The 115,343-nt window shown below is 48.1% G+C and carries 100 protein-coding genes (1 of these 100 running past the window's edge); 76 read left to right on the top strand and 24 right to left on the bottom strand.

All coding sequences use genetic code 11. The features are described from left to right. From BBG47_RS01315 to BBG47_RS01295, 5 genes are all read left to right on the top strand, one after another. Positions 1 to 305 carry the final stretch of a spore germination protein gene (locus tag BBG47_RS01315; protein ID WP_065290205.1) on the top strand. The gene continues 1,225 nt to the left of window position 1, outside the view, so the window shows 305 of its 1,530 coding nt (coding positions 1,226-1,530); its start codon lies beyond the left edge, outside the window; the stop codon is at positions 303 to 305. Between the two features lie 9 nt (positions 306 to 314). Continuing rightward, a complete protein-coding gene (locus tag BBG47_RS01310; RefSeq protein WP_254659724.1) occupies positions 315 to 1,571 on the top strand; it encodes a Ger(x)C family spore germination protein in 1,257 nt (418 codons plus the stop codon). Continuing rightward, positions 1,571 to 1,804 carry a hypothetical protein gene (locus BBG47_RS01305; protein ID WP_065290203.1) on the top strand — a complete coding sequence of 78 codons (234 nt, stop codon included), beginning with the start codon at positions 1,571 to 1,573 and terminating at the stop codon, positions 1,802 to 1,804. Before BBG47_RS01310 ends, BBG47_RS01305 begins: the two co-directional genes overlap by 1 nt. Before the next feature lie 28 nt (positions 1,805 to 1,832). After that, complete coding sequence (locus BBG47_RS01300; RefSeq protein WP_065290202.1) at positions 1,833 to 2,936, top strand: GerAB/ArcD/ProY family transporter; 1,104 nt, start codon at positions 1,833 to 1,835, stop codon at positions 2,934 to 2,936. Between the two features lie 245 nt (positions 2,937 to 3,181). Continuing rightward, positions 3,182 to 4,423, top strand: coding sequence for an MFS transporter (locus BBG47_RS01295; RefSeq protein WP_251485742.1), 1,242 nt, complete (start codon positions 3,182 to 3,184; stop codon positions 4,421 to 4,423). A gap of 157 nt (positions 4,424 to 4,580) precedes the next feature. Here BBG47_RS01295 and BBG47_RS01290 read toward each other — a convergent pair whose 3' ends face one another. Together BBG47_RS01290 and BBG47_RS01285 are read right to left on the bottom strand one after the other, a co-directional pair. Continuing rightward, positions 4,581 to 6,299, bottom strand: a complete 1,719-nt coding sequence (locus BBG47_RS01290; RefSeq protein WP_254659723.1) for a response regulator — start codon at positions 6,297 to 6,299, stop codon at positions 4,581 to 4,583. Between the two features lies 1 nt (position 6,300). Then, positions 6,301 to 8,160 (bottom strand): cache domain-containing sensor histidine kinase, encoded by a 1,860-nt coding sequence (locus tag BBG47_RS01285; RefSeq protein WP_065290200.1) that lies wholly within the window; start codon positions 8,158 to 8,160, stop codon positions 6,301 to 6,303. A gap of 167 nt (positions 8,161 to 8,327) precedes the next feature. Between BBG47_RS01285 and BBG47_RS01280 the strand changes: the two genes are divergently transcribed. The 7 genes from BBG47_RS01280 to BBG47_RS01250 all read left to right on the top strand — a co-directional run bounded on the left by BBG47_RS01280 (position 8,328) and on the right by BBG47_RS01250 (position 17,751). After that, positions 8,328 to 9,209, top strand: coding sequence for a carbohydrate ABC transporter permease (locus tag BBG47_RS01280; protein ID WP_021256243.1), 882 nt, complete (start codon positions 8,328 to 8,330; stop codon positions 9,207 to 9,209). Then, a complete protein-coding gene (locus BBG47_RS01275; RefSeq protein WP_021261285.1) occupies positions 9,209 to 10,045 on the top strand; it encodes a carbohydrate ABC transporter permease in 837 nt (278 codons plus the stop codon). Before BBG47_RS01280 ends, BBG47_RS01275 begins: the two co-directional genes overlap by 1 nt. 253 nt (positions 10,046 to 10,298) lie before the next feature. After that, the gene (locus tag BBG47_RS01270) at positions 10,299 to 11,597 is read left to right on the top strand and encodes an ABC transporter substrate-binding protein (protein WP_065290199.1); all 1,299 of its coding nucleotides are present in this window, start codon (positions 10,299 to 10,301) and stop codon (positions 11,595 to 11,597) included. Between the two features lie 270 nt (positions 11,598 to 11,867). Then, complete coding sequence (locus BBG47_RS01265) at positions 11,868 to 14,213, top strand: glycoside hydrolase (protein WP_065290198.1); 2,346 nt, start codon at positions 11,868 to 11,870, stop codon at positions 14,211 to 14,213. 258 nt (positions 14,214 to 14,471) lie between these two features. Beyond that, entirely contained in the window at positions 14,472 to 15,152 is a 681-nt protein-coding gene (locus BBG47_RS01260; protein ID WP_175400458.1) for a DNA alkylation repair protein, read from the top strand. Between the two features lie 208 nt (positions 15,153 to 15,360). Further along, a complete protein-coding gene (locus tag BBG47_RS01255; RefSeq protein WP_065290197.1) occupies positions 15,361 to 16,749 on the top strand; it encodes a dicarboxylate/amino acid:cation symporter in 1,389 nt (462 codons plus the stop codon). A 144-nt stretch (positions 16,750 to 16,893) separates the two neighbouring features. Then, positions 16,894 to 17,751, top strand: a complete 858-nt coding sequence (locus tag BBG47_RS01250) for a M15 family metallopeptidase (protein ID WP_065290196.1) — start codon at positions 16,894 to 16,896, stop codon at positions 17,749 to 17,751. A 90-nt stretch (positions 17,752 to 17,841) separates the two neighbouring features. Here the strand turns inward: BBG47_RS01250 and tlp are convergent, their stop codons facing one another. The 3 genes from tlp to BBG47_RS01235 form a co-directional block, all read right to left on the bottom strand. Further along, positions 17,842 to 18,066: a small acid-soluble spore protein Tlp gene (gene tlp, locus BBG47_RS01245; RefSeq protein ID WP_021256236.1), complete on the bottom strand. Its 225-nt coding sequence runs from the start codon at positions 18,064 to 18,066 to the stop codon at positions 17,842 to 17,844. 164 nt (positions 18,067 to 18,230) lie between these two features. Further along, on the bottom strand, positions 18,231 to 18,914 hold the full coding sequence (locus BBG47_RS01240; RefSeq protein WP_021261278.1) for a GTP pyrophosphokinase: 684 nt from the start codon (positions 18,912 to 18,914) through the stop codon (positions 18,231 to 18,233). Between the two features lie 140 nt (positions 18,915 to 19,054). Beyond that, on the bottom strand, positions 19,055 to 21,343 hold the full coding sequence (locus BBG47_RS01235; protein ID WP_065290195.1) for an ATP-dependent helicase: 2,289 nt from the start codon (positions 21,341 to 21,343) through the stop codon (positions 19,055 to 19,057). A gap of 246 nt (positions 21,344 to 21,589) precedes the next feature. Here BBG47_RS01235 and BBG47_RS01230 point away from each other — a divergent pair, with 246 nt between their 5' ends. The 3 genes from BBG47_RS01230 to BBG47_RS01220 all read left to right on the top strand — a co-directional run bounded on the left by BBG47_RS01230 (position 21,590) and on the right by BBG47_RS01220 (position 23,903). Beyond that, positions 21,590 to 22,348 (top strand): hypothetical protein, encoded by a 759-nt coding sequence (locus tag BBG47_RS01230; RefSeq protein ID WP_065290194.1) that lies wholly within the window; start codon positions 21,590 to 21,592, stop codon positions 22,346 to 22,348. A gap of 222 nt (positions 22,349 to 22,570) precedes the next feature. Next, complete coding sequence (locus BBG47_RS01225) at positions 22,571 to 23,353, top strand: TrmB family transcriptional regulator (RefSeq protein ID WP_065290193.1); 783 nt, start codon at positions 22,571 to 22,573, stop codon at positions 23,351 to 23,353. Between the two features lie 238 nt (positions 23,354 to 23,591). After that, the gene (locus tag BBG47_RS01220; protein WP_021256231.1) at positions 23,592 to 23,903 is read left to right on the top strand and encodes a hypothetical protein; all 312 of its coding nucleotides are present in this window, start codon (positions 23,592 to 23,594) and stop codon (positions 23,901 to 23,903) included. A 133-nt stretch (positions 23,904 to 24,036) separates the two neighbouring features. Here the strand turns inward: BBG47_RS01220 and mscL are convergent, their stop codons facing one another. Together mscL and BBG47_RS01210 are read right to left on the bottom strand one after the other, a co-directional pair. Next, positions 24,037 to 24,516, bottom strand: a complete 480-nt coding sequence (mscL, locus tag BBG47_RS01215; protein WP_021256230.1) for a large conductance mechanosensitive channel protein MscL — start codon at positions 24,514 to 24,516, stop codon at positions 24,037 to 24,039. Positions 24,517 to 24,589: 73 nt separating this feature from the next. Beyond that, positions 24,590 to 25,513: a diacylglycerol/lipid kinase family protein gene (locus tag BBG47_RS01210; RefSeq protein ID WP_065290237.1), complete on the bottom strand. Its 924-nt coding sequence runs from the start codon at positions 25,511 to 25,513 to the stop codon at positions 24,590 to 24,592. 307 nt (positions 25,514 to 25,820) lie between these two features. Here BBG47_RS01210 and BBG47_RS01205 point away from each other — a divergent pair, with 307 nt between their 5' ends. Then, the gene (locus BBG47_RS01205; protein WP_065290192.1) at positions 25,821 to 26,603 is read left to right on the top strand and encodes a sporulation protein; all 783 of its coding nucleotides are present in this window, start codon (positions 25,821 to 25,823) and stop codon (positions 26,601 to 26,603) included. Positions 26,604 to 26,749: 146 nt separating this feature from the next. Here BBG47_RS01205 and BBG47_RS01200 read toward each other — a convergent pair whose 3' ends face one another. The 4 genes from BBG47_RS01200 to BBG47_RS01185 form a co-directional block, all read right to left on the bottom strand. Further along, positions 26,750 to 27,034 carry a hypothetical protein gene (locus BBG47_RS01200; protein WP_021256227.1) on the bottom strand — a complete coding sequence of 95 codons (285 nt, stop codon included), beginning with the start codon at positions 27,032 to 27,034 and terminating at the stop codon, positions 26,750 to 26,752. A gap of 184 nt (positions 27,035 to 27,218) precedes the next feature. Then, positions 27,219 to 27,824: a TVP38/TMEM64 family protein gene (locus tag BBG47_RS01195; protein ID WP_065290191.1), complete on the bottom strand. Its 606-nt coding sequence runs from the start codon at positions 27,822 to 27,824 to the stop codon at positions 27,219 to 27,221. 182 nt (positions 27,825 to 28,006) lie between these two features. Then, positions 28,007 to 29,182: an MFS transporter gene (locus BBG47_RS01190; RefSeq protein WP_083189020.1), complete on the bottom strand. Its 1,176-nt coding sequence runs from the start codon at positions 29,180 to 29,182 to the stop codon at positions 28,007 to 28,009. 78 nt (positions 29,183 to 29,260) lie between these two features. Beyond that, positions 29,261 to 30,292: a serine hydrolase domain-containing protein gene (locus tag BBG47_RS01185; RefSeq protein ID WP_065290190.1), complete on the bottom strand. Its 1,032-nt coding sequence runs from the start codon at positions 30,290 to 30,292 to the stop codon at positions 29,261 to 29,263. A 257-nt stretch (positions 30,293 to 30,549) separates the two neighbouring features. On the opposite strand from BBG47_RS01185, the gene BBG47_RS01180 reads away from it, so the two are divergent. Beyond that, positions 30,550 to 30,738 (top strand): hypothetical protein, encoded by a 189-nt coding sequence (locus BBG47_RS01180; protein ID WP_044353762.1) that lies wholly within the window; start codon positions 30,550 to 30,552, stop codon positions 30,736 to 30,738. A gap of 218 nt (positions 30,739 to 30,956) precedes the next feature. Beyond that, complete coding sequence (map, locus tag BBG47_RS01175; RefSeq protein ID WP_065290189.1) at positions 30,957 to 31,745, top strand: type I methionyl aminopeptidase; 789 nt, start codon at positions 30,957 to 30,959, stop codon at positions 31,743 to 31,745. 142 nt (positions 31,746 to 31,887) lie between these two features. On the opposite strand, the gene BBG47_RS01170 is transcribed toward map, so the two are convergent. Further along, the gene (locus BBG47_RS01170) at positions 31,888 to 32,655 is read right to left on the bottom strand and encodes a hypothetical protein (RefSeq protein WP_065290188.1); all 768 of its coding nucleotides are present in this window, start codon (positions 32,653 to 32,655) and stop codon (positions 31,888 to 31,890) included. A gap of 546 nt (positions 32,656 to 33,201) precedes the next feature. Here BBG47_RS01170 and coxB point away from each other — a divergent pair. From coxB to treC, 16 genes are all read left to right on the top strand, one after another. Next, complete coding sequence (coxB, locus tag BBG47_RS01165; protein ID WP_065290187.1) at positions 33,202 to 34,275, top strand: cytochrome c oxidase subunit II; 1,074 nt, start codon at positions 33,202 to 33,204, stop codon at positions 34,273 to 34,275. A gap of 64 nt (positions 34,276 to 34,339) precedes the next feature. After that, positions 34,340 to 36,190, top strand: coding sequence for a cytochrome c oxidase subunit I (gene ctaD / locus BBG47_RS01160; protein WP_065290235.1), 1,851 nt, complete (start codon positions 34,340 to 34,342; stop codon positions 36,188 to 36,190). Continuing rightward, complete coding sequence (locus BBG47_RS01155; protein ID WP_021256218.1) at positions 36,187 to 36,807, top strand: cytochrome (ubi)quinol oxidase subunit III; 621 nt, start codon at positions 36,187 to 36,189, stop codon at positions 36,805 to 36,807. The genes ctaD and BBG47_RS01155 overlap by 4 nt, the downstream gene beginning before the upstream one ends. A 4-nt stretch (positions 36,808 to 36,811) precedes the next feature. Continuing rightward, on the top strand, positions 36,812 to 37,132 hold the full coding sequence (locus BBG47_RS01150) for a cytochrome C oxidase subunit IV family protein (protein WP_021256217.1): 321 nt from the start codon (positions 36,812 to 36,814) through the stop codon (positions 37,130 to 37,132). 117 nt (positions 37,133 to 37,249) lie between these two features. After that, positions 37,250 to 38,158 (top strand): cytochrome c oxidase assembly factor CtaG, encoded by a 909-nt coding sequence (gene ctaG / locus BBG47_RS01145; protein WP_065290186.1) that lies wholly within the window; start codon positions 37,250 to 37,252, stop codon positions 38,156 to 38,158. An 87-nt stretch (positions 38,159 to 38,245) separates the two neighbouring features. Beyond that, positions 38,246 to 38,710, top strand: coding sequence for a DUF420 domain-containing protein (locus tag BBG47_RS01140; protein WP_021256215.1), 465 nt, complete (start codon positions 38,246 to 38,248; stop codon positions 38,708 to 38,710). 347 nt (positions 38,711 to 39,057) lie between these two features. Next, positions 39,058 to 39,783: a hypothetical protein gene (locus BBG47_RS01135; RefSeq protein WP_065290185.1), complete on the top strand. Its 726-nt coding sequence runs from the start codon at positions 39,058 to 39,060 to the stop codon at positions 39,781 to 39,783. A gap of 36 nt (positions 39,784 to 39,819) precedes the next feature. Next, the gene (locus tag BBG47_RS01130; RefSeq protein WP_065290184.1) at positions 39,820 to 40,212 is read left to right on the top strand and encodes a GntR family transcriptional regulator; all 393 of its coding nucleotides are present in this window, start codon (positions 39,820 to 39,822) and stop codon (positions 40,210 to 40,212) included. Between the two features lie 29 nt (positions 40,213 to 40,241). Then, a complete protein-coding gene (locus BBG47_RS01125; protein ID WP_065290183.1) occupies positions 40,242 to 41,147 on the top strand; it encodes an ABC transporter ATP-binding protein in 906 nt (301 codons plus the stop codon). After that, positions 41,144 to 42,049, top strand: a complete 906-nt coding sequence (locus BBG47_RS01120) for an ABC transporter ATP-binding protein (protein ID WP_065290182.1) — start codon at positions 41,144 to 41,146, stop codon at positions 42,047 to 42,049. Before BBG47_RS01125 ends, BBG47_RS01120 begins: the two co-directional genes overlap by 4 nt. Then, positions 42,042 to 43,328 (top strand): ABC transporter permease, encoded by a 1,287-nt coding sequence (locus tag BBG47_RS01115; protein ID WP_065290181.1) that lies wholly within the window; start codon positions 42,042 to 42,044, stop codon positions 43,326 to 43,328. The genes BBG47_RS01120 and BBG47_RS01115 overlap by 8 nt, the downstream gene beginning before the upstream one ends. Positions 43,329 to 43,576: 248 nt before the next feature. Next, on the top strand, positions 43,577 to 43,804 hold the full coding sequence (locus BBG47_RS01110; RefSeq protein ID WP_065290180.1) for a hypothetical protein: 228 nt from the start codon (positions 43,577 to 43,579) through the stop codon (positions 43,802 to 43,804). Positions 43,805 to 44,151: 347 nt separating this feature from the next. After that, positions 44,152 to 44,706, top strand: a complete 555-nt coding sequence (locus BBG47_RS01105) for a hypothetical protein (RefSeq protein ID WP_065290179.1) — start codon at positions 44,152 to 44,154, stop codon at positions 44,704 to 44,706. Positions 44,707 to 45,148: 442 nt separating this feature from the next. Beyond that, positions 45,149 to 45,865, top strand: a complete 717-nt coding sequence (treR, locus tag BBG47_RS01100) for a trehalose operon repressor (protein ID WP_065290178.1) — start codon at positions 45,149 to 45,151, stop codon at positions 45,863 to 45,865. 243 nt (positions 45,866 to 46,108) lie between these two features. After that, positions 46,109 to 47,521, top strand: a complete 1,413-nt coding sequence (gene treP / locus BBG47_RS01095) for a PTS system trehalose-specific EIIBC component (protein ID WP_065290177.1) — start codon at positions 46,109 to 46,111, stop codon at positions 47,519 to 47,521. Between the two features lie 76 nt (positions 47,522 to 47,597). Further along, positions 47,598 to 49,298, top strand: a complete 1,701-nt coding sequence (gene treC / locus BBG47_RS01090) for an alpha,alpha-phosphotrehalase (RefSeq protein ID WP_302621931.1) — start codon at positions 47,598 to 47,600, stop codon at positions 49,296 to 49,298. A gap of 173 nt (positions 49,299 to 49,471) precedes the next feature. Here treC and BBG47_RS29745 read toward each other — a convergent pair whose 3' ends face one another. Continuing rightward, positions 49,472 to 49,831 (bottom strand): hypothetical protein, encoded by a 360-nt coding sequence (locus BBG47_RS29745; RefSeq protein WP_065290176.1) that lies wholly within the window; start codon positions 49,829 to 49,831, stop codon positions 49,472 to 49,474. A gap of 294 nt (positions 49,832 to 50,125) precedes the next feature. Between BBG47_RS29745 and BBG47_RS01080 the strand changes: the two genes are divergently transcribed. Both BBG47_RS01080 and BBG47_RS01075 read left to right on the top strand, forming a co-directional pair. Further along, positions 50,126 to 50,929 carry a DUF2935 domain-containing protein gene (locus tag BBG47_RS01080; protein WP_065290175.1) on the top strand — a complete coding sequence of 268 codons (804 nt, stop codon included), beginning with the start codon at positions 50,126 to 50,128 and terminating at the stop codon, positions 50,927 to 50,929. Positions 50,930 to 51,048: 119 nt separating this feature from the next. Beyond that, positions 51,049 to 52,236, top strand: a complete 1,188-nt coding sequence (locus tag BBG47_RS01075) for a stalk domain-containing protein (protein ID WP_065290174.1) — start codon at positions 51,049 to 51,051, stop codon at positions 52,234 to 52,236. Between the two features lie 55 nt (positions 52,237 to 52,291). Here BBG47_RS01075 and BBG47_RS01070 read toward each other — a convergent pair whose 3' ends face one another. Next, a complete protein-coding gene (locus BBG47_RS01070; protein ID WP_065290173.1) occupies positions 52,292 to 53,167 on the bottom strand; it encodes an AraC family transcriptional regulator in 876 nt (291 codons plus the stop codon). Positions 53,168 to 53,388: 221 nt separating this feature from the next. On the opposite strand from BBG47_RS01070, the gene BBG47_RS01065 reads away from it, so the two are divergent. From BBG47_RS01065 to BBG47_RS01020, 11 genes are all read left to right on the top strand, one after another. Then, positions 53,389 to 55,026, top strand: a complete 1,638-nt coding sequence (locus BBG47_RS01065; RefSeq protein WP_065290172.1) for a spore germination protein — start codon at positions 53,389 to 53,391, stop codon at positions 55,024 to 55,026. 25 nt (positions 55,027 to 55,051) lie between these two features. After that, the gene (locus tag BBG47_RS01060; RefSeq protein ID WP_065290171.1) at positions 55,052 to 56,167 is read left to right on the top strand and encodes a GerAB/ArcD/ProY family transporter; all 1,116 of its coding nucleotides are present in this window, start codon (positions 55,052 to 55,054) and stop codon (positions 56,165 to 56,167) included. Then, positions 56,151 to 57,470 (top strand): Ger(x)C family spore germination protein, encoded by a 1,320-nt coding sequence (locus BBG47_RS01055; RefSeq protein ID WP_083189019.1) that lies wholly within the window; start codon positions 56,151 to 56,153, stop codon positions 57,468 to 57,470. Before BBG47_RS01060 ends, BBG47_RS01055 begins: the two co-directional genes overlap by 17 nt. 149 nt (positions 57,471 to 57,619) lie before the next feature. Then, a complete protein-coding gene (locus BBG47_RS01050) occupies positions 57,620 to 58,675 on the top strand; it encodes a PTS sugar transporter subunit IIC (protein WP_065290170.1) in 1,056 nt (351 codons plus the stop codon). Between the two features lie 246 nt (positions 58,676 to 58,921). Then, a complete protein-coding gene (locus BBG47_RS01045) occupies positions 58,922 to 60,220 on the top strand; it encodes an SWIM zinc finger family protein (RefSeq protein WP_254659722.1) in 1,299 nt (432 codons plus the stop codon). Next, positions 60,169 to 60,549: a hypothetical protein gene (locus BBG47_RS30580; protein ID WP_254659721.1), complete on the top strand. Its 381-nt coding sequence runs from the start codon at positions 60,169 to 60,171 to the stop codon at positions 60,547 to 60,549. Before BBG47_RS01045 ends, BBG47_RS30580 begins: the two co-directional genes overlap by 52 nt. Beyond that, positions 60,546 to 63,572 (top strand): DEAD/DEAH box helicase, encoded by a 3,027-nt coding sequence (locus BBG47_RS01040; protein WP_065290169.1) that lies wholly within the window; start codon positions 60,546 to 60,548, stop codon positions 63,570 to 63,572. The genes BBG47_RS30580 and BBG47_RS01040 overlap by 4 nt, the downstream gene beginning before the upstream one ends. 88 nt (positions 63,573 to 63,660) lie before the next feature. Continuing rightward, positions 63,661 to 64,335 (top strand): SOS response-associated peptidase, encoded by a 675-nt coding sequence (locus BBG47_RS01035; protein ID WP_065290168.1) that lies wholly within the window; start codon positions 63,661 to 63,663, stop codon positions 64,333 to 64,335. A 262-nt stretch (positions 64,336 to 64,597) separates the two neighbouring features. After that, a complete protein-coding gene (locus BBG47_RS01030) occupies positions 64,598 to 65,536 on the top strand; it encodes a PD-(D/E)XK nuclease family protein (RefSeq protein ID WP_065290167.1) in 939 nt (312 codons plus the stop codon). A 442-nt stretch (positions 65,537 to 65,978) separates the two neighbouring features. Continuing rightward, positions 65,979 to 66,410 carry an ArsR/SmtB family transcription factor gene (locus BBG47_RS01025; RefSeq protein WP_065290166.1) on the top strand — a complete coding sequence of 144 codons (432 nt, stop codon included), beginning with the start codon at positions 65,979 to 65,981 and terminating at the stop codon, positions 66,408 to 66,410. Then, the gene (locus tag BBG47_RS01020; RefSeq protein WP_065290165.1) at positions 66,391 to 68,712 is read left to right on the top strand and encodes a heavy metal translocating P-type ATPase; all 2,322 of its coding nucleotides are present in this window, start codon (positions 66,391 to 66,393) and stop codon (positions 68,710 to 68,712) included. The genes BBG47_RS01025 and BBG47_RS01020 overlap by 20 nt, the downstream gene beginning before the upstream one ends. Before the next feature lie 116 nt (positions 68,713 to 68,828). Here BBG47_RS01020 and BBG47_RS01015 read toward each other — a convergent pair whose 3' ends face one another. Together BBG47_RS01015 and BBG47_RS30575 are read right to left on the bottom strand one after the other, a co-directional pair. After that, the gene (locus BBG47_RS01015) at positions 68,829 to 69,248 is read right to left on the bottom strand and encodes a GNAT family N-acetyltransferase (protein WP_254659720.1); all 420 of its coding nucleotides are present in this window, start codon (positions 69,246 to 69,248) and stop codon (positions 68,829 to 68,831) included. Further along, complete coding sequence (locus tag BBG47_RS30575) at positions 69,194 to 69,385, bottom strand: hypothetical protein (RefSeq protein WP_254659719.1); 192 nt, start codon at positions 69,383 to 69,385, stop codon at positions 69,194 to 69,196. The genes BBG47_RS01015 and BBG47_RS30575 overlap by 55 nt, the downstream gene beginning before the upstream one ends. A gap of 205 nt (positions 69,386 to 69,590) precedes the next feature. On the opposite strand from BBG47_RS30575, the gene BBG47_RS01010 reads away from it, so the two are divergent. Next, the gene (locus BBG47_RS01010; RefSeq protein ID WP_065290164.1) at positions 69,591 to 70,913 is read left to right on the top strand and encodes a cell wall-binding repeat-containing protein; all 1,323 of its coding nucleotides are present in this window, start codon (positions 69,591 to 69,593) and stop codon (positions 70,911 to 70,913) included. A gap of 516 nt (positions 70,914 to 71,429) precedes the next feature. On the opposite strand, the gene BBG47_RS30570 is transcribed toward BBG47_RS01010, so the two are convergent. Continuing rightward, entirely contained in the window at positions 71,430 to 71,711 is a 282-nt protein-coding gene (locus tag BBG47_RS30570) for a class I SAM-dependent methyltransferase (protein ID WP_254659718.1), read from the bottom strand. 257 nt (positions 71,712 to 71,968) lie between these two features. On the opposite strand from BBG47_RS30570, the gene BBG47_RS01000 reads away from it, so the two are divergent. From BBG47_RS01000 to BBG47_RS00985, 4 genes are all read left to right on the top strand, one after another. Continuing rightward, entirely contained in the window at positions 71,969 to 72,760 is a 792-nt protein-coding gene (locus BBG47_RS01000) for a DsbA family protein (RefSeq protein ID WP_083189018.1), read from the top strand. Positions 72,761 to 72,838: 78 nt separating this feature from the next. Then, entirely contained in the window at positions 72,839 to 73,255 is a 417-nt protein-coding gene (locus BBG47_RS00995) for a disulfide oxidoreductase (RefSeq protein WP_021256189.1), read from the top strand. Between the two features lie 35 nt (positions 73,256 to 73,290). Then, positions 73,291 to 74,565 (top strand): methyl-accepting chemotaxis protein, encoded by a 1,275-nt coding sequence (locus tag BBG47_RS00990; protein ID WP_083189017.1) that lies wholly within the window; start codon positions 73,291 to 73,293, stop codon positions 74,563 to 74,565. Positions 74,566 to 74,753: 188 nt separating this feature from the next. Beyond that, on the top strand, positions 74,754 to 76,496 hold the full coding sequence (locus BBG47_RS00985) for a glycoside hydrolase family 35 protein (RefSeq protein ID WP_083189016.1): 1,743 nt from the start codon (positions 74,754 to 74,756) through the stop codon (positions 76,494 to 76,496). A 174-nt stretch (positions 76,497 to 76,670) separates the two neighbouring features. Here the strand turns inward: BBG47_RS00985 and BBG47_RS00980 are convergent, their stop codons facing one another. Continuing rightward, on the bottom strand, positions 76,671 to 77,738 hold the full coding sequence (locus tag BBG47_RS00980; protein WP_065290163.1) for an alpha/beta hydrolase: 1,068 nt from the start codon (positions 77,736 to 77,738) through the stop codon (positions 76,671 to 76,673). A 586-nt stretch (positions 77,739 to 78,324) separates the two neighbouring features. Between BBG47_RS00980 and asnB the strand changes: the two genes are divergently transcribed. Continuing rightward, on the top strand, positions 78,325 to 80,175 hold the full coding sequence (asnB, locus tag BBG47_RS00975; protein WP_021256184.1) for an asparagine synthase (glutamine-hydrolyzing): 1,851 nt from the start codon (positions 78,325 to 78,327) through the stop codon (positions 80,173 to 80,175). A gap of 280 nt (positions 80,176 to 80,455) precedes the next feature. Beyond that, positions 80,456 to 81,538: a cohesin domain-containing protein gene (locus tag BBG47_RS00970; protein WP_065290162.1), complete on the top strand. Its 1,083-nt coding sequence runs from the start codon at positions 80,456 to 80,458 to the stop codon at positions 81,536 to 81,538. A 115-nt stretch (positions 81,539 to 81,653) separates the two neighbouring features. On the opposite strand, the gene BBG47_RS00965 is transcribed toward BBG47_RS00970, so the two are convergent. Then, positions 81,654 to 83,276, bottom strand: a complete 1,623-nt coding sequence (locus BBG47_RS00965) for an MDR family MFS transporter (protein WP_065290161.1) — start codon at positions 83,274 to 83,276, stop codon at positions 81,654 to 81,656. A 236-nt stretch (positions 83,277 to 83,512) separates the two neighbouring features. Between BBG47_RS00965 and BBG47_RS00960 the strand changes: the two genes are divergently transcribed. From BBG47_RS00960 to BBG47_RS00930, 7 genes are all read left to right on the top strand, one after another. Further along, on the top strand, positions 83,513 to 84,439 hold the full coding sequence (locus BBG47_RS00960; RefSeq protein ID WP_065290160.1) for a TetR/AcrR family transcriptional regulator: 927 nt from the start codon (positions 83,513 to 83,515) through the stop codon (positions 84,437 to 84,439). Further along, entirely contained in the window at positions 84,424 to 85,161 is a 738-nt protein-coding gene (locus tag BBG47_RS00955; protein WP_065290159.1) for an energy-coupling factor transporter transmembrane component T, read from the top strand. The genes BBG47_RS00960 and BBG47_RS00955 overlap by 16 nt, the downstream gene beginning before the upstream one ends. 170 nt (positions 85,162 to 85,331) lie before the next feature. Then, positions 85,332 to 85,925, top strand: coding sequence for an ECF transporter S component (locus BBG47_RS00950; RefSeq protein WP_065290229.1), 594 nt, complete (start codon positions 85,332 to 85,334; stop codon positions 85,923 to 85,925). Positions 85,926 to 85,947: 22 nt separating this feature from the next. Next, positions 85,948 to 87,639 (top strand): ATP-binding cassette domain-containing protein, encoded by a 1,692-nt coding sequence (locus BBG47_RS00945; protein WP_065290158.1) that lies wholly within the window; start codon positions 85,948 to 85,950, stop codon positions 87,637 to 87,639. Positions 87,640 to 87,693: 54 nt separating this feature from the next. Beyond that, positions 87,694 to 89,232 (top strand): MDR family MFS transporter, encoded by a 1,539-nt coding sequence (locus tag BBG47_RS00940; RefSeq protein WP_065290157.1) that lies wholly within the window; start codon positions 87,694 to 87,696, stop codon positions 89,230 to 89,232. 238 nt (positions 89,233 to 89,470) lie between these two features. After that, positions 89,471 to 92,212 carry a putative bifunctional diguanylate cyclase/phosphodiesterase gene (locus tag BBG47_RS00935; protein ID WP_065290156.1) on the top strand — a complete coding sequence of 914 codons (2,742 nt, stop codon included), beginning with the start codon at positions 89,471 to 89,473 and terminating at the stop codon, positions 92,210 to 92,212. 3 nt (positions 92,213 to 92,215) lie between these two features. After that, positions 92,216 to 93,559: an ABC transporter substrate-binding protein gene (locus tag BBG47_RS00930; RefSeq protein ID WP_065290155.1), complete on the top strand. Its 1,344-nt coding sequence runs from the start codon at positions 92,216 to 92,218 to the stop codon at positions 93,557 to 93,559. Positions 93,560 to 93,651: 92 nt separating this feature from the next. On the opposite strand, the gene BBG47_RS00925 is transcribed toward BBG47_RS00930, so the two are convergent. After that, on the bottom strand, positions 93,652 to 94,125 hold the full coding sequence (locus tag BBG47_RS00925) for a MarR family winged helix-turn-helix transcriptional regulator (protein ID WP_021256175.1): 474 nt from the start codon (positions 94,123 to 94,125) through the stop codon (positions 93,652 to 93,654). Positions 94,126 to 94,403: 278 nt separating this feature from the next. Here BBG47_RS00925 and BBG47_RS00920 point away from each other — a divergent pair, with 278 nt between their 5' ends. The 3 genes from BBG47_RS00920 (at position 94,404) to BBG47_RS00910 (ending at position 96,957) form a co-directional block, all read left to right on the top strand. Then, positions 94,404 to 95,102: an ABC transporter ATP-binding protein gene (locus BBG47_RS00920; protein WP_021256174.1), complete on the top strand. Its 699-nt coding sequence runs from the start codon at positions 94,404 to 94,406 to the stop codon at positions 95,100 to 95,102. After that, the gene (locus BBG47_RS00915; RefSeq protein ID WP_065290154.1) at positions 95,102 to 96,430 is read left to right on the top strand and encodes an ABC transporter permease; all 1,329 of its coding nucleotides are present in this window, start codon (positions 95,102 to 95,104) and stop codon (positions 96,428 to 96,430) included. Before BBG47_RS00920 ends, BBG47_RS00915 begins: the two co-directional genes overlap by 1 nt. Before the next feature lie 107 nt (positions 96,431 to 96,537). Next, positions 96,538 to 96,957: a hypothetical protein gene (locus BBG47_RS00910; protein WP_021256172.1), complete on the top strand. Its 420-nt coding sequence runs from the start codon at positions 96,538 to 96,540 to the stop codon at positions 96,955 to 96,957. Positions 96,958 to 97,002: 45 nt separating this feature from the next. On the opposite strand, the gene BBG47_RS00905 is transcribed toward BBG47_RS00910, so the two are convergent. Then, complete coding sequence (locus BBG47_RS00905; protein WP_065290153.1) at positions 97,003 to 98,277, bottom strand: BaiN/RdsA family NAD(P)/FAD-dependent oxidoreductase; 1,275 nt, start codon at positions 98,275 to 98,277, stop codon at positions 97,003 to 97,005. A gap of 184 nt (positions 98,278 to 98,461) precedes the next feature. Between BBG47_RS00905 and BBG47_RS00900 the strand changes: the two genes are divergently transcribed. From BBG47_RS00900 to nadE, 5 genes are all read left to right on the top strand, one after another. Then, positions 98,462 to 100,252: a two-component system sensor histidine kinase NtrB gene (locus BBG47_RS00900; RefSeq protein WP_065290152.1), complete on the top strand. Its 1,791-nt coding sequence runs from the start codon at positions 98,462 to 98,464 to the stop codon at positions 100,250 to 100,252. 43 nt (positions 100,253 to 100,295) lie between these two features. Continuing rightward, positions 100,296 to 101,057, top strand: a complete 762-nt coding sequence (locus BBG47_RS00895; protein WP_254659725.1) for a hypothetical protein — start codon at positions 100,296 to 100,298, stop codon at positions 101,055 to 101,057. Between the two features lie 55 nt (positions 101,058 to 101,112). After that, the gene (locus tag BBG47_RS30365; protein ID WP_005543361.1) at positions 101,113 to 101,223 is read left to right on the top strand and encodes a hypothetical protein; all 111 of its coding nucleotides are present in this window, start codon (positions 101,113 to 101,115) and stop codon (positions 101,221 to 101,223) included. A gap of 199 nt (positions 101,224 to 101,422) precedes the next feature. Beyond that, positions 101,423 to 101,857 (top strand): BrxA/BrxB family bacilliredoxin, encoded by a 435-nt coding sequence (locus BBG47_RS00890; protein WP_065290150.1) that lies wholly within the window; start codon positions 101,423 to 101,425, stop codon positions 101,855 to 101,857. A gap of 87 nt (positions 101,858 to 101,944) precedes the next feature. Next, positions 101,945 to 102,754 (top strand): ammonia-dependent NAD(+) synthetase, encoded by an 810-nt coding sequence (gene nadE, locus BBG47_RS00885; protein ID WP_065290149.1) that lies wholly within the window; start codon positions 101,945 to 101,947, stop codon positions 102,752 to 102,754. Between the two features lie 149 nt (positions 102,755 to 102,903). On the opposite strand, the gene BBG47_RS00880 is transcribed toward nadE, so the two are convergent. Further along, positions 102,904 to 103,326 (bottom strand): hypothetical protein, encoded by a 423-nt coding sequence (locus BBG47_RS00880; protein WP_065290148.1) that lies wholly within the window; start codon positions 103,324 to 103,326, stop codon positions 102,904 to 102,906. A 261-nt stretch (positions 103,327 to 103,587) separates the two neighbouring features. Here BBG47_RS00880 and BBG47_RS00875 point away from each other — a divergent pair, with 261 nt between their 5' ends. After that, the gene (locus tag BBG47_RS00875) at positions 103,588 to 105,858 is read left to right on the top strand and encodes a fibronectin type III domain-containing protein (RefSeq protein WP_065290147.1); all 2,271 of its coding nucleotides are present in this window, start codon (positions 103,588 to 103,590) and stop codon (positions 105,856 to 105,858) included. Positions 105,859 to 106,087: 229 nt separating this feature from the next. Here BBG47_RS00875 and BBG47_RS00870 read toward each other — a convergent pair whose 3' ends face one another. Both BBG47_RS00870 and BBG47_RS00865 read right to left on the bottom strand, forming a co-directional pair. Then, positions 106,088 to 107,455: a Na+/H+ antiporter NhaC family protein gene (locus tag BBG47_RS00870; RefSeq protein ID WP_065290146.1), complete on the bottom strand. Its 1,368-nt coding sequence runs from the start codon at positions 107,453 to 107,455 to the stop codon at positions 106,088 to 106,090. A gap of 116 nt (positions 107,456 to 107,571) precedes the next feature. Next, positions 107,572 to 108,456 carry an alpha/beta hydrolase family protein gene (locus tag BBG47_RS00865; RefSeq protein WP_065290145.1) on the bottom strand — a complete coding sequence of 295 codons (885 nt, stop codon included), beginning with the start codon at positions 108,454 to 108,456 and terminating at the stop codon, positions 107,572 to 107,574. A 195-nt stretch (positions 108,457 to 108,651) separates the two neighbouring features. Between BBG47_RS00865 and BBG47_RS00860 the strand changes: the two genes are divergently transcribed. The 6 genes from BBG47_RS00860 to murB all read left to right on the top strand — a co-directional run bounded on the left by BBG47_RS00860 (position 108,652) and on the right by murB (position 114,804). Continuing rightward, positions 108,652 to 109,038 (top strand): GntR family transcriptional regulator, encoded by a 387-nt coding sequence (locus BBG47_RS00860; RefSeq protein ID WP_021256162.1) that lies wholly within the window; start codon positions 108,652 to 108,654, stop codon positions 109,036 to 109,038. Continuing rightward, on the top strand, positions 109,035 to 109,916 hold the full coding sequence (locus BBG47_RS00855; RefSeq protein WP_065290144.1) for an ABC transporter ATP-binding protein: 882 nt from the start codon (positions 109,035 to 109,037) through the stop codon (positions 109,914 to 109,916). Before BBG47_RS00860 ends, BBG47_RS00855 begins: the two co-directional genes overlap by 4 nt. Beyond that, positions 109,903 to 110,922 (top strand): acetoin ABC transporter permease, encoded by a 1,020-nt coding sequence (locus BBG47_RS00850; RefSeq protein WP_254659717.1) that lies wholly within the window; start codon positions 109,903 to 109,905, stop codon positions 110,920 to 110,922. Before BBG47_RS00855 ends, BBG47_RS00850 begins: the two co-directional genes overlap by 14 nt. Positions 110,923 to 111,035: 113 nt before the next feature. After that, entirely contained in the window at positions 111,036 to 111,962 is a 927-nt protein-coding gene (locus BBG47_RS00845; RefSeq protein ID WP_065290142.1) for an ABC transporter ATP-binding protein, read from the top strand. Further along, positions 111,955 to 112,911, top strand: coding sequence for an ABC transporter permease (locus tag BBG47_RS00840; protein ID WP_083189014.1), 957 nt, complete (start codon positions 111,955 to 111,957; stop codon positions 112,909 to 112,911). Before BBG47_RS00845 ends, BBG47_RS00840 begins: the two co-directional genes overlap by 8 nt. A 975-nt stretch (positions 112,912 to 113,886) precedes the next feature. Continuing rightward, positions 113,887 to 114,804 carry a UDP-N-acetylmuramate dehydrogenase gene (murB, locus tag BBG47_RS00835; RefSeq protein WP_021256157.1) on the top strand — a complete coding sequence of 306 codons (918 nt, stop codon included), beginning with the start codon at positions 113,887 to 113,889 and terminating at the stop codon, positions 114,802 to 114,804. Positions 114,805 to 115,343 lie beyond the last annotated feature (539 nt).

Here is a 115,343-nt window from a genome sequence, read left to right as displayed (position 1 = left end):
GTGTATCCTCGTTCCTTGTGCCTCATTACAACATGGGCATAGCGGTTCGGATGTTGCGTTTTCCGATTATGCTATTTTCGGGATTTCTCGGCTTGTTTGGGTTGATAATGGCAGTTATTTTGCTTGCGACGCATCTGTTGAAACTCAAGTCATTTGGTGTTCCCTATTTATCGGGCATTGCTCCTATGCGTAAAAACGAGCTGAAGGATATTCTGCTTCGCGTTCCCGTGTGGAGTGAGGATACGCAGATCGAGCGTATGTCGTCGGCAGGGATAAACGAGGGAGTAGATAGGTCAAAGTCGTAAGGAAGGTTTATGAAAATAAATCAAAAAAGCTTGCTATACAGCGGCAATACGGAGAAAAGAGGTGAAAGTATGGGCTTGCGCAAGGACTCTCGGAACATAGTCAGACTGGTCGTTCTGTGTTGGTTATGGATAATCTTGGCTGGTTGCTGGGATCGGACAGAAATTGAGCAGCTTTCGATCATTCTTGCCGCTGGATTGGACAAGGACGGAGATGGCGATGTAAAGATGACCTTGCTGGTGTACATTCCGAAAGAAGGAGGAGGTGGCGGAACGACGCCTGGCGACAGTAAAAAAAATGGCGGCGGAGGCACGACCACTGTATTCTCTGCTAAAGCAAAGACACTGGGTGAGGCGGTATTTAAGCTTCAAAATAAGATGCCGCGATATATTTTCTGGGGTCAGACCGAAGTGTATGTCATCAGCAAAAAATTAGCTGAAGAGGGATTACTTAAACATTTCGACTTTTTCCTTCGATATCAGAATCCACGGGAGAATGCACTGCTGTTTATTGCGGACGGCAAGGCAAGCGAAGTCCTGAAGTCATTACCGCAGCTTCATCACGATGTCGCTGAATTGTTCAAAGATTTGGGGAAATCGCGATCCGTATGGAATGTGACGCTGCTTGATTATATGAAAATGATGGCTGGGGACTCGACAATGGCTTTTGCGCCATACGCTGAATGGAAGGAGAGCGAGCTTGGCATTCAGGCTCCCTCTATTGAAAAGTTGGCCGTTTTTAAGAAGGATCGCTATATTGGAGAGATTGGCGGCCAAGACATGATTGGCGTGATGTGGCTGCGTGGTGAGCAGAAACGGTTAACTGTTTCCTTTTGTAAGGAAGGAGATAGCAAGGACTGTTTGTCCCTGCGCGTTCATCGTAATTCCATTACATTTGACCCCTACTGGGACGGTAAGCAACTGACGATGCGCGTAAAGCTAGTCGCCTTTTTGGACATGATCCAGAATAACACGAAGTTGGACGTATCGGATGCGGATCAGACGAAACAAGTGGAATCAAAAACGGAGGCGAACATTGAACACCTCATCAAACAATCCATCAAGTGGACGCAGCAGAGACTGAATACGGATGTGCTCGGATTCGCATCTCGTATACATCGGAAATATCCTGCTCAGTGGAAGAAGCAAATCCGATCCAATTGGGAAAAGATTTATGCCGATATGAGGACAGAAGTACGCGTACATGCCGTTATTGAACGTCCGGGTAGTATCACAAGTACGATCGAGCAGAAAGCAGGGGTTCAATAATGGGAGTCTATTTTTTGTCGGGTATGGGGCTTCTGCTTCTCGCAAATTTCATATTTGAATGGAGAATTCGAAGCAGGACGTCTATTCGAGAAAAGCGGGTATTTGTTATTATTTGGAGTCTGGCGTGGCTTGTCGTGCTGTTGGTCAGTGAATTCCCGCAACGGACAACCCCACGCCAATGGATAGATTTCATCTATAAGCCGCTGCTGTTGTGGTTGAAACATCCGTCTTGATTCTAAGGAAAAAGGAGGTTGCAGGGGGATGGAACAAGGGAAAATAACATGGCCGCAGCTATGCATGCTGATGTACTTAATGGTATGCGCTACTGCAGTGCTCGTGATTCCGACGGTAGCCTCTCAGATAGCCGGACGCGATGCGTGGTTAACTTCAATCATCAGTTCTTTAGCGGGATTTATTTCGCTCTATGTCGGTATGCGGCTAAATCGATACTTTCCCGATAAGACTATGGTAGAATATGGGCCGATTCTCATTGGCCGTTGGGCAGGGGGGTTGGCAAATGGGATCCTGATGTTCTATCTGCTGCATGGGGCGGGAACCATACTTCGAGAGTATGGGGAGTTCATCGTGGGATCGCTGCTGCTGCGTACACCGGAGATGGTCATTAGTACGGTACTCATTTTCGTATGCGCGGTAGCAATTCGAGGGGGAGTTGAGGTCATTGGCAAATTCGCATTGATTATTGCACCTTTGTTCATGGTCTTGCTGCTGTGCATCCCGTTGTTCCTTCTTCCCGTATTGAACGGTACAGAGATGTTCCCCATATTGAACAATGGGTGGAAACCGGTTTTGCATGGGTCGATAACGCCGGCAACCTGGTTTCTGGAATTTGTGCTGATTGGCTTTTTCCTCCCCTTTGCGATAGGCAAGCGCAGCCGTTGGAAATGGAGTGTAGCCCCTGTAATACTTATGCTAATCACGATGGTCGTTACGAATTTATTATGCTTGTTCTTATTCGGTCCGTTAACGTCGATGTTTACATTTCCGGTGTTTGTGGCATCTCGTTATATCAGTCTTGCCGACTTTTTTGAGCATGTAGAAGCAATCGTGGTCGTGTTGTGGGTGTTGGGCGGCTTCGTGCAAATTGCTACATGGTATTACATGCTCGTGCTTGGTACCGCCCAATGGCTGAAGTTAAAAGATTATCGGTCTATCATATTTCCACTCGGTGTGTTGATCATTGCGATGAGCTTTTGGACTGCAGATAATTTGCAGGATATGGTCGATCTTTTCATGACGACAGAGCCATTATTCGCGGCAACTGTGCTGTTGTTGTACCCGCTGCTGCTTCTGATTATCGCATGGTGGAAAAAGAGACGGGCTTTACATAAGGAAACACGAGATTAATGCCGTAATTTCTAACTAATTAGCGAATGCTTCTCTTTGAGGCGGCTCATGCCGCTGCGATGTTGAAATTTCGGTGATGCAATGCGGCAGTCTCGATTGACGATGATGGTGCTAGAAGGTAGAATGACGGTGATTTCACAAAGTAACCGCTTTCGAGCGGTACCTGACAAGTACAAGGAGTGTGCATCGTCATTACTACAACCAGGTCTCGTCACAAGCGCAAATTTTCCGATAGTCGGAAATATTTGTGGATAGGCACACTGGAGGGAGCTAACGCAGTCGTTACCCTTACTTTGCTCGGCGGCCCGTTCCTAACCGGATATTTATTGTATTTAGGCGCATCCTCAAGTCAGATCGGATTTATACTGTCCATCACGACATTTGTGAATGTCCTGCAAATTGCGATTGCTTACTTGCTGCAGCGGGTGCATTCGCCGAAGTGGACGCTGATTGGGTTAGTTGCTGTGCATCGACTTACGTGGGCGGCAACGGGATTGATTCCGTTTCTGTTCGACAAGGGCTTATGGATCACGGTGTACATGATCATGTATACGGTGGCGTTCGTTGCCAATGCGGGAGCGGGTATCATATGGACCAACTTTATGGGGGATATGGTTCCTGCTTCGGTTCGAGGGAGATACTTCGGTATTCGCAATACGATTGTCAACGCGGTAGGGAGCTTAGCGCTGTTTATTGGCGGGCAGATTCTTAGCGCCTATCCCGGAGGAAAAGGCTTCGAAATTATATTTATGATTAGTTTGGTATTTGCGCTGTGCAATATCGGCATGTTCTTCTTCTACCCGAACTTGCCGATGACGCGATCGACAGAAACGAACCTGATATCGATGGTGAAGAAGCCGCTGCGTGATCGTGCTTTTATGATGCCAGTGCTGTTCTTGTCAGTATGGCTGCTGTTCCAAAATATGATATTGCCCTTCTTCTCCTATATGATGCTGGAGTTGCTTGGGGTTGGTTATGATCAAGTATCGATCATAACAGTCGTACAGACGGTAGTAGGCATGTGCAGCCTCTATGTATGGGGCAATTTGAACGCGAAGTACAGCAATAAGTTTTTGCTGTTGTGCACACTGCCGATCATTGCTATGTCTTGTTTGGCTTGGTCGCTTACGGCATGGATTCCGACGTTCGAGGCGCTGCTCATCGCACATAGCTTAGTTGGGATTGGGGTAGGCGGCTTCAACCAAATGGCATTCAACTTCATTATTGGCGATACGCCGAAGACCGAACGGCCGATGTTCATTGCCATGTATTCAGCGATTACGGGACTGGCCGCTTTCGTTGGTCCGATAGTTGGAGGCTTGCTGTTTGACGGGATTAAGGGGCTGCCGATGTGGTTTCAGACGTGGGGACTTGCGATGCTTCTGGGCGTATGCATGCTGCTTCTTGCGGGGACGCTTGGAAGGCACGTGCTGCTTCGGGAAGGACGGCATGTGAGCCACCGGTCGGAGAAGCAAATCAGCGGCTGAATTGCTCAGCATGTAAGTTGTGTACTAGCTGATTAGATGCATAGCATGGCTATGCCCCTAGAAAATAGCTGTGTTTTTAAAATAAAAGATGGGGCGTTCTATGAGGGTAGCTTTCGCTTCTATTCATGGGACGCCCCTGTTCTACAGGATAGTAAGGTTACGGATTCATTTGCTGCTTGCGATATGTGTTTGGTGACATGCCTTGTGTCTTCTTGAATACTTTACTGAAATATTTCTCATCCTGATACCCAACCATCTCGGCCACCTGAGCGATGCGCAGGTGGGGGTTGAGCAGCAACCGGAGTGCCTTGTCCATGCGAATATTTGTTATATAGTCAGACAGGTTAATGCCGAGCTGCTGCTTGAATTTGCGAGAGATGTATTCGCGGCTTACATAGAAGCGCTGCGCGATATCCTGCAGCGATACCTCCTCATGATAGTGCTGCTCCACGTACTTGGCGATATCATAAATGATGTGCTGTTCTTCCTTCTTTTGCTGCACCAGCAGGCCGGACAGCTGAGTAAGGGAAGACAGCCAGGCCTGCTCCCAGTCTTTCCATGAGAAATCATCCATGCATTCGGGACAATGGAAGTGAATAGACAGCTGATCTGGTGTACCAGCGTGCATCTCCTCAACTGAAGCGGCATCTGGAGCGGCGGCTTGCTCCAACCGCACACGAAAGGCTTCCCACTCCTTCATCCAGCCATTAAGCATATCCGGGGTCAACTGCGACAGCTGCTTCTGTGCTTCGATGAAGACGTGTACGGCTTGGCGGAGCTGTTCTTCATGCCCGCTTAACAGAGCGAGTCTCCATTCCTCCTCGAAGGAGGCAAGTCGGATCTGCTTGGAGACTCCCGTATGCAGAGGGGGAGAAGCGATTCGCGCGGTCTCATCCGCTATTGATTCCGTTGTAACCTTAAACTTATGGATATGCGTTCTATGCATGAGCAAATTGCGATGCATTAACGCATGTTTGGCTTCGGCATATCCGGCGGAGATTCCTGCGGGCAGGGAGAATGAACTCGATACACCGAAGTGCAGTCGGTGCTTGAAGGTCTGTTCCAGCCCGGCATTCAGTTGTTCCAGCACTGCCTCCAGCCGAATGGGAGAGTCCCACATGACGATAATAAGCTCGCCTTCCGGGGCGCCATAGCGGAAAGCGGTGCCGCAAGTCGATACGTGATTACGCTGCCCATCCGATGCGTAGGTCTTGCCGTTCAGCAGTTCATCGGCAATATTGACAAGCGAGTAGAATAGCAGCTGTCTATTATCGCCGAATCTCCCACGCCAATTGACGTGTCCTGCGTGAATTCGAGCTACAGCAAGCCGAGCGCACGTGATGGTTCTAGGGAGATAGAACTCGCGCTGTAATCTGCGCACATTTCCTTCATAGACACAAGGATCGTCCAATAAACCAGACCACAGCTTCTCAGCCAGCATTGGCTTGAATTCGTTGGCTTGCATGCGCTGCTGCTGGCTTGATTGACGAACGTCCTCCTCTTGCATCCATGCGGCGATCGCCTTGCCGATGGCGTTATTGACTGCATCGGGGTCGATTGGTTTCAATATATAATCCATGCCGCCATGCTGCATAGCATGGCGAACGAGTGTGAAATCATCATGCCCGCTGATGGCAATGATCTTGCTTGAAGGAGCATGGCGGCTCATCCACTCCATAAGCGCTGTTCCGCTCATGGTCGGCATCATCATGTCGGTCATGACCAGTTGAGGCTTGTGCTCCTGAATCAGTTCAACAGCCTGCTCACCGTCGGCAGCCTCCATAACCGTATCAATTCCGTGTGTATCCCAGTCTACAAGCAATCGGATTGCATCCCGTACGTGCTTCTCATCGTCTACGATTAATGCCTTCATCATGTTAGTTCTCACGCTCCAATTCCAGCTCTATAACAATACGAGTGCCTTGGGGTTCCTGCTCCTCGACTCTCATCGTAGATTTGCCGTCGGTGAACAGCTGCAGCCGGGCGAGCACATTGACAAGCCCGATACTGGACGGCGAGCCAGATGAAGAATCCGAGACGAATTCGTCCCGTGATAAAGTATGGCTTGTTCGTGTGCCTAGCTGCTCCGGATGTACCTCCTTCAGCCTCTCGTTCAGTTTGATCCGGTGCATCAAGGTCATGCCTCGACCGTTATCTTCAACGATAAGTTCCAGATAGGGGGCAACTATTCCTTGTGTTTGTTCTGCCCGCTCGATATATCTAGTGCGAATAGCAAGCTGCCCACTCGGTACGGAACGGTCTATTCCGTGCTTGAAATAGTTCTCGACGAGAGGCTGCAGCGTCATCTTCGGCACTTGTGTGTCCAGCGTTCGTTCGTCAATATCGAATACGGCTTGGAAAGTGTCTTCGAATCGCTGTAATTGCAGCTGCAAATAGGCCTTCACATGTTCGAGCTCTTCTTGCACGGTTGCTGTGCTCTTGTCCGTATACATGCTGTAGCGCATCATCTTGCCCAGCGCGGTGACAAGCTTATAAATATGCGGCGCATTATGCTGCAGCGCCAGTGTTCCAATCGATTGCAGCGCATTGTTCATGAAATGCGGGTTAATCTGGGCCTGCAGCGCTTTGAGCTGGTTTGATTTGTTCGCAAGCTCAAGCTGATATTCCCGCAAAATAAGGTTGTTGATCATATCCATCATATTGCGGAATCGCTTCAGGACGACGCCGATCTCATCGTTGCTGACAGGCTGGATATCTACGCGCAAGTTCCCTGCTTGCACTTGGTTGATGTAGCGGACGAGCTGACGTATCGGCTTCGTAATGCGGAACGATACGACGATCGTAGCAATAATGATGACAATCAGCGACAGGGCGATGAGCATCATGTTAATGACTGCGGCCTGATTCGCCTCCTGCAGCAAGTACGATTTCGGTATCTTCTTCACGAGCGTCCAATTCGCCAGCGGCGTCGCAACGCGCTCATGAATGAAGATGGCCCCATCCTGCTCGAAGTGGCCACTTTCTTTCTTGTTGATTTGTTCGCGGTTGTACCAACTTGCTTCGAGCTGCTGTCCAATGATTTGTCTGTCATCTGCGTAGAAGACGTGTCCGGAATCATCTAGCAGATAGATGCTTTCCTGCTCCTGCGTGTACAGTTGATCCACAATTTGAGCGAGTGATTCAAGCTTCACATCGACCGACAGCATCCCAATTCGATCGTTGGCAGGGATGCGGTAAATCGGCCGGTGCAAGGTGAATACCTGTACACTCGGGAAGAAGAACGGTGACGACGAGAACCCGTACGTATGGCTTAAATGCGTAGGCTGCATCTGAATGCCGTTCTTCGCATATCGGGCTGTATCCTCATAGAGCTTCGCATCGTAGATGCGCCGAGGCACGCTCTGAATGACCAGCGAGGCGCGCTTCGTTTCGGTGCGATAGAAGTACACCTGCCATATTCCGTTCATGGATGATGCCATATTTTGCAGCGTGACATAGGTGTAGGAATCGAACGTGTAATCGTCATAGCCTCTGTCCAGCTGGCGATAAAATTCATAGTCGGTATAGATCGTTAAGGAGGCACGGTTCAAATTGTCCACGAAATTCGCTAAGTTCGTCTTCCCTTGGAACATTAGCTGATGGCTCTGCTCAATGGCGCGCTTCTCTAGTGAATCCGTCGTATAGCTGTATGAAATGATCATCGTCGCTACAGTCGGGACGATAGTGGCAATGAGCATAAATAAAATAAGTTTGGTACGGATACTGTTCCAACGCATACATTCGCCCCCTCAGATTCACAGTGTAACGCTTACATTGGGAGGGGGTCAATATATTCCACCTTTTCGTTCAAGACCATCTGTGGTAACCGTTTACATTAGCGTGCATACTGAAAGCAACAAGAACGAATAACCTCTATTATTTCTGTTGAAAAGGAGAGAGTCGGATGTCGCGTAAACGATCATCTCAAGCCCTGCAGCAAGTCTTTTTCATCGGACCTGCGGCATTCTTTTTTACCCTTATCGTCGCAATTCCTTTTGTGCTCGGCATGTACTATTCCTTCACCGATTGGAATGGAGTCGCGGGTACTGTGAAGTGGGTAGGGCTCGATAATTTCATTCAAATATTTGCGAAGGACTCGGATTTCTTCCCAGCCTTCTGGTTTACGACACGCTTTACGGTCGTCGGCATTATACTAACGAACTTATTCGGCTTCGCGCTGGCTTATATTTTGACCCGACAACTGAAGCTGCGCAACGTGCTGCGGACGGTATTTTTTATGCCGAATGTCATCGGGGGGCTGCTGCTTGGCTTCATCTGGCAGTTCATTTTCATTAAGGGATTTGCAGCGGTAGGAGAGATGACCGGGATTGAGTTTTTCAACCTGCCGTGGCTCGGTGACGAGACAACGGCCTTCTGGGGAATCATTATCGTATTTGTCTGGCAGACTGCCGGTTACTTGATGGTTATCTATATTGCAGCAATGATGAATGTGCCCAAAGACGTGCTGGAAGCTGCAGAAATTGACGGGGCAACCCGGGGACAGGTGCTGCGCAACATTATCATCCCGCTGATTATGCCGGCTGTAACGGTATGCTTGTTCTTGGCGATCTCTTGGTCGTTCAAGATGTTCGATCTGAACTTGTCCCTGACGAAGGGCGGCCCGTTCAAATCAACAGAATCGGTTGCGCTTAACATTTACTTAGAAGCATTCCAGAACAATCGATACGGCCTCGGCACAGCGAAGGCGCTCGTATTCTTCTTGATTGTCTCTGCCATTACGCTCATCCAAGTGCGCATCACCAAGAGCAAGGAGGTTGATATGTAATGGAAGCCATTAAATCATACAATATGCGAACCTTTATTTTAGAAGTCTTGATGGTTATTGTGGGGCTTGTCTTCCTTGTCCCGTTCTACTTCTTGCTCGTGAACTCGGTGAAGTCCTTCGGGGATCTTCTGTCCAACGCGGCAAGCTGGCCGGAATCGTTCGAATGGGCGAACTATCAGAAGGCATGGGAAATGACGAAGTTCCCGCAAGCTTTCACCAATTCATTGCTTATTACGGTAGTAAGCGTTCTGCTCGTAGGCTTAACGAGCGCTATGGCGGCATATCGGATGGTGCGCCACAATACGCGCTTCAACCGAACGTTGTTCATGCTGTTCGTTGCGGCAATGGTCATCCCGTTCCAATCGATCATGATTCCCCTCGTGAAGGTAACGGGAACGTTGAAGTTAACCGATAGTATGCTAGGGCTGGTTGTATGTTATCTTGGATTCGGCGCGCCGCTGTCGGTATTCCTGTTCCACGGCTTCATCAAATCCGTTCCGCTTGAGATAGAAGAAGCTGCTGTCGTGGATGGTTGTTCACCCTATGGTGTGTTCTGGAAGGTTGTATTTCCGCTGCTGAAGCCGATGTTCGTTACGGTTGCGATTCTGAACAGCTTATGGATCTGGAATGACTACTTGCTGCCTTCGCTTATGCTGCAGAGTGCCAGTCTGCGGACGATTCCGCTCGCAACATATGCATTCTTCGGACAGTTCACGAAGCAGTGGGATCTCGCACTGCCAGCGCTCGTGCTTGGTATAACGCCGATCGTGATATTCTTCTTGGCGATGCAGAAGTATATTATCGAAGGGATTACTGCCGGTTCGGTCAAAGGGTAATTAGTACACGAATCGATCAATGAATTCCACCTGATCGGTCAATTCTATCTCTGTAATCGTTTGCAAAACAGGAGCTATAATCAAGATGCAGCAAGCGATAAGAACCACTGGCAGTTCACCTTAGCCAATTATGCTGCTGGGTTGTTGATGGTTCCGACGGATGAGTTGTGGAACATGTGGAAATGGTACAGTGAGAAGATTGGTATAGCAACCGAATGAATGAAAAGGGAAACAGACAAAGGGAGGTCTTGCAATGAAGCGAGTTGCGAAATGGTCTTTGTTAATGATGTTGGCAGTGTCCGTCATGCTGGCGGGCTGCGGATCGAAGGGCGATGGAGGAACAACGAGCTCTGGCGGCGATCAAGGAAAAGGCAATCAAGAAGTAAAGACAGTTAAAATATTTCAGTTCAAAGTCGAAATTGCTGAGGCTCTCAACCGCCTAAAGGGCGAGTTCGAGAAGACTCATCCGAATATTAAACTCGATATTCAGACAGTGGGCGGCGGTGCGGATTACGGCGCAGCATTGAAGGCGAAGTTCGCAAGCAACGATGCTCCTGATATATTCAACAATGGCGGTTATCAAGAGATGATTACGTGGGCAGATCATCTAGAAGACTTGTCTGCGGAGCCATGGGTTAAGGATGTCATTCCTCTTGCTAAGGAGCCTATGACGAAGGACGGCAAGCTGTACGGCATGCCGATGAACTTAGAGGGATACGGCTTCATCTACAATAAGGATCTATTCCAGAAGGCAGGCATTACAGAGATGCCGAAGACACTGACTCAGCTTGAAGACGCAGCGAAGAAGCTTCAGGCAGCGGGCATTACGCCTTTCTCGAATGGTTATCAGGAATGGTGGATTCTCGGTATTCACAACTTGAACGTGCCGTTTGCACAACAAGCTGACCCAAATGCATTTATTAAGGCGCTTAGTGATGGCAGTGCGAAGTTCCAAGGCAACCCGGAATTCGAGAAATGGGTGAAGCTGCTCGATCTGACGGTTAAATACGGAAATAAAAATCCGCTCACTACGGACTACAATACACAAGTAACGCTGTTTGCTAAGGGTGAGACGGCGATGATGCAGCAAGGCAACTGGACACAAGTGCAAATCGACAGCATTGATCCAAAATTGAACTTGGGTGTACTCCCAATGCCAATCGATGATGATGCAGCGAAGAATGATAAGCTCCTCGTCGGCGTACCGAACAACTGGGTAGTGAACAAGAACTCGAAGGTGAAAGAAGAGGCGAAGACCTTCTTGAACTGGATGGTATCTTCTGATATCGGCAAGGAATACATTGCGAAGCAGTTCAAGTTCATTCCAGCGATGTCGACGATTCAGGCGACAGCGGATGACCTTGGCGACATTGCCGCAGAAGTGGTGAAGTACAGCCAGGACAACAAAGTGCTGAGTTGGAACTGGTTCAAGTATCCGGACGGCGCAACACAGGAATTCGGCAATGCAATTCAAGCCTATATTGCCGGCAAGTCGGATAAGGACAAAATGTTCGCTGACTTCCAGAAGGCCTGGGATAATCTGAAAAAGTAACAATAAATGCGGCGGCCTCTATCCATCTAGAGGCCGCTTTGCTGTTGCCACAGGTTAGCCGTTTTCATCAGAGGTTAGGCTTAAAAGGCAGTCAATTTGGGGCAGGTGATCTCACAATACCTGCATTTCGAACTTTGTCACACTGGTGTAACAGAGGGACGATATGATGTGGCATGCATTCAATTCGCTACCTTCGTGCCCGAAGGGCATACTTCTGTGTTCTATTGACGGTACGGGGGAGTAGCGGTGATGAAGGAGGCATGCACACAGATGAGAAGAGGATTACTAACAACGATTGCAGTCGCTATGGCTGTAAATATGTGCACAGGCTGCAGCCAACAAGAGGTAGCCAAGGCGGAGGATGGTGCAGTAGCGGTATCCTCCAACCCGGTTCAAGCCATACAGGCTGCTTATCGTGAATTCACGTACCAGGTTGACCCGGCAACATTTGATATCGTGATCGAGCATGGCGGCGTTAAGGAACACGCTTCTATCCCGATCAAGCCACGGAAAGTGCGTGATATGAAGAAGAGCACGGATCGTACAGAATGGACGTATCCGGACGATAAGGTCAAGGTAGTTCTACAGAAAAAGGAGGGGTATCTGGACATTCGTATTCAATCGATCGGAGCGGAACAATTCGCATGGCCGACGGTACAAGCAGACAGCTACATGCTGCCGCTATGGGAAGGCAAGCGAATCCCTGCCCAAGATCCGAATTGGAAGAAGTTCCTCCATGAAGAGACGATGACATGGGGCGAGTCCTTCTCGATGAATTTCATGGCGCTCAATAAGAGCCAATTCAGCCTGCTCTATGTGGTCGAGAATCCCTTTAACAATGAAGTTTCGTTCCATACAGAACCAAGCATTGATATGTCGTTTACGCATGAGTTCCCATCGATTAATCCAAACAAAGAATATGGATTCCGCTTATATGTAACGGACAATGATCCAGTCGCTGTAGCGAAGCTGTACCGGGAATATGTGAAAGAGCAGCAAGGCTTCAAGACACTTGCGGAGAAGGTGAAGGACAATCCGGACATTGAGAAGCTATATGGCGCTCCGCATATTTATATGTGGAATAGCCAAGTGTTGGCTGAGACGAATATCCATTGGCCTGTCATGAAGAAGAAGCTTAATGATCCGATATGGTCATGGATTGCGAAGCTGGCGGATCAATTTACGGAGGATGGCGGTCAAGAGCTGCGTAATGCGCTGGCAGAAGGCAGGAAGGATGGAGTGTATGCGTACCAGAAGCGGGTAATGGTCAGAGCCTTGAATCAGGTGATGAAGCTGGAGAAGTTGTATCAAGCGGATCAATTCCCGAAGCTGGATGCCGAATCACAGCAGCTTGTCTCTACTGGTGTCAGCAAGCTAAGTGAACAGAAGCTGTACGAACTGAACAAGCGCTTATTGAAACATGCATTCGGAGAGGCATTGGACGATCCGTCAGCATGGGGACAAGATAAGTCTAATGCAATCGTCTCTGAGATGAAGCAGGACGGTATTGCTAAGGCGTGGATTGGATTGCCGAACTGGGCAGATGGATTAATGAATCCAGCCTTCGTCGAGAATGCTTCGAAGCTTGGTTACTTAATAGGGCCTTATGATTCGTATCATTCGATCCAGAAGGAAGAGAACAAGGACTGGAATACAGCGTACTTCCCAGATGCCTCGCTGTATGAAGAAGCTACGATTACCAATAAGAATGGGGTCAAGATCGGGGGATTCCTGAATCGCGGACGCAAGTTGAATCCGACCTTATCACTTCCTAGTGTGAAGCAGCGCATGGAGCAGATTCTGCAGGATCACATTCTGTACACTACGTGGTTTATTGATTGTGATGCAACAGGGGAAATTTATGATGACTACACACCTGGACATATCACGACGCAGGAGCAAGATCGGAAGGCACGCCTTGAGCGCATGAATTATATTGCGAAGGAGAAGCATATGGTCATTGGCTCCGAGGGTGGGAACGACTTTGCCAGCAGCGTAATCGCTTTCGCGCATGGCTTGGAAACCCCGGTCATCAAGTGGATCGATAAGGATATGCGCGAAGATAAGAACAGCCCCTACTATGTAGGAGCCTATTGGTCACCGGATGGCGGTATCCCGGGCAAATATGCGAAGCAGGTTCCGCTCAAGGAGCTGTACCAGCACATTTATATTGATCCTGCTTACTCCCTGCCTTTATTCAAGCTGGTATACAACGATTCGGTCATTACAACCCATCACTGGGAATGGGGAAGCCTCAAAATAAAGGATGAGGTGGCAGCACGCATGCTGTACGAGTTGCTGTACAATGTTCCGCCGCTGTATCATCTTGATAAGCAAGAATGGGACAATCATAAGGCGCTGATCACGTCATATTTGAAGGTGTGGTCTCCATTCCATGCGAAGGCTGTGCAGCGGGAAATGACCGCATTTGAGGTGCTGTCTTCGGATCGCCTTGTGCAGTCGGCTCAGTATGGGGAGGATTTGAAAGTCGTCGTTAACTTCTCCGGTAAGGATATTTCCTATGGTACAGATACAGTGAAGGCAATGTCAGCGCTTATTCTCGATGGGAAGCAGCGCATTGTCTTTGAGGCGGGTTCAGCTGTTATGGCGAAATAATCTATTAGCAAAGCAACGAAGAAAACGTAGCACAGGAGTAGTATGCTTGCTGCCATGCGTAAGTTGTATGCCAACTGACATGCTCATGCTACAGCTCCTGTGCTATAGGTGCAGGTGAGTTTGGAAGGTTGATGGGGGATGCGGGGAGAATATATATGTGGTCTGTTAATTCGTTGGGAGTATGGTTGGCATAAGACTAGGGCGGCAGCTACCGACTTTCAAACGATTGCAACTCGTCGATATAAGGGAGAGATATTCATGAGCGTGTACCCAATCGAACCACTTATTGAAGCCTTTCGCGCAAGTGCCGATCCAGACAGGGCGGCAGCGATGTCCGCTTATATGCGGGATCAGTTCCCGTTTCTTGGAGTCCCTCAGCCTGTGCGCAAGCTGTTGATTAAAGAGCATACGCAGTTGTACGGCAAGCTGCAGTCTGCAGAAGAGATATTGCATGCAGCTCAGCATTTATGGAATCTGGAGGAGCGGGAATTTGCTTATGCTGCAATGGGACTATTAGAAGGTGGAGTGAAGTTTTTCAATTTGGCACATATACATAGAATCGAGCAATTCATTGTAACCCGATCTTGGTGGGATACGGTTGATGGACTGGCAACCTGCACAGTGGGAGGGGGGATGAAGCGATACCCTGAGGCTTGGGCGGAATATGCCGATCGCTGGATTCATTCGGATCAGATGTGGCTGAACCGCACAGGGATACTGTTTCAGTTGAAATACAAAGCTCAGACGAATACGGACTTGCTGCATCTTGCGATTCATTCGCATATTGCATCGAAGGAATTTTTCTTGCAGAAGGCCATTGGCTGGGCGTTGCGTGAGTATGCGAAGACAAATCCAGAATGGGTAAGGGATTATGTAGAGCAGCATGTGCTGATGCCGCTAAGCCGGCGTGAGGCATTGAAGAGACTGGAGAGCAGGTAATCCAGCAGTAAGTGTGGCAGTGTAAGCAGCTTGGTCTAGTTGTACAGATCCGTATTGGAGGCAAGCTAGTTCATATATATCCAGCAAATACATTCATATCCAGTACATCCATTCATATAAAAAGTATTGACGAGTTCCGTCCCTATTTCTATAATACCAATTAAACAACTTGGAATTGTTATAATAAATAGATGAAGGGGTTATGATGATGAAGGAACAGAACTGGATCACCCTGCAAGACTGGAATGTCTATGCGAGCTGGGGGGCTGCATTGCTGCTCGTTATCTTGCTGTGGTGGCTTGCGAAGAAGAAGGTTGGGTTCGGCCTTCGCGTACTGCTGGCCATGGCGCTTGGCTTGACTCTCGGCGCGGTATTCGGAAAGTCTGCGGCAGATGTTAGTATCCTAGGCTCTATCTATGTCAGCTTAATTAAGATGGTTGTCATGCCGCTCGTATTTGCTGCTATTATTTCGAGTATTACCTCTGTGAAGGATCCGAATGTATTGAAGAAGCTTGGAACGAAGACCATCGCGTTGTTCCTGATTACGACTGCTGTCGCGGCTGTTATCGGTCTCGGAACAGCTCTCGTTATTGATCCTGGTTCTGGTATTGCTCAGAGCTCGGAAGCGGCGCAGGGGTTCGAACAACGTGAGATACCAACTTTCAAGCAGGTGCTGCTTGATCTCGTACCTTCCAACCCGATCAATGAGATGTCACAGGGCAAGGTCGTACCGGTCATTATATTTGCGGCCTTCATTGCAGTGGCGATTACATTAGAGGGGCTGCGTAATCCCGAACGAGTACAGCCGATTCGCGCCTTCTTCCAATCCTTCTCCCATATTATGTTTCGTGTGACGAAACTGGTTATTAAGCTTACTCCGTATGGCGTATTCGGGCTTATGACCTCGATGGCCGCCAAGTATGGATTATCGACTTTGAAGGAGCTTGCTTGGTTCATTATTGCGGTCTATGTAGCGTGCTTGATCCATATGATTGTGACTTTCGGGTCGCTTGTCACCTTCGGTGCGCGTGTGAATCCAATCCGCTTCTTCAAGAAGGCGTATCCGACCATTGCAGTCGCCTTTACGACACGCAGCAGCTACGCAACTCTGCCTGTGAATCTGGAAGTGATTACGAAACGAATGAAGGTGTCGGATCGAATTGCCAGCTTTGTGGCTCCGCTTGGTGCTACAATTAATATGAATGGTTGCGGCGGGATTTATCCGGCCATTGTTGCCGTGTTCATTGCACGCGTATACGGCATTGATTTGAATATTGCCGATTACTTGCTCATCATTGGTGCAGCAACGTTAGCTTCTGTTGGCGTAGCGGGTGTTCCGGGTCCAGCGTCCATCTCGACGACTGTCGTGCTCGTTCAGGCAGGCCTGCCGATTGAAGGATTTGCACTTGTTCTCGGTGTAGATGCAATCGTAGATATGGCACGTACAGCAGTAAATGCGACAGGTACGACGGTTGCGTCATTGCTTATTGGCAAAAGTGAAGGCGAGTTCGACCGAGAGGCCTTCAATCGTGATGAGGATGATGATATTGAAGTTGGACGGGAAGCGAAGAACAGTCATAACACTGTAACCGTATAGCATCGAGGAAGAGGAGAGTCTTCTAGTCCGCAGCTAGAAGACTCTAGCATCTGTATCGCATCTCTACTATTCGCAATACGTATTTTATTGCGATATAATAGACTCTCAATCTGGAATTGATAGATTGGGAGAGGGGAAATACTAATGAGTCAGCATAGTATGACTGCGAAGTGTCTTGTATTTGCTCTGGGAACAGCAATTCTGCTCAGCGGCTGCCAAAGCACGGACAAGACAGCAGTAACATCCGGACAAGAACAAGTTGACCCGGCACTGACACCAGCGCCGGATAATAATAAGCAGGGAGAAGGAAGCGGAGAGGGTCAGGGAGAGAATGGCTCCTCCAATACCGATGACACAACATCCGTTACAGCCAAGCTAAAATCGGAATACGGACTCAGCTCCACGATTGAACAGCAAGGCGATAAGGCGGTTGTTACCAATCCGGAGTCCATCCTCGTTGTGGTCAATAAGGAGCGTTACTTGCCAGATGGTTATGAGCCGCCGGATCTTGTGGAGCCGAATGTGAAGTTCTCCTTCGAAGAGGCACATGAGAAGCGTCATATGCGCAAGGAAGCGGCAGAGGCGCTTGAGGAGATGTTCAAGCAGGCGAAGGAAGAGGGCGTGACGCTGCATGCCGTATCGGGTTACCGTTCTTTCAAGCGTCAGGAATCCCTATTCAATCATTACGTGAATACGCAAGGGAAGGAATATGCGGCCCGCGTTAGCGCAGTTCCTGGAACGAGCGAGCATCAGACGGGCCTCACGATGGATTTATCGAGTCCAAGTGTAGGCGATGTACTGGAAGAGGTATTCGGTGATTCGGATGAAGGGAAGTGGGTGGCTGAACACGCTCACGAATTCGGATTCATGATTCGCTATCCGAAGGACGGGGAGAGCATTACCGGTTATGTGTACGAGCCATGGCATGTCCGCTATGTTGGCAAGGAAGCAGCCAAGGCAGCTTATGATGGAAAATTGACGTTAGAACAGTTACTGCAATAATACAAATTATATTACTTAATACGAGAGGCTGAGCTTGGATTTCAAGCTCAGCCTCTCTTCATTCGATTCATCTGTCAACGATTGGGTGCACTACGAGGAAGCGTTCGATTGCTCGTCACGCTTCTCAGCCGCAAACCCTTCGATGCTGTGGCGGCGGCGCTCATTCTTGGCTTGCAAGTTGTGACGCTCTGTCGCGCTAATCTCTTCAGCATGCTCAGTTAAATACTGCTCAGTTTCATGCAGTTTGCTCGATGTGTTATCAATTGCATTCTGCAGACGAGCTGCGTTGTTAGAGCGATCATCGGGTTTGGCCATGTTCGTGGTCCTCCTTCGTGATGACAGTTATCGGTTGATGCCGGTGAACATGACAGATCAAGTCCTCCGGCGTCATCGTTACGATGTGCAAATGGTGCGTGTTTTATCCAACCATTTCTCATCCCAGAGATGAACATCATCACTGCCCATGGGGAGCATTAGCACTATTGAGCATTCTCCCAAGGCAAGCCCTTCTGAATCGTGTTCGCCCAATCCTCGTGATTGTACGATAATATTTCTTTGCGCAGCTCCAGCATCTTCCGATCCAACTGATCGACTGCTCTTGCGGCCTCGGTTAACTCTTCTGTTACATGAGCCGGAACCTGCTGTTCGAACTTGTAGTAAATAATGTGCTCCAGACTTGCCCAGAAGTCCATGGCAAGCGTACGAAGCTGAATTTCAACATAGATCCAGCGTGTATCCTCGAATAATACGAGCGGCACTTGAACGATGACATGGAGACTCTGGTACCCATTGCTCTTCGGATTTTTAATATAATCCTTGATTTCCACGATACGAATATCTTCACGGGTCTTTAAATGTTCGAGTATGAGATAAATATCCTTAACGAAGGCGCAGACGATACGCATGCCTGCTACGTCATATATTTTGTCCACGATGGAATCGAGCGTCAATGGGAAGCCCTTGCGCTGCAGCTTGCTGAAAATGCTGTTAGGCTCCTTCAGACGCGTCTTAATATGTTCGATGGGCGGATAACCATTGCGTATTTTCCATTCCGCTTGAATGACCTTGATCTTAGTCTCCAGTTCTTCTAATGCAAGCTGATACAAGGTAGGTAACTGCTTTACCTGTTCGTATTGCTTCATAATCATATCGGTTTTGGACATGAAATATCCCCTCAATTTAGCACGGTATAGTAATCGGTTATTCGTCGTTTTTCTTCTATTCCTAAATAACAACATAGCATCTGATCCTATTGTACTGGATAAAGGGTGTGTATTTCAAAACTCAACTTTCGGGCGCAACCCTATATGACGATGTTCCAAGCATCCAGGAGCAGTTGGCTTACTTCAGCCTTCTGTCCATGCACGATTGCTGGGGAACTGATGTACAACTGCTCGCGTGCCCTCGTTACGGCCACATAAGCAAGCCTGCGTTCCTCTTCAAGGAGCGTATCATTCGTGCTTGCGTTCTCCGCCTCAGGACGGGAGATGTCATGCATCTGTTCTGCTCGTGGTCCTGTTCGCAGTGCCACCGAGCGGTCTGGCGGGGCTCCCTTGCGAAGCGCTGTGCGGTGAGGGAGAATTCCATCGGCCGCACCGATTAGGAATACTTCAGGGAACTCCAGGCCCTTGGCGCGATGAATGGTCATGCAGGTGACGGCATCCTCCAAATCCCCATCCTCTGCACGTTGCATCGCGGAAGGAGCTCTTGTCCCTGCCTGCATTGGTGCTCGTCCAGAAGACAGAGAGCTGCTTGTTCGATGCTGTGCTCCATACTCGGGGTTCATCGCAACATACTTCTCCTTCAACTCGTCAATATGCTTCAGGAAGGCCTCGACAGTATCGAAGCGCTTGGCTGAGGACTCCAATTCCTCAAGCGTATCCGCTGCCCCTTCTTGATGAGCGGTTGATCGTTCTCCAGAAGATGCAGCCGTGAACTTGTCATAGAATTCGCGTCGCATCTCTCGTAGCGCGATATATGGCTTCATCGCAGCCAGTTTCTTAATAAGCTTAATGCGTGGCTTGACGGCCTCGCGCTGGAAGGAGGGCAGCTTGTCCCAACTCTGCAGATGGATAAGCGGATATTTCTTGGCCTTGATCCGCTCTGCTCCCATCAGATATTGCATGCCTGTCTCCCGCGGGACATATAGTGCGGCAACAGCGCTGTCCAGTGCGCTGAACTCACGCGGGGCAAGCGACAGCCGAAGATGGTCGATAAGCGGGCGAACAAGATTATGGTCATAGAAAAACGGCTCGGCTCCGAACTGGCGAAATGGAATGCCCTGTATCGTCAAGCATTCAATGAGTGCGCGGCTGGTGTTCGCTGTTCGGTACAGGATAGCGAAGTCTTGCCACGTATGCGTACCGGCATTAACAGCCGCTTGAATATGATCGGTGATAATCTGTGCCTCTTCCTCCGCATCGCGGGGGCGAAGATAGCGCGGCGCACTTGGTGCACGTTCCTTATCCGTCACGACATGAACGCCAGTTGGTGTTCTCATCTGCTTCGGCAGCCGCTCTTCATTATGGGCAATGACCGCATTGCCTAGGCCAACAATGGCTGGTGTAGATCGGAAGTTAAAGTCGAGCGTAACCTGCTTCGCTGAAGGGTATTGATTTTTAAATTCCGTGATATAACGATGGCTTGCTCCATTAAAAGTGAATATCGTCTGATCATCGTCACCGAAAACGGCTAAGTTTTGGTGCCCGTCGGTAATTCGTTGAAGTAGTTCATACTGCACAGGCGTCGTATCTTGAAATTCATCTACAAGCACATATTGGAAACGGCGGCGGAGACGCTCAAGCAAGTTAGCGTCTTCCTCCAGCAGCCGTAGAAGATCGATCAGCAGGTCATCGAAGTCTTTGCACCCTTGCTGCGCTTTTTGTTCTTCGAAGCGAATAAGCGCACGCCGAATATCGAGTTCACTTGCATTTGTTGTTTTCCAATCAGTAGGCATCAGGCGGCGTGATTTGAGCGAGGAGAGCGCAGCGAGCGCCGTCTCGGCTTGCAGGGTATCATGCAGCCCGAGCTCTCGTAGTATGCGCTTCATCAAGCCATGCCGTCTGCGTTCCTCTGCCATCAGTTGGAAGGGAGGCGCATAAGCCTGCAGCAGCTTGAGAGCGAAAGAATGAAAGGTGCGTGCCTGAACCTTGCGAGCCATATCGCGTGTAACGCCGGGCAGCTTGGCAAGGCGCACTCGCATCTCTTGCGCAGCTTTATTTGTGAAGGTGACCAGCCATAGCGACTCCGGTGATACTCCACCGACGGTCATCAAATAGGCAGCGCGTGCGGTCAGCACGGATGTCTTGCCAGATCCAGCTCCTGCCAAGCAGAGCAAGGGCCCGTCTATATGGCGTACTGCATCCCGCTGTGCGTCATGTAGACGTATCCCTTGTCGCTCTAACGCAGCGAAGAAGTCTGCAGATGCAGGAAGGGCACCGTTGCCGTCATTGCTCGGTTGAGCGCGATCATGGCGAGAAGCTGTGTATGGGTCTGCCGATCGCGCTGTAGGTACGGGTTGTTCCCTCTTTATACCAACTGGACGAGAGCGCCACTGGGCTCTGACCGTTTCTGATGAAGAAGGAGTGGTCATGATGGTGTATCTCCTTTATGATAGAAATAAGCGTTACATGATATTATACATGTTCTAGCAAGGCAGCGGACAGGGACACATGTTTTGCCTGAGCCATGCATACGTTGTTGTTGAAGGCGTTGTAATGACAAGTTCAAGGCAAAGAATAGCGCATGGTTGTGGCGATGGGTTTCACATCGCTAATACTGCGTTTATTAGTTTAACAGAGGAATTCTGCCGTAATGGTAGTTGAAAGGAGATATTGGGATGAACCGCTTTATACAAGTAATTAAAGATGGTGCTTCCAAAGCATCGGAAAAAGCGCATAACATGATGGAAATGAACCGGGTTCAAGCCCAAATTGTAGCTAAGCGCAAAGAATGGAAGCAGAATGTCTATGATATCGGCGAACTCGTATATGATGCCTATAAAAAGAATGACTTAACACTTGCGGAGGAAGGTTTGAAGGAAATTGCTAAGCTGAATCTGCTCGTTGAAGAAGAAATGAAGCTTCTGGATTGGAAGGTAAGCGAGCTGCGTAAGCAGAAGCGCTGCGAATGCGGCGAAATTGCCCCATTTTCGGCTAATTATTGTTCGGTATGCGGACGCAAGCTGCCAGAGCCGCCACAAGTGGAGGAAGAAGAGATTGATGAGCTCGGCATGGCCTTCCTGAAGGCCAAGCGGGAAGAACAAGAGGAGGCGGCTGCTGCTCAAGAGGCTGTGCGCTATCCGGAACATACCGATTATAAGGAGCATGACTATACGTACGAGGAAGAGGAAGAAGATGAGCATGTATTGGAGCCGCATGCGGAAGACTCCCAGAGCAGTGCATCTGTCGATCAAGGCCGGCTTAAACAAGGTGGAGCGGCCGATCGGGATCATGATGACTTGAACGTAACGGTCGGCGGGCGCCGAATTACCATTATGAAAGAAGAAGAAATAGCGGGTCGACGCTGTTCGAACTGCAACAGCACGGCAGACGAGGAAGCCAAATGGTGTGAACGGTGCGGGACGCCATTCGTATAAGCATCTGGTTCCGTTGCACCATTCACTTCGCGTAAGTTGAGGCGGTACAGACTGACAACAACCCAGCTGCAAGAAGTCTAAACTGGGAATGGGGAAATGTGTATCAGTCAGCTTATATGCATGGAATGACAATAGGGGCCTGCCATCTATGGAAATACGGCGGCCTCTTTTTCATTGTACGAGCAATACGAGTATGGAGACACCTAGAGCAGGAGGAGTACGATGGAAGGTCAAGGTCTAATTACACATTTACGTTCATTGGGATTTACCGAGATGGAAGCTAAAATTATTGTCAGTCTATCCGAACAAGGTGCGATGACGGGGTATGAGGTTGCTAAGAAACTAGGCGTGTCGCGCTCCAATGTATATGCAGCATTACAGCGGCTCGTTGATCATGGAGTCATTCTGCATCGGGATGGGGAACCCTCTCACTATGCGGCATTGCAGCCGGAGGAATTGACGCGCATATTAGCCTCTCGATTAGATTCATCGCTTCACTATATTCGGGAGCACATGCCCGTGACAGAGGCTGATGAGACTTCGTTCTACAGTATCGAAGGTGAGCGGGCGGTTATCGAGACCGTGAAACGCGTACTCCAGGAGGCTAAGCTGGAAATTATCGCAGATGTGTGGCCAGAGGATGCGACCTTAATTCGGGAGCACTTGGCACTTGCTGAGGCGCGGGGAGTGAAGGTGCTGTGGTCCATCGCGGGTTCGGAGGACAATGCAAGTATGCGGGTGCCTTCCTTGTTCGATACAGATGGCATGCGTCACACGCGTCCTTTTGCATTTATTATTGATCGTAAGGAAGCATTGGTTGGGTCTATGGGGGAAGGTGTGGCAACGAAGGCGCTGCTTACAGAGCATGCAGCGATCACTCGGCTTGTTTTAGGGAAGTTCGTACAGGATCTCGTATTGTACGAATGGCAAAGCGAGATGGGAGCTGAAGATGCAGAGGCATTTAACAAGCGGATTCAAACGGTCATCTCATCGTATTTTGATTAACATCAATCGTGACAGATAAGTGAAAAATGACCAAAACCCGAAACCGGTCAAAGTATCTTTACGTATAGATACATATCGGAACGACTAGTATACCAGCAAGCCAAATCGGTATTTGACATAGATACATGTAATGGATGTTGAAAGACTTCATATGCATGTAAAGTATGTGCCGATCTTCTTTCGGAGAAGATACGAGGAAGGACAGCTTCGCTAAGAGACAGCAAGAGGAGGGCATCGTATGGAGTGCATTGTACATTTTGAAGTTGTTCATCACGGAACTGACGAGATCGCGAAGCTTCGCGGCCTAGTTATGACACCGGATAAAGAGAAGCCAACTGTGGATGATATGCAGGAAATGCTGCGTATGATGGGGTATGAAGTTCATTGTACGGATGAAGCAGCGCTTCGCTTCGAGCCAGATCGCGCGGGTACAGATGTAGAAGAAATTCGGATTAAAAAAGTGGATATGGGCGAGGAAGTATATACGCCAGATATGCAGCTTCGCGCGATTGCGGAGCAGCTTATGAGCAAGCCGAACCGTTCCATATAGCCATGTAGTCTCGCTATATCCGATTGGACAAAAAAGGCCTTCTTCCTACAGACATCATCAAGAGGATGGTGTGGTGCAGCAAGAAGGTCTTTTGTTGAATGATCTTAAATGGAGAACTTGCCGAACGTGCTCGTTACGCTTTGGCTTCGGACTCGTTCAGGATAGAAGTACAGTGTCCGCAGCGAGTAGCTTCTTTCGGAATTTCCGACAGGCAGTATGGGCAAGACTTCGTTGTCTCCTCTGCAGGTGCTTCGGGCTTCTTGCGATGAAGCGCATTGATCCCTTTAATAAGCAGGAACACAGAGAAGGCCACAAGGATGAAGTCGATAATAATACTAATAAATTGGCCGTATGCGATAACGGGAATTCCCGCTGCTTGTGCTTGCGCCAATGACGATACGTCTTGATCACTCAAGTTAAGGAACAAATCCTTAAAGTTGACTCCGCCCATCAACAGTCCGAGTGGAGGCATAATGAGATCGTTGACAACCGAAGTCACGATCTTATTGAAGGCACCGCCGAGAATAACACCGACTGCTAGATCGATAACGTTGCCTCGCATTGCAAATTGCTTAAATTCACCGAAAAATGATTTGACTTTTGATTCTCCCACGAATGGTTCCCCTTTCTCATGTAGGCATTACCATGTAATACTTACCCTTAATCGCGATACAGAAACAGTTTTTTTAGACAATCTTCGATTCGTAATGATGACTTGATGAAGGCTGAAGCATGAGCAGCTTATGTCTACCAATTGCAGCTTGGAGCGGAGTAGTGCCAATCCGTTCCCCATCACCATAAGCAACGCGAGCGTTCGATGAAGTGATATGAACATCGTGTCCGCGCAGCATCGAGACATAAGGCAGATTCACATGCTTGCCGGAAAATACGGTCGGGAATAGCTTCATTAAGGTCCAACGGGTGCAGCTGTGTACAATGCATATATCCAGCTCTCCGTCATGTGGGTCAGCTTGTGGACTGATACGGATTCCTCCCCCGTAGGAAGAGGAGTTGGCGATAGCCGTTAGCCACACGTTGTCAAAATGATGTATGGTACCATTGATTGTAATGGAGGCTCTTGCGGGCTTGAACGTAAACATCGCGATGACCGCACCGATCAAATAGGCAGCGGAGCCTATTCGAAGTTGGTTGCACCAACGCTTATAACGGCTCTGGTTGACGGCTTCTGCTACTTCCGCATCAAATCCTGTCGCCAAAGCGGTCAATGTCCACTTGTCGTTGATCTCGATCAGATCGACAGCATTTCGCTGCCCGTGAAGAATGGTATGCAATGCTTGCAATGGTTCAGTAGGTATATGAAATCCTCGAGCGGTATCATTGCCTGAGCCAGCAGGAATAACTCCTAATGCAGCTTGGGTACCTGCTAGAATTGGCAGTAGTCGATGAATCGTTCCATCTCCGCCGAGTACCACAATCGTAGAACGAGGGTATTTCGTAAGATGAGCACTTACGTGCATCTCTGCTTCTTCGGGTGTTGCTGTCACGCAGGAGGTATATTCGATCTCTAGCTGCTGCATGCGCGACTCTATCAATTGCCATGTGCGCAGCCCTTTTCCATTGCCTGCATGTTGATTGATTACAAAGAGCATCAAGATTCCATCTCTCCCATGTTTGCCGAATCCAAGACGTTTCATACGGGCACTATATTGAGATTGCAACTGACTATTATTCTGTTTACTGCTATTTCATAATAGCAGAACGTTCTCTGTTTGGGGTGATTTTCGGGCAGGAAGTTTATATCAAATGTAAATGTTTGTGAGAGAGATTCATGAACATCGTTCAAAATTGAGTATTTCTTGCTCGTGTCGAAAAGGGAAAATGGGGAAGCTGTCGAATGGATATAAGAAACATTTTCCATATTTGCTCATGTGAATAGTTCAGGGGAGGGACAAGGTAATGTCCATGTTCAACCGTTTCCTAGGGAGCATTGGTCTTGGCACGGCCCAGATCGATACGCTTCTGGAACGTGGAAGATATGCACCGGGCGAGGAATTACGTGGAATTGTGAAGCTGCGGGGAGGCCATATCCCACAGTATGTCGAGCGCCTTGAGCTTGTATTAATGACGGAGTATGCGCGCCAATTGGATGGTCGAAGCGAGCGCAGTTATTGTGAGCTTGAGCGCTATACAATCCGTGAATCCTTCACGCTAAGTACGAGTGAGACGAAGGATGAGTCATTCTCCATTGTGCTGCCGAATCGGGTTCCACTTACGATTGATAACACCCCTGTATGGCTGATGATAGAGCTAGGCGTAGACCGTACTAGTGACATCGAGCCAAATGACCACGATCGAATCGAAATTATCCCTACGGTTGAGCAGAGCATTGTAATTGACGGTGTGAACCGACTTGGCTTCCGATTGCGGACTGCGGACTGTATCCATGCCCCACGAATCGGCGGTAAATTCCCATTTGTACAGCAATTCGAATTCATTCCTACCTCTTATTTTCGCGGAGAAGTTGAAGAGATGGAGCTCATCTTTTTGGCGGCAGAATACCAGACAGAGCTTCTCGTCTATCTCAATGGACGTGCGCGTAATGTGCGGGGGATACTTGTGGATACGGATACGACAGTTGATCATTTCCTGCGCTTTCCGCTTACGAACCTCGAATGGCGCAGCATGGGGGCCGAAGGCTTCGCGGGTGAACTGGCGGAAATGATCCGACAGCACTTGTAATCGTTCCAGATGTGCAAGGTAAGATCGCCTCACGCTTCACCGAATGGCTATATGAATCGGATATACATAACGAAGGGAGAGATTCGGGGCTGTAGACAGCTTGGAATCTCTCCCTATCATTTTAAGGAAGTATGAACATACGCGGCTTATTTATCGCCACGGTCGGTATGCTTGCGTGGACTCGTTTGCTTGGACTGCTTCTGCCTTGTCTCATCTGATTTGGCTATAAGCCGCTGATCCGTCTCACCCGTGTGGTGATTGTCGAACAAATATTGCTGGAGCTCCCACTCCGAAGCACCAAGCTGAGGATCAGAAGGGAAGGTCTGACCGCGGTGCAATACTTCCTCGCGTCCCCATTCATTGGCATAGATGCCGTCCACTTCAACATGCTCCCTCGATATCGGATTCATCTTATGGTCATTTTCAGTCATGCAGGTCATGAGCTCCTTTCGTTTGCTGCGTGCAAGCGGCAAGCTTCAGGTGATGGATCATCACCTCATTGTATGCTCTTATTAGGGTGCCCTGCCTACTTGAAAATATCCTGTGATGAATACAAAGGAAATGAATCAGTTATTTCAAACAATGAGCGATTCATGTAAATGATCTCTACAGCTTCTACAGCTGATAATGGGCTTCGAGCTTCTTCCCGCCAAGCCAGAGCAGGAACAGAACAGCAACCGCGACTAGAATGCGCCATGGCTGATGGATAAATCCCTGCCAGTCATGGCCGATGAAGGCCATGATGAATATGACAACCGACTTCCCGGCAAATACGGCGCATAAGAATGTACGAAACGGGATCGTGCTGATTCCTGCGGCGATATTGATTAGCGCTGATGGTGTGAATGGGAAACAATATAAGATGAACAATGGTGTGAATCCTTTGGTCTCCAGCCACGAGAAGAATCGCTGCGATGAAGGCATGTTCTTCTGCAGGTAAGCGCTGAACCGGCCGCCGAACTTACGAGCCAGCCAGAATACAAGGCAAGCCCCGAGGCTTGCGCCAATCCAGGAATAGAGGAAGCCAAGCCCTAAGCCGTAAGCAGCTGCATTTGCCATAACAAATACGATAAGCGGCAAGAAAGGCAGGATGGCCTCCACGAGCGGGAGCAATATGCCAGGTAACGGCCCCAAGTTCGAATATTGCTGCATCCAATGCTCGACTTGATTGATATCCAAATTTTTAAGCCAACTGATTGTGTTATGTACCCACTCCCACAAAACAAGTTCCCCCCGATGTTGAAACTACAGTTCCTTACGCTGTTGCTTAGTACATGTAACGTATGAGCGTTCTAATAGTTTCATTGTCTTGAATCTACTGCGGTTCATGAATTAGATAAAATAGAAACCTCATTACAATTTCCGGAACTCACCGAAACTCGTTGCATAATGGTTCGTTGAAGCTATTGCTCGGCAAACCAGCGTGATGGAAACAGCAAATACACGATGGAGACGATGCCGAACAATGCTGCGCTAATCCATACGACCATGCTGGCAGACGTAGCGCTCGCAATAAAGCCCCCGAGAACGGGGCCGATGAGGACGCCAATGCCCTCCACAGTGGATAACAGACTCCATCCCAGTCCCTTCTGACCAGGAGGGACATAGAGGGCGAGCAGTGCGTTCCACGCGGGAAGCACTGCGGAATATGACAGGCCTAGAACCACGGCAAGTCCGTAAGCCATCAACTTCGACGGGTGCAGTGACAACGAGGCAAGCGTCAAGGCGAATATGCCGAATCCAATCACAAGGAATGGCTTGCGGCTGCTCTTATCTGACCATTTGCCCATCGGTACCAGCCCAAGTACTGTACAGCCGCCGCCGAGGAGCAGAAGAAGTGAGTATTCTCTGTGCTCGGTGAATGATAAAGACTCTGCAACAAATGTGGGCAGAATCGGCACGAGCATACTTGCTCCGAGTGTCTGCAGAATCATGCCGGGCAGCAGTGGCTTGATCGCCTTCAGCTTCTCGCGCAGTGCTTCCCACTGCTCACGAAATGGAACGGAAATACGTTCGGCTTGCTTGCCGCCTGCGACGAAAAAGCTAAGCAGCCAAGCGACAGTGGACAAGGCAACAAGCAGCCAATACGAGAATGCAGGCTTATAGTCTAGGATGAGGTTCAATACGACAGGGCCAGCGCCCATCCCAACCAGCCATATCATATAGAGGAAGCCCATTTGGGCAGCGCGTTGATCTTCTTTTACCTTCGTTAAGCAGACAATCCATACGGGAGATATTCCAACGCCATATAGGGCAGCTGCCAAGATGAACACCCATGGAATATTTCCGTAATGGAACAGAGCAATCCCTGTCAGTGAAATAAGCAATCCTATATTAATAATCAATCTGGCGGGGAGACGATCCAGCAAGTAACCAATAGCTGTCTTAAGCAGCGTATCCGTCAAGTAATGTGCGGTAGTCGCGGCCCCGATAATGGCAAGGCTAATGTACAGTATGTTCTGGCCATAGATAGGGATGAATGAAACGAGCGCTGCTCCTCGCACAAATTCAACGAAGAATAAGATGACGGCTAGCAGCACGATGTCCCTTCCCATGCCTAATGCACGAATTTTTTTCACATACAACGCCCCTTTCCTGATTGTACCATTATATCGTGCGGCACAAGCCCTCGCCAGCAGCGATAGTCGGATTGAATATTAAGAAAATGTAGCAGCAGACAACAGCTGCTCTTCCATCCAACGCTTCGGATGTCTCCACCGGCATACATGTGGATTGCCAGCGAAGATGGCAGTAAGGGAGCGCGACGGCACTACATATATCACTTGTCCGCCATGACCAACTGCACAGGCTGCCTCCTCGCTGCCTAATTGGTGGAGCCACCATTGGTAGCCGTAGGCGCCAAAAGCAGGCATGCCAGGTGAATAGGGGCGATGCGATTCCGTAATCCATGTAGAGGGTATGACGTGAATGCGCTCGTCCGATCCTTCATTACCAGCAGGAGGTTGGATGGAACCGCCATCTAGTATGAGCTGGCCGAATCGAAGCATATCTGGGCCAGTCAGCCAGAGCCCAACATGGCCTGCTGCATGCCCGTCAGGGGATAAGTCCCAGCGGTAATGATCGATCCCTATTGGAGATAGCAGATGCGCTCTTGCATATTCATCTGCACGTATCCCAGTGCAAGAGGTGAGCAGGACCGATAACAGATGGGAATCAATGCTCCGATATTGAAATTGTCCGAACCGTTCGGGATGGACGGGCAGTCGCAGCGCATACTTCACCCAGCTGCTGCTGTTATGGAAGCTGCGTATCCAGCGCTCTCCGAGTCGATTGCCTGTCTCCCATAGCAAGCCTGATGTCATTGTGAGCAAATGCTTGAAGGTAATGCGGTGCCACCAAGTATCTATCTGGCGCTTGCTCACGATGTCTTGCGGCAAATAGTCAGTGATTGGTTCATGCAGCGAAGGCATGTCCCCGCGATGAACGGCAATGCCCACGAGTGTTGAGATGAAGCTTTTGGTAGCGGAACGCAGATCATAGAATTGCCCAGGTCTTACTCCTTCGGCATATACCTCTGCGATTACTTGTCCATGACGCGCACACGCGAAGTAATACATACGGGGGAACAATTTAGGCAGCGTATCCAATGCCTGCTGCAATTTAACGTGGTCAAATCCAGTCTGTTCCGCTGCGTCAGCTTGAATCGGAGTCGGGGGATGCTGATTCATTGAGATTGCTCCTGTTTATTGTAGTAGTAATGGAATTTCAGCCTTACGACAGCTTGATTACGCGTTGTATGTTAACTCTAATGCTGTTACTAGCATACCCAATGGAGAAATGATTAAGATATGTTGGTGTGATTTTGCAGCTCGGCTGAATATGATATACTAAGACTAAAAGGTTGCAAATTCCAGTAAGTGAAGCGATAGTCCAATTGGTTCTCCGTTGCGGAGCATGATCTACAACGCTTTGGGAGGGAATTTTCATGGCAACAAAAGGTCACAACGAAGTGAAAGAAAGCTTGTTGGAGATGACACGTATTTTCCGTCCGAAGAATCCTCGGAAATTCGTGAAGGAGTACATCCGAAAGTATCGGATTATGGGCGGCTATGAAGATGAATTAACTCAGCTTGTAGAATTGGAAATGTGCAAAATGGATACCAGTGTGTCGTAACGTTGTAACCGTCTCTGATCAGACATTACGAGGAACTGAAGTGCAAACCTGCGAATGTAAGGAATAACTAAGAATATGTACAGAGTAGGCGCGCCGGTAATCGGGGCGCCTTGTTTGCGTATGGATGGGTGAAATGAAAGGATCCAATAGTGCTTCTATAACAGATGATCCCGTGCATATACTTATCATTGGGACATGTAACGCTGGAGGAGTATGCGATGGAGAATACGAAGACTGCTGCGCAGATAGAGCTGATGCAGAAGGCAGGATACTTGGCAGCCCGCTGCCATCGTGAAGTGGCGTCAAGGCTCGCACCTGGCGTTACGACGGTGGAAATTGATCAATTCGTAGAGCGCTGGCTATTGCAGCAGGGAGCAACTGCTGAGCAGAAAGGGTATTATGGATATCCGTATGCAACATGCGCTTCGGTGAATCAGGTTGTATGCCATGGGTTCCCGTCTGCCAAACCTCTTAAATCAGGTGACCTCGTTACGATAGATTTTGTGGTGAATTACAAAGGATGGCTCGCAGATATGGCATGGACCTATGGAATTGGCAACGTACAGCCTGAGGCCAAGCGTCTTATGCAACAGACACTCCATGCATTACGTTATGCAGCGAAGCTGGCGACCCCTGGAAGGGCGGTTGGGGATATAGCGGCTGCGATCGGACGAATGGGGCGTGATGCGGGGTATGGAGTCGTAACTGCGCTTGTGGGGCATGGGATCGGGCAGTCTATTCATGAACCTCCTGAAATTCCGAATGATGGGTGGCCTGGACGCGAGCCTTATTTGGAAGAAGGGATGGTCATAACGCTTGAACCGATATTTACGCTAGGTACATCTGGTGATGTGATTCTGGGTGCAGATGGATGGTCTGTTGCTACATGTGACGGTTCCTGGGGAGCGCACTTCGAGCATACCGTAGCGGTGACTGCAGATGGACCGCGTATTTTGACTTGTCTTCCATTTACACCAGGGGGAAAGAATAATTCGTCAGGGACTTAGGATAGGGCAGATCAACTATATACCATAATTATATAGGTAGGAATATGAGGGAGCGATGCGGCTGCATCCCTCCCTAAAACTAGTGCAAGTAACACACATCATTCTCATTGTCAGTTAGAGCTGTTCAACGTCTCATGAGTTGTTAGTGCATTGTGCGGTGTATAAGCTTCAGAATGTCCGCCTCTGCGAACTGCAGGGAATCTCCAGGATAAGCGTGCATGACATAAGGAGTTAATCCGTTGAATAAGTCCATATTGGCGCTAATTCGAACATGCTTCACCCCAGAGGTCTGACTCCGAACCGTCTTGTCGATGGTATGAAGAAGCTCATCTGATAATTTGTCGCTCTGCTTCACTGTACGTACCGGACTATCCGAAGTTATGAAGCGCGGGGGCCAGCGATTCGCCTCGCGTTCCATGTGACCAGCTGTATTCGGGGCGCCGATTCGGGATTGCTCATGCTTGCCTCCGCTGCCGATTGTACCTAGACCTGTGCCATCAAGCGTGAGTGCGATATAAGCGGTATCCTTATGCTGCAAGACATAGGCTACACTGACTCCATCCAGATGTCCGACAGCATCGCTGACAGATTGATTGATGAACAGGGGACGCGGATTAGACAATGCCTGCGGCTGAGATGTGGAATGGGACTGCTTTGTGTACTTTGTGTTCTGTTTTGTACGATAGTTGCTTTCGGTGCCCATTTGGGGCAACGGGGTTCCAGAAGGTGCTGATTGTTCCTTGACCTTCCGATCTGCATAGTTCGCCTTCGTGTTGCCTCCCGGCGACCTTGACTTCTCAGCCTCCATCCCAGCACAGCCGGAAGAGACCAGCATGACAGCAGCGATTATAAATGTGACAATCCAGTGAACATGATTTGCGTTGTTGTGAACATCATTTGACAACTCCATTCAACCTCCTTATTTACTTCCATTAGTGTTCAAAAATCAACATGCGAGTATGCGGAATATAGATTTTTGTGATCAAAACAGGCAGGAAACTGCCAGAAATTGAGTGGTTTCGACAAAGGCGAGCAGTCTCATTTTGTATTTTGTAAACGTTTACAAATACTGATATAAAGCCGTTTTTCAGAGTGTTTGAACACTTTGTGAACTGACCGGGAAACATTGACAAATAAATATATGGAAATTATATTTAGGTAAGTGATTGTAGTAATTGACAGGATTACGACATCCGTGTTTAAACCGGGGCCTGCCTGAAGGCATTCGAACATGAGAATGACTTCCGACGAAGGATTCTTACCGGTCTGAAATCGAATATGCATGCGCCTTCATTGCGCAAAGGATTCGTTGCGCAATGAATGATTGGTTAATATTGGCTTATCTGGATGGACGGCAGCTTGTACTCACTTCTGAGCCATAGGGGCACTTGCATTGAGATTTCGACACAGCATGCGATGGGGTAATCAGCGAAAACGTACAAAGTGGGGTTGATCAATGATGAATCGGTGGCACGCAGTGAAGCGACTACTTCCACTGTTCGCCGGACTCGTCCTGCTCCTAAGTGCTTGCGGTCGTGCTGATATATCGGCTCTCAATCCGCAGGGGCCCATTGCAGACAAGCAGTTCGGATTAATGCAGTTGGCGATTACGATTATGACGCTGGTCGTTATTGTCGTATTCGGTATTTCCATTTATGTCGTCCTTCGCTATCGCAGACGACCGGGACAGAACGAGATTCCGAAGCAAGTCGAAGGGAACCACAAGCTTGAAGTGATTTGGACGGTCATTCCGATCATCCTCCTCATTATTTTGGCAGTTCCAACGGTGAAGTATGTATTTGCCTTCGCTGAGGATTATAGCCAAGATAAAGATGCAATTAAGGTTAAGGTAACAGGTCACCAATATTGGTGGGAATTCGAATATCCTGAGTACGGGATTACAACAGCTCAAGACATGATTGTTCCGAACGGGAAGAAGATTGCACTTGAGTTGAAGACAGCTGATGTCCTACACTCCTTCTGGCTTCCATCCATTGCGGGCAAGATGGATACGAACCCATCCGGCAACGTCAACAAGATGTACATTGAGACATATGTAGAAGGCGTGTATCGCGGGAAGTGCGCTGAGCTATGCGGATACTCCCACGCATTTATGGAATTTAAAGTGAAGGCGGTCAGCGAAGACACGTTCACGGCTTGGGTTAATGAGATGAAGGCTGAACCAAAACCGTTCGAAGGTGACACACAAGTTGCAGAGAGCTTCAAGCAGAATTGCTTGTCCTGCCGCGCTATCGATAAGAAGCCGTCCATGGGGCCTAACTTGAAGGGGTTTGGCAGCCGTGAAGCAGTTGCCGGTATTATGCTTAACCGTGAAACTGCTGATGAGCCACTGGATCAGAAGAAGGTTGAGGAGCAACTTCGTCAATGGATTCAGGATCCTGAGAAAGTGAAGCCTGGCAATAAGATGCCAGCATTCAAAGATAAGTTGTCTGAGCAAGAACTCGATGGCATCGTGAAATACTTGGCAGATTACAAGCTTGATTCCTTGAAAGCAATCAATAAGCAGTAGATTTCAGCATCTTCTAGGGGAGGTAACGACCTTGGCTCACACGGTGAAGCGACATCGCGGCTTGATGGATTGGCTGACGACGGTCGACCATAAGAAGATCGGCATTCTGTACCTTATCGCCGGGGCTTTATTCTTCGGTATTGGCGGTATTGAAGCCATCTTGATCCGGATACAATTAATTCAGCCTATGAATGATTTCGTAGACGCAAAAACTTTTAATGAATTGATTACCATGCACGGCACCACGATGATTTTCCTCGGTGTAATGCCGATTATCTTTGCACTAATGAATGCCATTATCCCGCTGCAGATTGGGGCTCGTGACGTTGCGTTCCCGTTCTTGAACGCACTCGGCTTCTGGACATTCTTCTTCGGCGGCTTGCTGCTGAACTTGAGCTGGCTGATGGGCGGTGTGCCTGATGCAGGCTGGACATCTTACGTACCGTTATCAAGTACGGATTATAGCCCAACGCACGGTGTGGATTTCTACACCATCGGCTTGCAGATTTCTGGTTTGGGTACACTCATCGGGGGCATTAACTTCTTGGCAACGATTATTAACATGCGCGCACCGGGAATGTCCTTCATGCGCATGCCGATGTTTACATGGGCGTCCTTTATTACGTCTGCATTAATTCTATTCGCTTTCCCTGCTGTAACGGTGGGATTGATCCTGCTCATGTTCGACCGCTTGTTTGGCGGGAACTTCTTCTATGTACCGAATGGAGGAAGTGTGGTGCTCTGGCAGCACATCTTCTGGATCTTCGGTCACCCGGAAGTGTACATTCTGATTTTGCCGGCATTCGGGATTATCTCCGACGTCATCAGTACGTTCTCTCGCAAGCGCCTATTCGGGTACAGCTCCATGGTATTCGCAACGATCCTGATCGGTTTCTTAGGCTTCATGGTATGGGCTCACCATATGTTTGCAGTTGGTCTTGGGCCAGTAGCGAATGCGCTGTTCTCGATTGCAACGATGCTTATCGCAGTACCAACCGGTATTAAAATATTTAACTGGCTATTCACGATGTGGGGCGGTTCGATTAAGTTCACCGCGGCCAATCTGTACGCAGTAGGTTTCATTCCAACATTTGTTATGGGTGGGGTTACGGGCGTCATGCTGGCATCTGCGCCTGCTGACTTCCAGTTCCATGATACGTACTTCGTCGTAGCGCACTTCCACTACGTTATTGTTGGTGGTTTGGTGCTTGGCTTGTTCGCAGGGCTCCATTTCTGGTGGCCGAAGATGTTCGGACGCATGCTTCGTGAAGGACTAGGCAAAGCTACCTTCTGGATGTTCTGGATTGGATTCCAATTGACATTCTTCGTTCAGCATTTCCTTGGTTTGATTGGAATGCAGCGTCGGGTCTTTACGTACTTGCCGAATCAAGGCTTCGACCTCATGAACTTGGTAAGTACGATCGGGGCAATCATGATGGGTATCGGGGTTCTTATGTTCTTGTACAACATTGCAATTACATCAAGAGATCCGAAGAACCTGGGCAACGATCCTTGGGAAGATGGTCGTACGCTGGAATGGACAATTCCATCTCCACCGCCAGAGTACAACTTCAAGCAAACTCCGCTTGTACGCGGCTATGATGCTTGGTGGAAAGAAAAGATGGAGGGCAACACGGAAATGCCGGCTGCAGAGCCGATTGGTTCCATTCATATGCCATCGCCATCTATTCTCCCGTTCATGATGTCTGTTGGCTTGTTCGTGGCAGGCTTCGGCTTCATGTTCGCGAAGGATGATTTCAATAATGCACTGCTGAACGGTTTGTTCAACAATCATATCGTTGCAGGTTTCGGCCTGCTGATTACATTCGGCTGTATGTTCCTGCGTTCGATTAAGGACGACCATGGATATCATATCGAACCGGAAGAGTTGGAGCAGAAGGGGGTTAAAGCATGAGTGCACATGCACATCACGCAGAAGGCGAATGGCCACATGAGCCGGAAAAAGCAACCCTAGAAGGCCGCAATAAGGTCGTCGGCTTCTGGTTGTTCCTTGGCGGAGAGGCAGTATTGTTCGGTACGCTGTTCGCAACATTCCTTGCGCTACGCAACCAAATCGGTGATGGTCCTGCCGCTTCCGAGCTGTTCAAGCTTCCAATGATTGCGGCTGCAACAATGATCTTGCTGACCAGCTCCTTGACGAGCGTGTTCGCTATTCAAGCGATGCATCGCAAAGAAGTCAAAGCCATGCTCAGCTGGCTCGCAGTAACGGTTGCATTGGGACTAGGATTCTTATGTCTTGAAATATACGAGTTCGTAGAATATGTGCATGAAGGTCACACGTTTACGACGAGTGCGTTCAGTTCATCCTTCTACACCCTGGTCGGCTTCCATGGCGCGCACGTTGCCTTTGGTGTCGTATGGATCACACTTGTTATTTTGCAAACAATGAAGAAGGGCTTGAATTTGGTTACAGCACCGAAGATTTACGTCTCCGCACTGTACTGGCACTTTATCGACGTTGTGTGGGTATTCATCTTCACAGTTGTATACCTCATGGGAAAGGTGGGTTAACCAAGTGACAACACACCAAGTAACATCAGACAACTCGAAGCGTCGACATAAGCATGAGGGCAAGCAGAAGCATATTATTGCATTCATCTTCTCTATTGTGCTTACGTTGATCGCATTTGCTACGGTAGGTTCAGCGGGTGAAGTAAACCCAACGTTCACGGTTATCATCCTTCTCGTCATGGCTGTCTTGCAGGTTGTCATTCAGATGGGGTATTGGATGCATATGAAAGATAAAGGACATATGATTCCGATACTGTTCATGATAGGTGGAGCCGTCATTGCTTTCACGGCCATTATAATGGCTGTGTATTGGGTATGGTGGTAAAGTCGGATAAGTGAGAAGAGGGGACGCAAAGAGCGTCGCCTCTTTTTCCGTAATAGGGCAAAATGTGACGAAATGGTGGCGCCTCGGGTGTTGCAGGATGAGGAGGGCTGAACATTTATGTTCGGATTGACAGAATACTTCAGTTTCTATGATGTGTGGAGTCCGTTGTTCCTTGCAGCAACGGTGCTTATCAATGTGTTATATTTCGGGCTGACAGGGCCTTTTCGCAATCGATTCTCATCTTCTGAGCCAGTGCCTGCGTCGAAGAAGCTAATGTTTGTAATTGGGACAGGCTTGCTCTACCTAGCTCAAGGCGGGCCTATTAATATGATGAGTCATATGATGTTTACCTTCCATATGGCGATGATGGCATTATCGTACATCATTGTACCGCCGCTTCTATTATTAGCTATTCCGTCCTGGTTATGGCGATATCTATTGGATCGCAAGCCGCTGAAGCGTTTGAAGCTGTTGACGAATCCGATTCTTAGCGCTGTTCTATTCAATACCTTGTTCTCTTTCTATCATGTGCCGGCAGTGCATGATTATGTCATGACTCATTATACGGAACATATTATTTACTACATTGTATTGTTCATTGCTGCTATGCTGATGTGGTGGCCGATCGTCGTTCCGGTACCAGAGTGGAACTCGTTGACAGATGTGAAGAAGATGGGCTATGTTTTTTTGAATGGCGTTCTAATTACTCCTGCTTGTGCATTAATCATCTTTGCAAGCGAGCCTCTCTATGCTACGTATGTGGACAAGGAAGCCTGGGTGCAGGCAATGGGCTATTGCATATCCGGGGATCCTGTAAAGATGCTCGCCGCATTTGATGGGCCTAGCTTCTTTAATTGGTTCACTCCGATTGAAGATCAACAGCTCGGAGGCATTCTAATGAAGCTGATTCAAGAAACGATGTATGGCTGTATTCTCTTCTACGTATTCGTCCACTGGTTCAGACGTGAAAGTAAAGATGATGACGATTTTGTGGACACCGCAGCAGAAGGGCAGTTGAATTCGTAAAAATGCTCTATAATGGGTAGCGTAAGCAGAAGCAGGAGAGTTATTGGCTGCTTCGTTGCCGATGCATATGAGGAGGGCGTTTCATTCGTGGATCTGTACTTTATTATGCCAACTATCAGCACGACGTTCATCGTCGTCAGCGCCATATTGGTCGCTATCGGTTGGGCTCAAATTATTAAGGGCAAGCGGGAACAGCATAAGAAGACAATGCTGGCAGCGGCCGTAGCTGCGACAATCTTCTTCATTATTTATGCGTCTCGCACGGTTTTCGTTGGCAATACCGCATGGGGCGGCCCGGATGACCTTAAGGTATATTATCTGGTCTTCCTGTTGTTCCATATTGTGCTTGCAGCTGTAGCAGCTGTGTTCGGCTTGACGACACTGTATACAGGGTATAAAGGGAGTTATGCGAAGCACCGCAAGCTGGGTAAGTTCACCTCTGTCATCTGGTTCATTACTGCAATAACAGGGGCAACCGTATATCTTTTGCTGTATATCTTGTATCCAGGTGGTCATACAAAGCCAGTAATAGATGCTATATTTGGTCTGTAATCAACTAGTAGACGGCGATCTGTGAAGAGGATTTCCACGAATCGCTGGTTTGTTCGTGAGTGCGATAGTTAGTTTAGAAGAAGCTCGTTCTTTCTGCACTTTAAGTGCGAAAGGCGAGCTTTTTTTGCGTGCTTAGATTCTTCAGCATAGTAGGCTTTTAACGGTGCAAATAAAGATGAGTCTGGATAGGGTAATGTTTATTTTTCCTAATGATGGATTGACAGGGAAGTAGTCACTCATTATACTGTGTATAAAGATATATACAGTAAGCACAGTGATGAGCAAGCAAGCACACTTGATTTACCGATCTATAGTGTGAATTAGTTTGATATAAAGGGGGTCTTAAAGTGCGCAGACCATATAGAGAAGCGTGGATGCTTGTAAAGAGCGATCTTGTTCGATTCAAGTGGGGCTTATTGATGACGGTAGCGTTCAGTATTTATATGGCCACGATGAGCGGTCTGGTGTTGCGAGAGTTATTTCGTGGCGACGAGGTCTTGACGAGAGCTTTCAAGGGGGTTGCGGATTTTGTGTTTCTTTTTACGATCCCGAATCTTGGCTTCTTTATCTCTCGAAGATCGATGCGATATATGAAGGATGACTCGTATACGAAATGGATGAGGAAGCTGCGCATACTCCCAATCGATGCGAGAACCATAGTGTATTCACGTACGATGCAGATGTGTGTGGCTCTGCTGATTAATATGAGCATTGTTATCGTGGGGCACTACTTACTCAGTGAGACATTGAGAAGTCTTGGCTGGATCAGCATCTTATCCTATGTATTCATGTTGGTAGCGTACGCTGTTGCTGTTAATTGGTTGTATATCTCGTGTGAGCTGAGCATGAGCGGACGACTATATATGAGGTATACATTTATTCTACTAGGCGTTATAACCATGGTGTCCGTCCTGATAGCGGTAGCGGACGGAAGTATTTTACAGACTTTGGTATACGTAGCGCGATCGTACCCTTGGATGGGTATCGTGTTGTCCATTGTTATCATCGTCAATTCGATGGTGATCGGAATGAATCGTTTGCATAAGATCGTTCTGAAGCGAGATTGGATGTGAATAAGCACAGAACGAATCTGGAGGTGATGAGGAGCGGTGTTTATCCCCATTCAAATTAATACGAATAGCTCCGAACCGTTGTATGCCCAAATTAAACACCAGCTTCGCGCACTCATCCTGAGCGGACAGGTCGAAGAGGGGATGCTGCTCCCGTCTATACGCGAATTCGCGAATCAGCTCCAATGCAGTGTCATCACGGTAAGAAGGGTGTATCAAGACTTGGAGAACGAAGGGCTGCTGCGGACGAAGCAGGGCACGGGGACGTTTGTGACACCGGTTCAAGCGGCAGAACGCGACAGGTATCGGAAGGAAGCGATCGAGCAGGCACTTGAGCACGCCGTTGAAGCTGCAATGCATGTGGATGTATCCACTGAAGAACTCATGCTGATGCTTCAGGAAGTCATCCAGCGCAAGCACAGCGGGAGCTAGCATTTGGTGCGTACAAGGGGGGAGAAGCATTGGACAATCAACATGTAATTGAGATGAAACAGGTAGTGAAGCAGCGTGACAACTTCCGCATTGGCCCGTTAAATCTATGCATACCACAAGGCTGTGTCACCGCGATCATAGGTACAAATGGGTCAGGCAAGACGACGATGCTCGGAATGAGCCTGGGGCTTGTTCATCCTGATGAAGGGACGATAACCGTGCTGCAGGAGAAGACAGAGCCAGAGCTAAGTACACTTGTGAAGGCGCGTATTGGCTACGTAGCGGAGAACTCCGATTCGGAGGTGGACGATATGACAGCGGAACAGCTTGTATCCTTTGTATCACAGTGGTATCCATCATGGGATTGGCAGCTCTACCATCAGCTTATGGCGAAGTATGAGCTGCCGCCGAAGCAGAAGCTGAGCAAGCTGTCGAAGGGAATGCGCCGTAAGCTGGATTTGATCGTTGCGATATGTCCGAAGCCAGAGCTGCTAGTGCTTGATGAACCGACCTCCGGGTTCGATCCACTATCTTGGCGCATGATGATCAATGATTTGCATGCGTATTTAAAGGATGGGAAGCGGACCGTCTTAATCGCGACACATATCGTGGATGAGGTAAAGCGGTTGGCTGATTATATTCTGGTCATGCATAAGGGCAAGGTGCTTCATTTTACGGAAAAGGACGCACTGTTCGATGCGTGGAAGGTGTTCGTCGTGGATGGCGAGGCAGCGGATTACGAAGGTGCACCAGGTCTGATGAAGGCTATGCAGGAGCGCTTCGGGGTAAGACTTATTGCGCATAATGCTACCGGTTTGGAGCGTTTTTTGCACGATGAAGGGATTGAGGTTGTTCAGACTCATGCATTGGAGCTGGATGACATATTAGCTTATATGATTGAGATGCATATTGAGGGGAGCGTATACGCGCAATGAATCCATTACAGTTGCAGCAAGTCGTGAAGCAGTACGGTGACAAGACAGCCGTGAATGGTCTTAGCTTTAAGGTAGAAGAAGGGGAAATCTACGGATTGCTTGGTGCGAATGGTGCGGGCAAGACGACGACAATGCGGATGGTTCTTGGTCTTATTTATCCAGATGGCGGATCTATTACGTATCATGGCAAGCCTTATCATGATGGGCTGACTCGCATCCTCGGGTATTTGCCGGAGGAACGGGGAATGTACCCGAAGGTGAAGATTAGCGAGCAGGTAACGTACTTGGCGCAGCTGCGCGGGATGAAGCGTGCGGAAGCAGACAAGAACCTAAAGTATTGGCTGGAACGGTTCAATGTACCGGAAAACTACAACAAGAAAATTGAGGAGCTGTCTAAGGGAAATCAGCAGAAAATCGGCTTCATTGCAGCTATTGTTCACAAGCCGAAGCTGCTCATCTTGGACGAAGCATTCAGCGGCTTGGATCCCGTTAACGTCGAATTGTTGAAGGAGACGGTTAAGGAGCTGCGCGATCAAGGCACGAGCATTCTGTTCTCTACGCACCGGATGGAGCATGTAGAAGAACTGTGCCAGAACCTGACGATTTTGCAAAAGGGTAATGCGGTGCTGCAAGGGTCGCTGCGTGAATTGAAATCTCAATATCCACGAGAGCATGTCATCCTGCGCACGAGTGGAGATGTGGATGGTTTGGATCGCATCGCAGGCGTCCAATCCGTTTCCCGAACAGGAGACGGTTATAAACTGCACATTACGAATGAAGTGGCCGCACAGGATATCCTGCAGCTTGCGATGGCAAAATCGACAGTTCAGCAGTTCGAGCTGAAGGAGCCGACATTGAACGAGATCTTCATTAAAGCAGTTGGAGGCGAATCTAATGCATAACCTGGGGACGGTCATTCGATTCACATTGAAGACGAAGATGATGACGAAGTCGTTCATCATTACAACGATTATTTTAGCACTCATTATGTCAGTTGGGGTTAATATTCCGTATCTGATCTCGCAATTTTCGAGCAATGAGCCTACATCAATCGGTCTGGTACAGGGTGGAGAGTACGCGGACATTGTGAAATCATTTGAAGATCAAATGACGAAGCATGGAGGCAGCGACTTAAAGCTTGTTCCGTCCGCTTCAGAAGAGGAGCTGCGCAAGAAAGCGGAGTCCGGCGATCTGGAAGGATACTTGAAGTTCGAGCCAAAGAAGGACGAAGCGGGCAATGTGGAGAAGCAATCGTTCCCGCAGGTTGTGTTCCATGGCAAGGATGAGCTTGGACATGGCGATGAGGCGACGGTTACAGGTGCATTAAGTGCAGTGAAGACTGAGTGGCTCGTGAAGGATTCACTTACCGAACAGCAGAAGGCAGAGCTGAGCAAGCCGGTTACGATTGATACACAGAAGATCGTGAAGGAAGGCGAGAAAGCGAAGGAAGAAAATCCGATACAAAAAACGATTTCGATTATCGTCGTTATGGTATTGATCATTCTGTTCTTCATGACGAATACGATGACAGGTAACATGATTGCATCCGAGGTTACGCAAGAGAAGAGCTCGCGTATTATGGAAATTCTCATTACGAGCGTATCGCCGCTCGCGCAAATGTTCGGGAAAATTATCGGCATGTTCATACTTGGGCTGATACAAATTATTGTGTTCTTCGTTGTGGTTATGATTAATCTGCTGCTGCCGCATAATTCAGCCCCACTGAAGGCACTCAACTTCGATATCTCGATGATTGATTGGACAGTGGTTGGTGGTGGATTGCTGCTCTATGTGCTTGGCTACTTCCTATATGCAACGCTGTTCGCAGCAGTAGGCTCGCTCGTTAGCCGGACTGAAGACTTGGCACAAGCGATTATGCCGATTACGATGCTATCGTTGGCGGCATTCTACATTGTAATGTTTAGCGTGTCGTCACCGAACACCTTGCTGGTAAAAGCGACATCCTTTGTTCCATTCTTCACACCGACCTCGATGCTGCTGCGGATTGGCACGGGAAATGCAGCATGGTGGGAATTCTGGGTGAGCATTGCGATCTTGATCGTATCCATCCTGTTCTTCGGCTGGCTCGCTGCGAAGATTTACCGCACGGGCGTACTTATGTACGGCAAGCGCCCATCGTGGAAGGAACTTCGCAAGGCGATGAAGGCGTACAAAATATAGTACGAACTTCAAACCACATCGTGGGTAACAGTTATAATTGAGACGAATACCACAATAGACAAATGAAGGCATAGATTTGAGAAGATGTATATTTACCTGATAAGCCAAAACCTTTGGTCTATCAGGTTTTTTTCTATACAGCCAACTTTATTCGTGTATATTATTACCAATCAATGCCCATATATGGTGACATGGATATTATACGTTCAAATTATTGTTATAAGTGATACTTTATGATGGAGGTTGGAATGGATCAATACTGGTCAACTACAAATTGGGCAGAAGAAGACAAGCTTTTTATGCCGAAACGAAGAGTAAATAATCGTAACAGCTATTCTCATCCCCATATAATAGGTAGCTTTTACAGCCAAAGAATGAAACGTGTTGTTGAATATGAATCTTTAGGTGAAAGGTTGTTTTTTTATTACCTAGAGTTAGATCGCGCTGTAATGAGATATTACGTGCAGCCTGTTTAAGTACCTATGCCGAAGAATAATGATCAGGAAGATCCATGGTTTCATACTCCGGATGTGCTAGTCTTTCGGGAGGGCATGCTCCATTTTTATATCAAATAAAAGATAGCGTGGAAGAGGAGTTTAACAATAAACAAAAACTAATTAACGAAAGATGTGAAGCATATGTGATTCAGCATGGTTGGAACTACCAGGTCATCACTCCTAAATCAATGCCTACAGTGTTGTCTCGTAATATTCGATTTCTCAAGAATTTCTTGAAAGAACGTAATTATTACTCTAGATGGAGTAACTGTTTTGAATGAAATAAAAAATGGATACGATATTAGTTATAAGTAGGAAGTGGTGGGGTGAGGAATTTATTAACTATTAAACCAATTAAATATTCTATACTTATAATATTGTTGGTACTTATTGTAACAGGAGGTTTCTATTTACGTAACAAGTTGTTGTTGAACTCATTGGATTCGACTAATTTATCAAATCTAACCATTAGTGGGATTAACTTAAATCAAAATATCAAAGATGTAGATCTGTCTGTTTACAAAAAGAGAAACGATTTCGACGATAAAGTGACTGGGACAACTACGCAAAAGTATTTTGAGGATTTTTCTGTAATTCATGATAATAGCGGCAAAATTTTGACATTGAAGACAATGAACCGAACAGAGAAGGGGATAGAAAAACTCGGGAATGGTGTCATCGTTAATTTAAGTGATGTGACAAATCTATTAGGAAGTCACTATATTGAGAAAGGTTATGATTCAGCTCAAGGTCTTTATTCTAGAATTTATTACGATAAAGAAAATAAGGTAAAAGCGACGTTTGTATTTCCTAAAATGTATCTAAAAGATGATAAAAATCCTGAGGCAATTATTATATGGGTGATTTTGGAGAGGTATTAGTTGTGAACTAAAACATTATGATAAAACCGAGGGCCGGTTGATTGCAAATAATACATGAGACATAGTTTCTTATGAATATTATTGGTTTGCTTTTTAAGTAATTGAAAAATAAACTAAAAGTCTCAAGTTATCTTAAAATTAATCTCAATTTTAACAGTAACAATTATAATTGAGACTGATTAAAACAATAATTGAGACATATGATGGTATATTGACCTGATAATCCAAAGCCCTTGGTTTATCAGGTTTTTTTCTATTCAACGCACTTTATTTATATATATATCATCCTGCGCTGGCAGCTTATTATTTGTGGGCTTTAACGGTTACCGTGCTGAGTGGCGTGAGTCGTTCTTCTTCTTTTTAACTGCTGCAGCAATCGTGATATGATAGAGGCAAGCAAGGAAGGTTAGGACGGAAGCATTATTGGGGGTTAGTTATAAAGATGACTACAAATAAGCTGTACATGGCCATTTATGAAGATATTAGGGGAAAGATTGCTTCAGGTGAATACGCACCGGGAACAAAGCTTCCTTCGGAGCATGAATTTTGCGTTATCTATGACACGAGCCGGGGAACGATTCGTAACGCGCTCGATCTGCTTGTCGAAGAAGGGCTTGTCAATCGCCATCCTGGCAAGGGCGTATATGTGCTAGACAATAATGCCATCGCGTTCTCATTCGGCGGATTGGTCAGCTTCAAGGAAGCAAGCGAGAGCAGCGGGCAGAAGTTCGAGACGACCGTACCTTACTTTGAGGAAATTACGATTACGGACAAGCTGCATGAGCGAACTAAGCTGCCATTGGGCGCAATAGCATATTGTCTGCATCGGGTGCGCGAGCTTGACGGAGAGCGCATTATTTTAGATATCAATTATTTTTTAAAGGAGAAGGTGGAGGGCCTAACGAAGGAAATTGCTGAGCGCTCGATATACGACTATATCGAACAGCAATTAGGGCACAAAATAGGCTTTGCCCAGCGCGTGATCCAGGTGGAGCCTGCGACGACAAAGGATCGGGAACACTTGATCATGAAATCGTACGGCTTCGTCGTCGTTGTGAAGAACTATGTATATATGCATGATGGTGAGTTGTTCGAGTACACGGAATCGCGCCATCATCCTGAACGATTTGTGTTTACTGACTTTGCGCGGAGACGATGACGAGGTACTAAGCATCTCGTATTCAATTGATAAAACAAACCGATGTTGCGAATTTTATAGTTGACGTAACTTAACGAAATGAAACAGCGGCAGTCTTGGATGAGAAAAGAAATCCTAGAGTGACCGCTGTTTTTTCACGATCTCCAAAGCAACTTGTCTATACAAGTGTTTACAAACCTGTCTATACAAGTTATAATGGTCTCAACAAACGTGGAAGCGATTCCATTGGGGAGGTACATCGATATGGCAGTTGATCAACGTTCGGTTGAGCAGATTTTAGAAGCCATTGGTGGAAAAGAAAATATTTCTGCGGTTACGCATTGTGTGACGCGACTTCGCTTTGCTTTAAATGACGAAAGCATTGTTGATCAGCAAGCTTTGGAGAAGAATGAACTTGTCAAAGGATCATTTGCGACGAACGGGCAGTTCCAAGTCATTATCGGTCCAGGACTTGTACAGAAGGTGTACGAGAAGCTGCTTGAGATTAGCGGTGGGGAACGAGCGTCTACGCAGGACATCAAGAATGTGGCATCCAAGAAACTAAACCCATTGCAGCGTGCAGTGAAGGCGCTTGCAGATATCTTCATTCCGATTTTGCCTGCTATTATTACGGCAGGTCTATTGATGGGGATCAACAATATATTGACTGGCAAGGGCATCTTCTTTGCGGATCAAGCCTTCATTGATGTATATGCTCAGTGGAAGGGTTTCGCGGAGATGATCAATCTGATCGCCAATACCGCCTTCGTCTTCCTGCCGGGGCTGATCGGCTGGTCAGCGGTTAAAAAGTTCGGCGGCAGTGAACTGCTCGGGATTGTACTTGGCTTAATGCTTATCCATCCGGATTTGCTGAATGCTTGGGCATATGGGGATGCAGTTGCGAATGGTACGGTACCGCACTGGAACTTGTTTGGTTTTGAATTCGAGAAGATTGGCTATCAAGGGCAAGTGCTTCCTGTACTTGTATCTGCTTTCTGCTTGGCGAAGATCGAGGGCTTTCTGAACAAGCGTGTGCCGGATGGCTTCAAGCTGCTGTTGGTCGCTCCGACTACGCTGCTTCTTACCGGGTTTTTGTCCTTTATCGTGATTGGACCGTTGACCTTCACAATCGGCAACGCCATCACATCGGCTTTCGTTGGAATTTTCGAGCATGCGGCTGTACTGGGTGGACTTATTTACGGCGGCTTGTATGCGCTGCTTGTCGTAACAGGTATGCATCATACATTCCTGGCAGTCGACCTGCAGCTCATTGCAAGCACGGGCAGCACGTTCCTATGGCCGATTCTCGCCTTGTCCAACATTGCGCAGGGCTCGGCGGCGCTTGCCATGGTGTTCGTTACTAAGGACGAGAAGCTGAAAGGGATGTCTGTGACCTCGGCGATATCTGCTTACTTGGGCATTACCGAGCCTGCGATGTTCGGTGTGAATCTGCGGCTGCGGTACCCGTTCATCTCAGCGATGATCGGCTCTGCATTGGGCGCAGTCGTTATCTCAGCATTTCAGGTAAAGGCCGTGTCTATCGGCGTTGGCGGATTGCCAGGCTTCCTATCTATCTTCCCGCAGCAGTGGGTTCCATTCTTCATCGGCATGGCGGTGGCGTTGATTGTACCGTTCGTCATTACGCTTATTATCGGGAAGACGAAGCGTCAGGCATAATTAGGGCATTCAGAACGATACACAGAGCGATTCCTATATCGTACTAAAAATAAGAACTACATGGTGGTGCAAGACAATGACACAACAATTGGAGCAGGAGTGGTGGAAAAAATCCGTCATCTATCAGATCTATCCGAAGAGCTTCAACGACACAAACGGTGACGGAATTGGGGATTTGCAGGGGATTATCGACAAGCTGGACTACTTGAAGGAGCTCGGAATCGATGTCATATGGTTGACGCCGATTTACGAATCTCCGCAGAGAGACAACGGCTATGATATTAGCGATTATTACCGTATCCAGCCGGAATACGGCACGATGGATACATTCGAGAAATTGTTACAGAAAGCGCACGACAAAGATATCCGCATCATTATGGACATCGTCGTTAACCACACCTCGACGGAGCACGTCTGGTTCAAGGAGGCTGCAAGCAGTACGGACAATCCGATTCGCAACTACTATATTTGGAAGGATGGCGTGAACGGAGGGGAGCCGAACAATTGGCAGTCTAAATTTGGCGGCAGCGCCTGGGCGTATGACGAGAAAACGGAGCAATATTATTTGCACTTATATGACGTTACCCAGGCTGATTTGAACTGGGAGAATCCAGTGCTGCGGGATAAAGTGTACGACATGATGCACTATTGGCTGAATAAGGGCGTTGATGGATTCCGGCTGGACGTTATCAATGTGATTTCCAAGGATCAGGACTATCCGAACGATACGCTGGCAACAGCTACGGCTGATGGACGCAAATATTACACAGACGGGCCGCGCATTCATGAGTTTCTGAAGGAGATGAATGCTCGTGTATTCTCGCAGTATCCGCACATGTTGACGGTTGGCGAAATGTCGTCGACGACGATGGAGAACTGCATCAAGTATACGCACCCGGATGAGCGCGAGCTGAGCATGGTGTTCAATTTTCACCATCTGAAGGTCGATTATCCGAATGGGGAGAAATGGGTTAAAGCCGACTTCGACTTCTTTCAGCTTAAGCGGATCATAAGCGAGTGGCAGGTTGGCATGAATACAGGCGGGGGCTGGAACGCCTTGTTCTGGTGCAACCACGATCAGCCGCGGGTAGTATCTCGTTTCGGCGACGACGGCGCCTATCGTGTACAATCGGCAAAAATGCTGGCCACGACGCTGCACTTGATGCAGGGCACACCGTACGTGTATCAAGGGGAAGAGCTCGGCATGACGAACCCGCACTTCTCACGTATTAGCGAGTATCGGGACATCGAATCGATCAATGCACATCGCTTGCTGCAGAAGCAGGGCGTTCCCGAAGCGGACATAATGGCCGCACTGCAGCAGAAGTCGCGCGACAATTCGCGCACGCCAATGCAGTGGGATGCTTCGAATCACGGAGGCTTCACGACGGGGATCCCTTGGATCGGCTTGGCTCCGAATTATCGTGACATCAATGCCGAGGCGGCGCTGCGCGATCCGGATTCGGTCTTCCACCATTATCGCGAATTGATTGCACTGCGCAAGCAGTACGACATTATCGTGCACGGCGACTACCGCCTACTGCTGGAAGACGATGCGCACACATTTGCTTACATGCGCACACACGGATCAGAACGATTGCTCGTCATCAGCAACTTCTATGGCGAGGAGGCGGAGTTCACGCTTCCAGTGGAAGTATCACTACACGGTGAAGCGCATATCCTTATCAGCAATTATAAGGATACACCGAGTACGATCCAACAGCTTACACTCCGACCTTATGAGTCTGTGGCCTTTCTTATCGGGAAGCATGACTAGAGAAAATAGCAGCAATGCTTGGCAGAATCCTGCCGGGCATTGCTTTTTTTAATGGGAGAGACAGAGGGGAAAAAAGAAAGCAGACAGCTTCTTCTGACATCTTCTAATGAAGACAGAATCCTGTCAGTCGGCTGTCTGCTTACTGGTTTGTTCAGGTCGTTAACGGCCTATTTTTAGTATCCTCTATATCCCGTTTGGGGAGTAGTGTTTACATGTGAGACGTAGTGCTGCGTATCGTTCACCTGTGGATACGTATGGGTTACATACCCCGCTGCATAACTGGTTGGTGCAGTATGTGTTTGATGGGCGAGGTTAACAATTTGCTGCAATTGTTGTACAGCAGTTTGATGGCCTTGAAGTGCAGTTTGTATCACATGGGCAGCATGCTGTTCGATTTTAGCAAGCTCCTGTAAGCGAACTGCGTTCTGCTGCTCTTGCTGCAACAACTGCTGGTATTTTTGCGTTGCTGCATTGGTTTGCTGGATTAATTGTTGCGCTAGTTGTTCGATTTGCACAGTATTCGTATGTGTCATTGGGCAGACTCCTTTTTATCCATAGTTTCGTATGGTTTCATCTTCCTTATATTGTCTAGCTTGATTGTTATTTATGCATCGCGGCTCTGGCCATAAATCGTTATATGTAAAGTAAGTTGTTTGGATTAGTGAGCGACTAAGCGTTTTGTTCCACCAATGAGATTGTAATAGGCGGTTTGGTGAACTACAGTACCAGTCATAAAGATATGAGATATAGCAGATGCGGAGATCTAAGTTATTAATTTTAAGCCTCCTTCATAAACCTTTGTTAGAACGATAAAGGAGGTCATCCCGTTGAATCAACCAGCGTTGTTTGAGCATCGCTTCTGGCTGCAAATTTTAGGCGATCATGCAAGATTCATCTTCAATGCGCTTTCCCCGAAAGAAACGTCAGATATACAGACTGCACAACAATTTATTCAAGCGTTCGATCAGCTTCTTCAACAAGCACGAGGGCTGCAATCAGATGCAGAGATCGGAACACTGAACCAGCAAGCCTACACGCTAACCATCAATCTGCGACATTTTAAGCTGAGTATTCTTGAACGTCTGATCCTTGGGCGTGTTACAATTGCGTTCACTCCAACCTTTATCAATCACATGGTGAATGAACTTGAGGAATACTTACGTATTTTAACCAACCTATTGGAAGGCAAGCCGGTTCCCCAATTTGATGCACTGCACCATGATTTCCTTTGGTTGCCTGACGCAGCGGGTCATGCTGCATCTATTTCCAGCGATTTGGATTTTGTAGAAAAGCGATTGATTCAGAAAAGTAAGGATTTTGAAGAGCATTTTCAACAATTCTATTTAAAGAGTATCGAAATGGCAGGGTACATGCGGACACAGCTTCGGGATTTTCCAGCGTTCCGCAGATTTCATACTGACGTCGATATGGAGATGAATTTGTTCAGAGCCTTTTTGAAGGAACTGGAGGATTTAGAATTGTCAGCCGAAGTGCTTAGTCGCATTTCCCCGCTCATACCAGATCATATGATGAGGGAAGAGTGCTATTATTTAATGAAGCTAGCACAATTAGGCTTAGTACCTGATCCGGAATGCAATCCAGACCATCCAAGGATAGATGAGAAGGTGTAATATTCCGCTGCAAAGCGGTTTTTTACTTTTCTCGAACTTCATTACGATTAAGCTATGTGCAACCCTTTCGGCTACTGACTCGTCTAACCAAGTAACTAGATAATGTAGGAGACGATATCATGAAAACATGTATGGCTTTACTTATATCTGTTATGCTGGCTTTTGGTGGTGGATCGAGTTCTTTTGCTCAGGAGTCAACTTCATCATCCCATACAACAAATGAGACGCTGGATGTAGCCAAGATGTATCGTGTTTCCCATGAGCTTATTATGGATGTTAACAGCGGACAAGCCGTGTTTGATGGGAGAAGCTTATCTCTTGATAAGCCAATCATGAAAAACGGACGTGTTTTTGTGCCTTTGCGCACACTGCGTGCAACAGAAGCCGTTAACCTATTAAAATTTGACGCTTCTACCCAGCAAGTCCAGGTCATCATGAATAGCGAACTGAAGCCCCCCTTTGAACAGCTTTTCTTTCGGGTAGGCTCCGATAAGGTTTATAAGGAAGACGGATCTGCCTTGCCTGGAGCAACCATCGCTAAGCCGTTCATTGCCAAAGGCGTCACTTACATACCGATTCAAGCCTTGACTTATGTGGGCATCAGCCCAGCTACTGCGAAACAGATGGTAACGCTGAAGTGGAGCAATAAAGTCATCGAACTTCTACAGCCAAAGTGGGAAACGGACAAGGACAGCACAACCTTTACGATGCTTTATCAAAAGGATATGAATACGCCATCAGTCGCGACCGCCTTGAGCGGAGGAGGCTGGTTAGGGGGCAATGATCATGCCAAGGTCTTGAAAAAAGACATTTCGCTTGATGGTCGACAGTATAATCGAATCGAGTTTACCCTACCGCTCCGCCCCGGACCAAATGCGTTGAGAATTACAGCCGTGTCAGGTGGTGAGAAGTCTATTTCGGTTATGCGGAAAGTTTCAAGTGAAGGCGCCACCCCTGTTCGTCTGTCTGATGAGGGGAAAAAGTACATCGCTATTGATCCATCTGCATCGGGTTATGTTCGCACACCGCAGGGAGGTTCAATCGACATTGCCGGTCGGGTGGTTGCTGGGAACGAGAAGCTTGGAGCGCTTAGCTTCACCGTGCAGCAATATGATAACGAGCAGGCTGTCAAATCTAATCCTTATAAGGACATCAAGGAAGGAAAGATGCCTATCCAAGAACAAGCCTTTAAAGGATCGGTGAAGCTTCAGCACAAAGGCTACTATCTGATTACACTGTATAGCGCCGACAATGTTCCGGCATTTGACCGCGGAGCTTGGGCAGAAATCGTTGTTGAAGTGTATTGATGATAATTGAAAAAACCCTTGATTCGGTTATACTACCGAATCAAGGGTTTTCTGCTTATTCTGCTTTTTCTATTACGCCGATCCAGTTTTCGCTGTATACCTGATGTGGGTCAGACATATCTCCGGTGAAGCAAATTTCAGGCACCTTGATTAACTCGTAGGAAGATGAAGGAAGCCATTCAGAGGCGATTTTTGCCCATGTCTGCTGAAGGGTATGAGGGTAGGAACCAACTGAGCTGAATATGGCCCATGCACAGGCTGGCACTTCAACTACCTCAAAGCCGTCAAAATCAGCATCAAGCGTCGTAATCGATCCGATGAGATGATCTAGCTCCCCCTTTTCTTCATTACGTCCTTCGCAGAAATGATAAGATGCATTGACCACAGTGGTGACGTCGGTATTTCGATAGCTTTGGAGTTTTGTCCGCTGTTCTACGGTAATCGATTGAGCAAGCTTCAGAATGTCAGCATTCTCGCCCTCAAATACGATGGGCACGCGGCGCTTCACACCCACAAGCTTGAAGGCGTCTTTCCGTTCGATTCGATAATTCATGTCGATTCCTCCTTGAATAGTGAGCTGGAAGGTCATGCGCGGGAATACCTTCAGATGATTCAGACCTCTCACTTCCGAAGGAGCAACCCCAAGCCAATCCTTGAATGCTCTCGTGAATCCGTCCACCGAATGGTAGCCATACTTGATCGCGATATCAATTACCTTAACGTTACTCTTGTGTAATTCCTGACCGGCTTGAGACAGCCTGCGGTTGCGAACATACGTGTTCAGAGACATACCGGCCAAATAGGAAAAGAGTCTTCGAAAATGATATTCCGAGGTTCCTGCAAGCCGAGCCACCTGGGCGTAATCGATGTCCTGATCCAAATTGTCTTCGATATAGCCCAAAGCAAGATTCATATCCTTCAGCATATCCATATCATGCCCTCCTTCGACTATCATTGTAGTGAGGTTAAACAATCGACATCCGACATTTCGCGTATGGAAATGGTCGTTACGTATGATCTAGAATATCCGCAATTATCGAATCATGAAAGCTTGGATGTCAAAATACCTATTTTGCCATGGTAGTCCTCATCATCTTCCACGAAATGCATATTCAGGAAACTGCGGGGCATATTACGGAAAGGTGATGAAAAATGTGGCAGGCGATTGCGCCTTATATACCAAGCTGGCAAGCATTCGCGCAAGCGGCGATTGCAGGCATTGTTCCTTATGTATTATCGAAGATTATGTCTATCACGATGAAGGATGAAAATGATCAGGGGAATCGGAAAGCCGAGACGGCTTACGAGGGGTTTGTAGGCCATTTTGAGGAGGATCTCAATAAGGTCAAGGAAGATATCGGCCAGATGGAGGATGTCAACATACGATTGTTCCAGCTCGGCTACACGACACAGCGTGCAGCGCTTGTGTTCGTTGGAGGGATTTCGGATCGGGACTTTATTGATAAGCACCTGCTGAAATCCTTGATGGGCGAGCTTCGGCCACCATCTGAGGGGGGAGCAGTTGCTTCTCCTGATTATAAGTATACGAAGGAATATTTGGTCGAGCATATTCTCCCTGTCGGATCAATGAAGGAGAATATGATTGTTAATGACTGTACGTACGACGTGTTGAAGGGCGATACGGCTTTGTTCATTGAAGGGCATATCGGAGCCATTATGTTCAATACGAGGAAGGTGAAGGTGCGCGGCGTGGACGAGCCGCCATCTGAGGTACTCGTACGCGGACCAAGGCTTGCCTTCAATGAATGCCTCGTTGACAATATGACGCTGCTCAGGCAGCAAGGTGAGAACAAGAAGCTCACTTTCATTCATCGCCGTGTCGGAACCCGGGTACAACGTGAGATGGTTCTCGCATACATCGAGGATATAGCTGATAAGCAGCTCGTTACCGATGTGCTGGATCGCATTAGCAAGATCGATATCGATGATGTTCCGGATTCAAGCTATATAGAACAGCTGATTGAGGATAATTACTTATCTCCTTTTCCGCAGCTGCAGAGTACGGAACGGTTGGATCGAACCTTTTGTGCCTTGATGGAAGGACGGGTGGCGATTTTTCTTGAGGGAAGCCCGTATGCTGTGCTTGCACCGGCGACGTTCACCATGCTGCTTCAATCGCCGGAGGATTATTATGAACGATGGATGGCGGGGACGCTAGTTCGTTGTCTGCGGTATTTTGCGGCATTTGTATCAACTTTTGGCCCTTCCTTGTATATTTCCTTGATCTCGTTCCATCAAGGTCTGATCCCAACGAAGCTGGCATTGTCCATTGCAGGCACCCGTGTTGGCGTTCCGTTCCCTTCAATCATCGAGGTGCTCATTATGGAGGTGGCGCTGGAGATCTTGCGCGAAGCGGGTCTTCGCCTGCCGAAGCCGATTGGGCAGACGGTCGGTATTGTGGGCGGTCTCGTTATCGGAGATGCTGCGGTTAGAGCGGGTATCGTCAGTCCGTTCACGGTTATCGTTGTTGCAGTAACGGCGATAACCTCCTTCGCTATTCCGCAATACAGTGCAGGTATTTCTTTGCGCATTTTGCGGTTCATCGCGATATTTTTTGCATCGATCCTTGGCTTGTATGGTGTTGTTCTGTTCTTCTTAGTGCTATGCAGTCATCTCGTTAAGCTGAAGAGCTTCGGTGTGCCATATATGAGCCCTGCTGTGCCTTACCGTTTGTCAGATTGGAAAGACTTCATTTTGCGTGCCCCGCTAAGGCTGATGAAGAAGCGTCCCAAGATGCTGGACACACGTAATCCGACCCGTGAGGAGTAGCAGATAGAAGGAGCTGTAGAGAACCATGAGTCAACCCATTGGATTGAATGAGAAAATTACGACACAGCAGGCGGCTGTATTTGTAGCCAATTATATACTGGGAGTGGGGATTCTAACGCTCCCCCGAGCAGCAGCGGAGAAGGTGAAGACACCGGATATATGGCTGACCGTCATTCTCGGCGGCCTTGTTGCTATGATAGCAGGCATTATTGTAGCGAAGCTCAGTCAGCAATTTCCAGGTAAGACCTTTTATGAATACAGTCAGCTTATTGTAGGGAAATGGCTAGGGATCGTGCTGAATGTGTCGATCATTATTTATTTCATCGCGACATCCGGTAATATGGTGCGAGCCATGTCGGAAGTAATGAACTTGTATTTGCTTGAAGGTACTCCACGCTGGGTGGTGATTATGTCCTTCCTGTGGGTGGGCATATATATCATGGTCGGTGGGGTAGCTGCAATTGCTCGCTTCTTCGAAATTGTATTTCCGCTGACGGTCCTGATTATTACGGGCTTGGCTCTGTTAAGCTTTAAAATATTTGACGTAAATAATTTAAGGCCCGTGCTAGGGCAAGGGATAGGTCCTGTATTGAATGGTGTGAAGACGACAGGACTTTCTTTCTCCGGCTTTGAAATATTGCTCGTACTGCAGGCGTATATGTCAACACCGAAGAAGGCTGTTCGTGCAGTTGTAATTGGCATTCTCATTCCGATGCTTTTTTACGTGGTTACTGTAGTGATGACAGTTGGATCTTTATCCATTGCTGGTGTTGTCAGCCGCACCTGGCCTACGATCACGCTGTTCCGCAGCTTCGAATATCCGGGGATCTTATTTGAACGATATGAATCGTTGCTGCTGGTCATTTGGGTAATTCAGATCTTTACTACATATGCGATTACACATTATGCGGCTGCGCTTGGCATGGCACGAATGACAAATAAGAATATTCGTCCGATGCTGTACTTGCTTATTCCGGTTATCTATATTGCCTCCATGTCTCCCAGAAATATTAATGATCTCTTCTCTATGGGAGATCGTTTAGGTGACGCAGCCATGGTGATGTTCGGGATATTACCTATTATTTTGTTAATGATTGTGAAGTTGAGAAGGAGAATGGCAAGCGATGAGCAGGAACAATAAGTGTCAGAACGTATCCAATCGTTGCTGCAATGTTGTCTTAGATGCTGCACAATCAGGTGGGCATTTGCGGGAGGATAAGCCAAGGAGATGCAAGCTGACAGCTATGCGCATTGCGATCATCTCACTTAGCATCCTGCTGCTCAGTGGGTGCTGGAGCCGAAGAGAAATAGAAGATTTGAACATTACAGTAGCTGCAGCGTTGGACATTGGCCACATCTCGTCAGAGGAGCAAGAATTTGAGAAAAAGGGTGCAGATTATCCGCGTAATCAGAGGATTACATTAACGTATCAAATGGCGAAGCCAGAGCAGTCTACAGGGCAAGATGCATCAGGAAGCAAGAGAAAATATCGAAATGTGTCCCTGTCTGGGGATTCTTTATATCAGATTTCGAGAGAGACTTCCTTGAAGGAAACGAATCCAATATTCGGACAGCACTACAAAGCGCTGGTCATCGGTTCTGACTTGGCGCAGCAACTGAATTTGCGAGATGTACTGGACTTCTTTATGAGGGAGCAGGAATTTCGTCCTAGCTGCTTGGTTTATATTAGCCGGGGAACAGGGAAAGAGGTATTAGATGTAAATCTCCCGGGAGACGTTCCAGCCTTTCGCTTGTTAGGGATATCTGATAATCACTATCGAACGAATCGTTTATTGAAGCCCTTGTCTCTCACCAACTTGCTGGAGAAGTTGAATTTGATGACCAGTTTCATGATACAGAATGTCGTCACGGCCAAAGGGGAGCTGAAGCTGTCGGGAGCTTCCATTATATCAGGCAGTACAGGCAAGCAGCTTGGCTATCTTGACGAAGAGGATATGGAAGCGGTGAACTGGGTTCTGGGCGGTAGCAAGGGCGGTGTAGTAAAAAGTAAGGACATCATCACCAACCAAGTATCTGTATATGAAATTACCAACGTGAAAAGTCAAATTACACCGCATGTTGAAAATGGCCGCATTTCTTTCGATGTAAAAGTAAAGTCGGACGGTCGGTTAGGCGAGCAGATGATTAGCGATGGCAATGACTTTGACAATAAGTTTATTCGTCGCTTGGAAGAAGATGCTGAGAAGCAGATTAAAGAACTGGTGACCAAATTGCTGGATAAGCTGCAAAAGAAATACCACGCAGACGTGCTAGGGTTTAGCGATAAGCTGCGCATCGCATATCCTCGCCTGTGGGAGAAAGAGAAGAAGACATGGGATGAAACGTTCGCGACGACACCGATACGTTATGATGTCCAAGTAACGATTAGAGAATATGGAACGACGAATATGAGAGCGCGGCAAGTAGTAGGGCAGGAGGGTTAGTCGGGTTCTATCAATTCGTAGGTTGGGTATTATATACAGTGAAAATCCTGCTCTCCAATTGTTACAATGAATGCACATATAGTCTTTCGGATTCAAAATACATGTTTACACACATGATTTGCCGCAGCACGTGCATTGGGGGAGAGAAGATGCAAATCATTCAAGGGACAGCCTTGCTGTTGCTTGTCCTTTCTTTATTTAGTTTGTTCAGCTTCAGAGCACCTAACGGAATGAAGGCGATGGGAGCCTTGGCGAATGCTGCTGTTGCCAGCTTCTTGGTTGAAGCTTTCCAGCGCTATGTTGGCGGCGATATGCTGCAGCTGGAATTTTTAAGAGAGGTAGGAGTGACAGCCGGCGGCATGGGAGGCGTGGCTGCCGCTGCACTGGTGTCTCTGGCAATGGGAGTGTCGCCTGTGTATGCGCTTATGCTGGGTGTTGCGTGTGGCGGACAGGGGCTGCTTCCTGGCTTCATTGCGGGATACGTCGTCTCGTTCCTGGTTAAAGTATTCGAGCGGAAGGTGCCGGCAGGACTTGATCTTATCGCCTGTATTGTGGTCGCAGCGCCACTGGTGCGTTATTTGGCGAAGTTCGTAAGTCCTATCGTAGATGCAACGCTGCTCAACATTGGCAGCATTATTTCGGCTACGGCTACCGATAATCCGATTATTATGGGCATTATTTTGGGTGGTGTGATTACAGTCGTTGCGACTGCACCACTTAGCTCCATGGCCTTAACGGCTATGCTCGGCTTAACAGGATTGCCGATGGCAATCGGAGCCTTGTCCGTAATGGGGTCATCATTTATGAACTTCGTGTTCTTCCATCGCATGAAGTTCGGTGATCGTCGTACAACACTTGCAGTCGCTATTGAACCTCTGACACAAGCTGATCTAATCTCAGCGAACCCAATCCCGGTGTATGTCACGAACTTCATTGGGGGGGCAGCCGCTGGGGTGGTCGTGGCGCTTTTTGGGCTGGTCAATGATGCGACAGGGACTGCAACACCGATTGCGGGACTTATGGTGATGTACGGTTTCAATGATCCAGTTATGGTTACGATTACGGCCGTGTTATGTGCATTAGCTGGAGCTGGAGCAGGATTCCTTGGTTCGATTCTATTCCGCCATTATCCGATTCGTACGGTGGCTGAGGTTCGTGGCACACATCCTATTCAGGCTGATTCAACCAGTGAATCAGCAATATAAATCGGGGAGAAGAAGGATCATGATAATCTGGGCATATCCCCAATCTACAAGGCATGCATATACGTTAATCAGGCGAGGGCGGAGCTTGCGGATCTGATCGATTGAGAGTGTTTCCACATGGGAGACGCTCTTTTTCTTCTATATTCCCGTTTTTTTGTGTAAACTGAAAGGATACAGAATTTCGCGGATGCTTGCGATCGGACAGGTCTTGGAAGAGCATTGCCGCAGTAATGGAGGGTATTGACGTTGCAGCAACCGGACGTATCTGTGGACGACATCAACCGCTTAGCCGGGCAAATGAAGGAGCACTATTCGTACGCGACGCTGGAGCAGGGATGGCGCTATTACCGCAAAAATGCAGTATCCCATGTGCATGAGGACGTGGGGAAAGCTCGGGTGATCAGGGCTGAGGTGCATGAGACGGAACGCTATCATGTGAGCCTCCATATGAAACGTATCGAGGCGAGTACTTGCACTTGCCGAACTGGGAATGAGTGCAAGCATAGGGCGGCGCTGTTCTTCCAATTATGCGAGGCAGCAGGGAAGAAGCCTGAACTGTACCTGTCTGATTTCCGTCAAGCCTTCATTGTGCTTGAGAGACAACGTACTGCTGCTCGCAAGCGTGAAGAACAGAAGGCCGAACGGGAACGCCGCGTTAGAGCGAGTCAGATGACCTTATCAGCAGATGCTTCCGCCAAGGACTGGCATCTCTTATTTCATAGAAAATATGCACGGCCGTTTACAGACTTCCAATCCTCTGTAGTGGATATTACCAAGTGGGTTAAGGAGCAGCTGTATCGTGACAGCGAAGCGATGGCTGAGCCGGTGCGCACGCTGCTGCGCATGCATGTTCAGTTGTTCTTGATTCAGCAATTGGCTGAACGCTATGCGCAAGCTGCGCGAGGCTACCATTCTCGCGATATTTCCGCGGATGATGCTGTTCGTCCTTGTATGGAGGAGCTTACAGAATTAAGCCGCCGCTTCGCAGGCTCAAAGCTACCAATGGCCTTTAAGGAGCATCTTCGCCACTTAGGTGTCGTGGCAGAGCAGGTGGCGCTATCTGAAGAGGAGTCCCCTGTAGATAGACTGGCTGCCTTTGCGCTCGTGTGGTCGGGGGTACTGAACGATCCCGAAGAGCTGCAGCTTGAGCGTGCACGGCTTAAGGAGAGGTTGAAGCCGTTATCCGAGCTTCGTCCACGCCTGCGTGATTCAATTCGGGTCGCGCTTATCCATATTGAATCGTTGCTTGGCTGTGACGAGGATGCAATCGCTCATGTGCATTCACTTACTTTCTATAATGAACCTGAGCGATTTGTACAGTATGCTAACGATCGAATGCACAGTGGAGATCACGAGAAGCTGCTGATGTGGTTGAAGGCGCTGGCTCCGATGGTCAGCCAATCCCGCCAACGAGAGCATTTGGAACGGTATTGGATGTTGTGGAAACAGGCTTATGATGCACACGTAGGTATGCATCAAGAACTTGATTGCTGTTGCTGGCACTGCTGCCTGGTATATACCCGTATCTGTCTGCTTTCCTCCTAGAGCAGGGAAGATATCGTGATTGGGCTGATATTCAGATCGCACGCCGCATATCGCCGGGGGAGGCAGATGCGGCTGAATGGAGGCAAGTCGCTGCTGCGGCGCCAGACATGCTGCTGCCGTTATATCATCAGGCCATTGAACGGCATATTGAGGAACGCAATCGCGATCAATACAGGATAGCGGTTACCTTGCTGCATGAGCTGCGCTCGATGTATGAACGCAAGGGCTCTCTTTCGACGTGGGAGAGGTACATGGATAACTTGCTGGAACGGTATTCTCGGTTAAGAGCATTTCAAGAAGAATTGAGAGGAGGGGCACTGCTGACATGATCGAACAATCGCCTTGGAACGTGGAATGCTTGAGACGAAGCGACGGTACATTCCTGGTATTTCATAGTGGAATGAGGCGGGACGTGCGAACACTGAAGCATCTGTTGTTCGGTTGGCATGCTCCTTCCTTCTACGGCACGATGCTCCCTGTAGAGGGAGAGGGGCGTATTGAAGGGATTGTTGTTACCGCGGCTGAAATGCTGGAGGTGATAGCGATGACGCCGCACGTAGGTTGGACAGAGTTGAAATCAGGAGACAGCTTCCGCATTCTAAGTGAGGCGGCTAAGCTGTATATGGTTCTGCTGCAAGAGGGGCGATATGAGCCGTCTTACGACAAATGGAAAGCGGGTGCATTCGGCTGGGAACTGCTGCTAAGCGAATCCGAGCAGAAGCAGCAGCGCGAATTGCTTCACCAAGCGCAACAGATCGAGCATCCCGAGCTTGTCGATTGGTTCGATGTGTTGATGACAGAACTGCTAACGGATAATCAGGAGCGAGATTCATTGCGCGCTGCCGCTCGGCGTGCACGTCCGGAACTGGAGGAGCTGCGCATTCCCCTGCAATCATCGCAGTGGACGGGGGAGCAAGATTGGCTCGAAATGATAGGCTGGACCCGAGATGAGACGCCCTTCCGTGTTGTGCTTCGTATTGATGAGCCGGAACAGGAGCGGATGCCTTGGGCGCTTCGCATCTTGCTGCAGGACAAGATGGATCCGAATGCTCAAATTGCATGCGTATTGAGCGAGTATAGGATTGATGGCGAGATCAGGAGTCAAGCGAAGGCAGCTGCTGGAGATTTTCCGGAAGAATGGAAGCCGTTCCTCCAAGAGAGGCTGATTCGAGATATCGGAAAGGTGCTGCAAATCGCCCCTTGGCTTGAGGATTCCGGGGTTAGCCGGAAGTTTCTATTGGAGCAGCCGGAACACACCAGTATGCATGAGACAGAAGCAGGTTTGGAAACGAAGCAAGAAGATCAAGAGGACACAGAGATCCGTTCTCTCCGATTGAAGACGAAGCTTGGCGAAGAGGATGCATGGCGGTTCTTAGCTGAGGGAAGCCTTCAGCTAGCAGAGGCTGGGTTCCGGGTCATTGTGCCTGCTTGGTGGCAGCGTGTGCGCCAGATGAGAACTCGGTTAAAGGCTAGGGTTCCTTCTTCCGCAGGTGCCTTCTCCGCTTCTGCGATGGGATTGAATCAGATGATTCAGTTCGATTGGAGACTCGCGGTAGGTGACGTGAACTTAAGTGAAGCGGAATTCCGTCAGCTCATCGAACAAGATCGCAGGCTGGTTCAACTTCATGGCCAATGGATTCAATTGAATCCGGATGACGTGAAGGAAATTCGCCGCTTGATGAAGCAAGTCGATGGCGGTGGGATGACATTCGGCGAGGTGCTTGAGCATCATATGGCCATGGAACGGAAGCGTATGGAGGAAGGGCTGCTGGATGAAGATATTGAGCGTGACAATAGCCTACAGCTTGAACTGGAACTGAATGAGCAGTTGCAGCATTGGCTAGGCATGCTTCAGCATCATGAATCGATCCCACCTAGTGAGTTGCCGGTAGGATTGCAGGGAACCCTGCGGAAGTATCAGGCTGATGGATACTCTTGGCTCATGTTCCTTCGTCAATTCGGCCTTGGCGCCTGTCTTGCGGATGATATGGGGCTTGGTAAGACGATACAATGGATAGCCTATGTCCTGAGAGTGAAGGAATTGGAACCGACGTCAGGGGCTTCTTTATTGATTTGTCCAACTTCACTTATTGGGAACTGGCAGAGAGAGCTGGAACGATTTGCGCCGAATATTCGAGTGTATTTGCATTATGGTGCTGACCGAATCCGGGATGAGCGATTTGCAGAGGAGATTCGCATGGCTGATGTGGTCATCACAACATACACGTTGGCCTTGATGGATCGTGAGCTACTATGGCCAATCATGTGGAACTCGCTATGCTTGGATGAGGCGCAAAACATTAAGAACCCTTATGCGAAGCAGTCTGCAGCCATTCGGAAGCTGCGCGCGAAGCACCGGATTGCCCTGACAGGTACACCAATGGAAAATCATTTGACGGAGCTGTGGTCGATCTTTGATTTCGTAAATCCAGGATATTTGGGTACGTTGGCACAATTCCGAAGAACGTACGTGAATCCGATCGAACGCAGTCGAGATGCAGAGTGGACGAAGCTTGTGCAGCGACTTGTGCAGCCATTTCTGCTGCGCAGGCTGAAGCGGGATCCTGAGATTCAGCTTGACTTGCCGGATAAGAATGAATCGAAGGTCTACGTTCCTCTGACCGCGGAGCAAGCTTCGGTGTATGAGCAGACGCTGCAGACACTGTTCGAAGATCTGGATCGACTCGATCCAATGGAACGAAGGGGCAGAGTGCTCACTGCGTTGACGAAGCTGAAGCAGGTATGCAATCATCCATCACTTGTGCTGCGAGACCGAGTATCTGGACGGGATTCCGCTCGTTCAGGCAAGCTGACACGCCTGCTAGAGATGTTGGATGAGCTGCAGTCGACGGGAGAGCGGAGTCTTATCTTCACACAATATGCTGAGACGGGCAAGCTGCTGCAAGAGGTGCTGGAGCGAAACATGAAGGAGACCGTTCCGTTTCTGCATGGCAGTGTGCCGAAGGCAGAGCGGGATCGCATGGTTCAGCGTTTCCAGGACGAGTCACTTCCAGCAGAAGAACGTCCGCGCATCTTCATCCTGTCACTGAAGGCTGGTGGAACGGGACTGAATTTGACAGCTGCCAATCATGTGTTCCATTACGACCGCTGGTGGAACCCAGCGGTGGAGAATCAGGCTTCCGACCGGGCATACCGTATTGGGCAGACGCGGAATGTGCAGGTGTATAAGTTGATTGCACTCGGCACGTTGGAAGAGCGAATTGACGATATGATTGAGCAGAAGCAAACCTTGAATGAGCAGGTAATTGGCGGTGGAGAGAAGTGGATTACAGAGCTGTCCCCAACCGAATTGAGAGAGTTGTTCGCCTTAAGGCGGCATGTCATGGAGTAAGGGATTTGTCCTCATTCTTCTGCGTGGAATGGTCTGCATAATTTTTCTAATTATACAGACAATAATGTCCATGAGGAGGATGATGGACATGTGCAGGAGACTTTCGATTTCCGCTGATCTATCAGAGATTGAACGGGCATTTGGCATTGAGCAGGTGCTCTACCCCTATCAACGGCGCTTCAACATTAGTCCGACACAGACGGTGCCGGCTATTAGGGAGCTTGAGGGTAGACGTGTGTTGGATGAATACCGGTGGGGGATGGTTCCCTTCTGGGGCAAGGATTCACTGAATGCTGATATTTATTCCATTCATACGAATTCAGCATACTGGAAGCTGACAGAGCGACAGCGGTGCATCATTCCGTGCAGCGGGCTCTATTATTGGCGGCAGGAAGGCAAAAAGAGTTATCCCGTTCATGTGGTGCTTCGCAAGCAAGGGATCTTCGGCGTAGCGGGATTGTACGAAGTATGGCGCGACGCACAAGGGAGAGTGCAGCAGACTTGTACGCTGCTAATGGCGCGTTCCAATGAGCTAATTGCGGAATTCGAGACACGTATGCCAGCTATATTGGATCCAGAGGAGGCCGATGCGTGGCTTCGCCCAGTCTCGACTGAGATTGAGGCGCTTGCCAGACAACTGAGACCCTATACTTCGGAACGGATGAGACTATACCCGGTTACCTCGCTGATTGAGAATGAGCAATATGATCATTCGGACTGCATTCAGGAATTGGATGTAAGGCTTGGCCGAATTAAGGCCTGACAGCAGGGGGAAATAGGGGGTCAGATGACGGTTCAGGATTCAGATGGACAATATCGCGATGAACAACAAGGAACAATGCTCTTTATGCAGCCTTGACTCGAACAATCGGGTCGAGGCTGTTTTGCTGTACTGCACTTATGGTCAAGTGGTTGCAGCTGACAGCAGGTATAGGATAACTTCTCCCTTTTATGTATGGTGATCATGCTATAATAGCTTTTACAACTGAAGTTCGGTGAGCGAATTGGGGAGAGGGGAGATTTCCATGCAGCGTAAGCCATACCCGGAATGGTCATGGTCGCCGTCGCGTCATGTGCTGTTCGAAGAGTGCAGACGCAAGTATTTCTATCATTATTATGCCTCGCACAATGGATGGTTTCGTGATGCGCCGCCATTGGCAAGGCAGGCCTATCAGCTGAAGCAAATGACCAACCTGCATCTTGTATTCGGAGAAGCGATGCATAAGATGGCAGAGGCTGCATTGATGCAGATGAACCAATCCAGTCGGGTGATGGACGCTGAGGACATCGTTCGGCGAGTACGAAACTTGTTGAATCAGGCGTATACGGACTCGCTCGACGTGGAGGCATGGAGAGAACTTCCGAAGCAGCGCACAATGCTGCATGAAATGTACTATGGCAAACAACTGCCAGCCCGTACCATTGAAACGATTAAGGCTCGGATCCCGATACTGGCCGACCGTTTTCTGAACAGTCTCAGTGTGCAGCATTTTAGACAAGATTCGGGTGTCCGGCTTATGGAACTGGAACGCTTAAATACAATATTGTTAGCAGATACGAAAGTATATGTGAAGCTGGATGTCATGTTCCGTCAGGATGATCAGTACATTATTGTAGATTGGAAGACGGGGCAGGAGGATGAGCGCAATAAGACGCAGCTGCGCCTGTATGGATTATATGTGCACCGGGTGTACGGGGTTCCCTATGAGAAGCTTGATATTCGTACAGAGTATCTACTCAGCGGCAGCTGTGTAGAAGATCATGTACATGAAGAAGAGATGGAAGAATTAGAGCGCCACGTTATAGATAGCATGCTGCTCATGCGTGAGTACTTGGAGGAGCCGCTCCGCAATCAGCCGCTCTCGATTGAAGCATTCGAGCCGACCGAAGAGACTAGACGTTGTCGTCGTTGCCCTTTTTTGGAGATATGCGAATACGGGAACCGAAATGAGGCCGTATCGTAGCCATATGAAAATAGACGCTTCCATCTCCACCAGTATAGTGGTGGAGATGGAAGCGTCTTTGCATTTTTTGTGGAAGACTGATCCGTTTGCTACTGACGAATACGAATTGGGGCAGTCTATGAGATGAGCTGATTTTAAGGTGTAAATTGGTCTGGAATGTTCTGTTCATTATTGATGGAAAAGAGGCAATTATTCTTGAAATAGAAGCGGTATGGGGAGGGAGGAGGCTAGGTAGGAGCGCATTTTGGCAGAACATTAAAATAATCGTTTGAATTTATGAATGGAACCGTGTATACTACAACTACAGAAACATTCAAACATTCGTTTGATTATTGTAATGATTACGATTAAGCAGATAAAACACCTTCAATGCAATCATTCATAATTAACGTGCTTAATCTTCAAGGAAATTAACAACAATATAGGTAATGAGGTGAATGCAATGGTTGCACAACGTTCGACGGACGATCTGGAGAACATCCAATCGCATACGCTCGATAAAGAAGATGTATGTGAAATTGTATGTTATGACGCTGTTAAAATTAATGCTTTAAAGGGTCGGGTTGAAGACAACGAGGTACAGGGTATGGCTCAAATGTTCAAGGCGTTGTCTGATCCGACACGGATGAAGATGGCATGCTTGCTGGATGAAGGGGAAGAGTTGTGCGTATGCGACATGGCGATATTGACAGGCCAATCGATTGCGACAACTTCACATCACTTGCGAGTGATGAAGAATCTAGGCATCGCGAAATCACGCAAGGATGGTAAGAATGTGTTTTACACCTTGAGTGACCATCATATTCGGTTGCTCGTTCGAATGACACTAGAACACTTGAGAGAGGAGCATTGTCATGACGACGCGGAGCACTGAAAAGGCTGATGAACGAATTGCATATCGGGTGCAGGGATTGTCGTGCGGCAACTGCGCTAGGGAAATGGAAGGCGAGATTCGCCGGTTGAAGCATGGCGAGGATGCCACATTAAGCTATAACAGCGGTACACTCAGGATGAGCAAGGACATTGATGTGGCTGCCGTAAAACGGATATTGCGTACAGATGGCGCCAAGCTGGTCGAATCAGGCGGAGGAGCTGTCGCAAGCGCTGCAAGTGCTCCAGTCCAAGGTCACATAAAATGCGCTTGTGACGGTCAGGACCATGAGCATTCCCACGAGGGGCATAGCCATGCAGGACATTCGCATAGTCATTCCCATAGCCACTCAGGTGGCAAGGCGCATCAACATGACCATGGGCATGACCACGGAGCCGAGGGTCATGGACACGATCACAGCCATGGGGATATGAATCGAATGAAGTGGCTGCTGGGCATCTCAGGCTTGCTCTATGTTGCAACATTTATTTTAGATAGCTCGCTGCCGAACGGCGTTCTGATAGGCATGTATCTGCTCGCGATGCTGCTTAGTGGATATGGCACCTTCATGAAGGGACTTCGCAATCTGCTGCGGCTGCGCTTCAATATGGACACTTTGATGACCGTGGCGCTTACCGGGGCAGTTGTTATCGGGGAATGGAAGGAAGCAACACTCGTTGCCATCTTATTCGGATTGAATGAGATGCTGGAAGGTTACGGCATGGAGCGTGCTCGTCAGTCGATGGAAGCTCTGCTGGCAGTAGCTCCGAAGCAGGCAACTGTGCTGCGAGAGGGGCAAAGTATTACCATTCCGATTGAGCAGCTCGTTGCAGGAGACATTGTACTCGTTCGGCCGGGTGAGAAAATTCCTTCAGACGGTACGGTCGTTGAGGGGAACAGTGCTGTAAACGAAGCAGCCATCACTGGTGAATCGCTGCCGGTAGCCAAAGCGGCTAACGATGTTGTATTCGGGGGCAGTGTGAACACGGACGGCATTTTGAAGGTTCGTATTGATAAAGCCTATGAAGATTCCTCTTTGGCGAAGATTCTGCATCTCGTGCAGGAAGCTCAGGATACGAAGACGCCAACAGAGTTGTTCATCGATCGATTCGCTCGTATCTATACGCCAATTATCATGATTATTGCAGCACTAGTAATGCTTGTACCTCCTCTCCTTATGGGTGGAGAGTGGTATAAATGGTTCTATCAAGGGCTTGCTGTTCTTATCGTCGGATGTCCATGTGCACTTATTCTTTCATCGCCAATTGCAATCGTTAGCGGAATTACACGCAACGCTCGCAACGGAATTCTGATCAAGGGCGGCGTCCATTTGGAGCAGCTCGGCAAGATTGAGGCACTGGCTTTTGACAAGACGGGTACGTTGACGAAGGGAGAACCTGCTGTACAAGATGAGGCAATTTATGATGAAGAACGCTTCTATCGCGTAGCTGGTTCCATTGAGCAGGCTTCCCTTCATCCACTTGCGAAAGCTGTTATGCGTCATCTGGAGGCCAAGGGACGTACTTCCTTCGAAGAACCTACGCATAGTGAGACCGTACCGGGAGAAGGCATACGGGCTGAAATCAACGGTGCTGTATACTGGGTAGGCAGCGAACGTGTCATTGATAAGCTGCAAGGCGGTTCGGCTGATCGCGTGCAGCAGGCGCGAGAGGCTGCAGAGCAGATGAAATCACGTGGATTAACCTTGGTAGTGGTTGTGTCTGAACAAGATGGTGAGCCGCTGGGTGTGTTCGGATTGGCCGATGAGATTCGTGAAGAGAGTAAACGGACGATAGCAGCACTGCACGCTGCTGGGGTGAAGCATACGGTCATGCTGACTGGCGACCATGCTCAATCTGCGGAGCAAGTAGCGAAGAACGTAGGCGTGACAGACTGGTTTGCGCAATTGTTGCCACAACAGAAGGTCGACAAGATTAAGGAGCTTGGCAAGAAGTATCCGGTCGCAATGGTGGGTGACGGCATTAACGATGCGCCTGCACTTGCTTCGGCTAGTCTAGGTATTGCGATGGGCAAAGGAACGGACAGTGCCGTTGAGACGGCAGATATCGTCCTGATGCAAGATCATCTTGGCAAGCTGCCAAGCGCCATTCGAATCTCGCATAAGGTCAACCGTATCGTACGCTGGAACATCGGACTTGCACTGGGACTGAAGATCATTGCCCTGCTGCTTACGATTCCAGGTTGGCTGACACTTTGGATTGCCATCCTTTCTGATATGGGAGCAACCATTGTTGTTACCTTGCTTGGTATGACGGTACTCCTTGGACGGGATCGTGAGGAATAACGTGAGAACGTAAGAGATTGTTTCTATTGGAAAAAAGTAAACACCAGAAACCGTATATACCGCCTGTCTTCTCCATTTTCGGAGGGGCAGGCGGTTTTTGTAATTGAGGTTCACTCTTACATGGTTCTGGATGCACGTGAGGCGAAATTCTTCTCAAATAGAAGATAGTTGTTGTCGGTTCTTCCTTGGTACACAAAGCCTGCCCCTCGATAGAACGATTCCAGTGCGGCAACACCAGCAAGGCAGTCGAGCCGGATGCTGTGCTTGTCCGGGAAGTCAATACCGCTCTCGACCCAGTTCAATATGTTACGTCCGAGCCCTTGACCCGCATAATAGCGGTTCACAGCCAGTCGGTGCACATATACAGCATCCTCCAATGAATCATCCCCCCACAGCATACGATCCCAAGGACTTGGCGTTGTTAACAGCATTACCATACCAGCAAGCTGCTCTTCCTGTTTAAACAGGAAGACATCGCCGTTCAAAATTGCGTTTGCAGTCTGGTGAGAGTCTTGTCCCTCAAGCAATGATTCCATTGCGTAGAGCCTTGTTCGTGAAGCCATCGTGCAGTATTATGCAGCAGCGCCATTACGTCCTCCGTGTCAGCTGGAAGTGCGCGAACAACGCGGAGCCCGTTAGGCAATGACTGATTTTGAATCAATCCTTCATTCACAACAATACCCCTCCATTTTTACGCCCTATGTCCATAATAGTTATTCGTGCTAAGGCGGTAATTATATTGAAGCTATTGTATCGCATCCACCTCGATTTTTGCACTGCTGATACGGAACACGGAAGCAGAAGCATTTCTAGAGTAAGAATGGGAACAGTCGGGCATCCTTACAAGATATGGATGGAGCAACTGGAGGTATATGTACATGAATGAGGCATGGATGCCAGCACGGCAGATGAATAACAGGGATACAAGACAGAATAGGGATGCTGCGATGGCTGCGCAGAATGGGAGCATGGGAAATCGAAAATATGTCATGCGAGCGATATGCTGGGGAGTACTATTCTCATGCTTGCTGCTAGCAGGATGTGGATCTACAATGACCGTCTCCTCGGGGGAAGCAGCGTTTTATGCTGGAGAGCCATTGGTTAGTGAACAGGCAGTGCATTCCCCTTGGATCGTAACGAAAAATATGACCCGAATCAATACAGATGATCATGTGAAGGCAGCTGTCACCATATCTCGCACAGTATGGCCTGGGCACATCGATGAGCAGCGACCGAATGGCGTCGTGCTTGTGCCTGATGAGCAGTGGGCGACTGCGATGGCTGCGGCTGATTTGATTCATTTCCCTAACAACGGCCCTCTTCTCTATATCAAGACAGATCGATTGCCAGAGGAGACACGAGCAGAATTGCAGCGCTTGAAGCCTAAGGGAGCTCCTGATAATAAAGGGGTTCAAGTTATCGTTGTAGGCAAGGTAGATGGGGCAGTTATAAATGAAGTCAAGAAGCTCGGATTCAAGATGGACGTTATTGCTGGGGATAAGCCGGCAGAAGTGGCGGCAGCGATTGATGATTATTATGCTAGAGTGAGCAAGGAGCGGCCGATGTCGGTAATAATCGTCTCCTCAGATGAACCAGCTTATGCACTGCCTGCGGTCAATTGGATTGCACATATGCAGGAGCCTGTCTTGTATGTGAATAAGCAGGGAATTCCACAGGCTACGGCTGATGCGCTTGCCAAGCGCCGCAAGAAGGCGGTTATGTATATTCTTGGCTCGGAGAACATTATTCCACGGGAAGTGACCGATGAACTTGCAGTGTTCGGAAGGGTAGAGCGGATTGCTGCTGCGACGCCAGTCGAGCAGGCAATTGCCTTTGCGCAGTATAAGGATAAGAAAACGGGGTTCGGGTGGGGAATAGCCACGTCAGGCCACAATTTCTCCTTCGTGAAGGAAGGAAATGAGTGGCTGGCGATCGCACAAGCCCCTTTCGCGCATCTGGGCAAACATGCCCCGCTGCTCTGGGTACAGCGGGATCAGGTGCCAATGGCAGTGTATGACTATGTGCAGTCGATCAGACCCTATTACGAGCATAGTCCAGTAGAAGGGCCATATAATGCAGCCTGGTTAACAGGAGCGGAAATGTCCGTTGTCCCACGAATTCAAAGTGAGCTGGATGCTTTGCTCGAAATTCAAGCGAGGAGCGGGGCAGGACACGGATTTACGCATCATCACAGTTCGTGATTCAGAATAACGCAGCATGCAAGCTTCCTTCCCCGACGCTCATTGTTTCGGAAGGAAGCTTGTTACATACGGAACGTTAGCTGGATAACGTGCAGGTACACGTTGACATGCTATTCAAGGAGGTTGTTATCTTGCCCTCAGTTGTAACATGCTGGGTGATTTCAAGTTGGTTGAGACGGCTTACTAGCTACAATTCGGAGCCGCTTATAATCGCCAGTCCACTCACCGTTATGATACAGAGCAGGTCGGCATTTTGCTTGAACCAATTCCATAAAGTCTAGAATATCCGCCGATGATAAGGATAAAGTAAAATCATGCGTGAAGGCATGCAGCCAATGGAGCAGACCGTTCTCACCGTCAGTCAATAACGTGGGGCGTTCGAAGTGAATAGCAGAGGTGACTTGAAAGCCGGCCTGCTCAAGAACAGTACTGTATTCGCCAATAGTCGGATAATACCAGGGATGAAGCGGCTTCGGATCGATACTGAAGTGTTGCTCTAGAACCTCCTCGATGGCTCTAATGTCCGGGGCATTCGGTGGTGATATCCATGGGGATGAAGGTGAGGGAGGGATATTTGTTACGTGCCTGCTCAATCATGTTGACGGATTGGTCGATTCCGACTACTCTTGCCCCTGCCTCTGCCATGTTAGCTGCCAAATCGCCCGTCCCGCATCCCACATCAAGAATTCTCTCTCCTGGCTGTGGCGAGAGCCATCCTACTACATCTGTGCCATACTGCGATACGAATTGAAGCTTGCTGTCATACAGTACAGGATTCCAATGATGATCGGTTGACATTAGCAACGCCTCCTCTTTTGTTACCTTCGATAGGATTGATTGTTCCACTGCAAATAGTATGACAGATGGAATGTATATAGGTGAAATATATAATATCTATATGCTTTATAGTTATTAGTTATTAAAAGGCTAGGTTGTTGCTAAGTGATGGCAATCTTTGATAAATAATCTTTCATTTTGCACAAAAGAAATGGAAAAATGGACGGCTTTCCATTACATTTAAGGAAGGTGAAAAAAAGTTAGAAGAGGTGAATAGATTGGGTAAATCTTCAAAATCCAAACGTGCGAAGCAGCCTGGTCAGACTAGACCTTCAACTTCAGCATCCACTGCTGGACAATCCCGGCCAACGTCAGCTTCACGCAGCAATAAAAAACGCAATGACCGCATCTTCATGTTCATGATTCCTGTGGCAATTGTGGTTCTGCTCGGACTTATATTTGTATTGAACAAGCAAGGGGAGCAGATCAAGCAGGATGAGGTCTTGAACAGACCTGCCGTTCAGTTCGATCTGACTGGACAGCCGACACTTGGTTCTACAGAGGCGAAGGTGTCAATTGTCGAATTCGGTGATTATAAATGCCCTGCATGTAAGGACTGGGAAGAAACGGTGTTCCCGCAGTTGAAGAAGGACTTTATCGATACGGGAAAAGTGCGGTTCTCCTTCATCAATTATCCGTTCATCGGCAACTCCTATCTAGCATCGAATGCTGCAGAGGAAGTGTTCCGTCAGAAGCCAGAAGCGTTCTGGCCTTATCATGAGGCAATTTATCATGCGCAGGGCAAAGAGCAAGACAATTGGGTGACAACCCCATTGCTCGTAGACCTAGCCAAGCAGGTGTCGCCAGACATCGATGTAGCGAAGTTGGAAGATGCAATTGAGAAGCAGGCGCACAAAGACGCTATCGCGCAGGATTTGAAGTTAAAGGATCTTGCGAAGGTATCAGGTACGCCATCTGTGTATGTGAATGGCAAAGAGTTTACAGGTCAATGGGACAGCTACAGTGAATTGAAAGCGTTCATCGAGAACGCATTGAATGAAGCGAAATAGCATCTACAGCGAGTATACAAGCGGTAAGTGATTCGTTCGTTAATAGTGTTATTCTTTTAAATCAGGAGGTAATGATATATGTCTGTAATCCGGCGTTATGCATTATATGTTGCTTGGATCATCTCCCTGATTGCAACTTGTGGAAGCTTGTATATGAGTGAACTATTGTTGTGGGAACCGTGCAAATTGTGTTGGGTTCAGCGGATATTCATGTATCCGCTCGTCCTTGTGCTGGGGATTGCCGCATACCGCAATGACCGCAGTATCGTTCGGTATACACTCCCGCTATCGATTATCGGCGGGTCAGTATCAACCTATCATTATTTGCTGCAGAAGGTACCGGGGATGGCAAGCTTAACTCCTTGCCGCTCTGGGGTTCCGTGTAATTACGATTATATGGAAGGCTGGATTACAATTCCGTTGTTGGCGTTTATCGCATTTCTACTCATCACGATTCTGCTGATCATCGCACGCAAAAACGAGCCAGAGGAATAAGGCGTAGGGTTGTCGACGAGGTGGGGGAGAAGGAAATGATGAAATTCGGATTGCAAATGAAAATGGTAGTTGGCATGCTGGTGGTGTCGGGCGTTACCTATGCGACAAGCGGATTTTTCATCTTCGTGCTGAAGCCGTACTTAGCACCGGGAATGAATGAACTGTTGTATGACGGCATCATCTTCATGCTCGGCATATTCTGGACCTGCTTGCTAGGTTGGCTTGCAGCACGCCTTATTGTGAAGCCGATTATTCAATTGACGAAGGCAGCAGACGAGGCGGCGCAGGGAAAGTTGAATGTGAGCCTACCGTCGTACCATTTCCATGATGAGGTCAATGTTCTGATTGCTTCTTTTGGCCAAATGGTACGCAATTTGCAGCATATGATTACGGAAATTAAAAGCAGTGTTGATATTACGACGCAAAATACTTCAACATTAAGCGGTGCCATGACTCAAGCTGCTCACCAGATCGAACAAATCTCCTGCGCGGCTGACGAGATGAATCGTGGAGCGGAGCAGCAGGCGATGTGGACTGCCTCAGCAGCTGAATCGGTGGAACAGATTCACGCCTCAGCTGCTGCCGTTCAGGAAAGAGCGGAAGAGACGGAGCGTATGACTCAAGATATGCTCGGAACGCTTGCAGACAGTGAGGAGATGTTGAAGTCGATCATTGATGGCATGCTGATGGCGGCTGAATCCGGACAAGCCTCGATAGACACGGTACAGCGGCTCAGCGAGCAGGCGGAACAGATTGGAGATATATCGACTACGGTGCGAGAAATTGCTGATCAGACGCATTTGCTTGCCCTGAATGCTTCGATTGAAGCGGCTAGAGCAGGAGAGCATGGTGCTGGATTTGCCGTCATCGCATCCCAAGTTCGGAAGCTGGCGGAGCAGAGTGCTTCTGCGGTGAATAATATTAATGACCGCATCGTTCTGATGCAGTCTCAGGTGGAGCAGGCTGTTCGCTTGATTACGAAGCAAGTCGACATCGTAAGTGTTGAAGCGGCGAAGAAGGATGAAGCTGCAAATGCCCTGAGTGCTATCGCACATGTAACGAAGCAGGCTTCGAAGGCCGTTCATGATATTGCAAGTGAAGTAGAGCAGCAGACAGAGCGCTTCGCAACTACGCTGGAGCAGACACGGAGGATGGCTTCCATTGTCAATGAGATGGCGGAAGGCACTCGTCAGGTAGCGAGTGCGACACAAGAACAGACAGCTGTCATGGAAGAAATGGCTGCCTCCTCTGATGTGCTGCGAGATCAAGCGACTCGTTTGCAGGCGCAGACATCGGCATTTAAGAATTAAAATAGGAAATCACCTAATTAATAGGAATTGAACGTAGACTTGCATCAGCCAAATGGATGCAAGTCTTTTCTTGTGACATTTGTTCATAAACTGGTATGTAAAATACATGTTCATTTGCGGCGGAATTGATATGATGGAGATATAAGTGCTTCACAAATAAACGGTATAAGGCAGGAGGAGAACAAAATTTGACAACGCTTTCATATGAAGGTCAGCAATTTATGCTTCAAGGCAAGCCTACACTGCTTATTTCTGGTGCTGTTCATTATTTCCGCATTGTGCCTGAATACTGGACAGATCGGCTTCGCAAGGTGAAAGCGATGGGCTGCAACTGTGTAGAGACATATATTGCTTGGAACGTGCATGAGCCGCGAGAAGGCCAGTTCAACTTCAAAGGAATGGCTGACATTGCGGAGTTTGTCCGCATTGCAGAGCGTGAAGGTCTGTACGTTATTGTGCGTCCAAGCCCTTACATATGTGCGGAATGGGAGTTCGGGGGGCTGCCGGCTTGGCTGCTGAAGGAAGATATGCGGCTGCGCTGCAGTGATCCTAGATTCCTAGAGAAGGTATCCGCATACTATGATGCCCTTCTCCCGCAATTGAAGCCGCTGCTTGCGACAGCAGGGGGGCCAATTCTTGCCGTGCAAATTGAAAATGAGTATGGCAGCTATGGCAATGATCAGGCTTACTTGCAAGCTTTGCGCGGCATGTTGGTAGAACGTGGCATCGATGTCCTATTATTCACTTCAGATGGTCCTGGTGATGATATGCTGCAGGGTGGGATGGCCGATGGCGTGTTGGCGACCGTCAACTTTGGTTCGAGACCGAAGGAAGCGTTCGACAAGCTGAAACAGTATCAGCCAGATGCTCCGCTTATGTGTATGGAATATTGGAACGGTTGGTTCGATCACTGGTTCGAAGAGCATCATACGCGCAGCGCAGAAGATGCAGCGCAGGTGCTGGATGAGATGCTGGGAATGGGCGCCTCGGTGAACTTCTATATGCTGCATGGGGGTACGAACTTCGGATTTGGCAGTGGAGCTAATCACGGGGGACGCTTCGAGCCAACGGTAACCAGCTATGACTATGATAGTGCGATTAGTGAAGCAGGAGATATTACACCGAAGTATCGGTTATTCCGAGAGGTAATCGGTAAGTATGTATCGCTGCCTGAAGGTGACCTGCCTGAGAATACGCCTAAGACAGCGTACGGTGAAGTCACAGTGAACCGAGCTGTGAAGCTGTTCGATACGCTTGCGTCTATGACGGATGTGAAGATGAGTATATGTCCGGAGCCAATGGAAATGTATGATCAGAATAATGGCTTTATCTTGTATTCCACTCAAGTGTCTGGCCCACGCACAGAATGCACGCTGACGATTCAGGATGTTCACGATCGTGCTCATGTATTCTTGGATCAGAAGCTAATCGGCATAGTGGAGCGCTGGGATCCCCAGAAGCTAGCAGTGACGATTCCAGAGGGTGGAGCGCGGCTTGATATTTTTGTAGAAAATATGGGGCGTGTCAACTATGGATCAGAGCTGTATGATCGTAAAGGGATTACGCATGGCGTTCGATTGAATGGGCAATTTCTGTTCCATTGGGAAGTGCGCAGTTTGGAGCTGGAGAATCTGAATGGCTTGCAATTCAAAACAGCTGATTCTGGGTTGGAGGGAGAGCAGCCGGCATTCTACGAGGCTACGCTATCGATTCAAGAGCAGCCGCAGGATACATTTCTTCGCTTGGATGGATGGAAGAAGGGTGTAGTGTTCGTAAATGGCTTCAATCTTGGACGTTACTGGGAAGTTGGTCCTCAGCAGACACTCTATGTTCCAGCACCAATACTCCGCCAAGGAGAAAACCAAATTGTCGTATTTGAGCTGCACACACCGGGGGACAAGCTTACTTTTGAAGCGGTTCCGTCCTTATAATGTCATATGTAGATTGTAAGAAATACAGAGCAGCCTTTCTCCTCCGAGAAGGGCTGCTCTACTTATTTTGCTTCACAGCAAGGCTGATAAAAAATAATTGCCATTCGAACAGCACAACATGTTGTGTTGGCGTGTGAATAAGGTTAATTACGCGCCTAAGCCGATCAAAGTTAATCAAATGACCGGAAGCATGTTGTCGGCTTCAGCAGGAACGAGATCAGGGATAAGATCGATTCCGGGTTCCAGTACGGGACTAGGTTCTTCTACCACTTCGACTGTATCTTGAACGGCATCGGACAATGGTTCTGCCACTTCTTCATGATTTGGAGATCCAACGGTTGTCTGTATGAACGTTGTTACTCCTTGCCGGTAGCGTTCTTGATCAACGGAATAAGCGGTACCATGCCCGGCTCCCTCAATGAGGATCAAGGAAGATGTATCATGCTTCGCTTCATGCAGTTGCTCACTCATCCATGTCGGCACGAAACGATCCTCCTTGCCATGAATGAATAAGACGGGGAGGGGGCACGTCTTCATAATTCGTAATGGGCTTACTTGCTCCATGCGGAATCCAGCCTTGCGCAGAAGCAATCGATTAATGAGTGCCATAGTAGGCCATGCAGGCATTTGATTCAGCTTCGTTACTTGATAATGAATGAGCTGTGTCAAATCGGAGTAGGGGCAGTCAGCCACAATGAATTGTACCTGTGGCCTGCGGATTGCTGCGTATTCGAGCACGGTTCCCCCACCAAGCGATTGACCATGCAATCCAATGATGCAATCCTTCCCCTTCCGTTCAACAATCCAGTCCACCCACATTTGCACATCGTATTTTTCTTTGTAGCCAAAGGTTGTGTACTTGCCTTCACTCTGACCATGCCTGCGCTGATCAATAAGTAGTACATTAAAGCCTTGCTCGGTGAACATATCCATAAATTGAGCTGACCAAGGAAGAGCTCCTGTATAGCCGTGAACAATTAGCGCAATCCGGCGTGAATTCGGAAATTTCTCCATATAATAGCCGTGCAGCTTAATGCCATCATGGCTTCGGATAGTGACTTCTTCTTTGCGGCAAGCTTCAAATTGTTCACGAGTGAAGACCCCCTGCTGTTCAAGCATCTCCAGACAGCGCTCGTAGGTGGAACATTTGGAGCGTGTCATATAGTGAACAGCATAATGGGGAATGAGCCAAGCAGACAGTAACAAAAAGATAATAATGCCAAATGCAATCGGTGTCAGCATTGCTGTCAGACCTCCAATCACGTATACATTAGTCAAGCATGTTGTCCGCGGATACGGATTAGGATGTGCAGATTGCTGTCGATTTAACCGGACTCCAAGCAACCATCGCAAGTAATGCTTACAGTACTGAAGCATTGACCACATAGCTAAGGAAAGATTCTTGTCATGCCTGAACGGGTAATGGGCTTACCAATATAGACTATGACCATATATACCTGTATGTGAAGTGGTATGAATTGCAAGAGCAGGATGGATTGGATTTCGGAGCCATTGTCCGTTACAATGGAACGGGGTAAGAGAAAGAACGAACTCGAGGGTCGAATAACATTCCGAAGCGGGATTATATACATAAGAAAGCTTGAACAATGCGGCAATACAAATGGCTGCAGGCTGATTATTCGTACTTTCATGAACATTACACACAGAAATGCCGCTGATTTAGCTGCAAGCCTGTGTCACATTTCGTCAAAAACGTTTATAATGATTGCATAGACAAGCCCCGCCTCTGCGGGGTGTTGCCTTGTTCTGAGCGGGAACTGAGTACGTTCTACGCCATATGCAACGAGCGAAAGGATTTGGAACAATTATGTGTGGCATTGCTGGTATATATCATTTTCATGATCAACAACCTTCTGAACAAGTAGTACGCTCGATGATGGACTTGATCCACCATCGCGGACCGAATGACGCGAAGCTGTGGATTGGCGATCGTGTTGGACTAGGCTTCCGCCGTCTGTCCATTATCGATGTCGCAGTTGGAGCGCAGCCGCTCAGCAACGAGGATGATTCAATTTGGATTATTTTCAACGGAGAGATATACAATTATCAAGAGCTGCGTGAAGATTTGATCCATCGCGGGCACCAATTCAAGACACATACGGATACAGAAGTAATTATTCATCTGTACGAAGAGCATGGTTCGAAGTGTGTGCATCATCTTCGCGGTATGTTTGGCTTCGCCATCTGGGATCGCAACAAGCAGGAGCTGTTTATTGCGCGTGACCATTTCGGGATTAAGCCTGTATATTATTATCAAAATGACGAGATGTTCGTCTTTGGTTCGGAAATTAAAAGCTTGCTGGCGGTTCCAGGTGTTCAACGCCAAGTGAACATGAACAGCTTCTATAATTATTTAACATTCCAATACGTACCTGATCCGAACACGATGTATCAAGGGATTCATAAGCTGCCACCTGCGCACTCTATCACAATCCCGTTCGGCGGGAAGCCGATCATTGAGAAGTATTGGGATCCAATGTTCGAGCCTGTGGATCGTCCATTGACACAAATTATCGAGGAAATTCGCGATGTCATGCGCGACTCCGTAGAGCACCATCTTCATAGTGAAGTGGAGCGCGGCTGCTTCCTCTCCAGTGGGATTGACTCGACGATTACATCTACTTTGATGCGTTCGATGGAACCGATCAAGACATTTAGTGTCGGCTTCGAAGGTGCGAACAATGAGACAATTATTGCTCGGGATACGGCTAGACAGCTGGATACGGAGCATTATGATCGCATGATTACACAGGAGATGTACTTCGACGCAGTACCGCGGGCGATCTGGCACTTGGACGAGCCAGTAGCGGATCCATCCGCGATTGCTTTGTATGAGGTTGCTCGCTTAGCGAAAGAGCATGTCACAGTCGTATTGTCAGGTGAGGGCGCGGATGAATTGTTCGGTGGATACCGCATATATCGCGAACCGCATTCCCTTCGTTATCTGTCATGGATGCCTGAAGGCATGCAGCGTGCGATGCATAAGATGGTGCAGTCCGTTCCGTTCAACTTCTACGGCAAGAACTACTTGCTTCGTGGAACGACGCCGCTTGAAGAACGCTTCCTCGGCAACGCGAACATTATGACGGATGATGCGAAGGTAGAACTGCTGCGTGCGACACAGTCCGAGATTGCTGACTTCACGAAGCCGTTTGATATCGCACGCACCTATTATGACCGTACACGCCACCTGGATCCTGTATCGCGGATGCAGTATATCGATATGAATCTGTGGATGCCTGGCGACATCCTGATGAAGGCGGATAAGCTGACGATGGCGCATTCGCTTGAACTGCGCGTTCCGTTCTTGGATCGCAAAGTATTCGACGTGGCCCGCAGCATCCCAGCCCATTACCGCATTGCAGACGGTACGACGAAATATGCGCTTCGCAAAGCGATGCAGGGCATTATCCCAGATTCGGTATTGAACCGTCCGAAGCTTGGCTTCCCGGTACCAATGCGCGACTGGCTGCGCACGGAACGTGCAAACATCATGTGGGAAGAGTTGTCCGCAAGCGGTATTGACCACCTCGTCAATTTGACGGCTGTTGAAGATATGTTCCGCCGTCACAAGAATGGACAAGGAGATTACTCCCGCAAGATTTGGACATTGCATGTGTTCGCCCTCTGGCACCGCACATACATGAAACAGCAATAAAATAGTGGATTTAGATAAGCAGCTCCTTAAGCAGGGGCTGCTTTTTTTGCGTCCAGTTGAAACTGGGAAAATGCAGGATATTGTAATTCCGATTAGGCAGCATGCATCACATCTCATCTCATGAAATCAACTAATAGGCTCATTAATGAAGAACGCGATTATTATCGAAAAAGGGAGAATTTTGAACGTTAGCTGACAGGTTTAACAAAACTTGTTTGGGATTATTTTCATATCCCCATTACAATCAGAGTGAATCTATAAAAATTGGAGGTTATGAATCATGCGCAATAAGTTTGTCCCGTCTATAATCATGGGACTCGTATTCCTATTAGTATTTTCAGTCTCGACAGCATTTGGAGCAAGCAGCATAGGTGATCCATCCTATAATCCAGACTACGGCTGGAAGCGTTACACCCAGTATTCTTCCGAAATTATGTATAGCGGAAATTGGTGGAATAGTGGTAATGCGAAACAAACCAGCTCCAGAAGCGCTTCAGTAAAGTTCAACTTTGTCGGCAGCTCGGTTCGCCTCATCGCACAAAATTATGGATATGGCTCCTATGATATATCCGATAACATTACAGTTATTGTTGATAAAAAACCTTACACCACGATTTCAATGAGAAATATTCCTTCTGATTACTACAATCCACGTCTGGCTTATGAATTGACAGGATTATCGAATAGCGAGCACAGTATTGAATTTATCAACCAGACCGATAAGCTTATGTTCGTCAGCGCCGTGGATGTACCATCTGACGGGCAATTGCGCCCATACAATCCAGACGCCGTGTATACGCCGAAAGTGAGCGTAACTTCTGTGACGTATACCGTGTACTTGAATCAAACGTTTGACGTGCAAATTAAGCTTGATAATGTCAAAAATATTTATGCAGAAGATGTCAGCTTAACCTATGACAAAACGCGTTTCGAGCTCGTTGATGCATACGCTGATAATAAGCTGATGATCATTCATCAGAAAGATTCCGATGTGCTCCGCTTCATTACAGCAAGTAAAGGGCGCTATAATGGTATTAATGGCAGCAGCGTATTGTTGAATTTGAAGTTCCGAGCTACTAATTTAGGACGAGGCAAGGTTGATGTTGTAAAAGCAGTTGTTGCGGATAACGGACAGAATGAAGTAAATGTAGCTCGCGAGAACATGAACTCTTGGGCGTTCACGGTGGTAGGAAGCCCTGAGTTCAGCTTGAAGCATATCGGTAAGCTTGCCTATCACTATCAAGAGGACAAGTCAGTATTGCCAAGCAATATTCAAAATGTCGTGGGCGACAACGGCCCAATTGAGCAAGTTGACCTGAAACAACTGGTCAAATCAGTGTTGTCCAACCCTTTGTATAATTAGTATCCATATAGAAACAAACGTTGTATCAAAATGCTAAAAAAGCAGCGAGCCTATTCCACGAAGGGAACGGCTTGCTGCTTTTCCTTTGTTGCATCTATTCGCCGGTAGGCGAGTATTAATTCGAAGAAGCTTGTGGCTGTGTCATTGTATCGTCAGAGCCCTCGCCTGGCTTGCGCTTCTGCATCGCCTCACGGGAGATACGTCCGTTGCCGATCAGCAATGCAACGAAGATACCGACCACGATGAAGCCGAGACCTGTCAAGAAGACAGTGGAGAAGGAAGCAGACCAAGCATCCTTGATCGTATTCAGCACGTTCACTTTCAAGTCCTCAGGAAGCTGTTTCAGCAAATCGCTGTTAATCAGCAACTGATACAGTGTATTGGAATCTGTGCCGGTCTTACTCAGAACGGCTTGCGTTCCTGGATCAGCACTAGCTGTTGCATTCGCAATATTTGTTGCAATAACGCTGTTCATAATAACGTTGAACAAGGTTGCCCCGATCGTCGATCCGATAGAGCGGAAGAACGTCGTAGCGGAAGTGACTGTACCCAGCTTTTCGCGTGGAAATGCATTCTGTACAACCAGCGTAATAATTGGCATAACCATACCGATACCGAAGCCAAGTACAACCATGAACGAATAAGCTATCCAAGTTGAAGTGCTGACACCCATTGTACTCATGAGCCAGAAACCGATGGACGTAATGATCATGCCCATCGTCATAACCGCACGATAACGCATGCGCAGAACCAGCTGTCCAGCCAAGATGCTTGCAATAATCAAGGCAATCATCATTGGTGTCATCGTGGAGCCTGCTTGCGTCGGTGTTACGCCAAGCACCCCTTGCATGAACATTGGCACGAACATAATGGCACCGAACATGCCAAGACCAACGAGGAAGCCGAGTGCTACAGATACGTTGAAGATACGGCTCTTGAAGAGTGACATATCAATTATTGGTTCTTCTGCTCTGTGTTCAACGAAGACAAACAGAACGAAGAGCACCAATGCACCAGCAAACACGAGAATGCTTGTTGGAGAATCCCATGCATACTTGTTATGGTCGAGCGACAGCCCAAGCAGCAATAAGACGATACCCGGGATAAGAGTGAAAATTCCGAGCCAGTCGATCGAGATTTTTTTGCTCTTGTCTCGAGGCTCATCAATTGATTTCATGCCAATAAAGATTAAGATCGTTGACAATAAACCGAACGGAACATTAATAAGGAAAATCCAGTGCCAGCTGATATTATCAACAATAAATCCGCCAAAGAACGGACCGATGACGGAACTAAGACCGAAGATGGCCCCGAATACCCCTTGCCACTTGGCGCGTTCCTGCGGACTGAACATCATTCCAATAATCGTCTGGGACATCGGCATCAGCATACCGCCGCCGATACCTTGGATCGCCCGGTAAATAATTAACTGCTCCATATTCACTGCCGTTGCGCATAAGCCTGAACCAACAACGAAGATAAGCCATCCAGTCAGGTAGATGAATCGGCTTCCGAACAAATCCGCTAATTTCCCGGCAAGCGGGATGACTGCTGTAGAGCAGATCATATAAGCGGTTGTTACCCAAGCGAAGATGGCGAACCCATTGAGATCCTTAATTATCGTTGGCATGGCCGTGCCGACGATCGTCTGCTCCAGGGAACTGAAGAACATCCCCATAATCAGACCGAATAGTACCATATTGCGGCGAGATGCCGTATGGTCTTTCACTGTGGCCATTTATTAATCACCTTTCTTTCATGCTCGTTTATATGTTGTGTGAACGACTGACCTTCGGGTCAAAAAATAGCATGTTGATACTATAATCCCGATTGACCGCGAAGTCAATTGTTTTGGAACTAAAATATTTTTCATCATATTATGTTTGTGGTATGGTAGGAATAACGTAACAAACGATGCTGACTAGGCGGTCAAAAAGGGCTGAACCGAAAGTCATGACATACGGAGGACGGAACATGGAAGAGAAAAAACGTCTCATCATGGAAACAGCGCTCTCGCTGTTCGCTGAAAAGGGTTATCATGAAACCTCGATTCAAGAAATTGCAGAACGTATCGGAATTGCCAAGGGCTCAGTCTATTCCTTCTTTCGTTCGAAGGAAGAAATATTGTTCACAATATTCGACCATTATCATCAGATGATGTATGAATTAGCGCGGGATACACTCGCTGACAATTTGCCGGCTCGCCAGAAGCTGAACAAGCTCATTCACATTTCTCTGGAGCAGTTCGGCAGATTCAAGTTGTTCCTTACCCTGCAGCGTAAAGAAGCACACCTATATAAAAAGCGGGAAATTCGAGATATGGTATTCGATTTCCGTGCAAAGCGCTTCTTTACCTTCCGCCAAGTGGTTGCTGAAGTTTACGGTCAGGAAGCGGAACCTTATTGGATGGACTTAGCGACAATTATTAGTGGTATGACCATTGAGTTCATGAGTTATGCGACATTTGACCGGAAAAATGTGGATTTTGATCAAGTGTGCACCTTTATTGTGAATGTTCTGGATGCGACTGCGGAGTCACTTGTTCGCAAGAATGCCGAGCCTGTACTTACCATGGCGCTTATGAATGATTTTATGCGTTCCGGACACGTAAGCATGTCCAACTCGCAGCAACAATTGCTGGATCAAGTGTGGCTGCTGAAGGATGCAGTGATGAGTGCGCCGTTCAGCTTGAAGCAGCGTGAGGAAGCGGAGCAAGCGTACACAGCTCTAGAGTCAGAGATATTAAGGGGAAGCGGCAAAACGGTAAATGCGAGAGCAATGGCACTGTTCCTCTGCTCGATGCCGGACGATCCAATTGAGCAGGCGGCCAAGCGGATTCTAACCTTGCTGGAGCACACTTGCGAGTCAGAAGGGGATGAACGAACATGCAAGCGTGGCTGAACAGAATTGATCCGATCACGAAGGGGATATGGCTGTTCGGCAGCGGTCTTGCCGTTATGATGAGCATGAAGCTGAATTGGCAGTTGGGTTGGTTCTTATCCCTGCTTATCATCGGAGTGACAGGAGCGGGGTGGTCAGGTGCGCGATGGAGAACGGTGCTCATTCTGCTGCTTGGCTTCGCACTGCCGCTCTTTCTATTCCAGTGCCTAGTCCTGCCGGGTACCAAGATTCGGCTTACGATTCTCGGATTGAATCTGACCGAGGAAGCGTGCCGTACTTCACTCACGCTGACGCTGCGTGCATTGACGATGTTCCTGTCATCATTGCTATACGCTACGACTACAGAGCCGCGTGATGTTGTCACGGCGTTGTCCCATCATCTAAGGCTGCCGAATCGCTTCGCGTTCGCCGTTGCCATCGCGCTGCGCTTTGTCCCTCTTCTCGCTGAAGAAGCGCGCAATATTCGTGAGGCACAGCGGATGCGTCAGCTTACCGCGCCACAGGGGATTGGTGAGCGAGTGCGTCTAGCGGGGCAATACGTCGCTGCGGTTACGTCCAGTGCGATGCGCCACGTTCAAAATGTAGCGACAGCAATGGAAGTGAAGCAATTCGGGGCAAGCATTGCTCGAACGTCATGGAGAACTTTGCGTTTTACTGCGCTTGGGATCAGCTTTGCGACTGCGACTGTAGGAGCTATGACTGCGACAATTCTTTTGGGTTAACAATAATCGCACACAATGTTGATAGATTTGACTTGCATTTCCATGCTATCCCTTGTAACGTTAATGGTAGTTCGTGTGTTCTTGGTTAACATATACCAGTATCACAACGTTACATAAGTAGAAGAATTGGGGATGAGTCATCTATGAGAATGGGAAATGGAACAACTACAATGAACGAATCTCGTTTCTCTCTCCGTTCCCTTACACTAGCGGACTGGGTGCTGATGGCATTGCTTGCAGCTGCAAATGGTGTAATGACGACCGGGTTATCTTGGGTAAATAAGCTGCTGCACTCTGTTGGCGGACCGATGCTAACATCAACGATTGTCGGCTTGTACATGATATATGGTCTGCTTGCGATATATGTTATCCGTAAGCCAGGGGCAGCGTTGGTAACATATTCGCTTGGCGCTTGTGTACAAATCTTAATGGGAAGCGCATACGGGGCTTGGTCCTGTATTGCTGCGGCATTATGCTATGCGGTTGTGATTGAACCGTTGTTTTATGTATTCCGTTACCGTCAATACAATTGGTTCACCATGCTGTTCGTAGGTACAGCAGCAGTACCGCTGTGGTTTGTGGTTTCGGCCTTTATGTTCGGTTATATCCACTATGAGATGTGGGTACTTATTGCAACCTTAATTATCCGCTGTATAAGCGGGATGCTGCTGTGCGGTGCTCTAACCAAGATGATTGGGGATCGGATTGCTTCTACAAGAGCAATGCGCCCATTCGCACTAGGAAGAGAGTCACGCGGGCAGTAGTATGGTAGGGGGCCAGTTTAATATGAGAATCCTACAATCTAAGGAGGTCATGCGCGCTGAGCGTGTGGCCTTTACTTATTTTGGCGAGTCTGAACCAGTATTGCAGCCATGCAGCTTCTGTATCAAGTCTGGATCTGTTGTGCTGCTGGCAGGGGGAAATGGGAGCGGCAAGACAACGCTCCTCAAGCTGATGGCCGGTGCAATGCAGTCGCATGAAGGCCAGCAGCAAGGTGAATTGAGCTGCGGCATGGTGCAGGATGGACAGGCGCCAATCAGGGGCTTCATCCTGCAGGAGGCCAAGGAGCAGTTTGTGATTGGTACGGTTGAGGATGAGTTAGCCTTCGCACCCGAGAATCTTGGCCTGCCACGAGAGGTCATCCATAGTAGAGTAGAAGAGCAGCTTGATAAGGCTGATTTGCGTCAACTGCGCTTGCGTCAGGTTCAGCAGTTGTCAGGAGGCGAACAGCAACGTACAGCTGTTGCTTCTGTATTGACGATGGAGCCGGATGTGCTGCTTATTGATGACGCGTGGAGTCAGATGGATAAGGAATCTCGACGCCGTCTGTTAGAGCAGCTTCAAGCTTGGCATAGTCAGGGTAGGACGATAGTATTAGCCGCATCGCGCCTAGACGAGCTGTCAGACGAGTGGCAGCATGGCTGGATACAAGATGCACAGCTTCTTCTGTTGCATAATGGGAGAATGGTGTATGATGGAAAGATGCCTGTATATCCCGCAAGGGATGGTTTGAACGGTCTATCCCGTCCGAAGGACGAGCTTCGCTGCTTGGAGCTCTGTTATGAGGCAGGCATTATACCTCCGAAGTGGGAAGGGAACGCTGAGACAACTATTATGTCCATGCAGGTGCCAGCCACTGTAAAACAAGGAAGTGCTGGAGACGATGCTGCTGTACGAGCAGAGTGTGCTGGGGGCGAGTGTAGTAGAATACTCGAAGAAGAAGTCCTTCTGCACTTATCGAAGGTGAGCTATCGGTATCATCCTATTGCTCATCGTGATCAGAAGCGTCGGCAGACAGAGGACGCGCTTCATAATGTTACCTTCCAGCTTAAGGCAGGGCGATGTATGCTGCTGACGGGCAAGAACGGGTCGGGGAAGTCAACCTTGTTCCGCCTTATAACCGGCGGCTTGTCGAAGCGCTCCGGCAGCATGGAAGGTGAATGGTGGATTGCAGGCCAATTGGGGCAGAAGCTGCGATCCTGTGAAGTGGCAAGACTTATTGGATTCACAGCACAGCAGCCCGAATCGGGCTTCTTTGCAGCGTCCGTGCAAGAGGAACTGCGAGATGCTCTCCATGCAGCGAATCAATGCGGGCGATTGCGCCTAGAAGGACAGTCTTGGGAAGGCCACGCTGTCTATACGCATGAACAGGTGGAACGGGAAGTGGAGTCTCGCTTGCAGCAATATTGTCTATGGGAAGTGAAGCATCTGCATCCGCATGATATGCCAACTGGATTGAAGCGGCTGCTCAGTCTAGCAATTGCTTCCGCGCACGAACCTGAAGTCATTCTGCTAGACGAGCCGACAGCCTCCTTGGATGCGGTACATGCAGCCTTCGTTCGCGACTGGTGTCTGCGCCAAGCGGAACAGGGATGCGCGTTGATTGTTGCCACACATGATCGTATGTGGGAAGAGGTAGAGCACCCGCGATTGATGCATGCTAATATGGATCGGGGCTCACTGCACATCAATTTATAGTGAATCATGAGCTGCGGAAGCTGTACGAGATTTAGGAACGAAGGAAGGGTATTTATGGGGAACGAGGCTTCTATGCAAGCTGGACGAAGCCGCAAGCTTGTCACACTTGCACTACTATTGTCGACCTTTCTGGCGGCAATCGAGGTAACAGTAGTAAGTACAGCAATGCCGAAGATTGTTGCAGATTTAGGCGGATTATCCTTGATTAGCTGGGTATATGCCGCTTATTTGCTTACTACGGCAATCTCAACACCATTGTTCGGGAAGATGGCTGATTTATATGGCCGTAAGAACATATTTATTATCGGCTCCGCTCTGTTTGTAGGGGGATCGATGCTGTGCGGTCTGTCGGGCACCATGACGCAGATGATTATATTCCGTGCCCTTCAAGGAATCGGAGCAGGCGCTGTAATGCCTGTCACCTTCACGATGGTAGCGGATATTTACACATACGAGGAACGGGCCAAGATTCAAGGCTTATTCAGCTCTATTTGGGGAATTGCTGGGTTGGTCGGGCCGTTAGTCGGCGGGTTCTTCGTCGATTCATTATCATGGCACTGGATATTCTACTTCAATGTGCCGTTCGGCATCGTGTCAGTATGGATGATCATGGTGTGCTTCCATGAGAAGGTGGAGCGCAAGGACAAGCCTGTCGACTATGCGGGGGCAGCGACATTCTCCATCGGGATGACCGCATTCTTGTTCGCGATTACTACAGGCGGTCAGGGGATCGCGTGGAATTCTCCATGGATGTTCGCACTGTTTGGGATTGCGGCTGTGTTCCTTGCTCTCTTCTTCCGGATCGAAGTGAAGGCGAAGGAACCGATGGTGCCGCTCAAGTTGTTCCGGATTCGCGACATCGGGGTGTCGAACCTTGTCAGCTTCCTTGCAAGTGCAATCGTGATGGGGATCAGCTCCTATATGCCGCTTTGGACACAAGGTGTACTAGGGCATAATGCCTCCAGCTCAGGCCTGGCACTGACCCCAATGTCAATTGGATGGTTGATCGGCTCGATTATAGGCGGCCGCATGCTAATTAAGATAGGGGCACGCGTGACATCGACGCTAGGGATGATATTGATAGTGATCGCTTCCATATGGCTAGCGACGATTTCGGGTACAACCCCGCTTATTATGATCGTAATCATTATGTCATTGTCAGGCCTAGGTTTCGGCCTGTCATTCACGGTATTTACAGTCATTGTCCAGTCTTCTGTTGATTGGAGCATGAGAGGTGCTTCAACAGCATTGAACACGTTCGTACGGTCGTTGGGGCAGATGCTTGGCATTGCCGCGTTCGGGACATTCTTAAATGCGAGCATTGCATCGATGGTATCAGATGCAGGGCCTGACGTATCCTCGCGTGTCTCGAATGAGGATCTGAGCAAGCTGTTGAACCCAGAAAGTGCAAGCTCGCTGTCGCCTGATTTAATGGGAACACTGCGTTCTTTCCTAGAGACAGGGTTAGGGCAGGTCTTCCTGCTAATGGCTATTATCGCGGTCGCGTGCTTAGTATGTATGTTGTTCATGCCTAAGTCGACAAATTCCGGGAAATCATCCGGTCAGGATGAAGCTTCTTCTCCATCTCATTAAAGACAGTTGTACTGATACTTCTTTACGTAACTTGACTAAAAACACTAGATACTCAGGTCGTTTTTCCGGCAGTAGGAACTGCTTGGAAGGACGGCCTTTTTCTTATGGGGGATTGTTGCTCTTGCAAATAAATCATTCTACATTATCCTGCACAAAAGTAGGAAATTTTGGATTTGTGTCGAAGTATTTCGGAATAAGAGAAATGTACTGCTTCCATCAGTAAAGGAGTCACTCTGCCATGTCACGTACGTTACACCCATTGGCTTCGCTGCGTACAAGTATGCTGTTCGTGATACTGACCGTTCTCACTGCAGTGTTCTCTGTAATTGGACTCGAATTTTCATACGGTGCGGAGTTCATGTTGTGTGGGGCCACTCTGCTCATTATGCTTGTTCTGTATGGTTCGCACTGGGCGGCAATTATGGCGCTTATTATTGGACTAGGGTTTTATTTCTCAGGTTACGGTTCGTTTATATTGCTGCTTATTGGATTGGAAATGATATTGGTTGGATATATGTATGAACGGAAAAGGGGGTTCCTGCTTCTCTGGGACAGTCTGTTCTGGTTCGGAATCGGAGCTCCCCTTGCAGCGGTTTTATTTTGCCTGCAGACCAACGAGTACAACGCAGAAGCACTACTTCAATATTTTATGTTCGCAATGAGCGGACTATTGAATGCTCTGATCGCTGATGTAGTCGTTACCTATATGCCATGGAAACGGCTGTTGCCTGATCTGCGAACGAAGCCCGTGTATCTCAATCAGCTGCTGATGCATCTCTCTGTCGCAATCGTGTTCCTTCCGTTTCTGCTGAATATGCTGATTGATAGTCGCGATATGCAGCAGGACATCGAACGGGATTCTTTAGCAAGAATTGAATTGCAAACCGCTCAAATTACAGACGCACTTCTGAAGATGGACAGAAAACAGCGCCAAGGGCTCAATCTCGGATCGATTATGGAGACAGGGAAGCTTTACGATAATTTAAAGCTCCATTCCCAGAATGGCTTATTGAAGTTGGCTGCATTCAATCATAAGGGCCAATTGGTTGCTTCGAGTGATGAGGTATGGTTCGAAAGCAATGCAGTGTACATGGAAGATACTGTACCTAATAAATCACCTGTTCGCATGGCCGCTCATCATTCACAAATTCGGATGGATGCTTACGGGGTGAAATCCTCTTTTTCCCGTATTCTGCCCCCTGACAGAAATTATGATTATGGAACAAGAAGGTGGAATGACGGTTATTATGTTTTGGAGGACAAGCTGACCGATCATCCGATCGCTAAGGTTGTTGGGTTTATTCCGATTTCCTATTTTCTACAAACGACGATTGACGTCTATTTGCGCAAGTTTTTAATGTTGTTCATGGTCTGCCTGCTGGCTACCGGGGTATCACTTGCGGTAAGCCGCTTTATTGTTCGCTCTCTTCGTGATTTGGAGGAGGCGACAGCGGGGATGCACCATAAATTGCTGAAGGACAAGACCGTCAAATGGCCTTGCATTCGAATCGGAGAGATTCGTTTACTTGCAATCAATTTCCGGGCAATGAGTGATCGGCTAACGGAAGTATTCAAGGAAATGCTGCGCATGAATGAGAAGCTGCTTGACCAGACGAAAATGCTAGAGCTGTCGGAAGAGAAGCTCCAGCATATTGCTTATTATGATACGCTGACCCAGCTTCCCAATCGGCATTACTTTACGATGAATGTAGAGCGGGCGCTGGAAGATGCGGATAACAAGGTTAGTTCATTGGCGTTAATGTTCATAGATATAGATCGGTTCAAGCATATCAATGATTCGCTCGGCCACAATGTAGGAGATATGCTCCTTGTACAAATTGCGCAGCGCTTGTCGGATTGTCTATCAAAACTGTCCGGCCGGCATTTGAGCTCGCGATATGGCGGGGATGAGTTCATCATTATGCTCGAAGACAGCTCAAGAGAGGAAGTCAACGCGGTCGCTAAGCGGATTTTGCAGCGGCTGCGAGAGAGCTTCCTTGTGCAGGCTCATGAACTATTTGTCTCTGCCAGCATCGGTGTATCCTTATATCCGGATAACGGATATGCATATACGGATCTGCTTAAGCAAGCAGATACAGCCATGTACGCTGCCAAGGACAGTGGTGGCCATTCAGTGGTCTTCTATGATGAACTGCAGCCGACCTTGCAGCCTGAACGCATGTTTATGGAGACACGTTTGTACAAAGCGTTAGAACGTAGAGAGCTGCTGCTCCACTATCAACCGATCGTAGATGACTCGGGGAAAGTCACAGCCGCAGAGGTGCTGCTTCGCTGGCTTTCTGGGGATGAAGGGTTTATATCGCCGACACAGTTCATTCCGGTCGCGGAAGAGACTGGACTAATTGTTCCTATTGGGGAATGGGTGCTTCGATCTGCATGCATGCAATACCGGATGTGGGCTGATGCAGGGATGTCTGCCTTCCAGCTGGCTGTGAATGTCTCGTTAAGGCAATTGCTTACGAATGACTTCGTCGCGACAATTGATCGAATTATTCGCGAGTGTGAGTTTAATCCGAGTGATTTGATTTTGGAGATAACGGAAGGATACGTTAATAAATCCACCGAGCAGGTCAACGAGGTATTGCACAATCTTAAGAAACGAGGAGTTCAGATAGCGATCGATGATTTTGGAACGGGCTATTCCTCGCTGCACCGCCTAAAGACTTTGCCTGCTCATGTGCTTAAAATTGACCGTTCTTTTGTGCGGCATTTGTTCGCGGATAAAGTGAATACTGCGATTGTTCAAGCGGTGATCCAAATGGGAGACAGCATGAATCTTAAAGTGACAGCTGAAGGGGTTGAAACACCTCAGGAGCTTGAACAGCTGCTCACACTTGGTTGTAGGCAGTTCCAAGGATATTATATTAGTCCCCCGCTGGCAGCCAATGAATTTGCTGCTAGGTTCCCTGACTTTTCAAGCAAGCTAAGAAGCAATTCAATTGCAGCATATGGAGGTTAATTTGTGAAAGGGAAGGGCTTGCCATTACGAAGATTAATTGTATTCGCAATGATGATCATCATGATATTTTCTACAACCGGATGTGATGAGACCACGATCCCACCGCAATTGCAGGACGATGAGCGAGTCGTAGAGTCTAAGCAGCCTTCCGCTATAACCGTGTGGTGCTTCGAACAACAGTATGTAGACTATGCCAAGAAATTCGAAATCGAGCATCCAGGCGTGAAGGTAAATGTAAAGCGTTTTTCTTATGAAGACCATGTTGATGCTTATTTGGATGCCTTGGAGCAGGGGGATGCTCCGGATGTTATGGAGGTTGGCCATGAATTTCTAGGGGAATTTACGGGGATACAAGGGTTGATGGACTTAAATGCTGCGCCTTTTCTCGCGAGCACGTTGAAGCCGGATATTTCTCCCGACTTATGGGATACTGGACTATCCTTTGACAATAAGCGTCTTATCGCTCTCCCAATTACAACTTCGCCGCTTGTCACCTTCTATCGCAAGGACATTATGGAGCGATACGGATTTCCGTCAGACCCAGAAGAATTGGCTATCTACATGGAGGATCCGAACCGCTGGCTGGCAATGGCGGAGAAGCTGAAGGAGCATGGCATTTATTTAATTCAGTGGGATCGGGAACCCATGCAGTGGTTTGAGTCCATGTTCCCGCTACTTAACAGTAAGCTGCAATTCAACCGGAATAATGCCATGATCGCGCAAGGCTTGCTGTTGTCTCAGCGTGTTAATGTGCAGGGGCTGGATGCAAATGTCGGATTGTGGACGGATGCGGGGAATGAAGCGCTGCGGAGTGGAAAGCTGGCAATGGTGTATCTTGGTTCCTGGGGAGAGCTGCAATTGGAGGAGTGGGTGCCGCATATGAAGGGATTGTGGAGAGCTACTCGCTTGCCAATGAAGTTGTACGGCTACTCGACAGGCGCATCGCTTATTATGTCTGAACAGGCCCAGAACAAGGAGCTGGCATGGTCGTTCATGAAGAGCGTGTTCTTTGGGGTGACCGATGATGCAACGGTTGCGGCGTATATGCCTTCTCGCAAAGTATTACTGGATAAAGCGCGCAGAAGCGAGTTTCTTGGGGGACAGCAGTCAGATCGACTATATATGGAGCTGGCTTCGAAGATGAAGGAGTTCCGTCCAACCCCGCTTGATAAGCTGGCTGTCGAATGGTATCGCAGTACGAGGCAGAAGGGGATCGAGAATAACTCTCCGCCTGGTGTAATACTCAATCAGATTGAGAAGCTCATTGAGCAGCAATTGCAGCAGGAGAGGCGCGTGTTATTGCGATATTCGCGTGCGACATTCAGAACGTTGGACTTGATGTCATGAAGAGAAATAACAAGAGCGGAAGAACATGTTCTTCCGCTCTGTGAGTTGATTCAGCCCTATTGGAAATTTAAGCGTATTAACTAATGGATTTGCTAGGAGCCCTTTTTCGTGACAAGGCTTAACTTCTCTGCTTGGATCCCGAGCTTCTTGAGCAATTGAATAGCCTCTTTTTTCTCTTCGAGTGTCAGTCCGCTCATGGCACGCTTAAGGAGTAGAGAATGCTTGGGGAACAGTCCCTGCATTTCTTCACGGCCTTTATCAGTCAACTCAGCGAAGATCACGCGACGATCCGTCGCGCAAGGGTGGCGGCGCAGCATGCCGTTACGTTCGAGCTTATCAATGACATAGGTTACGTTTCCGCTCTGTAGAAGGAGCTTGGAACCGATTTGTTGAATGGGTTGAGGCCCTTTATGATAAAGCATTTCGAGTACGGAGAAGTCAGTCGGATTATATCCTTCTATTTTGCATCCAGCAGCTGAGTGATCCGTTACGCTCTTGAATGCCTTAGAGAAGACACGGAATAAATGCAAGGCAGCTTCGGTCTCATGATCGATTCGTTCAGACATACGAATCCCCCTCATTTCTTGATTTACTCTTTTATCGTATATCGAAGGAGATAGGAGATTAAATGTCTTTTGTCACACTTGTGAAACAATGAACAAAAAAATTTTGAATTATTCAAATTTAGAAAGGGCAATTCGGTAACATTTGGCTGAACCTGGCATTCAGTACATTGAAACTGCCCAGCTCTGTGCAAGAATAGATACGATAGAGTAAACTAAAAGTTAGAAGAACGGTTAGGTACAGCAGCTTGGCTATGCCTAAGATAAAGGGGGAGATCCGCATGGTTGTTCTTGATGCAAGGATACAATCTGCAGGATATGAGAAAGGCGAGTCTAAAATACATAATATCGAGTTTCAAGTAGAAGCGGGTCAATTGGTAGGGCTAATCGGTCCGAACGGTGCTGGGAAGAGCACGACAATCAAGTCCGTGCTGGGCATTATGCGAGATGTTGCTGGCAGCGTTCGGATAGGGGATGGCAATGGAACTTATGCATACGTGCCTGAACAGCCTGTCCTCTATGACTCCATGACATTATGGGAGCATTTAGAACTCGCTGCATCTGCATATGATCTGCCGCAGGAACAGTTTGTCGAGCAGGCGAATTATCTGCTCACCGAATTTCAAATGACAGAGGTGAAGCACCATTTCCCAACGAGCTTCTCGAAGGGAATGCAGCAGAAGCTGATGCTTATCATTGCCTTCATGCTCAAGCCGTCATTATACATCGTGGATGAGCCCTTCATTGGCTTGGATCCACGAGCAACGCGGAAGTTCCTCCGTATGCTTGAGGAGGAACGCAAGCGGGGAGCGGGCGTCCTCATGAGTACGCATGTACTCGACACGGCTGAGCGCGTCTGCGACAGCTTCATCCTGCTTCATCAGGGAAGCGTGGTTGCAAGAGGGACGTTTGATGAAGTGCGGCAAATAAGCGGGTTGCCGGATGGAACCCTATTCGATTGTTTCGAGGTGTTGACCTAATGGGGAGCGAGGGACAGGTTCGTCCATTGTCGACGATGAAGGTAACATCCCCGCAAACACTTGCCTTCCGCCGCTTCCAGACGAATATGGTGTATCAATGGCGGGCACTTCGTATCGCATTGGATTGGACGGTATGGTTGTATATTGTCGTACCGCTATTGCTCCTAGGAGTTAAGTTCTATTGGGGATGGTGGGTGGAACCCTTGGATGCTGCATGGCTGAAGCTGCCTATAGCGATCTGGCTGCTTCCCTTGCTGCTGCCTATCATAAGTGGATCACTTCGTACTTGGGTGGAAGGCGGGGATATTCTCTTCCTTCGTCAGCAGCCGCATTGGTGGAAGCCGCTTGTTCGATTCGGGTTAATTCAATATGCACTGCGAGGAACGATTATAACGGCCGTCATACTGTTACTGCTTGCTCCATGGCTCATACGCGGGTATTCGTTGCATAGTACGGATTTACTCGCGATTGGATTTTCCATTAGCTCCTTATCCTACTTAGCAGGATTAGTACGGAACTATAATTTGGCTGCTTTCTCAGGTTGGGCACGTTGGATGATCCGCTTTGTCACAGGGGTGGCAGCTCTTGGCTTGTATGGAGTTATTCTTTACTTGCTCGGTATTCATGTGAGTTGGGTGCTCGTCTATGGCTCGATTATATTGGTCAGCTGCTTCCCCCTTATTCGCTGGCGAAACCATGTTCAGCATACATTTGAGCATGATGTTGAACGGGAGGGCGAGCTCAAGATGCAATTAACGGCGATGCTGCTGTCGCAGAGCGTGGATAGAGCACAACGGCGCAAACGGACACGCCCAATGTTGTTCCCGAAGTCGGGCTACTTCATGAAGACGAATGAGTCAGGCCGCCTTATTGGAGCTATCGCGGTCAAGTCATTGCTTCGAAGCAGCACGCATCGCAAGTTTTATTTGCAGCTCCTCTTTATTGGAATGAGTGCTTCTTATATCACTTCACTGCATGGTCTGTTCATTCTTATAGGGCCGGTGCTAAGCGGTATTCTCGGATACTGGCTGAGCACGTATTGGAAGGAATTCATCGATGGTGATGTGGCGTCCATGTTCAGCTTCCGCTCAGAGAGTTTGCAGCAGGCCTCGGCGCATATGGCGCGTGTCTTATGTGCAGGGCCAGGCGTACTGTGGGGGTTGTCTGCAGGTATTGCTGCAACACCTATTATGATTCCGCTATATGTAGCGGGAGGTGGTCTGATGGCTGCCTTCATCGGCAATACAATTGTTACGCTGCGTGGGTGGAAGCAGAAGAAGCAAATGGAGGAGAGACAAGAACAGTCACGTTTGTCCTCTACTGAATAAAGTATTCGGCAACTGCTCGTACAACCAATTGCAGGACAGATTGTGTGTATGTTCCTCCTGTCTGGCGGGTATATTAACGTAAGCTTATTCGAATAGGAGGAACGAGGATGCAAGATACGACTGCGATTCGGTTCCGATTCTCGGATCCTGCAGGTGCAAGATTGGCGTTCGATACGTTGGAGGAGCTAGGATATACGCCTGCTTACGACAGCGCTAGTGAGACAGAACTGCATATCCATGTAGACAAGCGAGATTTGACCTCTGCGCTTGAGATCGCAGAGGCGCACGGCGGCCAGCTTCTAGAAGAAGCGAGTATGACGGAGATGTCCGTTATGGATCAAGCCTATGGAATGAATTATATCCCTATCCCGGCCCATATGGTCAATGAGGATTGGGCAGATGATGACCGCTATGCGTCTGCTAGGCACAATCCGAGTCATGATGACTTGTCACATCGTGATGAAGAAGCATACGGGATGTTTGATGATGAGACGACGAATCACTTCCCTGGCGGCATCCATATCTAATGATAGAAGACAAACAGCCTGCTCTGTGAGCAGGCTGTTTGCTTGTTATGCTTGATGTAGGGTCTGCTGAGCAGCATGCATCCCTGCCGTATAGCCAGTTGCGAAGGCAGCTGTAATGTTATAGCCGCCCGTATAGCCATGAACATCCAATATTTCTCCGCAGAAATAGAGTCCACGCGCCTTTTTGGAATGCATCGTCTTCGGATCGATTTCCTTAAGATTTACACCGCCGCCTGTAACAAAGGCTTCCTCAAGCGATAACGTGCCGTTGACCTTCACAGGGAATGCCTTAATCAATTGGCACATCTCCTGCCATGGCTGCTTCGGAATATGGTCGTATGTGGTACCTTCATCGATGCCAGACTGTTCAAGCAGAAGCGGGATTACTCGTTCAGGCAGCAGATGCTTCAGTACATTCTTAATAGCTTTCTTTGGTTCTTGGGCACAAATGCGAAGCGAATCTCGAACAAGCTCATCCAGTGTCAGATCAGGCTTCATATCGATGGTGACCTGTACGGTCTGAAGGCCGGAACGCTTCAATTCCTTCACGACGAATTGGCTGCAGCGAAGTGCAGCAGGGCCGGACAGGCCAAAGTGGGTAAAGAGCAGGTCGCCTTGATGCTCAATAATCTTCTTCCCCTTGCTGTTCCATACCGTGATCCGAATATCGCGCAAGGACAATCCTTGAAGCAGCTTCTCACGAATAAAGTACGTATTTGAGGTTAGAGGCACTTCCGTCGGATACAGATCCGTAATGGAATGTCCAGCTGCCTCTGCCCAAGCATAGCCGTCTCCTGTTGAGCCCGTATGAGGAACAGACTTCCCGCCGGTAGCCAGTATAACCGCTGGAGCATACAATGCGGATCCATCTTTGAAGCGCACACCCTGGACGGAACCATCCTCGTACAGCAGATGTGCGACAGGCTGATTGACACGAATCGCTACTCCTAATCGGCGTACTTCTCCTAGAAGTGACTCAACGACCGTCTTCGCCTTGTCTGACACAGGGAACATACGGCCATTGTCCTCTTCCTTCAATGCAATACCGAGATTCTCGAAGAACTCGATAATATCCTGATTGTTAAAATGATTGAACGCGCTGTGCAGAAATCTCCCATTGCCAGGAATATGCTGAATCAGCTCGTCCAGTGGTTTATTGTTCGTTACATTGCAGCGTCCTCCGCCAGATATAGCAAGCTTGCGGCCAAGTCGGTCTCCCTTATCCACGAGAATTACCTTGGCTCCGCTGCGTGCAGCAGAGATGGATGCCATAAGTCCAGAGGGGCCGCCACCTACGACGATAACATCGGTTCGTTCCATTTTGTACTCCTTTGACAGGTCTTTGACAGGGTTAGGATACGCACTGCGCATCCGTTACTGAAGCCTATTGTATCGCAAAAACTAAAACTTCGCTAAAACGTTCGGCTGTTCCATTGAAAAGCCCTCATTTTTATGCTTTAATCAAGCCAATCCTACCATTCCTATCCTAACAGAGGAGAACTGTATGTACGTAGCACTTAAGGAAGTCTTGCTGCAAAGCCTTATTGCCTGCATACCAGCGATTGCCTATCAAGTCTGCTCCTTGAAGCCAGAGCGGGTGTCCCGCGCCCCTCTCGTCATAGGATTGTCTTCTGCTTTTTCTATGCTGTTGTGCATCGTATTTTCCTTCTATACAGAAATGCCCCAGCCGTTTGATTTTCGATTTTTGCCATTTATGCTCGGAGTAATGTATGGCGGATATCGGGTTGGGTTCCTCATGATTGGATTATATTTAGGTATGCTTGGTTTTTTCTATCACGATGGGCATCCCCAGAAGCTGTGGAGTGATGCACTCATTTATATGATCCCGCTATTGTTTGCTTTTATTAATTCTTTCCGTCATTCCGGATTCCGCCAACGTGTCGCTATTATTTTGTCCTTCTCCTTCGCGGGCATTGTTCTCTATTCCTTGGTTTATGGAGTGCTGCTGTGGAGACATGAACGAGTCATTGATGGCAGTATGCTTCTATCGATGCTCATGCTAGGAGCAGCCTTTCTCTTAACCGCTTACTTAGCTGTGTACTATATGGAGGAGACGAGGGAGAAGCTATTCCTTGTACAAGGATACGAAATCGTCTCTACGAAATATCGTGAAGAAGCAGAGAAGCTGAATCTATTAATAGACACGACACCGCTCGGTGTCATCGCGGTTGATGCACAGACCAATATAACCGCTGTAAATGATATGATGCTGCGCAGCATGCAGAATGCAGCACCTCATGTGACAAAGGGAGACATTCTCGGCCGTCCTTTTCGCTGCCTGTTGACACAGGTGGGGGATTTTCCAACTTTGTACGACGGCATGTATCGTGCACTCGCGGGAGAGAAGATAGAAGGCGTAGTAGTGAAGTTGGACGAACGAGAGTACGTTGTTAGTACAAGTGCGATTCGAAGCGAAACTACTGGAGCGATAACAGGGGCTGTCGGCATGCTGCATGATATTACGGAGCTGTCGAAGCTGCGTGCAGAACTGGGCAAGATGGATCGCTTAAGCTTAGTCGGGCAGATGGCGGCAAGCATCACGCACGAAATTCGTAATCCAATGGCGGTTATTCGTGGGTTCATGCAGCTGCTCCAAGAGAAGAGTCCCGCACATTTGAAGGAATACTATCGAATCGTAATGGAAGAGATCGATAGAGCAAACAGCATCATTAACGACTTTCTCGCTTTAGCGCAAAATCGTATTATTGAGAAAGAACAGATTCACCTTCATGACATTATTCGTCAGTTATCACCATTGCTTTGGGCTGATGCAAATATGAGAGGTCAAGAGATTGCGTTGAAGCTTGCGGAAGATGTGCCGATTTTCCCAGTCAATGTGAAGGAGATGAAGCAGCTTATTCTGAATCTGTCGCGCAACGCCATGGAGGCGATGGAAGCGATGGAAGCAGGAGCCGTGCTTACGCTCGAAACAAGACTTGTTGGAGGGCGAGTACAGCTGCGTATTCAAGATACAGGTCCTGGTATTCCCGCCGACATTGCGGAGCGGCTATTCGAGCCATTTTACACAACGAAATCAAAGGGTACGGGCCTTGGCTTGCCGTTGTGCTTAAGTATTGTCGAACAGCATGATGGAACGATAGAGGTGCATACGGGGGAAGATGGAACGGTGTTCGAGGCAGCCTTTCGCCTACATCAGACGAGTCGCTCTCCGGTTCATGTTCCAGCAGTTGCATGGGACTCTTCACATGCGCAGCATCCAGTACAACTAGGGAATATACAGCCGGATAAGGAGGAAGCATTGAACCAAGTCTAGTCTTTCGCTAATATGAAGCTTGGAGGTGGATAGGGTGAGCGTCATGCAGCTTGGCAATTTTACAATTCATTGGGGACTGCTCGTTAGCCTGCTCTCTTTGCTTCTAGCAGCTGGGGCGGTGGCGCTCCGGGCACGCGCGGAAGGTGGTATCTCGCGACGTTATGGAGATTGGGCAATGACGGTTATCCTTGTCGTCATACTCAATGAGAAGTTCGGATTTCTATGGGACACGCCCTCAATCCTGTGGAAGCAGCCTCGTTCGCTGCTATACATGACAGGCACTTCCACAGAGGGGAACATCCTGCTTGTGCTCGGCATTATGGTATGGACGACCTTATACATACGCAAGCATCAGTTGTCTTATCCCGTGCTCATTGATCTATTGTCGCATAGTATGTTGACTTACGTAACGGCTTATGGGTGGCTCTATACGCTTAATGGTGGACAGGCCCCGGGATTTACACCGCTACTTCAGCTTAGCGGATTCCAGGTGGAGGGAATACCGCCGGCTGAGACACTCGGTTGTATCGTTCTCCTGGCCTTGCTCTGGTCTCGTCAGAGAAGGCTCGGATCGCTTATTGACGCACAGATCGCCTTTGTTGTATGCGGTGTGGTCGGCATGCTTGGAAGTTATGCATATGGCGATGGTTCAACATGGATGTACTTAACAGCGGAGCAGTGGATCTACAGTGCAATGCTAGTGGCAGGTTATATGGTAACCCGCAGTAGAGAAAGGGTAGTGTTGCATAAGAATACGCAGGATGAGGCTGCAATGCCTGTAGAGCCTCCTGCATCACAAGGATAGGTCAGTTGCTGCCTGAGCATAATAGAACCGACTTTGTGAAAAGGAGGCCTATGCGATGAGCCAAGATTCAAAGGAACAGCGCAAGCAAGACAAGCAAAACAGCGCTGCGAATGATACCTGCGGAGTCGATAAGAAGTTGAATGGCCCGAATCGCCCTTCTACGTAGAAGGATGCGATCTTCGGTCATGGAGCTTCCTCAGTAATGAGGGCCTAACTGGTAGAAGTCAGCGAGCCGGAACCGTTATCGGTTTCGGCTTTCCCTTGCTTTACTTCACTACAAATGGTTACAATAGTAGCGACAGTGTCCGATGGTACTCATCCATCACTGACAACGGAATTATTTATAGAGTAGGAGTGAAGTACGGATGTCCATGTCTTTTGAGCAATATATGCGTGATATGGTTCAACCTATGCGTGACGAGTTAACTTCCATCGGCTGCGTTGAATTGCGAACACCAGAGGAAGTGGAAGAGAAGCTGGCTACAGCGAAGGGAACAGCACTTGTTGTTGTCAATTCAGTATGCGGTTGTGCCGCTGGACTGTGCCGTCCAGGCGTACGCAAGTCGTTAGAGAATGATGCTACACCTGACCACTTGTTCACCGTATTTGCTGGGCAAGATAAGGAAGCAACGGCGAAGGCTCGCGAATACTTTGCGCCATATCCGCCTTCTTCTCCATCGATCGCTTTGATGAAGGATGGCGAGCTGGTGCATTTCATCGAGCGTCATCAAGTAGAGAATCGTTCAGCAGATGAGATTGCTGCTGATCTGACGGCTGCATACGATAAGTTCTGCCGCTAAGTTAACTATGCCCCGCATCTTGTGATGCGGGGATTTTCTATAGAATTGTAGGCCAAGCACGGATGCTTGTAGGAAGGGGACGAAATAATGAGTTTACAGCAAGAGATTATCAAGCGCTTCAACGTGCAGACACAGATCGATCCAGATGCTGAGGTGCGCAAGCGGGTCGACTTCTTGAAGCAGTATGTGTTGAATACAGGAACGAAGGGGCTTCTGATCGCGATTAGCGGCGGGATTGACAGTGCGGTTGCGACGGGATTATGCAAGCAGGCGACGGATGAATTGACTGCAGAGACAGGCAAGGAGTATATGACGCTTGGCGTGTTCCAGCCTTATGGTACCCAGGCAGATATTTCTGACAGCTATGCAACCGCGCAAGCATTCAATCTGAAGCATACGGTAGAGACGAATATTGCTAAAGCGGTTGATGAAGCCGCCCAAGAGGTAGAAGCGGCGCTTAAGCAGCTGCCGGAAGCACGTTCCTTGAGTGTTCCAAATAAGGGAAATATGAAGGCTCGTACTCGGATGGTTGTGCAGTACGCGCTTGCCTTTGATCTGAATTTGCTAGTTGTAGGTACTGATCACGCTTCTGAGGCGTTGACTGGCTTCTATACGAAGTGGGGAGACGGAGCAGTGGACATTACGCCATTGTCTTCTCTGAATAAGCGTCAAGTGCGCCAACTCGCGAAGCATATTGGTGTCCCTGCTAGCGTCATTGATAAGGCGCCAACAGCAGGCCTGTGGGAAGGCCAAACCGATGAGAAGGAGCTTGGCATTACGTACGAGCATAATAGCGACTATCTCGAAGGTAAGAACATACCGGATGACGTGCGCGAGAAGATCGAGCGCCAATATCAGAAGACGGAACATAAGCGTTCCCCGATTCCCGGCATTTAACAGAACGAAATAACAGGTACGCCGCTGAAAAGCAGTTACCTATTACAGAAGGCAAGCATCGCACTTGATGCTTGCCTTTTTGTATACATTGGACGCTTTCCGAACTACTCGGTATCATGCATGCCTGCTTTATTCGCCTTCACTTTCGGTTATATCGCGCGAGGATGTGCATCATGGGATACGCCCTGCCAGAATATTTCTTTTAATCGAGGGCGTGCGGCCTGCGGCTGTACTGCGCACTGTTCCTCAAACAGGCTGCCTAGTTTCAGGCAAGCTGTAGACAATGCAGATTCAGAGCCAGCGGCAACGAGCAACCCGCGGGATTCTAAATAGGCGATGACAACTTCATCTTCCTGAAGCTTGCGTTTCAAACGGAATGGAGATTCTGGATGATTAAGCTGCTGTTCTGTATATATGAAAATCGAATATTCAGGATAAAGCGTATGCTCGATGAATGGGAGATGACATGTGATGACTTCTTGCTGAGTAAGTGACGCTAGGAGATGCTGGAGTGTAGAAATAGAGTGTTTGACATTGGCATTCGTGCGTAAGTCCGAATATAGAGTCGTCATAGGTATCCTCCTTGCTGACTGTGTCTGCGTACAGCGTGAGTGCGCTGCTGCGCTGAAGAATGTTATTCTGAGAATTACCCGTATTCTATCAGATCGAACCAAAAAACAAGTGAACGGACTGTGACGGCTTATGCAATACGGTAATAATTCAGTAGCCCATTTATTCCATAATATGTATAATATAAGTGGCTAGTTTTGTATTTTTCTGTTATCTATTCAATATCAAGGAACTCAATTCATTGAATGGGAAGAGGCGATGGAATGGCAAAGCAGCGTATTAAATTGGCGAATGGTTATCGCGTGTTGTCGGTATGGCTAGCGGTTATTATGCTGGCAGTCTCCAGCATGAGTTCTGCTCGCGCGGAGGAAGAACTGAACGTGTCTGCAAGTGCAGAGATTGTGGCTAAATGGGAATTTGCAAACCTAAAGAACGATCCTGGCATCTTCTATGCTGCATTCGGTTTATCCAAAGATTCCGCTACGCTTATCCAGGAGGTCGGTGGGAGTTCCAGAATAGGATTTACATTCGATGAGAACGAAAAGAGCATCCGTTATCAAGGTTGGGACAAGGGCAAAGGCAAGAAAGCATGGCTAGCCGCCTTGTCGACGAAGGGACTGGAGCAAATTACAGTATCTTCGCAGCAGAAGTCCTCCAGTACTGGGCCTAGGGACTTCAAGCTCCAAATTAGCACGGATCTGGCCAAGTGGACGGACGTTGAAAAAGGCACACTTGTGCTAGGCACGGAATACAGTTCTGCCAGCTCGTTAAACGGTATTGCGCTGCCAAGCGGTGCAGCCGATCGGGAGCGATTATATATTCGTTGGGTCGTAAACTCTGATTCAAAAGTGTCAGGCAGCGGCTCGATAAGCGATACCGGCTCAAGTCGAATCAAGGATATCGTTGTTCATGGCGTACCCAAAACGAACAGCTCACTCAAGGCGCCGCAGTTATTAAACATGACCTTCAATGGAGGAACCAAGACAAGCCTGGCGTTTGCTTGGTATACGCCGAAGGAGGTATCTGGCACGAAGCTGCAGGTGGTGGAAGCCTCCGAAATGGAGAACGGCACATTTCCGGAAGCTAAGGCGACTACTTATACGGGAAGTTCCGAAATTATCGAGACATTCATGGTAAAAGGCGATCGATCCTCCAAGAAAAAAACGAAATTCGCAAGCCATAAGGTCACGGCTGATAATCTCAAGCCGGGGACGTCATATCGTTATCGGGCAGGAAATGGGGATGCGGACGGATGGGGAGCTATCGGCTCATTTACTACGGATCACGCAGACAATCGAGATTTTCATTTTATCGTAGGATCGGATTCGCAAGCCTCCAGCAAGTCCACATTCGAACTCTGGCAGGATACGTTCCGCAGAGCGATCGAGCATATCGTGGATCCGAAGTTCTTTATATTAACCGGGGATTTGGTCGACAATGGTGATTTGGAATCACAGTGGCAGTGGTTTCTGGGCCTCCCTCAGCAGGAACTTGCCCGAGTGCCGCTTGTGCCCGTGCTTGGCGGCCATGAGGTGAGAGATTACGATGGGGACGAAACTACGGACAACAATAATTTCTACAACCATTTTAACTTGCCGAAGGATGTAGTGAAAGGTACTCACGACGGTTCCGTATATGCGTTCGAATATGGGGACGCGCTCTTCATGCAATTCAATTCCCAGTTTGAGGGCGGATTGAATAAAAAAGGAGAACTAGAGTGGGTGGATCCCGAATTCAACGCTCAATTGGACTGGATGAGAAATCAGGTTGCGAAGACTGATAAGAAATGGAAGTTCGTGTCGCTCCACAAAGGCCCTTACTCGGCAGGAGACAATGCTGGACAATGGGAAGATGGCCGAATCCAGTTCTACAAAAAATACTTGGTACCCGTATTCGATGAGCTGGGAATTGATATTGTGTTCGAAGCCCATGACCATATGTATATGAGATCCTACCAAATGATCAATGATAAGCCGATCAAAAACGTGGTGAAGGATAAAGAGGGAAATGTAGTCGATCCGAAAGGCTCCGTGTACCTCATGACAAACTCAGTAGGCGGGAAATTTTACGAAAAACATCCGGGGTATGACGATTATTTTGCAGTCATTGACGCACAGCCGTTCAAAAAGATGTTCACTGATGTTTCGATATCGAACGATGTTTTGAAATTCACGTCCTATACGGCGGCAAAGAACGAAGGGGTTAAGAAATACGACGAGTACAGCATTAAAAGAACGGACGGCAAGCCTGGCAAAGTGGAGCAAGCCCACCTGAAGTTCGAGAGCAGAGATGCGGTTCTGTCGTGGAGTCGTCCTGCTGTTGCATCAGAGCCTGTTAGAGGTTTCCGAATATATGAGCAGGATGATAAGGTTGGGAAAAATTGGAGTCTGTATGTCCCGGCCCTTCCAAATCAAGCCGAATATAGTTATGTGCTTAAGAACATGGATTCTAAGCAGAGCTATCGCTTCGTAATTAAGGCGGTAGGAGCAAGGAATAATTCGAATCCCGTTCAGGTTACTCATGGCAAGCAATAAGCTTGGCGAATTGGCGACATCGGGAAGCTTCGGAATTGCGGCTTGAAAAACAGGAAGTGGGAGCATCAGCAGCAGTTAGGCTACGTCACATATTCAAAATAACACTGTATAGAAACAATAAAGCAGAAATAAATAAACCGGTTCCTGCTGCATAGTAGAACCGGTTTATTTATATTGTTATCGCTTTTTAGATGATTCTCTTCGCCATGATCTTATATTGGAGTCACGGTTATAATCCTTGCACCGTTGGAGCAGGTGCCGGTTTCAGCTTGCGTGGGCGTCTGTGCCCAATTACCCATGATAAGAGCAGTGTCCAGATTGGAATAACCCAGAGGAAGACTGCGAACGGTGCATATTGATGAACGGGAATGCCCAATATCGTGCCGCATAGTACCGCAAGCAGGTTCCAAGGGATAATAGCGGCAAAGACGAGCGCGCTGTCCGCGATCACCCTTGCGAGTTGTTCCTTCGGGAAACGTTCCGACCACAGCGGCATCACGCTCCGGCCAGCCATCATGATTGGTAGTGTCTGTGTGCACGATACAAGGGATAACGACAATCCAAATAAGCCGACACGGATGGTTGCTCCTGGCAGAGCGCTGTTGCGCCCAATAAAGGCAGCGATATACGGCTCCAGCGAACGAGTAGCCTCCAATATGCCATTAAAAGCACCCGCGATCATAATAAATAGGACAAGCTCAATCATATGCAGTACTCCCTTCGTATGAAGGGAAGGGAGCTCGGTATTTTCATATCCGAACAAGAATCCATTCATCCATTCGGCTGGTGTCGCGCCTTGCAGCCATATACCGATCACCAGAGCAACAATAATGGACAGGGTAAAAGCAATACGAGCCTGCAGTCGGAATACGATTGCGATAATCAAGACAGCAGCTGGAGCGAACAGCCAAGGACTGAAGGTGAAGTGGCTATGGAATGATTCCATGCGCAGTGCTTGTTCTGGTACAGTCCACTTCCCCTGTGTATCGAACCACATGAAGAATGCAGTCGCTGAAGCCAGTGCCAGCAGCGTGGTAGGCACGAGAGCTGGGTATTGGCGACCGACACTCGTCCCTGTAGAGTCCGCGACAAGACGATGCGTGCTGGAGAATGGCGATGTCCGGTCTCCGACAAATGCGCCGGAGACGAGTGCCCCTGCCATAAGCGGCAATGGAACGCCCGCAATCGCAGCTACCCCCATCATAGGGATGCCTACAGCACTAAGTGTCCCAGTTGAAGTCCCGAGCAGCATGGAGAAGATCGTGGAGAACCAGAACGTGAGTGTTGTCATATAAGCAGGATCGATCCAAGACAACCCCTGTTCGATAAGATAAGGGATCGTTCCGCTTATGGTCCATGCGGGAATCATAAGTCCGACCATAATAAGTATCCAAGCTACCCCAAGTGTATGCTTGGCTCCATCCCTCATATAACGAAGCAGAGAAGTCCATGTATTGCCTTGGCGACGAGATAAGATGGTGAGAACGATGAAGCCGAGTGCAAACCCAATAAGGAGTGGAACATGAAGCAAGTAAGCTGCAGTTAGTCCTGCAATGGTAGTCATAATGACCGTAATCAGCTGTTGTTTCGATAACATGGCAATTAGGCAACTCCTGTCTTATACTCTAATGCTGCATCTATCATGCAAGCAATAATCATCACGATGGTTCAAGCAGATTACGTTCAGGTTGTACTGTCGTTCTTCGCTGGCAGTCAATGTGGGTGGTGATGAAGCCAGTCCGAGGTAGCCTCGATTGCAGCTTCAAGTGCTGGGGTCGTGCCTTGGAAGGGATGAATCGTATTAAATGTGTGTCCGGCATTATCAATGGTTATCCATTTCGCTGCAGGATAGTTATCAATTAGCTGTGCCGATCCCTCGCGGAATCCAGGCAAATCATCGGAGCCTTGAACGAGAAGCAGGGGGAAATGAGCCTTCTTCATACGTTCAATCAATGCATATCTCTCCACATTAGCCTCCAAATCCTCCAGCATAACTCGATCTAATGGCAATGCCTCTTTGGTGCGGGCATTAATAACGGCAGAACGCCCGGATTGCCTCATCTCCTCCTTCTGTTGTTCCGTGAACAAATCCATATGCGTAACACCATTCCACGAAATTACGCCACTTACCGCATCCGGGTGGTCGAGTGCATAGAGCAGACTGCTTGCGCCTCCACGGCTATGTCCGAGCAAGTAAATGGGTGTCTCCGGCAATACATCATATTCGATTCTTTCAGAAATTATCCACTGGCCAAATTTATCTGAACGTACCCAGTGGAAGAGACGATCTATATCTTCCTGCTCTCGCTGATAGGTGTTAACGGCAAATCGCTCAGGTTCATCGAAGCGATCGAGCGAAGGGCCGACACCGTTATATGTGAAGTTGAAGGTTAGGGTCAAGAGTCCGCTACGTTCAGCTAGCTGTTCACCAACATAAGGGAACATGCCCCAATCCTTGAATCCCTTGTAGCCGTGGGCTACAAGAAGCACACCTGTCTTTGGCTTTTCCTTTGAATTGAAGGTGCTGCCAGGGGTGAAGGCATCGCCTCGCAAAATGCGTTCTTGCCCTTCCCATGTGAGCGTGAATGAATGTCTCATTAATCCGACCCCCTTGGTCTGATAATATCCAGCCATATTGTAACACAGAATAAGAAAAATGGTGCATGGTATTCCAATAAATGTATTGACATATTTAGGTTTACAGGTGTACTATGTGTACTAGTTGAAGTAGTACACTTGTAAACGAATCTATTTGAAGTTGCTACGTGATTGCAAATGTGAAAGGAGGCTGCCATGTTTCGATTACATGAACAGAGCGCTATGCCGATTTATGAGCAAATCGTCGAACAGATGAAGGCTCTAGTTGCGCAGGGAGCGCTGCAAAGCGGAGACAAGGTGCCGTCCGTGAGGGAGTTGTCGACAATGCTGTTAGTAAATCCAAATACAGTGAGCAAGTCTTATCAGGAATTAGAGCGCCAAGGAGTAATTGTGACGGTTCGAGGCAAAGGAACATTCATTGCGGATACACCTGTCCCTCGGATGGCGAATGAACGAATGACGAAGCTGAAGGATGAATTGAACCGCATCGCCGTTGAAGCGAAACATTTGGGGCTGGAACGGAAGGAATTTATAGAGATGGTGGAGCAAGCTTCGGAGGAATGGTGGAGGGATGAATCATGATGCGAGTGACGGATGTCCATAAAGCAATAGATGGGAAACCGATACTTCGCGGAGTAAGCTTTACGATTGAACCAGGGAAAATCATTGGACTCGTAGGACGGAATGGAGAGGGTAAGACCACCTTACTGCGGACGTTGGTTGGGGTATACGACCCAGATCAGGGCAGTGTATCGTATGACAGCAAGGATATTCACACGCACACACATGCGGCATGCAAGCAGGATGTTGTATTCGTACCCGATGCTCCAACTGCGCTAGAAATGTACACGATTCGGGAATGTGCTGCGTGGTACGGAATGATCTATCCCAAATTCGATTTGTTCTTCTTTACGTCGGCGATGGAGCGGTTCAAGCTGCCGATGCACAAGCGAGTTCGCACCTTGTCCAAAGGGATGAAGATGCTGTTCAGTACGGCGCTTGGTCTTGCAACGAAGGCGGGGTTGATCCTATTCGACGAACCGACGAATGGCGTCGATGCCGTTGCTAAGAAACAGCTCCTCAGCTTAATTGTCGACTCGCTCCATGAGAACAATTCCATTGTCATCTCGTCACATATGCTCAGTGAGCTTGATCGGATTGCCGATTCTGTGGTTCTGCTGCGAGATGGGAGAACGGATGATATATGGGAACTGGAGCTTTTGCGCGAGCAGATGAAGAAGCTGCAGGTTGTATTTAACGGGGATAAATCTCCGATGTGGCTGCATCGGGAAGATGTGTTCGTTCTACAACAGGTCGGCCGTGTATATACGGTTATCCTAGAGTCGAATGAAGCAATGGCAGAATTGCAAGAGATGAAGCCGCTGCTCGTCGATGAGCTCCCATTGACGCTAGAGGATTGGTTTATCGGGAAGGCGGGAGGTAACGATGATGAAGCATAAGCTGTTCGTAAAGGCGCTCTGGTGGAAGGAATATCGTCAGACACGCGTACTGCTGTGGCTCATGCTGCTGGCGAGTTTTTTTCCTATCGTTTATACGCATATGTGGAAGTTGTGGTGGGCTTCTAAGTCGATGAGGGATACATTTGTTAAGAATGTTACCTATGTATTTCAAGATGGCCGTGCAGGCGATAATCTGTATAACGATTATGGCGGTGGTTTGATTTTTATCATCCTTGGTAGCTTTGTATTGTCTATTTGGCTATTAGGTCAGGAACGGCGAAATCAGGTGAATGAGCATATGTTTGCCCTGCCTTATCCAAGATGGATATTGTATTTGACCAAATGGATGATTGGTATTGTGTACATTGTGAGCACAATTGTTATTACACTGGGATTAGATTTCGTGGTGCTCGCATCCTCGCATGTAAGTGAATATGTCTCTATAGGGGAGATAGTTGTACGAGGACTCCATATGATTTTTGTAGCAGTATCCATATACACGCTTACCTTGTTCCTAGGATCCTTTACAGGTACATGGTCGATGCAGGCGTTGATGTTTCTGTTGTGCATGACTCTATTTGATTTTTTGCGGTTTGTCATAGGGAAATTCATTCATATATTCATGATTCCTGTGTCGGAATCCGCTCAATCTGTGCTGGACGGTGGAGGATGGGACAGTTTCTTTAATGTAGGGGAATGGATCATTCATGAAGGGTCTGGATATTCGTATGGGTTTATAAGTATCGTTTCGATATTGTTATTACTCGCTGGCATGTGGCTGTACTCCCGCAATCGTACGGAGAATAACGGCAAGCAGTTTGTATTCCCTGTTATAGAAAAGGCTTATACTGTGTTAGGTGTCATATGTGCGGCGCTATACGGGGGATATTTGGGTTATGAGTTTTTTTATCCGGGAAGGATTGGATATGTGTGCGGAGCCGGGGTTGGCGCTGTACTTTGCTATCTAATTATTCGAACATTTACACATATACACACACGCCGATAAAAAATATAGATTTTGCTGCTGGTTGAGAGAGTCGTCCTTAGTTAATGCTATTTAATATTATTCGGAAGATATAGGTTCAGAGGGTTAGAATTCTGGTGGGAGGTTCGGATCTTATGAGCTCAGAAGCAGTCCTTCAGCTCCGCAATGTAACCAAACAAATTGGCAAGCGCACGATTGTGGATCAGATGTCATTTGATGTTCCGGCGGGAGAAGTATTTGGATTTCTGGGTCCCAATGGGGCGGGCAAGACGACAACGATTCGGATGATTGTGGGTTTAATTTCGATGACATCTGGTGAAATCTACGTGAAAGGAATTCCTGTGCACAAGGAGTTCGAGCAGGCAATGACCCATATTGGAGCGATAGTTGAAAATCCAGAGATGTATAAGTTTTTGACAGGGTATCAAAATCTCGTATATTACGGACGAAGACATTCGGGCATAACGAAAGAGCGGATTGACGAGGTCGTGAAGCTCGTTGGGTTGGAAAATCGCATTCATGAGAAAGTAAAGCGCTATTCACTGGGTATGCGGCAACGGCTTGGTGTCGCTCAAGCGCTGTTGCACAAGCCTTCCGTATTAATTCTCGATGAGCCAACGAATGGGCTGGATCCAGCGGGGATCCGTGAGCTGCGAGATTATTTGTGCAACTTGGCGCATCAAGAAGGCATCAGTGTCGTCGTATCCTCTCATTTATTGTCCGAGATGGAGCTGATGTGTGATCGAGTTGCGATCATCCAGACTGGCAAGCTGATCGATGTTCGCTCGATGAGGCAATTGAAGGAGAAAGCGGATACGCAGCATATCGTGATTGATGTCGACAACCCGAGGGCAGCTTGGGAGATGCTATCTGCAATGATGCCCGATCTTGATATGCATGTTGATGAAGGCCAGCTTCATATTTCGGCAGGGCGCAAGCGGGTGCCTGACCTGACAAGGGCGCTCGTGCATGCAGACATCGATGTGTACGGCATTCAAGCGGCGAATCTGTCATTGGAAGATCAATTTTTGGAGCTGACAGGAGGGGAGCGTATTGTCTAGCTACTACAATCTCATTCAGAACGAGAATATGAAGATATATCGGCGCCCTCGTACATGGATTATGATCGGAATACTTATGGCTGTTATTGTGCTGCTGACCGGTATTATGGAAATTGACAAAGATCCTCGCAAGGGTGAGGGATGGCAGCAATATCTTGTCAAATCCAATGAACATTTGAAGCAGCAACTTGCAGACACCAGTGGAAATATTGGTCCGGACGCGAAGCAGGAGTTAACGAACCGGATCCAGCTCAATGAATACTACATGGAGCATAATCGTAATCCGCATGCCTTGAACATATGGAGCATCGTGAATCTTTCTTCGAAGCTGATGCTGGTTGTTATTCTATTTACTGTTGTGATTGCAGCTGATATGTTCGCTGCCGAACATTCGTGGGGGACGATCAAGTTATTGCTCGTTGGGCCAGCCTCACGCACCCGCATATTACTGAGCAAGTATGCGGCTACCCTCCAATTTGCATTTGTTCTTATTGCAATCAATATTCTATTCGCCTTTTTGGTTGGAGGCGTTGTTGAGGGCTTCGGGGGTTTCTCACAGCCACTCATGGGTATCGGAGAAGACGGTGCAATTGTGGAAAGTTCGAGGCTGCTTGCGCTGCTGAAGGATTATGGGTTCAGTATCATTGAGCTAGTTATGTTTGTGACGTTGGCCTTTATGATATCTGCTGCATTCCGCAGCTCGTCTATGGCTATCGCATTTTCCCTGTGCTTTTTGCTCATTGGCGGAAATATGGCAGCGCTCTTCGCGCATTATAGCTGGGGGAAGTATATACTGTTCGCCAATATCGACCTCCGTCCGTATTTCGAGGGAACACCACTCCGCCCGGATATGACGCTCGGCTTCTCGATTGCCGTGCTGATTGTTTACTTCCTTGCATTTCACGTTGTTTCTTGGCTTACCTTTACAAAGAGAGATGTAGCAGGATAATAGAGCTGGGCCGCCTACTTGGATAGGCGGCTTTTGTTGCTTCTGAGTACATTCACACCTTCTGCACCTTCCGCCTTCCTATTTCCCAGTAATGACCTTGGATCATGAATGAAGAAATGGACATTCGTTGAAAGCATACTTGTAACCGTACTATGCCACTGTATGGAACGAGCGTATTTCAATCATCAAGACAACTTCGATGATAAGGTCTCAAATCTTATTTATGCTTGCATGTTACGTATGAATCATCTACCCCTTTGATTCAATTTATGTTTACATGTAACACAACGAAGAATCATTTACCTCTTTGATTTGGTGTCATCTATTTATGTTTGCATGCAACACGGCGAAGAATCATCTACCTCTTTGATTTGGTGTTATCATTTATGCTTGCATGTAACACAGCGAAGAACCATTTACCTCTTTGATCCGGTGTTATCTATTTATGTTTGCATGCAATGCAGCGATGAATCATCTACCCTTTTGGTTCTGTGTCTCTATTTATGTTTGCGTGTAACGCATTTGCGAATCATCTCTATCTATGATTGAGCGGCATCAGCAGAGCATTAACGCCGTTTCGAATCAGTTGCATCTTGATTGCGTATCATCAGAACTTGTTCTTATTTGCATGTAACAGGCTTTTGCATCATTTGCAGCTTCACTATCAATGCGCCGCCCTCACTATTGTTGCCATTCGCCCATGTTCGTGCATATGTTGGAGTAGTGGCTCCACGTACTGATTATCTTTCATGAGACTAGGGGCATACATGCGGGCTTGGACAAGGGGTGACTTTTGCCATCTTAATTGTCTGAGAAAATTTGATATACTGGAATGTATGTAAGGGAACGTCCATACAACGATAGAGAGCTTCACATAGGCGAACACTCTCGTATTGGTATGGCTATAATGGATGTTAATGTGAAATGAATGTAATGGTAAGGTTGAATGAATAAGATAAGTAAGGATGGAATAGCATGCATAACCTCTCAGAACGGTATCATGAATTATGTAAACGGATTGCGGAAGATTCGATAAAACAAGGTGAATGGCTTAAAGAACATACTTATACCCGAATGGGTGGCAAGGCCGATTTGTATGTAACGCCCGATAATTACGAAGGGCTGCAAGTTGTCATTGATTTCGCACGTCAGCATGAACTGCCGCTAACGATCCTTGGATTCGGCTCCAATCTAATCGTGAAGGATGGCGGAATTCGAGGAATTGTTGTCAATTTGAACAAGTTGAACAAAATCGAACGCCACGGAGATCAGATCATCGCGCAGAGCGGTGCGGCAATTATCGACGTATCGCGTGCCGCGCGGGAGCATCATTTGTCGGGACTTGAATTCGCTTGCGGCATACCGGGTTCTGTAGGTGGAGCATTGTACATGAATGCTGGTGCATACGGCGGAGAGATTGCGGATGTATTAGAAAGTACGCTGGTGCTTACGCCGGAAGGGGAGCTAGTTCGGCTTACCAAGGAGCAGCTTGAATTAGGATATCGCCGCAGCAACATCGGTCCGAAAGGATATATGGTGCTAGAAGCAACGTTCTCACTTGTGCCGGGAGAATATGATGCAATTAAGGCGAAGATGGATGAACTCACATTTTTGCGTGAATCGAAGCAGCCGCTTGAATATCCATCTTGCGGCAGTGTCTTTAAACGTCCTCCGGGGCATTACGCGGGACAGCTCATTCAAGAATCCGGTCTGCAGGGAACGCGTTTGGGTGGTGCTGAAGTATCCACGAAGCATGCAGGATTCATCGTTAACGTGGACAATGCGACTGCAGGCGAATATATCTCTCTTATTCGCCACGTACAAAAGACAGTTAACGAACGATTCGGCGTCGAGCTCGAAACTGAAGTTCGCATCATTGGCGAAGACGAATAATCACATCCTCTGATCTTGTAAATGGTTTGAGATAAACGGAGCAGCATACAATTCAGATTAGTTGCAAAAGTTATAGAGCCCTATGGAGGCCAGAACCTAATTCCAACATTGAAGGAATTCCTCTGGTGTATCCACAGGGCTCTTGTTGTTTGTGTTGTTTGTCTAGTGATAGCATTTGGGTGTGTAATTTGTCCTCTTACGGAGGAAAAAAACACTGAAATGTCTTTCAAATAGTGGACACATTTTCGGAGGAGAGGTATCTTCCTCGAAGCCCTTTTCATCTATATATGGTGATATATGTTCGTAATTGTTTCTATATATAGAAATTCAGGTGTGGAGGACATACTATTGTCTTTGTCCACCTTTGTATAGACATTTCTCTTGTTTGTCCATTCACATTGTACAAAATAGTAGTACGCGCAGATAAGTGTGTTCAATTAGTTGCATTGATCTCACCAACGCCGTAAAATGCTGTCGGTCGAAGCCAAATGCCAAATGCCGAAGCAAAAACCAAGACCAAGACCAAGACCAAGACCAAG

This window comes from Paenibacillus sp. KS1 (genome assembly GCF_001680695.1).
GTDB lineage: Bacteria > Bacillota > Bacilli > Paenibacillales > Paenibacillaceae > Paenibacillus_B > Paenibacillus_B suaedae.
Note: the sequence above shows the minus strand (reverse complement) of the source record. Positions and strands in the feature narration are given on the sequence as shown.

Bases quoted from the DNA above. Each gene is read 5' to 3' on its own strand.
- BBG47_RS01120 (WP_065290182.1), top strand. From the start codon at position 41,144: ATGAATCCATTACAGTTGCAGCAAGTCGTGAAGCAGTACGGTGACAAG.
- BBG47_RS00895 (WP_254659725.1), top strand. From the start codon at position 100,296: ATGCAGCTTGGCAATTTTACAATTCATTGGGGACTGCTCGTTAGCCTG.
- murB (WP_021256157.1), top strand. From the start codon at position 113,887: ATGCATAACCTCTCAGAACGGTATCATGAATTATGTAAACGGATTGCG.
- BBG47_RS01030 (WP_065290167.1), top strand. From the start codon at position 64,598: ATGCAGCGTAAGCCATACCCGGAATGGTCATGGTCGCCGTCGCGTCAT.
- BBG47_RS01055 (WP_083189019.1), top strand. From the start codon at position 56,151: ATGAGCAGGAACAATAAGTGTCAGAACGTATCCAATCGTTGCTGCAAT.
- ctaG (WP_065290186.1), top strand. From the start codon at position 37,250: ATGTTCGGATTGACAGAATACTTCAGTTTCTATGATGTGTGGAGTCCG.
- BBG47_RS01290 (WP_254659723.1), bottom strand. From the start codon at position 6,299: ATGATGAAGGCATTAATCGTAGACGATGAGAAGCACGTACGGGATGCA.
- nadE (WP_065290149.1), top strand. From the start codon at position 101,945: ATGAGTTTACAGCAAGAGATTATCAAGCGCTTCAACGTGCAGACACAG.
- ctaD (WP_065290235.1), top strand. From the start codon at position 34,340: ATGGATTGGCTGACGACGGTCGACCATAAGAAGATCGGCATTCTGTAC.
- BBG47_RS00890 (WP_065290150.1), top strand. From the start codon at position 101,423: ATGTCCATGTCTTTTGAGCAATATATGCGTGATATGGTTCAACCTATG.
- BBG47_RS01010 (WP_065290164.1), top strand. From the start codon at position 69,591: ATGAATGAGGCATGGATGCCAGCACGGCAGATGAATAACAGGGATACA.
- asnB (WP_021256184.1), top strand. From the start codon at position 78,325: ATGTGTGGCATTGCTGGTATATATCATTTTCATGATCAACAACCTTCT.
- map (WP_065290189.1), top strand. From the start codon at position 30,957: ATGGAGAATACGAAGACTGCTGCGCAGATAGAGCTGATGCAGAAGGCA.
- BBG47_RS01255 (WP_065290197.1), top strand. From the start codon at position 15,361: ATGAAGGAACAGAACTGGATCACCCTGCAAGACTGGAATGTCTATGCG.
- BBG47_RS00945 (WP_065290158.1), top strand. From the start codon at position 85,948: ATGAGAATCCTACAATCTAAGGAGGTCATGCGCGCTGAGCGTGTGGCC.
- BBG47_RS01300 (WP_065290202.1), top strand. From the start codon at position 1,833: ATGGAACAAGGGAAAATAACATGGCCGCAGCTATGCATGCTGATGTAC.
- BBG47_RS01040 (WP_065290169.1), top strand. From the start codon at position 60,546: ATGATCGAACAATCGCCTTGGAACGTGGAATGCTTGAGACGAAGCGAC.
- BBG47_RS01115 (WP_065290181.1), top strand. From the start codon at position 42,042: ATGCATAACCTGGGGACGGTCATTCGATTCACATTGAAGACGAAGATG.
- BBG47_RS01075 (WP_065290174.1), top strand. From the start codon at position 51,049: ATGAAAACATGTATGGCTTTACTTATATCTGTTATGCTGGCTTTTGGT.
- BBG47_RS00910 (WP_021256172.1), top strand. From the start codon at position 96,538: ATGCAAGATACGACTGCGATTCGGTTCCGATTCTCGGATCCTGCAGGT.
- BBG47_RS01185 (WP_065290190.1), bottom strand. From the start codon at position 30,292: ATGAATCAGCATCCCCCGACTCCGATTCAAGCTGACGCAGCGGAACAG.
- BBG47_RS00880 (WP_065290148.1), bottom strand. From the start codon at position 103,326: ATGACGACTCTATATTCGGACTTACGCACGAATGCCAATGTCAAACAC.
- BBG47_RS01170 (WP_065290188.1), bottom strand. From the start codon at position 32,655: ATGGAGTTGTCAAATGATGTTCACAACAACGCAAATCATGTTCACTGG.
- BBG47_RS00960 (WP_065290160.1), top strand. From the start codon at position 83,513: ATGGAAGAGAAAAAACGTCTCATCATGGAAACAGCGCTCTCGCTGTTC.
- BBG47_RS01205 (WP_065290192.1), top strand. From the start codon at position 25,821: ATGTCCATGTTCAACCGTTTCCTAGGGAGCATTGGTCTTGGCACGGCC.
- tlp (WP_021256236.1), bottom strand. From the start codon at position 18,066: ATGGCCAAACCCGATGATCGCTCTAACAACGCAGCTCGTCTGCAGAAT.
- BBG47_RS01305 (WP_065290203.1), top strand. From the start codon at position 1,571: ATGGGAGTCTATTTTTTGTCGGGTATGGGGCTTCTGCTTCTCGCAAAT.
- BBG47_RS00970 (WP_065290162.1), top strand. From the start codon at position 80,456: ATGCGCAATAAGTTTGTCCCGTCTATAATCATGGGACTCGTATTCCTA.
- BBG47_RS01060 (WP_065290171.1), top strand. From the start codon at position 55,052: ATGAGTCAACCCATTGGATTGAATGAGAAAATTACGACACAGCAGGCG.
- BBG47_RS00950 (WP_065290229.1), top strand. From the start codon at position 85,332: ATGAACGAATCTCGTTTCTCTCTCCGTTCCCTTACACTAGCGGACTGG.
- BBG47_RS01020 (WP_065290165.1), top strand. From the start codon at position 66,391: ATGACGACGCGGAGCACTGAAAAGGCTGATGAACGAATTGCATATCGG.
- BBG47_RS01220 (WP_021256231.1), top strand. From the start codon at position 23,592: ATGGAGTGCATTGTACATTTTGAAGTTGTTCATCACGGAACTGACGAG.
- BBG47_RS01275 (WP_021261285.1), top strand. From the start codon at position 9,209: ATGGAAGCCATTAAATCATACAATATGCGAACCTTTATTTTAGAAGTC.
- BBG47_RS00865 (WP_065290145.1), bottom strand. From the start codon at position 108,456: ATGAGACATTCATTCACGCTCACATGGGAAGGGCAAGAACGCATTTTG.
- BBG47_RS01110 (WP_065290180.1), top strand. From the start codon at position 43,577: ATGGATCAATACTGGTCAACTACAAATTGGGCAGAAGAAGACAAGCTT.
- BBG47_RS01155 (WP_021256218.1), top strand. From the start codon at position 36,187: ATGAGTGCACATGCACATCACGCAGAAGGCGAATGGCCACATGAGCCG.
- treP (WP_065290177.1), top strand. From the start codon at position 46,109: ATGGCAGTTGATCAACGTTCGGTTGAGCAGATTTTAGAAGCCATTGGT.
- BBG47_RS00905 (WP_065290153.1), bottom strand. From the start codon at position 98,277: ATGGAACGAACCGATGTTATCGTCGTAGGTGGCGGCCCCTCTGGACTT.
- BBG47_RS00920 (WP_021256174.1), top strand. From the start codon at position 94,404: ATGGTTGTTCTTGATGCAAGGATACAATCTGCAGGATATGAGAAAGGC.
- BBG47_RS01285 (WP_065290200.1), bottom strand. From the start codon at position 8,160: ATGCGTTGGAACAGTATCCGTACCAAACTTATTTTATTTATGCTCATT.
- BBG47_RS00875 (WP_065290147.1), top strand. From the start codon at position 103,588: ATGGCAAAGCAGCGTATTAAATTGGCGAATGGTTATCGCGTGTTGTCG.
- BBG47_RS00845 (WP_065290142.1), top strand. From the start codon at position 111,036: ATGAGCTCAGAAGCAGTCCTTCAGCTCCGCAATGTAACCAAACAAATT.
- BBG47_RS01230 (WP_065290194.1), top strand. From the start codon at position 21,590: ATGAACCGCTTTATACAAGTAATTAAAGATGGTGCTTCCAAAGCATCG.
- BBG47_RS01225 (WP_065290193.1), top strand. From the start codon at position 22,571: ATGGAAGGTCAAGGTCTAATTACACATTTACGTTCATTGGGATTTACC.
- BBG47_RS01270 (WP_065290199.1), top strand. From the start codon at position 10,299: ATGAAGCGAGTTGCGAAATGGTCTTTGTTAATGATGTTGGCAGTGTCC.
- BBG47_RS00915 (WP_065290154.1), top strand. From the start codon at position 95,102: ATGGGGAGCGAGGGACAGGTTCGTCCATTGTCGACGATGAAGGTAACA.
- BBG47_RS01265 (WP_065290198.1), top strand. From the start codon at position 11,868: ATGAGAAGAGGATTACTAACAACGATTGCAGTCGCTATGGCTGTAAAT.
- BBG47_RS01235 (WP_065290195.1), bottom strand. From the start codon at position 21,343: ATGACCACTCCTTCTTCATCAGAAACGGTCAGAGCCCAGTGGCGCTCT.
- BBG47_RS00925 (WP_021256175.1), bottom strand. From the start codon at position 94,125: ATGTCTGAACGAATCGATCATGAGACCGAAGCTGCCTTGCATTTATTC.
- BBG47_RS00860 (WP_021256162.1), top strand. From the start codon at position 108,652: ATGTTTCGATTACATGAACAGAGCGCTATGCCGATTTATGAGCAAATC.
- BBG47_RS01240 (WP_021261278.1), bottom strand. From the start codon at position 18,914: ATGTCCAAAACCGATATGATTATGAAGCAATACGAACAGGTAAAGCAG.
- BBG47_RS00955 (WP_065290159.1), top strand. From the start codon at position 84,424: ATGCAAGCGTGGCTGAACAGAATTGATCCGATCACGAAGGGGATATGG.
- BBG47_RS01070 (WP_065290173.1), bottom strand. From the start codon at position 53,167: ATGGATATGCTGAAGGATATGAATCTTGCTTTGGGCTATATCGAAGAC.
- BBG47_RS01025 (WP_065290166.1), top strand. From the start codon at position 65,979: ATGGTTGCACAACGTTCGACGGACGATCTGGAGAACATCCAATCGCAT.
- BBG47_RS00870 (WP_065290146.1), bottom strand. From the start codon at position 107,455: ATGTTATCGAAACAACAGCTGATTACGGTCATTATGACTACCATTGCA.
- BBG47_RS00980 (WP_065290163.1), bottom strand. From the start codon at position 77,738: ATGCTGACACCGATTGCATTTGGCATTATTATCTTTTTGTTACTGTCT.
- BBG47_RS00940 (WP_065290157.1), top strand. From the start codon at position 87,694: ATGGGGAACGAGGCTTCTATGCAAGCTGGACGAAGCCGCAAGCTTGTC.
- BBG47_RS29745 (WP_065290176.1), bottom strand. From the start codon at position 49,831: ATGACACATACGAATACTGTGCAAATCGAACAACTAGCGCAACAATTA.
- BBG47_RS01065 (WP_065290172.1), top strand. From the start codon at position 53,389: ATGTGGCAGGCGATTGCGCCTTATATACCAAGCTGGCAAGCATTCGCG.
- BBG47_RS01180 (WP_044353762.1), top strand. From the start codon at position 30,550: ATGGCAACAAAAGGTCACAACGAAGTGAAAGAAAGCTTGTTGGAGATG.
- BBG47_RS00850 (WP_254659717.1), top strand. From the start codon at position 109,903: ATGATGAAGCATAAGCTGTTCGTAAAGGCGCTCTGGTGGAAGGAATAT.
- BBG47_RS01210 (WP_065290237.1), bottom strand. From the start codon at position 25,513: ATGCTCTTTGTAATCAATCAACATGCAGGCAATGGAAAAGGGCTGCGC.
- BBG47_RS01260 (WP_175400458.1), top strand. From the start codon at position 14,472: ATGAGCGTGTACCCAATCGAACCACTTATTGAAGCCTTTCGCGCAAGT.
- BBG47_RS01310 (WP_254659724.1), top strand. From the start codon at position 315: ATGAAAATAAATCAAAAAAGCTTGCTATACAGCGGCAATACGGAGAAA.
- BBG47_RS01035 (WP_065290168.1), top strand. From the start codon at position 63,661: ATGTGCAGGAGACTTTCGATTTCCGCTGATCTATCAGAGATTGAACGG.
- BBG47_RS00855 (WP_065290144.1), top strand. From the start codon at position 109,035: ATGATGCGAGTGACGGATGTCCATAAAGCAATAGATGGGAAACCGATA.
- treC (WP_302621931.1), top strand. From the start codon at position 47,598: ATGACACAACAATTGGAGCAGGAGTGGTGGAAAAAATCCGTCATCTAT.
- BBG47_RS30365 (WP_005543361.1), top strand. From the start codon at position 101,113: ATGAGCCAAGATTCAAAGGAACAGCGCAAGCAAGACAAGCAAAACAGC.
- BBG47_RS01050 (WP_065290170.1), top strand. From the start codon at position 57,620: ATGCAAATCATTCAAGGGACAGCCTTGCTGTTGCTTGTCCTTTCTTTA.
- BBG47_RS01200 (WP_021256227.1), bottom strand. From the start codon at position 27,034: ATGACTGAAAATGACCATAAGATGAATCCGATATCGAGGGAGCATGTT.
- BBG47_RS01280 (WP_021256243.1), top strand. From the start codon at position 8,328: ATGTCGCGTAAACGATCATCTCAAGCCCTGCAGCAAGTCTTTTTCATC.
- coxB (WP_065290187.1), top strand. From the start codon at position 33,202: ATGATGAATCGGTGGCACGCAGTGAAGCGACTACTTCCACTGTTCGCC.
- BBG47_RS01015 (WP_254659720.1), bottom strand. From the start codon at position 69,248: ATGGAATCATTGCTTGAGGGACAAGACTCTCACCAGACTGCAAACGCA.
- treR (WP_065290178.1), top strand. From the start codon at position 45,149: ATGACTACAAATAAGCTGTACATGGCCATTTATGAAGATATTAGGGGA.
- BBG47_RS00995 (WP_021256189.1), top strand. From the start codon at position 72,839: ATGTCTGTAATCCGGCGTTATGCATTATATGTTGCTTGGATCATCTCC.
- BBG47_RS00990 (WP_083189017.1), top strand. From the start codon at position 73,291: ATGATGAAATTCGGATTGCAAATGAAAATGGTAGTTGGCATGCTGGTG.
- BBG47_RS00965 (WP_065290161.1), bottom strand. From the start codon at position 83,276: ATGGCCACAGTGAAAGACCATACGGCATCTCGCCGCAATATGGTACTA.
- BBG47_RS00900 (WP_065290152.1), top strand. From the start codon at position 98,462: ATGTACGTAGCACTTAAGGAAGTCTTGCTGCAAAGCCTTATTGCCTGC.
- BBG47_RS30570 (WP_254659718.1), bottom strand. From the start codon at position 71,711: ATGTCAACCGATCATCATTGGAATCCTGTACTGTATGACAGCAAGCTT.
- BBG47_RS00935 (WP_065290156.1), top strand. From the start codon at position 89,471: ATGTCACGTACGTTACACCCATTGGCTTCGCTGCGTACAAGTATGCTG.
- BBG47_RS01250 (WP_065290196.1), top strand. From the start codon at position 16,894: ATGAGTCAGCATAGTATGACTGCGAAGTGTCTTGTATTTGCTCTGGGA.